The 111,315-nt window shown below is 59.3% G+C and carries 117 protein-coding genes, 4 tRNA genes and 2 pseudogenes (1 of these 123 only partly in view); 36 read left to right on the top strand and 87 right to left on the bottom strand.

Annotation, left to right across the window (positions count from 1 at the left end; all coding sequences use genetic code 11):
- On the top strand, positions 1-206 hold the final stretch of the coding sequence (locus tag ACYASU_RS09545) for a Crp/Fnr family transcriptional regulator (RefSeq protein ID WP_463582639.1). The gene continues 277 nt to the left of window position 1, outside the view; the window shows 206 of its 483 coding nt (coding positions 278-483); the start codon falls outside the window, past its left edge; the stop codon is at positions 204-206.
- A gap of 12 nt (positions 207-218) precedes the next feature.
- Here the strand turns inward: ACYASU_RS09545 and ACYASU_RS09540 are convergent, their stop codons facing one another.
- Complete coding sequence (locus ACYASU_RS09540) at positions 219-506, bottom strand: hypothetical protein (RefSeq protein ID WP_463582638.1); 288 nt, start codon at positions 504-506, stop codon at positions 219-221.
- A 111-nt stretch (positions 507-617) separates the two neighbouring features.
- Between ACYASU_RS09540 and ACYASU_RS09535 the strand changes: the two genes are divergently transcribed.
- The 4 genes from ACYASU_RS09535 to ACYASU_RS09520 all read left to right on the top strand — a co-directional run bounded on the left by ACYASU_RS09535 (position 618) and on the right by ACYASU_RS09520 (position 2,856).
- Complete coding sequence (locus ACYASU_RS09535; protein WP_463582637.1) at positions 618-1,304, top strand: spermidine synthase; 687 nt, start codon at positions 618-620, stop codon at positions 1,302-1,304.
- A gap of 70 nt (positions 1,305-1,374) precedes the next feature.
- Complete coding sequence (locus ACYASU_RS09530) at positions 1,375-1,746, top strand: YajD family HNH nuclease (protein ID WP_074890657.1); 372 nt, start codon at positions 1,375-1,377, stop codon at positions 1,744-1,746.
- 164 nt (positions 1,747-1,910) lie between these two features.
- Positions 1,911-2,399 (top strand): RNA methyltransferase, encoded by a 489-nt coding sequence (locus tag ACYASU_RS09525; protein ID WP_065986778.1) that lies wholly within the window; start codon positions 1,911-1,913, stop codon positions 2,397-2,399.
- 85 nt (positions 2,400-2,484) lie between these two features.
- Positions 2,485-2,856 (top strand): YgaP family membrane protein, encoded by a 372-nt coding sequence (locus ACYASU_RS09520; protein ID WP_108122086.1) that lies wholly within the window; start codon positions 2,485-2,487, stop codon positions 2,854-2,856.
- 62 nt (positions 2,857-2,918) lie between these two features.
- Here the strand turns inward: ACYASU_RS09520 and ACYASU_RS09515 are convergent, their stop codons facing one another.
- Positions 2,919-3,368, bottom strand: coding sequence for a YcgN family cysteine cluster protein (locus tag ACYASU_RS09515; protein WP_192170907.1), 450 nt, complete (start codon positions 3,366-3,368; stop codon positions 2,919-2,921).
- Between the two features lie 306 nt (positions 3,369-3,674).
- Between ACYASU_RS09515 and ACYASU_RS09510 the strand changes: the two genes are divergently transcribed.
- Positions 3,675-4,268, top strand: a complete 594-nt coding sequence (locus ACYASU_RS09510) for a nitroreductase family protein (protein ID WP_463582636.1) — start codon at positions 3,675-3,677, stop codon at positions 4,266-4,268.
- Positions 4,269-4,392: 124 nt separating this feature from the next.
- On the opposite strand, the gene ACYASU_RS09505 is transcribed toward ACYASU_RS09510, so the two are convergent.
- The 7 genes from ACYASU_RS09505 to ACYASU_RS09475 form a co-directional block, all read right to left on the bottom strand.
- The gene (locus ACYASU_RS09505; RefSeq protein ID WP_463582635.1) at positions 4,393-5,325 is read right to left on the bottom strand and encodes a D-2-hydroxyacid dehydrogenase; all 933 of its coding nucleotides are present in this window, start codon (positions 5,323-5,325) and stop codon (positions 4,393-4,395) included.
- Between the two features lie 131 nt (positions 5,326-5,456).
- Positions 5,457-5,750, bottom strand: coding sequence for a YcgL domain-containing protein (locus ACYASU_RS09500; protein ID WP_122537448.1), 294 nt, complete (start codon positions 5,748-5,750; stop codon positions 5,457-5,459).
- Positions 5,747-6,880 carry a ribonuclease D gene (rnd, locus tag ACYASU_RS09495; RefSeq protein WP_192170904.1) on the bottom strand — a complete coding sequence of 378 codons (1,134 nt, stop codon included), beginning with the start codon at positions 6,878-6,880 and terminating at the stop codon, positions 5,747-5,749. Before rnd ends, ACYASU_RS09500 begins: the two co-directional genes overlap by 4 nt.
- 140 nt (positions 6,881-7,020) lie before the next feature.
- On the bottom strand, positions 7,021-7,677 hold the full coding sequence (locus ACYASU_RS09490; RefSeq protein ID WP_192170903.1) for a class I SAM-dependent methyltransferase: 657 nt from the start codon (positions 7,675-7,677) through the stop codon (positions 7,021-7,023).
- Entirely contained in the window at positions 7,670-9,319 is a 1,650-nt protein-coding gene (locus ACYASU_RS09485; RefSeq protein WP_463582658.1) for a phosphoethanolamine transferase, read from the bottom strand. Before ACYASU_RS09485 ends, ACYASU_RS09490 begins: the two co-directional genes overlap by 8 nt.
- 197 nt (positions 9,320-9,516) lie before the next feature.
- Positions 9,517-11,142, bottom strand: coding sequence for a GMC family oxidoreductase (locus ACYASU_RS09480; RefSeq protein ID WP_463582634.1), 1,626 nt, complete (start codon positions 11,140-11,142; stop codon positions 9,517-9,519).
- 131 nt (positions 11,143-11,273) lie between these two features.
- Positions 11,274-12,962, bottom strand: coding sequence for an NAD-dependent malic enzyme (locus ACYASU_RS09475; protein ID WP_463582633.1), 1,689 nt, complete (start codon positions 12,960-12,962; stop codon positions 11,274-11,276).
- Positions 12,963-13,359: 397 nt separating this feature from the next.
- On the opposite strand from ACYASU_RS09475, the gene ACYASU_RS09470 reads away from it, so the two are divergent.
- The gene (locus tag ACYASU_RS09470) at positions 13,360-13,590 is read left to right on the top strand and encodes a DUF6555 family protein (RefSeq protein ID WP_463582632.1); all 231 of its coding nucleotides are present in this window, start codon (positions 13,360-13,362) and stop codon (positions 13,588-13,590) included.
- 48 nt (positions 13,591-13,638) lie between these two features.
- On the opposite strand, the gene ACYASU_RS09465 is transcribed toward ACYASU_RS09470, so the two are convergent.
- From ACYASU_RS09465 to dapA, 9 genes and pseudogenes are all read right to left on the bottom strand, one after another.
- Positions 13,639-14,310: a class I SAM-dependent methyltransferase gene (locus ACYASU_RS09465; RefSeq protein WP_463582631.1), complete on the bottom strand. Its 672-nt coding sequence runs from the start codon at positions 14,308-14,310 to the stop codon at positions 13,639-13,641.
- Between the two features lie 227 nt (positions 14,311-14,537).
- Complete coding sequence (locus tag ACYASU_RS09460; protein ID WP_463582630.1) at positions 14,538-14,897, bottom strand: hypothetical protein; 360 nt, start codon at positions 14,895-14,897, stop codon at positions 14,538-14,540.
- Positions 14,898-14,916: 19 nt separating this feature from the next.
- A complete protein-coding gene (locus tag ACYASU_RS09455) occupies positions 14,917-15,762 on the bottom strand; it encodes an RNase A-like domain-containing protein (RefSeq protein ID WP_463582629.1) in 846 nt (281 codons plus the stop codon).
- 10 nt (positions 15,763-15,772) lie between these two features.
- Positions 15,773-16,243: pseudogene (locus tag ACYASU_RS09450) on the bottom strand (Hcp family type VI secretion system effector).
- A 357-nt stretch (positions 16,244-16,600) separates the two neighbouring features.
- A tRNA-Ser gene (locus ACYASU_RS09445) sits at positions 16,601-16,690 on the bottom strand.
- A gap of 104 nt (positions 16,691-16,794) precedes the next feature.
- The gene (gene purC, locus ACYASU_RS09440; RefSeq protein ID WP_192170882.1) at positions 16,795-17,508 is read right to left on the bottom strand and encodes a phosphoribosylaminoimidazolesuccinocarboxamide synthase; all 714 of its coding nucleotides are present in this window, start codon (positions 17,506-17,508) and stop codon (positions 16,795-16,797) included.
- Positions 17,509-17,568: 60 nt separating this feature from the next.
- The gene (locus ACYASU_RS09435) at positions 17,569-18,327 is read right to left on the bottom strand and encodes an MBL fold metallo-hydrolase (RefSeq protein ID WP_205484543.1); all 759 of its coding nucleotides are present in this window, start codon (positions 18,325-18,327) and stop codon (positions 17,569-17,571) included.
- Positions 18,328-19,443 carry an outer membrane protein assembly factor BamC gene (gene bamC, locus ACYASU_RS09430; protein ID WP_463582628.1) on the bottom strand — a complete coding sequence of 372 codons (1,116 nt, stop codon included), beginning with the start codon at positions 19,441-19,443 and terminating at the stop codon, positions 18,328-18,330.
- Between the two features lie 17 nt (positions 19,444-19,460).
- The gene (gene dapA, locus ACYASU_RS09425) at positions 19,461-20,339 is read right to left on the bottom strand and encodes a 4-hydroxy-tetrahydrodipicolinate synthase (RefSeq protein WP_282370503.1); all 879 of its coding nucleotides are present in this window, start codon (positions 20,337-20,339) and stop codon (positions 19,461-19,463) included.
- Positions 20,340-20,652: 313 nt separating this feature from the next.
- Here dapA and ACYASU_RS09420 point away from each other — a divergent pair, with 313 nt between their 5' ends.
- Positions 20,653-21,216: a glycine cleavage system transcriptional repressor gene (locus ACYASU_RS09420; RefSeq protein ID WP_037014004.1), complete on the top strand. Its 564-nt coding sequence runs from the start codon at positions 20,653-20,655 to the stop codon at positions 21,214-21,216.
- A 10-nt stretch (positions 21,217-21,226) separates the two neighbouring features.
- On the top strand, positions 21,227-21,700 hold the full coding sequence (locus ACYASU_RS09415; protein ID WP_192132097.1) for a peroxiredoxin: 474 nt from the start codon (positions 21,227-21,229) through the stop codon (positions 21,698-21,700).
- Positions 21,701-21,815: 115 nt separating this feature from the next.
- On the opposite strand, the gene ACYASU_RS09410 is transcribed toward ACYASU_RS09415, so the two are convergent.
- Together ACYASU_RS09410 and ACYASU_RS09405 are read right to left on the bottom strand one after the other, a co-directional pair.
- Complete coding sequence (locus tag ACYASU_RS09410; RefSeq protein ID WP_463582627.1) at positions 21,816-22,886, bottom strand: AI-2E family transporter; 1,071 nt, start codon at positions 22,884-22,886, stop codon at positions 21,816-21,818.
- Positions 22,887-22,923: 37 nt separating this feature from the next.
- Complete coding sequence (locus ACYASU_RS09405) at positions 22,924-23,175, bottom strand: sulfurtransferase TusA family protein (RefSeq protein ID WP_463582626.1); 252 nt, start codon at positions 23,173-23,175, stop codon at positions 22,924-22,926.
- 146 nt (positions 23,176-23,321) lie between these two features.
- On the opposite strand from ACYASU_RS09405, the gene ACYASU_RS09400 reads away from it, so the two are divergent.
- Positions 23,322-24,758, top strand: a complete 1,437-nt coding sequence (locus ACYASU_RS09400) for a M48 family metalloprotease (RefSeq protein WP_065986750.1) — start codon at positions 23,322-23,324, stop codon at positions 24,756-24,758.
- Positions 24,759-24,860: 102 nt separating this feature from the next.
- On the opposite strand, the gene nadA is transcribed toward ACYASU_RS09400, so the two are convergent.
- Positions 24,861-25,919, bottom strand: a complete 1,059-nt coding sequence (nadA, locus tag ACYASU_RS09395; RefSeq protein ID WP_463582625.1) for a quinolinate synthase NadA — start codon at positions 25,917-25,919, stop codon at positions 24,861-24,863.
- Between the two features lie 254 nt (positions 25,920-26,173).
- On the opposite strand from nadA, the gene ACYASU_RS09390 reads away from it, so the two are divergent.
- The 5 genes from ACYASU_RS09390 (at position 26,174) to ACYASU_RS09370 (ending at position 32,352) form a co-directional block, all read left to right on the top strand.
- A complete protein-coding gene (locus ACYASU_RS09390) occupies positions 26,174-28,033 on the top strand; it encodes an ABC transporter ATP-binding protein (RefSeq protein WP_463582624.1) in 1,860 nt (619 codons plus the stop codon).
- Between the two features lie 145 nt (positions 28,034-28,178).
- Positions 28,179-28,781 (top strand): TetR/AcrR family transcriptional regulator, encoded by a 603-nt coding sequence (locus ACYASU_RS09385; RefSeq protein ID WP_463582623.1) that lies wholly within the window; start codon positions 28,179-28,181, stop codon positions 28,779-28,781.
- A 215-nt stretch (positions 28,782-28,996) separates the two neighbouring features.
- Positions 28,997-29,770 carry an alpha/beta fold hydrolase gene (locus tag ACYASU_RS09380; RefSeq protein WP_463582622.1) on the top strand — a complete coding sequence of 258 codons (774 nt, stop codon included), beginning with the start codon at positions 28,997-28,999 and terminating at the stop codon, positions 29,768-29,770.
- A gap of 108 nt (positions 29,771-29,878) precedes the next feature.
- Positions 29,879-30,568 carry a type 1 glutamine amidotransferase domain-containing protein gene (locus ACYASU_RS09375; protein WP_346625507.1) on the top strand — a complete coding sequence of 230 codons (690 nt, stop codon included), beginning with the start codon at positions 29,879-29,881 and terminating at the stop codon, positions 30,566-30,568.
- A gap of 281 nt (positions 30,569-30,849) precedes the next feature.
- Positions 30,850-32,352: a M10 family metallopeptidase C-terminal domain-containing protein gene (locus ACYASU_RS09370; protein WP_463582621.1), complete on the top strand. Its 1,503-nt coding sequence runs from the start codon at positions 30,850-30,852 to the stop codon at positions 32,350-32,352.
- Positions 32,353-32,469: 117 nt separating this feature from the next.
- Here ACYASU_RS09370 and ACYASU_RS09365 read toward each other — a convergent pair whose 3' ends face one another.
- From ACYASU_RS09365 to ACYASU_RS09350, 4 genes are all read right to left on the bottom strand, one after another.
- Positions 32,470-33,867: an NAD-dependent succinate-semialdehyde dehydrogenase gene (locus tag ACYASU_RS09365; RefSeq protein ID WP_463582657.1), complete on the bottom strand. Its 1,398-nt coding sequence runs from the start codon at positions 33,865-33,867 to the stop codon at positions 32,470-32,472.
- 105 nt (positions 33,868-33,972) lie between these two features.
- The gene (locus tag ACYASU_RS09360; RefSeq protein ID WP_192170869.1) at positions 33,973-34,782 is read right to left on the bottom strand and encodes a helix-turn-helix transcriptional regulator; all 810 of its coding nucleotides are present in this window, start codon (positions 34,780-34,782) and stop codon (positions 33,973-33,975) included.
- Between the two features lie 52 nt (positions 34,783-34,834).
- Positions 34,835-36,862, bottom strand: coding sequence for a methyl-accepting chemotaxis protein (locus ACYASU_RS09355; protein ID WP_463582620.1), 2,028 nt, complete (start codon positions 36,860-36,862; stop codon positions 34,835-34,837).
- Positions 36,863-37,325: 463 nt separating this feature from the next.
- Complete coding sequence (locus ACYASU_RS09350) at positions 37,326-38,147, bottom strand: NADPH-dependent oxidoreductase (protein ID WP_463582619.1); 822 nt, start codon at positions 38,145-38,147, stop codon at positions 37,326-37,328.
- A 113-nt stretch (positions 38,148-38,260) separates the two neighbouring features.
- Between ACYASU_RS09350 and ACYASU_RS09345 the strand changes: the two genes are divergently transcribed.
- Together ACYASU_RS09345 and ACYASU_RS09340 are read left to right on the top strand one after the other, a co-directional pair.
- Positions 38,261-38,575 (top strand): DUF7693 family protein, encoded by a 315-nt coding sequence (locus ACYASU_RS09345; protein ID WP_463582618.1) that lies wholly within the window; start codon positions 38,261-38,263, stop codon positions 38,573-38,575.
- 118 nt (positions 38,576-38,693) lie between these two features.
- The gene (locus ACYASU_RS09340; RefSeq protein ID WP_463582617.1) at positions 38,694-39,794 is read left to right on the top strand and encodes a hypothetical protein; all 1,101 of its coding nucleotides are present in this window, start codon (positions 38,694-38,696) and stop codon (positions 39,792-39,794) included.
- A gap of 110 nt (positions 39,795-39,904) precedes the next feature.
- Here the strand turns inward: ACYASU_RS09340 and ACYASU_RS09335 are convergent.
- The 17 genes from ACYASU_RS09335 to ACYASU_RS09255 form a co-directional block, all read right to left on the bottom strand.
- Positions 39,905-39,980: transfer RNA gene (locus tag ACYASU_RS09335), tRNA-Lys, on the bottom strand.
- Positions 39,981-40,043: 63 nt separating this feature from the next.
- Entirely contained in the window at positions 40,044-40,718 is a 675-nt protein-coding gene (gene queC / locus ACYASU_RS09330; protein WP_282373423.1) for a 7-cyano-7-deazaguanine synthase QueC, read from the bottom strand.
- Between the two features lie 15 nt (positions 40,719-40,733).
- Positions 40,734-41,381 carry a 7-carboxy-7-deazaguanine synthase QueE gene (gene queE / locus ACYASU_RS09325; protein ID WP_463582656.1) on the bottom strand — a complete coding sequence of 216 codons (648 nt, stop codon included), beginning with the start codon at positions 41,379-41,381 and terminating at the stop codon, positions 40,734-40,736.
- 179 nt (positions 41,382-41,560) lie between these two features.
- Positions 41,561-42,379, bottom strand: a complete 819-nt coding sequence (ybgF, locus tag ACYASU_RS09320) for a tol-pal system protein YbgF (RefSeq protein ID WP_282373422.1) — start codon at positions 42,377-42,379, stop codon at positions 41,561-41,563.
- 6 nt (positions 42,380-42,385) lie between these two features.
- On the bottom strand, positions 42,386-42,889 hold the full coding sequence (pal, locus tag ACYASU_RS09315; protein ID WP_037014065.1) for a peptidoglycan-associated lipoprotein Pal: 504 nt from the start codon (positions 42,887-42,889) through the stop codon (positions 42,386-42,388).
- 53 nt (positions 42,890-42,942) lie between these two features.
- Positions 42,943-44,223, bottom strand: a complete 1,281-nt coding sequence (tolB, locus tag ACYASU_RS09310) for a Tol-Pal system beta propeller repeat protein TolB (protein WP_192171054.1) — start codon at positions 44,221-44,223, stop codon at positions 42,943-42,945.
- Between the two features lie 17 nt (positions 44,224-44,240).
- Positions 44,241-45,332: a cell envelope integrity protein TolA gene (gene tolA, locus ACYASU_RS09305; protein ID WP_463582616.1), complete on the bottom strand. Its 1,092-nt coding sequence runs from the start codon at positions 45,330-45,332 to the stop codon at positions 44,241-44,243.
- Positions 45,332-45,796, bottom strand: coding sequence for a protein TolR (gene tolR, locus ACYASU_RS09300; protein ID WP_037014073.1), 465 nt, complete (start codon positions 45,794-45,796; stop codon positions 45,332-45,334). The genes tolA and tolR overlap by 1 nt, the downstream gene beginning before the upstream one ends.
- A gap of 14 nt (positions 45,797-45,810) precedes the next feature.
- A complete protein-coding gene (gene tolQ, locus ACYASU_RS09295; RefSeq protein ID WP_122537415.1) occupies positions 45,811-46,506 on the bottom strand; it encodes a protein TolQ in 696 nt (231 codons plus the stop codon).
- Complete coding sequence (ybgC, locus tag ACYASU_RS09290; RefSeq protein ID WP_205484563.1) at positions 46,496-46,966, bottom strand: tol-pal system-associated acyl-CoA thioesterase; 471 nt, start codon at positions 46,964-46,966, stop codon at positions 46,496-46,498. The genes tolQ and ybgC overlap by 11 nt, the downstream gene beginning before the upstream one ends.
- A gap of 137 nt (positions 46,967-47,103) precedes the next feature.
- Complete coding sequence (gene ruvB, locus ACYASU_RS09285) at positions 47,104-48,159, bottom strand: Holliday junction branch migration DNA helicase RuvB (protein WP_065989736.1); 1,056 nt, start codon at positions 48,157-48,159, stop codon at positions 47,104-47,106.
- Complete coding sequence (gene ruvA, locus ACYASU_RS09280) at positions 48,160-48,768, bottom strand: Holliday junction branch migration protein RuvA (RefSeq protein ID WP_065989737.1); 609 nt, start codon at positions 48,766-48,768, stop codon at positions 48,160-48,162. It lies immediately after the preceding gene.
- 61 nt (positions 48,769-48,829) lie between these two features.
- Positions 48,830-49,354, bottom strand: a complete 525-nt coding sequence (gene ruvC, locus ACYASU_RS09275; RefSeq protein WP_065989739.1) for a crossover junction endodeoxyribonuclease RuvC — start codon at positions 49,352-49,354, stop codon at positions 48,830-48,832.
- A gap of 125 nt (positions 49,355-49,479) precedes the next feature.
- Complete coding sequence (locus tag ACYASU_RS09270; RefSeq protein WP_282369205.1) at positions 49,480-50,226, bottom strand: YebC/PmpR family DNA-binding transcriptional regulator; 747 nt, start codon at positions 50,224-50,226, stop codon at positions 49,480-49,482.
- A gap of 149 nt (positions 50,227-50,375) precedes the next feature.
- Positions 50,376-52,151: an aspartate--tRNA ligase gene (gene aspS / locus ACYASU_RS09265; RefSeq protein WP_282369203.1), complete on the bottom strand. Its 1,776-nt coding sequence runs from the start codon at positions 52,149-52,151 to the stop codon at positions 50,376-50,378.
- A gap of 261 nt (positions 52,152-52,412) precedes the next feature.
- A complete protein-coding gene (locus tag ACYASU_RS09260) occupies positions 52,413-52,760 on the bottom strand; it encodes a ribbon-helix-helix domain-containing protein (RefSeq protein ID WP_192170857.1) in 348 nt (115 codons plus the stop codon).
- Positions 52,761-53,197: 437 nt separating this feature from the next.
- Positions 53,198-53,671: a Dps family protein gene (locus ACYASU_RS09255; protein ID WP_037014103.1), complete on the bottom strand. Its 474-nt coding sequence runs from the start codon at positions 53,669-53,671 to the stop codon at positions 53,198-53,200.
- Positions 53,672-54,095: 424 nt separating this feature from the next.
- Between ACYASU_RS09255 and ACYASU_RS09250 the strand changes: the two are divergent.
- Positions 54,096-54,371: pseudogene (locus tag ACYASU_RS09250) on the top strand (cold shock domain-containing protein membrane protein); the annotation flags it as partial.
- 108 nt (positions 54,372-54,479) lie between these two features.
- On the top strand, positions 54,480-54,701 hold the full coding sequence (locus ACYASU_RS09245) for a cold shock domain-containing protein (protein WP_004667445.1): 222 nt from the start codon (positions 54,480-54,482) through the stop codon (positions 54,699-54,701).
- A gap of 76 nt (positions 54,702-54,777) precedes the next feature.
- Here the strand turns inward: ACYASU_RS09245 and ACYASU_RS09240 are convergent, their stop codons facing one another.
- Both ACYASU_RS09240 and ACYASU_RS09235 read right to left on the bottom strand, forming a co-directional pair.
- Positions 54,778-54,984 carry a SlyX family protein gene (locus ACYASU_RS09240; RefSeq protein ID WP_133772807.1) on the bottom strand — a complete coding sequence of 69 codons (207 nt, stop codon included), beginning with the start codon at positions 54,982-54,984 and terminating at the stop codon, positions 54,778-54,780.
- Positions 54,985-54,986: 2 nt separating this feature from the next.
- The gene (locus ACYASU_RS09235) at positions 54,987-55,412 is read right to left on the bottom strand and encodes an HIT domain-containing protein (RefSeq protein ID WP_463582615.1); all 426 of its coding nucleotides are present in this window, start codon (positions 55,410-55,412) and stop codon (positions 54,987-54,989) included.
- 987 nt (positions 55,413-56,399) lie between these two features.
- On the opposite strand from ACYASU_RS09235, the gene ACYASU_RS09230 reads away from it, so the two are divergent.
- The 3 genes from ACYASU_RS09230 to ACYASU_RS09220 all read left to right on the top strand — a co-directional run bounded on the left by ACYASU_RS09230 (position 56,400) and on the right by ACYASU_RS09220 (position 60,651).
- The gene (locus tag ACYASU_RS09230) at positions 56,400-57,722 is read left to right on the top strand and encodes an OprD family porin (protein ID WP_122623039.1); all 1,323 of its coding nucleotides are present in this window, start codon (positions 56,400-56,402) and stop codon (positions 57,720-57,722) included.
- 173 nt (positions 57,723-57,895) lie between these two features.
- The gene (locus tag ACYASU_RS09225; protein ID WP_463582614.1) at positions 57,896-59,611 is read left to right on the top strand and encodes a proline--tRNA ligase; all 1,716 of its coding nucleotides are present in this window, start codon (positions 57,896-57,898) and stop codon (positions 59,609-59,611) included.
- Between the two features lie 83 nt (positions 59,612-59,694).
- Positions 59,695-60,651 (top strand): hypothetical protein, encoded by a 957-nt coding sequence (locus ACYASU_RS09220; RefSeq protein WP_346625517.1) that lies wholly within the window; start codon positions 59,695-59,697, stop codon positions 60,649-60,651.
- A gap of 17 nt (positions 60,652-60,668) precedes the next feature.
- Here ACYASU_RS09220 and dinB read toward each other — a convergent pair whose 3' ends face one another.
- Positions 60,669-61,727 (bottom strand): DNA polymerase IV, encoded by a 1,059-nt coding sequence (dinB, locus tag ACYASU_RS09215; RefSeq protein WP_192170852.1) that lies wholly within the window; start codon positions 61,725-61,727, stop codon positions 60,669-60,671.
- Positions 61,728-61,964: 237 nt separating this feature from the next.
- Here dinB and ACYASU_RS09210 point away from each other — a divergent pair.
- From ACYASU_RS09210 to ACYASU_RS09195, 4 genes are all read left to right on the top strand, one after another.
- A tRNA-Met gene (locus tag ACYASU_RS09210) sits at positions 61,965-62,041 on the top strand.
- Between the two features lie 268 nt (positions 62,042-62,309).
- Positions 62,310-62,386 (top strand) — tRNA-Met (locus ACYASU_RS09205).
- A 330-nt stretch (positions 62,387-62,716) separates the two neighbouring features.
- Positions 62,717-65,359, top strand: coding sequence for a bifunctional lysylphosphatidylglycerol flippase/synthetase MprF (mprF, locus tag ACYASU_RS09200; protein ID WP_463582613.1), 2,643 nt, complete (start codon positions 62,717-62,719; stop codon positions 65,357-65,359).
- Positions 65,359-66,648, top strand: coding sequence for a virulence factor family protein (locus tag ACYASU_RS09195; RefSeq protein WP_463582612.1), 1,290 nt, complete (start codon positions 65,359-65,361; stop codon positions 66,646-66,648). Before mprF ends, ACYASU_RS09195 begins: the two co-directional genes overlap by 1 nt.
- A gap of 187 nt (positions 66,649-66,835) precedes the next feature.
- Here ACYASU_RS09195 and ACYASU_RS09190 read toward each other — a convergent pair whose 3' ends face one another.
- The gene (locus ACYASU_RS09190) at positions 66,836-68,734 is read right to left on the bottom strand and encodes a potassium transporter Kup (RefSeq protein ID WP_463582611.1); all 1,899 of its coding nucleotides are present in this window, start codon (positions 68,732-68,734) and stop codon (positions 66,836-66,838) included.
- A 270-nt stretch (positions 68,735-69,004) separates the two neighbouring features.
- Between ACYASU_RS09190 and rimO the strand changes: the two genes are divergently transcribed.
- Both rimO and ACYASU_RS09180 read left to right on the top strand, forming a co-directional pair.
- Positions 69,005-70,342 carry a 30S ribosomal protein S12 methylthiotransferase RimO gene (gene rimO, locus ACYASU_RS09185; RefSeq protein ID WP_122537399.1) on the top strand — a complete coding sequence of 446 codons (1,338 nt, stop codon included), beginning with the start codon at positions 69,005-69,007 and terminating at the stop codon, positions 70,340-70,342.
- Positions 70,343-70,463: 121 nt separating this feature from the next.
- Positions 70,464-70,916, top strand: coding sequence for a GNAT family N-acetyltransferase (locus ACYASU_RS09180; RefSeq protein WP_463582610.1), 453 nt, complete (start codon positions 70,464-70,466; stop codon positions 70,914-70,916).
- 12 nt (positions 70,917-70,928) lie between these two features.
- On the opposite strand, the gene ACYASU_RS09175 is transcribed toward ACYASU_RS09180, so the two are convergent.
- The gene (locus ACYASU_RS09175) at positions 70,929-71,924 is read right to left on the bottom strand and encodes an alpha/beta fold hydrolase (protein WP_463582609.1); all 996 of its coding nucleotides are present in this window, start codon (positions 71,922-71,924) and stop codon (positions 70,929-70,931) included.
- A 162-nt stretch (positions 71,925-72,086) separates the two neighbouring features.
- On the opposite strand from ACYASU_RS09175, the gene ACYASU_RS09170 reads away from it, so the two are divergent.
- From ACYASU_RS09170 to tsaA, 3 genes are all read left to right on the top strand, one after another.
- Positions 72,087-72,797 carry an rRNA pseudouridine synthase gene (locus ACYASU_RS09170; protein WP_463582608.1) on the top strand — a complete coding sequence of 237 codons (711 nt, stop codon included), beginning with the start codon at positions 72,087-72,089 and terminating at the stop codon, positions 72,795-72,797.
- 70 nt (positions 72,798-72,867) lie between these two features.
- Complete coding sequence (locus ACYASU_RS09165; protein WP_074891250.1) at positions 72,868-73,329, top strand: YehS family protein; 462 nt, start codon at positions 72,868-72,870, stop codon at positions 73,327-73,329.
- Positions 73,330-73,346: 17 nt separating this feature from the next.
- A complete protein-coding gene (gene tsaA, locus ACYASU_RS09160; RefSeq protein ID WP_463582607.1) occupies positions 73,347-74,051 on the top strand; it encodes a tRNA (N6-threonylcarbamoyladenosine(37)-N6)-methyltransferase TrmO in 705 nt (234 codons plus the stop codon).
- A gap of 168 nt (positions 74,052-74,219) precedes the next feature.
- Here the strand turns inward: tsaA and ACYASU_RS09155 are convergent, their stop codons facing one another.
- Positions 74,220-74,999: a ferredoxin--NADP reductase gene (locus ACYASU_RS09155; protein ID WP_463582606.1), complete on the bottom strand. Its 780-nt coding sequence runs from the start codon at positions 74,997-74,999 to the stop codon at positions 74,220-74,222.
- A 121-nt stretch (positions 75,000-75,120) separates the two neighbouring features.
- Between ACYASU_RS09155 and ACYASU_RS09150 the strand changes: the two genes are divergently transcribed.
- Positions 75,121-76,047 carry a LysR family transcriptional regulator gene (locus ACYASU_RS09150; RefSeq protein WP_192170845.1) on the top strand — a complete coding sequence of 309 codons (927 nt, stop codon included), beginning with the start codon at positions 75,121-75,123 and terminating at the stop codon, positions 76,045-76,047.
- 27 nt (positions 76,048-76,074) lie between these two features.
- Here the strand turns inward: ACYASU_RS09150 and ACYASU_RS09145 are convergent, their stop codons facing one another.
- Positions 76,075-76,443: a diacylglycerol kinase gene (locus tag ACYASU_RS09145; RefSeq protein WP_192170844.1), complete on the bottom strand. Its 369-nt coding sequence runs from the start codon at positions 76,441-76,443 to the stop codon at positions 76,075-76,077.
- 106 nt (positions 76,444-76,549) lie between these two features.
- On the bottom strand, positions 76,550-77,197 hold the full coding sequence (gene erdR / locus ACYASU_RS09140; protein WP_065989781.1) for a response regulator transcription factor ErdR: 648 nt from the start codon (positions 77,195-77,197) through the stop codon (positions 76,550-76,552).
- Positions 77,198-77,372: 175 nt separating this feature from the next.
- On the opposite strand from erdR, the gene ACYASU_RS09135 reads away from it, so the two are divergent.
- Positions 77,373-78,257: a DMT family transporter gene (locus ACYASU_RS09135; RefSeq protein ID WP_463582605.1), complete on the top strand. Its 885-nt coding sequence runs from the start codon at positions 77,373-77,375 to the stop codon at positions 78,255-78,257.
- 58 nt (positions 78,258-78,315) lie between these two features.
- Here ACYASU_RS09135 and ACYASU_RS09130 read toward each other — a convergent pair whose 3' ends face one another.
- A complete protein-coding gene (locus ACYASU_RS09130) occupies positions 78,316-79,047 on the bottom strand; it encodes a tRNA-uridine aminocarboxypropyltransferase (RefSeq protein ID WP_463582655.1) in 732 nt (243 codons plus the stop codon).
- A 218-nt stretch (positions 79,048-79,265) separates the two neighbouring features.
- On the opposite strand from ACYASU_RS09130, the gene ACYASU_RS09125 reads away from it, so the two are divergent.
- Together ACYASU_RS09125 and ACYASU_RS09120 are read left to right on the top strand one after the other, a co-directional pair.
- Entirely contained in the window at positions 79,266-79,691 is a 426-nt protein-coding gene (locus ACYASU_RS09125; protein ID WP_463582604.1) for a quorum-sensing-regulated virulence factor family protein, read from the top strand.
- 378 nt (positions 79,692-80,069) lie between these two features.
- A complete protein-coding gene (locus ACYASU_RS09120; RefSeq protein ID WP_463582603.1) occupies positions 80,070-81,176 on the top strand; it encodes an LOG family protein in 1,107 nt (368 codons plus the stop codon).
- A gap of 48 nt (positions 81,177-81,224) precedes the next feature.
- Here ACYASU_RS09120 and recX read toward each other — a convergent pair whose 3' ends face one another.
- From recX to ACYASU_RS09095, 5 genes are all read right to left on the bottom strand, one after another.
- Positions 81,225-81,692, bottom strand: coding sequence for a recombination regulator RecX (gene recX / locus ACYASU_RS09115; RefSeq protein WP_463582602.1), 468 nt, complete (start codon positions 81,690-81,692; stop codon positions 81,225-81,227).
- Positions 81,693-81,700: 8 nt separating this feature from the next.
- Complete coding sequence (gene recA / locus ACYASU_RS09110; protein ID WP_065989790.1) at positions 81,701-82,765, bottom strand: recombinase RecA; 1,065 nt, start codon at positions 82,763-82,765, stop codon at positions 81,701-81,703.
- Between the two features lie 85 nt (positions 82,766-82,850).
- A complete protein-coding gene (locus ACYASU_RS09105; RefSeq protein ID WP_423571820.1) occupies positions 82,851-83,351 on the bottom strand; it encodes a CinA family protein in 501 nt (166 codons plus the stop codon).
- 693 nt (positions 83,352-84,044) lie between these two features.
- Complete coding sequence (locus ACYASU_RS09100) at positions 84,045-84,359, bottom strand: hypothetical protein (protein ID WP_463582601.1); 315 nt, start codon at positions 84,357-84,359, stop codon at positions 84,045-84,047.
- A 91-nt stretch (positions 84,360-84,450) separates the two neighbouring features.
- Positions 84,451-84,876 (bottom strand): cell wall hydrolase, encoded by a 426-nt coding sequence (locus ACYASU_RS09095; protein WP_463582600.1) that lies wholly within the window; start codon positions 84,874-84,876, stop codon positions 84,451-84,453.
- 179 nt (positions 84,877-85,055) lie between these two features.
- On the opposite strand from ACYASU_RS09095, the gene ACYASU_RS09090 reads away from it, so the two are divergent.
- Complete coding sequence (locus tag ACYASU_RS09090; RefSeq protein ID WP_463582599.1) at positions 85,056-85,322, top strand: hypothetical protein; 267 nt, start codon at positions 85,056-85,058, stop codon at positions 85,320-85,322.
- A gap of 53 nt (positions 85,323-85,375) precedes the next feature.
- Here the strand turns inward: ACYASU_RS09090 and ACYASU_RS09085 are convergent, their stop codons facing one another.
- The 31 genes from ACYASU_RS09085 to ACYASU_RS08935 all read right to left on the bottom strand — a co-directional run bounded on the left by ACYASU_RS09085 (position 85,376) and on the right by ACYASU_RS08935 (position 111,067).
- Positions 85,376-88,546: a tail fiber domain-containing protein gene (locus tag ACYASU_RS09085; protein ID WP_463582598.1), complete on the bottom strand. Its 3,171-nt coding sequence runs from the start codon at positions 88,544-88,546 to the stop codon at positions 85,376-85,378.
- A gap of 40 nt (positions 88,547-88,586) precedes the next feature.
- Complete coding sequence (locus ACYASU_RS09080; protein WP_463582597.1) at positions 88,587-89,258, bottom strand: hypothetical protein; 672 nt, start codon at positions 89,256-89,258, stop codon at positions 88,587-88,589.
- On the bottom strand, positions 89,258-89,674 hold the full coding sequence (locus ACYASU_RS09075) for a hypothetical protein (RefSeq protein ID WP_463582596.1): 417 nt from the start codon (positions 89,672-89,674) through the stop codon (positions 89,258-89,260). The genes ACYASU_RS09080 and ACYASU_RS09075 overlap by 1 nt, the downstream gene beginning before the upstream one ends.
- 9 nt (positions 89,675-89,683) lie before the next feature.
- Positions 89,684-90,034, bottom strand: a complete 351-nt coding sequence (locus ACYASU_RS09070; RefSeq protein ID WP_463582595.1) for a hypothetical protein — start codon at positions 90,032-90,034, stop codon at positions 89,684-89,686.
- The gene (locus ACYASU_RS09065; protein ID WP_463582594.1) at positions 90,034-91,005 is read right to left on the bottom strand and encodes a hypothetical protein; all 972 of its coding nucleotides are present in this window, start codon (positions 91,003-91,005) and stop codon (positions 90,034-90,036) included. Before ACYASU_RS09065 ends, ACYASU_RS09070 begins: the two co-directional genes overlap by 1 nt.
- A complete protein-coding gene (locus ACYASU_RS09060; RefSeq protein WP_463582593.1) occupies positions 91,002-96,818 on the bottom strand; it encodes a hypothetical protein in 5,817 nt (1,938 codons plus the stop codon). Before ACYASU_RS09060 ends, ACYASU_RS09065 begins: the two co-directional genes overlap by 4 nt.
- Positions 96,819-96,869: 51 nt before the next feature.
- The gene (locus ACYASU_RS09055) at positions 96,870-97,016 is read right to left on the bottom strand and encodes a hypothetical protein (protein ID WP_463582592.1); all 147 of its coding nucleotides are present in this window, start codon (positions 97,014-97,016) and stop codon (positions 96,870-96,872) included.
- Positions 97,017-97,123: 107 nt separating this feature from the next.
- Positions 97,124-97,480 carry a hypothetical protein gene (locus tag ACYASU_RS09050; protein WP_463582591.1) on the bottom strand — a complete coding sequence of 119 codons (357 nt, stop codon included), beginning with the start codon at positions 97,478-97,480 and terminating at the stop codon, positions 97,124-97,126.
- 69 nt (positions 97,481-97,549) lie between these two features.
- The gene (locus ACYASU_RS09045) at positions 97,550-98,020 is read right to left on the bottom strand and encodes a phage tail tube protein (protein ID WP_463582590.1); all 471 of its coding nucleotides are present in this window, start codon (positions 98,018-98,020) and stop codon (positions 97,550-97,552) included.
- Between the two features lie 55 nt (positions 98,021-98,075).
- A complete protein-coding gene (locus ACYASU_RS09040) occupies positions 98,076-98,459 on the bottom strand; it encodes a DUF3168 domain-containing protein (protein WP_463582589.1) in 384 nt (127 codons plus the stop codon).
- Positions 98,452-98,955: an HK97-gp10 family putative phage morphogenesis protein gene (locus ACYASU_RS09035; protein ID WP_463582588.1), complete on the bottom strand. Its 504-nt coding sequence runs from the start codon at positions 98,953-98,955 to the stop codon at positions 98,452-98,454. Before ACYASU_RS09035 ends, ACYASU_RS09040 begins: the two co-directional genes overlap by 8 nt.
- A gap of 2 nt (positions 98,956-98,957) precedes the next feature.
- The gene (locus ACYASU_RS09030; protein WP_463582587.1) at positions 98,958-99,164 is read right to left on the bottom strand and encodes a hypothetical protein; all 207 of its coding nucleotides are present in this window, start codon (positions 99,162-99,164) and stop codon (positions 98,958-98,960) included.
- 11 nt (positions 99,165-99,175) lie between these two features.
- Positions 99,176-99,496: a phage head closure protein gene (locus ACYASU_RS09025; protein WP_463582586.1), complete on the bottom strand. Its 321-nt coding sequence runs from the start codon at positions 99,494-99,496 to the stop codon at positions 99,176-99,178.
- Positions 99,496-99,837, bottom strand: coding sequence for a head-tail connector protein (locus tag ACYASU_RS09020; protein WP_463582585.1), 342 nt, complete (start codon positions 99,835-99,837; stop codon positions 99,496-99,498). Before ACYASU_RS09020 ends, ACYASU_RS09025 begins: the two co-directional genes overlap by 1 nt.
- A 2-nt stretch (positions 99,838-99,839) precedes the next feature.
- Positions 99,840-100,088: a hypothetical protein gene (locus ACYASU_RS09015; RefSeq protein WP_463582584.1), complete on the bottom strand. Its 249-nt coding sequence runs from the start codon at positions 100,086-100,088 to the stop codon at positions 99,840-99,842.
- 49 nt (positions 100,089-100,137) lie between these two features.
- Positions 100,138-101,391 carry a phage major capsid protein gene (locus tag ACYASU_RS09010; RefSeq protein ID WP_463582583.1) on the bottom strand — a complete coding sequence of 418 codons (1,254 nt, stop codon included), beginning with the start codon at positions 101,389-101,391 and terminating at the stop codon, positions 100,138-100,140.
- Positions 101,392-101,400: 9 nt separating this feature from the next.
- Positions 101,401-102,102, bottom strand: a complete 702-nt coding sequence (locus ACYASU_RS09005; protein WP_463582582.1) for an HK97 family phage prohead protease — start codon at positions 102,100-102,102, stop codon at positions 101,401-101,403.
- Positions 102,099-103,436, bottom strand: coding sequence for a phage portal protein (locus tag ACYASU_RS09000; protein ID WP_463582581.1), 1,338 nt, complete (start codon positions 103,434-103,436; stop codon positions 102,099-102,101). Before ACYASU_RS09000 ends, ACYASU_RS09005 begins: the two co-directional genes overlap by 4 nt.
- On the bottom strand, positions 103,429-103,593 hold the full coding sequence (locus tag ACYASU_RS08995) for a hypothetical protein (protein WP_463582580.1): 165 nt from the start codon (positions 103,591-103,593) through the stop codon (positions 103,429-103,431). The genes ACYASU_RS09000 and ACYASU_RS08995 overlap by 8 nt, the downstream gene beginning before the upstream one ends.
- A 7-nt stretch (positions 103,594-103,600) precedes the next feature.
- Positions 103,601-105,328, bottom strand: a complete 1,728-nt coding sequence (locus tag ACYASU_RS08990; RefSeq protein ID WP_463582579.1) for a terminase large subunit — start codon at positions 105,326-105,328, stop codon at positions 103,601-103,603.
- Entirely contained in the window at positions 105,329-105,817 is a 489-nt protein-coding gene (locus ACYASU_RS08985) for a phage terminase small subunit P27 family (RefSeq protein WP_463582578.1), read from the bottom strand.
- Positions 105,818-105,942: 125 nt separating this feature from the next.
- Positions 105,943-106,323 carry an HNH endonuclease gene (locus ACYASU_RS08980; RefSeq protein WP_463582577.1) on the bottom strand — a complete coding sequence of 127 codons (381 nt, stop codon included), beginning with the start codon at positions 106,321-106,323 and terminating at the stop codon, positions 105,943-105,945.
- A 132-nt stretch (positions 106,324-106,455) separates the two neighbouring features.
- Positions 106,456-106,644, bottom strand: coding sequence for a hypothetical protein (locus tag ACYASU_RS08975; RefSeq protein ID WP_074891356.1), 189 nt, complete (start codon positions 106,642-106,644; stop codon positions 106,456-106,458).
- Entirely contained in the window at positions 106,604-106,990 is a 387-nt protein-coding gene (locus tag ACYASU_RS08970) for a hypothetical protein (protein WP_463582654.1), read from the bottom strand. The genes ACYASU_RS08975 and ACYASU_RS08970 overlap by 41 nt, the downstream gene beginning before the upstream one ends.
- Positions 106,991-107,031: 41 nt before the next feature.
- Positions 107,032-107,349 carry a phage holin, lambda family gene (locus ACYASU_RS08965; protein ID WP_463582576.1) on the bottom strand — a complete coding sequence of 106 codons (318 nt, stop codon included), beginning with the start codon at positions 107,347-107,349 and terminating at the stop codon, positions 107,032-107,034.
- A gap of 210 nt (positions 107,350-107,559) precedes the next feature.
- On the bottom strand, positions 107,560-107,847 hold the full coding sequence (locus ACYASU_RS08960; RefSeq protein WP_463582575.1) for a hypothetical protein: 288 nt from the start codon (positions 107,845-107,847) through the stop codon (positions 107,560-107,562).
- A gap of 128 nt (positions 107,848-107,975) precedes the next feature.
- Entirely contained in the window at positions 107,976-108,539 is a 564-nt protein-coding gene (locus ACYASU_RS08955) for a hypothetical protein (protein ID WP_463582574.1), read from the bottom strand.
- A 3-nt stretch (positions 108,540-108,542) separates the two neighbouring features.
- The gene (locus ACYASU_RS08950; protein ID WP_463582573.1) at positions 108,543-108,857 is read right to left on the bottom strand and encodes a hypothetical protein; all 315 of its coding nucleotides are present in this window, start codon (positions 108,855-108,857) and stop codon (positions 108,543-108,545) included.
- A 205-nt stretch (positions 108,858-109,062) separates the two neighbouring features.
- The gene (locus ACYASU_RS08945) at positions 109,063-110,349 is read right to left on the bottom strand and encodes a tyrosine-type recombinase/integrase (RefSeq protein ID WP_463582572.1); all 1,287 of its coding nucleotides are present in this window, start codon (positions 110,347-110,349) and stop codon (positions 109,063-109,065) included.
- Positions 110,346-110,654: a hypothetical protein gene (locus ACYASU_RS08940; protein WP_463582571.1), complete on the bottom strand. Its 309-nt coding sequence runs from the start codon at positions 110,652-110,654 to the stop codon at positions 110,346-110,348. Before ACYASU_RS08940 ends, ACYASU_RS08945 begins: the two co-directional genes overlap by 4 nt.
- A complete protein-coding gene (locus ACYASU_RS08935) occupies positions 110,651-111,067 on the bottom strand; it encodes a VRR-NUC domain-containing protein (RefSeq protein ID WP_463582570.1) in 417 nt (138 codons plus the stop codon). The genes ACYASU_RS08940 and ACYASU_RS08935 overlap by 4 nt, the downstream gene beginning before the upstream one ends.
- Positions 111,068-111,315: the final 248 nt, after the last annotated feature.

Here is a 111,315-nt window from a genome sequence, read left to right as displayed (position 1 = left end):
AAATGGCGGTGCTGGACGGCGAACGCCGCTCGGCCACGTGCGTTGCCGCGTCTTCGTGCGATCTGTTGAACCTGGGCAAGGACTCGCTGGACAAGATGCTCAACGAAGCGCCGAAAGTGGCGGCGAAGATCATCCGCGCGATCGCGGTGGCGATGTCGAAACGGCTGCGCATGATGGACGGTCAAGTGGTGGCGCAGCAGGATTAAGCAGAACGGCGCTCAGGGATTGGGCTTGACCGACGGCTGCAAGCCCGGCAATGGCTCATCGTCCTTTGGCGGACCTGGCTGGGGAATCTTCGGCAGCAGTGGCGGGTTGCCCTGTCCACCTGCGTGGGGAATGCCCGGCGGCGCCACTTGTGGGTACGGCGTTGGCGTTGCGGTACCGGGCGAACCGGCGGACGCCGCAATGGGCTCGGGCGTATTCAGAACAGGTTGCAGGTTCTCGGCGGACGCTTGCGACACGCCGAGCACAGTGATGACAATCGTCAGTAGAATGGAGCACTTCATCGTTGGCCTCCCCTGCCAATCTTTCGCTTATCGCTCAGGCTACTCCTGCGCAACCCATCGCGCTCTGACAAATTGCGCTGTATGCGGCCCGACCCTTTTGACGAGTTATCCATGAAACGTTTTGTTCTGCTCGACACCACTCCGATCCCCGATAACGGCGGCGCCTTGTGCCTGTTCGAGTACGGCGAGGATTTTGTCATCAAGATCCAGGGTGGCGACGGCGGTCAGTTGATGAACACGCGCATGCACGGTTCCGAAGACGCTCTGGCTGAAATCCCCTGCAAGAAGGTCGCGTCCCGCCCCAACCCGCGGGTACTCATCGGCGGACTGGGCATGGGCTTTACCCTGGCGTCGGCACTCAAGCACCTGGGCAAGAACGGCGAAGTGGTTGTCGCTGAGCTGGTGCCCGGCGTCGTCGACTGGAACCGTGGTGCGCTGGGTGAGAAGTCGGGCAATCCGTTGCAGGACCCACGCGCCAAGGTGGTGGTGCAGGACGTCGCCCAAGTGCTGAAAGCCGAACCCCAAGGCTTTGACGCGATCATGCTCGACGTCGACAACGGCCCTGAAGGCCTGACGCAAAAATCCAACAGCTGGCTGTATTCGGCCGGCGGTCTTGCGGCATGCGCCAGCGCATTGCGGCCCAAAGGCGTATTGGCCGTGTGGTCCGCCAGCGCAGATGCGGCCTTCAGCGACAAACTGCGCAAGGCCGGTTTCAAGGCCGAAGAGATCAAGGTCTACGCCCACGGCAACAAGGGCACGCGTCATACCATCTGGATCGCTGAAAAACTCAAGGGCTGATCGACGGGCAAAGCGCTAGACTTGCCTGCATTGCTCTCCATCGCCAACAGAACACGAAACAGGTGACGCCATGAGTTCGGCCAACACGCCAACCAATACTTCCAAACTGGACCGCATCCTCGCCGACAACCAGCGTGACCGCGAAATGGGTTACCGCGACAAAGCCCTGCGCATGTACCCCCACGTCTGCGGCCGCTGCGCCCGGGAATTTGCCGGTAAACGCCTCAGCGAGTTGACCGTTCACCACCGCGACCACAACCATGACAACAATCCCCAGGACGGCTCCAATTGGGAGCTGCTGTGCCTGTACTGCCACGACAACGAACACTCGCGCTACACCGACCAGCAATACTTCTCGGAAAGCTCGACCAGCAGCCCGAAAACCGCCAAGGCGACGCACAACCCGTTCGCCGCGCTGGCCGGGTTGATGAAGAAGGATTGAGGCGTTGAGCTGCAAGTTTTAAGCGGCAAACTGCAAGTAAAAGCACAGCGGCGTTTGTCGGGCCACCGTTCACCGCCTCTTGCAGCTTAAAGCTTTAGGCTTGCAGCTTCCTGCTGCCTCTTTCCCCTATAATCCCGCGCTTTCTCTGATGAGCACCCTCCCCCGTGGCCAACAAACGCTATGCCTGCATCGGCTTGTTCAATCCCAAATCCCCGGAAAACGTCGGTTCGGTGATGCGCGCAGCAGGCTGCTATGGCGTGGCGTCGGTGTTCTACACCGGCAAGCGCTACGAGCGTGCCCGTGATTTCGTTACCGACACCAAGAAGATCCACCAGGACATCCCGCTGATCGGTATTGATGATCTGCGAAAGATCATCCCGCTGGGCTGCGTGCCGGTGGCCGTGGAATTGGTCGAGGGCGCACGTGCGTTGCCGGAGTACACCCACCCTGATCGGGCGATCTATATCTTCGGGCCGGAAGACGGTTCGCTGGATAAAGAGATCCGCGATTGGTGCGAAGACGTGGTGTACATCCCCACGACGGGCTGCATGAACCTCGCCGCGACCGTCAACGTCGTGCTTTACGACCGCATGGCCAAAGGCATCAACACCCGCTCTGGCCCGCAGTTCGGACGGGAAACCGATCGCACCTGACGTTCGAGCGCTGATAAAACGCATTGAACAGTTTGCGCTGGTGACAGTCAGCTTTAAGGACCCTACCCTTCACGGAGAACGCATCATGAGTGACACCCCGATCATTGAACGCATCGAACGACCTTTGCACGATTACCCGGAGCAGAACGTACAGGGCTGGGAGCGCATCGGCTCGCTGGCAGGTGGTGTCCTGATGATGGGCAAAGGCCTGCGCCGCGGCGGGATCTTTGGTCTGGTGCAACTGGCAATCGGCGGCGCCGTTCTGGCCCGTGGCATCACCGGCCACTGCTCGGCCAAAGCGCTGATCGACAAAAGTCGCAGCGAGATGGACGTGGCCCGTTCGCGCATCGAAGAAGCCGGCGCAGAACTGAGCAAGCTGAAAACCAAGGCTGAAGTGGCTGTAGAAGATGCTGTCGACACCGGCGTCGACGCGTTGAAAGGTCCGAAAGGCGTCTGATCGACGCTGCATCGCAAGCAAGCTCGTGACGGCTGAACCGACAGCCTCACGAGCTTTTTGCGTTAGCCCGCACGAAAAATCAGGTAATCCTCCCAGTCGTCCTCGGGCACGCTGCCTTCGCTGAGCATGCGCCCGGACTGAGAAATACGCTGCTTGTGCACCTGTTCCCGGTCCCCGCACACCAGATGGTGCCAGAGCGGCAGGTCCTTGCCCTCGCTGACCAGCCTATAGCCGCAGGTGGGCGGCAGCCATTTGAATTCGTCGGCTTTTCCGGGCGTCAGCTGAATGCAGTCCGGGACCTGGGCCCGGCGATTCGGGTAGTCAGTGCAGGCGCAGGTCTTCAGGTCCAGCAGCTTGCAGGCGATGCGCGTGTAATAAACGCTACCGTCGTCCTCGTCCTCGAGCTTTTGCAGGCAGCACAAACCGCAGCCGTCACACAGCGATTCCCATTCGACGGCATCGAGTTGATCGAGGGTTTTGCGTATCCAGAAGGGTTCAACGATGGCGGCCATGGTTCTCGCGCAAACAGCTGTGGGGCAATGAAAGGCCGCCAGTCTAGAGGTACACGGCAGTTGGGCCAAGCATTGGCGACTGTCGGTAAGACGCGCGCGCCTGATAGATCCGGTTTGAGCGGGAAATACGGCAGGCTTGTCAGCAGCGAGGCGGCGCAGTAGCGTTAGGCCCTCGCAGGCAGCACCACCAATGCCCGCGCCTCACCCAAGTCTTTTTCGACGATGCCTGCCGTCCACGGCCCATCTGAATGATCACGTCGCCTGGCCCCAGGCGGATGGTTTTATCTCTCTTTCAGGATCGCATCCATGAGCGCCAATCCCCGTGTTGCCGAGTACGCCATCGACCCTCAATTCATCGAGCGCTGGTCGCCGCGCGCGTTCAGCGGCGAGAGCATTCCCGAGGAAACCCTGCTGAGTTTTTTTGAAGCCGCGCGCTGGGCGCCTTCTGCGTACAACTCACAGCCATGGCGTTTTCTCTACGCTCGCCGAGACACGCCGAACTGGGAGCGTTTCCTCGGCCTGCTGAATGAATTCAATCGCGGCTGGGCACAGCATGCCTCGGCGCTGGTGATCATTATTTCCAAAACCACCTTCACCGCTCCCGGCGCGACTGAAGAAACACCGGCGCTGTGGCACACCTTCGACACGGGTTCGGCATGGGGATACCTGGCGCTGCAAGCAAGTCTCAGCGGTTGGCACACCCATGGCATGGCCGGTTTTGATCAGGAGCTGACTCGCCAGGCGCTGAAGATTCCGGAGGAATACGCAGTGCATGCGGCGGTGGCGGTCGGCAAGCTGGGGGATAAATCGACGCTGGCTGAATACCTTCAGGCCCGCGAGACGCCGAGCCCGCGTCGGCCGCTGACTGAACTGGCGGCAGAGGGGGATTTCAGTTTGTAAGAGCTGGACGCTCGGTTTTAATGGGACCGGCTTTAGCCGGGAAGGCGTCGGGGGCCACTCCACAAAATGGATGGCGTACACACTGGCCTCTTCCCGGCTGAAGCCGGTCCCACAAGGACAGGCTTCAATACCCCTTCGCGAAATCCACTTCTCCGCGCAACGCCTCGCCGGCCGCATAGGCCTTGAGGTTGTCCACGAACAGCTGGGTCATCGCCGGCGGCGACGTCGGTGCCGAGCTGTGACCGGTGAGCAACAGGCCCCACGCCGTCCAGAACGGGTGACGCTGGGGCAGCGGCTCTTGCCGGCAGACATCAATGACCGCCCCCGCCAGATGTCCTTCCTTCAGCGCTTCGACCAGATCCGCATCCACCACCGCCGTGCCCCGACCGACGTTGATGAATAACGCCGAAGGCTTGAAGCGGGCAAACAGTTTGGCGTTGTAAATATCTTGGGTCTGCGGCGTGTTGGGCAGCAGATTGATGACGAAATCAACCTCGGCCACCAGACGCGGCAGGTCCTCCAGCGCAGCCACCTCAACAAACGGCGCTTCGGTCCGCGCACTCGACGCAATGCCATACAGCTCGACGCCGAACGGCACGAGGAACTGCGCCACGCACCGGCCAATGTCGCCCGTCCCGACGATCAACGCCTTGCGCCCGGACAGGCTGCGGCCCATGCGGTTGTCCCACTTGCGCTCGACCTGACTGACCAACCGCGCCAGCACTTCACGTTCGTGGACCAGCATGTAGGTCAGCACGAACTCGGCCATCACCTGACCGAAGATGCCAACCGCGCGGGTGAGTTGATAGTCGCGGTACAGGCCGTCAGCCAGCAGCGGCGTGATGCCAGCCCAGGTCGATTGCAGCCATTTCGGTTTGTGGCCCTGGCGCAGCAGATTCGCCAGCAGGTCAGGCTGGCCAAGCCAGATCGGCGCCTCGGCGGCCATTTTCGACAGTTCGGCGGAGTTACCGCTGCTCAGCACTTCGATCTCGGGGGCTGTCTGGCGGAGCAGTTCGGTGTAAATGGGGTAATCGTGTTCGGCGATCAGAACGCGCATGGCTTCAAAACTCGAATAAACGGGGCATGCGACCGCGCAGCGTTCCGGACCGCGCTCGGTTGAGCCGGTCAGGTCTGACGCATGCGACGGTCCGGTGTACCCCTGCGGTGGGTTGCAGGGTCAGAAATCGATCACATCGGATCGTTGCGGCGCAGCAGCTCTTCGGGCAGGTGCTCGATGTAATCGTCTTCGGCCGGTGGCATCTGCAGGTGGTAACCCTGCTTGTCCAAATTGGCGAGCACCGCGTGAATGTCTTCGCGGGCCAGGGCGCGCTCCGGCGACAGGACCAGATTGAAGGCGTGCTGCGGCTTGCCGAACGCGGTCAGCAATTCCTCGGGCACACGCTCCAGGGCGTCGCTCTTGAGGACATACAGGTACATTTCATTCCTGCGCGGGCTACGGTAGATGGAGCAAATACGTTTCAAGGCTGTTCTCCGACGTTGGCCAGGCTGTCGAGCAGCATCTGGCCCATCAATTCGCGGCGCCAGCCACGCAGCGAATCGGGCAGTTTATAGGGACCGTCTGGGTAACCGGTCTTGAGCAGGGCTTCGAGGGTCTTCTTGCGCAGCATCAATTCCGGCGCCATGTCGAGACGCTCGGCTTGCTGCTGGCCAATGACGCGCAGGCTCTTGAGCACATTGGAGGCCTCGATCGGCAGCGGCTCCGGCAACGCGGGCGGCCAAAGATCCGGCGACACGCTGCCGGCTTTCTTGATCAGGTCGAGCAGAAACTCGCCGTCCTGACGCACGGTCTTGGGGTGCATGTCGTCGATCTTCGCCAGCGCGGCGAGGTTGTCGGGCTGGGATTTGGCCAGCGGCCAGAGCGAATGTTCGCGGAGGATGCGATTGCGTGGCTGATTACGCAGGCGCGCCTGTTGCTCGCGCCAGGCGCAGAGCTCGCGCAGCACGGCGAGCTGCGCACGGGACAGCTTCCACGCCAGCTTGGCGTCGCGGTAAGCGTCATAAGGATCGGTTTCGCGGCGCAGATTGGCGACCAGTTCAGCACCGTCCTCCAGCACCCACGCATACTTTTCATCGGAAAGACGCGGACGCAGCAGGTTGTACACCTCGGCCAAGTGGACGGCGTCTTCGGCGGCGTAGCTGATCTGGGTTTCCGAGAGGGGGCGTTGCAGCCAGTCCGATCGCGTCTCGCCTTTCGGCAGGTCGATGTTCAGCACTTCCTGGACCAGACGCGAATAACCCATCGAGAACCCGAGGTTCAGGTAGGCCGCAGCCAGTTGCGTGTCGAACAGCGGGGCCGGGAGGCTGCCGGTCAGGCGCAACAGCACCTCGAGGTCCTCGCTGCAGGCGTGAACGACTTTGATGACGTCAGGGTTTTCCAGCAGCGCGGCCAGAGGTTTCCAGTCGCTGATCAGCAACGGGTCGATCAGATAGGCGCTTGAACCATCGCCGATCTGCAACAGCGCGGCGATGGGATAGAAGGTGTCGACCCGCATGAATTCGGTGTCGAGCGCGACGTAGGGCAGGGTCTGCCACTGTGCGCAATGTTCGGCGAGGCTATGGTCGTCGCGAATCCAGTGAATATCGATGGCCACACGGCTCTCCCTCGAAGAATGGCGCGCAGTATATATCGCTACAAGCAGTTACCGGGCATCCGTCCTGCAAGTCTCGAACAACTTCATCTTTGAAGCGCGCAAATAGCCGCCGTGGCGACGACCGTCCATCCGATCACTGATCACTGGCCCGCCTTGCGCAGCACGTACACGCGCCACATGGCGTAGCCGGGGAGAAAGTCGTGATGATCGACGATCCTGAAACCCGCCCGCGCGAACTCGGATTCGATGTCGCTGCGGCACACCACAAATCGATTACGGGGGGCGGACATACCGACCTCCAGTCGACCTTGCTGACGTTTGCGACGCCACGATTTCACGTTGCCGTCGACCCACAGCGCGACGATGGCCGTGTCGCGGGTCACCCGGTGAAACTCGTCGAGAATCGCACCGCGTTTTTCGCTGTCGCCTAGGTGATGGAACAAACGCATGCAGAATATGCAGTCCACCGCGTTGGCGGACAGGCCGATGGAAAACGCCGAACTCTGGAACGTGCGGATGCGCTTGCGCACCTCGCTGGATGACTGTGCCTCGGCGAACGCCAGCCTGTCGGTCGAAGGATCGGCCGCGAGGATCACCCGATTGGCGTGTTCAGCCAGCACCGGCCAGAAACGCCCGGAGCCCGACGGCAAGTCCAGCACCAGCCCGGGCTCGCCCGCATCCCGCAACGCTTTGCGCGCCAGCTGCGCATCGCGCCACAGACTCAGGCGTCGGCTGAGAGTGTGCTCATGCTGGCGCACGTCTTCTACGTGAACCTGCTTGCTGAGGGGCTCACTCATTGGCCAGTACCCCGTCCGTATAAATCCCCCGACAGCCCGCGAACATGTCCAGCGCCGGGTTATAGACGCTTGTGCGCACTTGCAACAGGCCCAGCATTGAATGAAACAAGTTGTCCTGACTGAGCGGCGCGTTTCGCTCTTTTTGCAGACAGTGGGTATCCACAGCGAACGACTGCTGATAGCTCTCGGAAAACCAGGCAATCATCGGGACATGTTTCTGTTGATCGGGCGCCAGCATATAAGGCGTGCCGTGCAGGAACAGGTTGTATTCACCCAACGACTCGCCGTGGTCGGAAAGATAAACCATGGCCGTGTCTACTTTGCCCTGATTGTTGCGCAGGATGTCGATCAACATCGCGAGTACATGGTCGGTGTACAGCAATGTGTTGTCGTAACCGTTAACGATACTTTCCCGCGAGCAATTATTCAGCGCATTGCTTTCACACACCGGGGTGAACTTCTCGAACTCTTTCGGATAACGCTTGAAGTACTCAGGCCCATGACTGCCCATCTGGTGCAGTACCAACACGGTGTCTTTGTCCAGTGTGTCGATGAAGTGCTGCAGCCCCTGTAGCAGGATTTCATCGCGGCACTCGTTGTTGGCACACAACGCCGGATCCTTGAAGTTGCTGACATCCTGCATCGTCACCCGGTCGCAGGTGCCCTTGCAGCCCGATTGGTTGTCGCGCCAGATGACATCGAGCCCGGCGCGCTTCAGCACATCGAGCACGCCTTCTTCATTGCGCGCGGTCGTAGCGTTGTAATCCTTGCGGCCCATGTTGGAAAACATGCAGGGCACCGACACCGCCGTCTCCGTGCCGCAGGAATGCACGTCAGTAAACGTGAGCAGGCCACGCTCCTTGCTCAGCTGTGGCGTGGTGTCGCGGTTATAGCCCAGGATGCCGAAGTTCTCGGCCCGCGCACTTTCGCCCACGACCAGCACGGTCAGTGACTTGCGCTTATGCTGCTGCCAGTCGCTGGCAAGTTTGGCGTCTTGACCAATACTCACGAACGGCCGCTGCGCAGACTTGACCTGCTCGCTCAAGTAACCCACGGACGCCGCCAGGTAATTGCTCGGCACCACCATCAGGCGCAACTCGTGATGATTGCGAAACAGCGAGGACAGCCCCTGGTAATTCATCAACGCAACACCACCGATAGCGACCGCGCACACGACGGACACCAGCGCCTTGCTGAGCAACTCGCGAGGCCAGCGCCGATAGGCAATCGGTGTTTTGAAAAGAATAAACGAAGGCACGACACCCAGAAAGAACAAGTAGCCGAGTAACTTCAAAGAAAGCAGATCACGTACTTCGGTGACATTGGTTTCAGCGAAGTTTCGGAACATGCCCGAATCAATCATCACGCCATATTGGCTCATGAAATAAGCCACACCGGCGCTGATAAAAAAGAGACAGATCAGTACGGGTTTCAATACACGCTTGATCGCTAACAGCGTGAAGAAGATATTAAACGCGCAGAACACCATCAGCGCAAAAGCACAACGCAGCAACAGGCCCTTACCGTCCGAGTCGGTAATTGCAAATAGATGCTGCCAGAGGGTCAGGTTAAACCCGATCAACAAAAAGGCACTGGCAAGCACTGTCACAAGCTCGGGACGAACTGCTTTTACGTTGAGCATAAAAGTCTGCTTGGCTGGAAATGAGAATATAAACGCGGGAGGAACCCCGCCGATGCTGCGAACTTTAGGCATCGGGCCATCAATTTTTTGTGAAAAGGATGAGAACGATTGGTGGGGTGGGATTGCTGCTTGTTGAATAGGGATCCTGCGGGGCAAGCCGCAGGAAATCAGTCAGGTCTTGAGTAGTTGATCAAGCTTTATGCCGGAATGCTCTGCGCCACTGCATCCTCAATAATCATCTGCGCCGCCTTCTCGGCGATCATCACGGTCGGCGAGCAGGTGTTGCCGGAGGTGATGTTCGGCATGATCGACGCGTCCACCACGCGCAGGCCGGTGATGCCGTGCACGCGCAGGCGTTCGTCGACTACGGCATCACGGCCCTGCCCCATCCTGCAGGTGCCTACCGGGTGAAAGATCGTCGTGCCAACAACGCTGGCCGCCTCGCGCAGTTCTTCCTCGGTTTGCAGGCTCGCGCCGGGCAGGTACTCAACCGGCTCGAAGCGAGCGAGCGCAGGCGCGGCGGCGATGCGACGGGTCAGGCGAATGGCGTCGGCGGCCACTTTGAGGTCGGTCTCGTGACTCAGGTAGTTCGGGCGAATGATCGGCGCGGCATCGGCCAGCGCCGAACGGATCTCCACCGTGCCACGGCTCTGCGGGCGCAAATCACACACGGACGCAGTGAATGCGGGAAATCCGTGCAGCGGCTCGCCGAAGCGCTCAAGGGACAAGGGCTGCACGTGGTATTCAAGATTAGCGCTTGTCTGCTCCGGCCCCGAGCGTGCAAAAGCACCCAACTGACTCGGCGCCATCGCCAACGGACCGCTGCGATTGAGGGCGTAGCGCAGGCCCATGTTCATCTTGCCCCACAGACTGCCCGCCATCTGGTTCAGCGTCTGCCCGTTGCTTACCTTGTAGATCAGGCGCAACTGCAGGTGATCCTGCAAATTCGCGCCGACGCCGGGCAGCTCATGCCGTACGCCAATGCCGAGCTTTTCCAGCAGCGGACGCGGCCCGATGCCTGAGCGTTGCAGGACCATCGGCGATCCGATGGCGCCGCAGCAGAGGATGATTTCCCGCCGGGCGCGAAGCGTCTGTTCCTGTCCGTTGACGCGTGCAATCACCCCGCTAGCGCGGCTGTTCTCAAACTCCACGCGCGACACTTCCGCACCGGTGATCACCTTCAGGTTCGGGCGTTTCAACGCAGGCCGAAGAAATGCCTTGGACGCATTCCAGCGCACCCCGCGCCGCTGATTGACCTGAAAGTAGCTGCACCCTTCGTTGTCGCCGCCGTTGAAGTCGGGGATCGACGGGATGCCTGTTTGCGCCGCCGCTTCACGGAACGCGTCCAGCAACGTCCATGAAAGACGCTGCTGCTCGACGCGCCATTCACCTTTCGCACTGTGAAGTTCCGAGTCGCCGGCGTAGTGGTTTTCCGAGCGCTTGAAGATCGGCAAGACGTCTTCCCAGCCCCAGCCCGAGTTGCCCTGCTCCGCCCAGCCGTCGTAGTCCCGGGCCTGGCCACGCATGTAGATCATGCCGTTGATGGAGGAGCATCCGCCCAGTACTTTGCCGCGAGGATAGTTGAGCGCGCGCCCACCGAGGCCGGGCTCCGCTTCGGTTTTGAAGCACCAATCGGTGCGCGGATTGCCGATGCAGTAGAGGTAGCCCACCGGCACATGAATCCAGGCGTAATTGTCTTGGCCGCCGGCTTCGAGCAACAGGACCCGGTGGGCAGGATTCTGCGACAGCCGATTGGCCAGCAGGCAGCCCGCCGGGCCTGCGCCGACGATGATGTAGTCATGGAGACCGACGTCCGTTTGCATGCGTCCCTCGCTGATATTTTTTGTTTTTATGCAGGGCCCATCCTGAAGTTTTTCGCCACAAAACAAAAGACCGCCGCATGTTTCCATGGGGCGGTCCGGGTTGAAGCGTTTGCTGTCAGTAACGGATGCGATTACACCGCGCTGCGACGGTAACTGCGGTAGTTCGGCATCCAGAAGTTACGCTCGATGGCTTCGACGAGCATTTCTTCGGTGGTCTCAAGCGCCATGCCTTCAGCCTGAGCCTGCTTGGCCACGGCCAGGGCAATCTTCTTGCTCACCTGTTGGATCTCTTTCAGCGGCGGCAGGACGGCATCACCTTTGCCCGTCACCATCGGCGAGCATTCCGCCAGCGCGTTGGAAGCGGCCATCAGCATTTTGTCGGTGATGCGCGTGGCTTTCGACGCCACAACACCCAGGCCGATGCCCGGGAAGATGTAGGAGTTGTTGCACTGTGCGATGTGGAAGGTGCGATCGCCTACAGTGACCGGGGCAAACGGACTGCCGGTCGCCACCAGCGCGTCGCCATTGGTCCAGGTCAGGACTTCCTGCGGCGTGACTTCGACCTTAGAGGTCGGGTTGGACAGCGGCATGACCAAGGGCTTGGCGCAGTGCTTGTGCATCTCGCGGATGACCTGCTCGGTGAACAGACCGCGCTGGCCGGACACGCCGATCAGCACAGTCGGCTTGCCGTTGGCGACCACGTCCAGCAACTCGGGCGACCCCTCGCCGCTCGACCAGCCCGCCACATCGGCAGACGTCTGCGCGAGGTTCTTCTGGAAGTCCAGCAGGTTGTCCATGCTGTCAGTCAGCAGCCCGAAGCGGTCGACCATCATCACGCGCTTGCGCGCTTCGGCTTCGCTCAGGCCTTCGATGACCATGGCCGCAATGATGTGCTCGGCGATCCCGCAACCGGCCGAACCCGCGCCCAGGAACACCACCCGCTGCTGGCCCAGGGTTTCGTGCTTGGCTTTGCACGCCGCCAGCAAGGTGCCCACAGCAACCGACGCGGTGCCCTGAATGTCATCGTTGAAGCAGCACAACTCATCGCGGTACTTCTCCAGCAACGGCATGGCGTTGGTCTGCGCGAAGTCTTCGAACTGCAACAGCACGTCCGGCCAGCGGCTCTGCACTGCCTCGATGAACAAAGCAATAAAGTCGTCGTACTCCTTGCCGGTGACGCGCTCATGGCGCCAGCCCATGTACATCGGGTCGTCCAGCAGCTCTTTGTTGTTGGTGCCCACATCGAGCACGATCGGCAAGGTGTACGCCGGGCTGATGCCGCCACATGCGGTGTAGAGCGACAGCTTGCCGATCGGAATGCCCATGCCGCCAATGCCTTGGTCGCCCAGGCCGAGGATTCGCTCGCTGTCCGTCACCACGATGATTTTGATGCGATCTTTCGTCGCGCTGCGCAGGATATCGTCGATGCGATCGCGCTCGGGGTAGGAGATGAACAGCCCGCGGTGGGTGCGGTAGATTTTCGAAAATTCCTGACACGCCTGACCCACGGTCGGGGTATAGATGATCGGCAGCATCTCGTCGAGGTGCGAATCCAGCAGGCGGAAGAACAGGGTTTCGTTGTTGTCCTGAATCGAGCGCAGATAAATGTGTTTATCAAGATCGCTCGCGCATTGCCGGTACTGGTTGTAAACGCGGGTGACCTGCTCTTCGATGGTTTCGACGTTCTGGGGCAGCAGGCCGACCAGGTTGAAATCGATGCGCTCTTGTGGCGTGAAGGCACTGCCCTTGTTGAGCAGCGGCATCTCCAGCAGCGAAGGGCCGGCATAGGAAATATATAAAGGTCGCGAGGTCTTGGTCATTTGCAGTGATCGCCTTTTCTCTGTTTGCTCTATCAATACGACGTCGAAACGATGCCCCGGAGGTCGATGTACACGACGCTCAACGCAGGATCCGTCCGAAAAAATAGGGGGGTAAAAACAGGGTGCCTATCTTACTCGCCTGAAAACGATTGCGACATTTTGTCGCTCACCGATTGCGAAATGATGGCCGGAAGTCGTCGGAGCGGTCAGGAAATAGCCCCGTATCAGGAACAAAAAGGGCGCGGCGGGTCACAGCGGAAACGACGTGCTGGCGGACTGACTGTTTTGAGAAACGGAGTTTTGGCCGTAGTCACCTGAGGTCTAGGTACTAAACGCCTGACATATTGAACTGGCGATGAGCCATTGCAGTCACATTGATATCAAATCGGAGATATTAATGTCAGGCGAGCGCATCTTTCGTATCCACTACCGCTTTCTGGACGAGCAGCGAGTATTCCTCCAACCCGATTCAGCGCTGAACGAAGCCGATGCCTGGTACTACGCCTGCCTGCACGCGGGCATCGGCGTACTGCACAATTTGTCCAAGACCCGGGAAGAGCTAACGGCACTGATCGCCCATGCCCGGCGGTATGGATTGACGGCGGTGCGTTGGGCGGAATGGGTCTGATTGTGTGCCCTCTCAACCGGTGCACCGGCCTTTGGTGCTGCGGGAGCCCTATCCAGCGCGCTGGATCACATAGCTCGCCTCAAAGCCATGCACACACCCGATGACGTTGAATCCTTTGAAATAGCCCGTGGCGCGAAGCAAATCGACCGCCGGGCCTACCTCCGGTGAGTGTTGAAAGTCCCCGTAGTCGTCGAAGACGATAAACCCGCCTGGTACGACGCTTGGCGAATACAGCAGGAAATCCAGCAGTACATTGCGCCCGGCGTGACCGCCATCAATGTGCAACAGCGCCACCTTCGGTGAGAGGTTATAGAAACGCTCGGCACACAACTCCGAATAGCCCCTCAGCACCAGGGCGTTGGAGAACAGGTTCTCCTGGTAATAGCTGAACTCTTCAAACTGATTGGGCAGCTCAAACGGATCAATCCCGATGATGCGGCGCTCGCGGTTGCAGACTTCATTCATCAGCACCAGCGACTTGCCCTTCCAGACACCAATCTCGACCACATCCCCGGGGATGCCTTCGACCAGAAGCGCCAGGTAACCCAATAGCCGCACATGATCATGAAACGACAACTCCTTGCGCGGCATCGCCCGCTCAGCGGGCAACGTACTTTGCGCCTGCTCTAAATGCTTGCCGATCAACGCCCAGATCTGGGCGATCGAGTCATTGAGTTCCGGGTTGCTGATGAAGTCGTTGAGCTCTTGGATGGTGATCATGGCTTCTCTGACTGGCTGGAAGGATTGGGGTGGGGCGTGGAGCGATCTTGTACCGCTAGTGGGCGTGAGATCGATAGTAGGCGGGGGTTGGGAAAAGTAAAGTGCCAGATACCCAATCGCTAACGCTCCATGACCGATGTCGTAGGAGTCCATCAATTACTGAATAATCTCAGGTCGGCACGACTGCCGGGTTTATCCTTGGGAAGAAAATCCGGGATGGGAGTGCATCACCTGTAACCCATCCACCCAAAATATTTAAGAAGAAGGCCCCTCCTTTTTTTTTCAATATGAAAATCTATCAATCCAAGAAGCCCCATGAGAAAAACATGCTCTTCACAACCAAACCTCTCCGGGATAAAGCACAGATCAAAATCATCAAAAACCTCATCAACAGAATAGTCCCCCGCCTCATAAAGTTTTGCGTAGGAAATTATGTCCCGCCTTAAAGAAAGAGCTTGAAAATATGATTTCCGCTGCATCCAGAGATTAACTATCTCTTCGACACTCAGCACTCCCACCCTTAGTTCCTCCGGCAGGTGATCGAGGATCCCATCTCCCAGGTCTTGCATAAAGTCTATTAACTGCATATATCCGCGCATTATCACCTCAGGGTATAGGGAACGCTGTGACAATGTAAGCTGGCATGTGGTTAAACTCAGCGAACTCGATGACAACTCTAACCTTAGTCATCTTCACAGGTACCGTTTGGGCCGTTCTCAGAACCCCCCATCCGATCTCAGTATTCAATTCGCTTACCAAGATCAATCTGTTTCGTGTGCGCAAAAATTTTAGCTTAGAGTACATTGTTATTTTTAATTTGTTAGCTTTCAGTGCTTGACTAACCGCCCACTCAGCCATTTCTATGCTATCAAATGTCGTCATCGCCTTGGCATTTCTGACCTTCCGCAAACGCTTTTGTAATCCAAAAATATCTTTTTGATAGTGATCACGGAGAGTGTGGCCGCCAACGCTATTCCTGGCTCCATGAAGGGGCTGCTCGCTTACGGACACCGCCACCCTTCCAGCTCGTACCGAGGACACGCGAAATGCGTTGTACATTGATGCCGTGGTAATAGGCACCACGAACTCAGTAGCCAAACCAATGACTTGACCAGTGCTGCGAGATACACCCAACGCCTCGGCAGCGGTAGCGCCGGCTTTGAATACGTAGGAGTTGGTTTCCTGACCCATGACGATTTGGTTCGAAGCGGCAGCTAACTGGTCAGAAGCGTGAACTCCCATCGCCACGCATCCGACCTTGGATATCATCGTAGGCTCCGGCAAGGCGCACAACACGCCCGATCCTGCCAATTCGATAATGCCGCCGACTAGCCTGAGACTACCGAATATGCGGTTAGACATGATCTCGGCAGGCGTAAGGGATTCATGCGTAAGCACTGCAGCCATCTGGGCGAAATTAAGTACAACGCGAAACGATCCCTCATCCGACATAGCGCGCTCCTTACGCAAATGGCTTATTAGCGGTCCTGTCCCAACCACCAGAAATGATCCCCGCACTGCCACCGTCTGCACGCCGCTGTTGTGAGTACTCGAACTTTATACGACCGTAATTCAGGGTAACGACTTCAACAGGGAAGCCAGACTGTTCCGCCCCCTGACCACTCACCAATGCAATCAGCACTTCTTCGAGCACGATGTCCAAATATTTAAACTTCTCAGTTCCTGCAGGATGAACCCGGATGGTCACTGTTTTTATGTGCGAACCCCTACAGCAAAGCTCAAAAAGCTTTGGAGTAGCTCGATCAATTTATTTGCTGATCTGGAAATCACCAAGCGACACGCCCCCAGCAGATGCACCACCGCTGGAACTGGCAGACTGACTGATGGACTGCATGGCATCGTAATGATAGGAAAGCAACTCGATCCAGCCTTTGTGCCCATCGTCCAGCGACTCACCCTCAACCCCATCCACTTACATAAATGCATCAAATGACATAAAAGCTCCCTGCTTTTCAAAACGTCAGAAATGAAACCTTACCTTCGTTATTACTCGTATGCCAGCCTTCAAACTGACTCCAGCGTACGAATCAGAAGGTGCCCACAGACTTGCCTCAAGCATAAACATCTCTAAACGCCGGCGCCGGCGTGCAAAATCATTCGCTACCAAGCAATGGCTGAGGTTTTATCGAGGGCGAGAGCAATGCAAACCGCTTACATATCAGCAGTGACGCAAAGCCCGAGGCGGTATGAGCGTCACCATCCATATCTCTCTCCAAACGCCAGAAACGAAAAAGCCCCAGAAGCATAACTTCTGGGGCTTTTCAAATAATGGCGGAGAGATAGGGATTTGAACCCTAGGTACTGTCGCCAGTACAACGGATTTCGAATCCGTCCCGTTCGGCCACTCCGGCATCTCTCCAACGGCGCGCATCATAACAGTTCGTTCGAGGAACGCGAACCCTTTTTAAGGATTTTTTCGCGTTCTTTCAGATGCTTGCAGCATTTTGCGCTTGAAGCATTGGATCAGAGCGGTACGCCGAGACGCTGGGCGACTTCTTCGTAGGCTTCGATGACATCGCCGAGGCCCTGACGGAAGCGGTCCTTGTCCATTTTCTTGCGGGTTTCTTTGTCCCACAGGCGGCAGCCGTCCGGGCTGAACTCGTCGCCCAGGACGATCGAGCCGTCGCTGAAGACGCCGAATTCAAGCTTGAAGTCGACCAGCAGCAGGCCGGCGTCGTCGAACAGTTTGCTCAGGACTTCATTGACCTTCAGCGACAGTTCTTTCATGCGAACCAGTTGCTCGGCGGTGCCCCAACCGAACGCGACGACGTGGGAGTCGTTGATAAACGGGTCGCCTTTGGCGTCGTCCTTCAGGAACAGCTCGAACGTGTAAGGGTTGAGCTTCATGCCCTCTTCCACGCCCAGGCGCTTGACCAGGCTGCCGGCGGCGTAGTTACGCACGACGCATTCGACCGGGATCATGTCGAGCTTCTTGACCAGCACTTCGTTGTCGCCCAGCAGTTTGTCGAACTGGGTCGGAATGCCGGCGGCTTCGAGCTTCTGCATGATGAAGGCGTTGAACTTGTTGTTCACCATGCCTTTGCGGTCAAGCTGCTCGATGCGCTTGCCATCGAACGCCGAGGTGTCGTTGCGGAACACCAGGATCAAGCGGTCAGCGTCATCGGTCTTGTAAACCGACTTGGCTTTGCCGCGGTAGAGTTCTTCACGTTTTTCCATGATGGGCTCCGCTTGCTGAATCTTGCTGAATAGTGGGGGGCGAGTCGCCCGTTTGGGACGCTAGGCGATTTCGCGCCAGTCGAGCCCTGAATCCTGATCGGCCAATTGTAGCCAGTCCTCGTCGCACCCAAGGGTGTCGACGAAACATTGCCGGGCCAGATGCGGCAGGTTGTTCTTGCTGCTCAGATGGGCCAGCACCAAGTGCTGCAGATCCTGCCATCCCAACTCGTTCACCAGACTGGCGGCCTGATGATTGTTCAAGTGACCGTGATCTCCGCCCACCCGCTGCTTGAGAAAGTACGGGTACTGACCCCGGGCGAGCAGATCGCGACAGTGATTGGACTCGACCATGAGCGCGTCAAGCCCGCGGTAGCTGTCGAGCACCATCGGGCAATAAGAGCCAAGGTCGGTCAACAGGCCGAAGCGTCGTCGCCCGTCGTTAAACACGAACTGCGTGGGCTCCAGCGCATCGTGGGCCACCGACACCACGTCGATGCCCAGACCGCCAATGCGCAGACCCTGCCCGCCCACCAGCCGAAGCCCTGCTTCGACCGGCTTGCGCATGCCGCGCAGCGTGCCGTCACTGAGGTACACCGGCACATCGTAGCGCCGAGACAGCAAACCCACGCCATGCACATGATCGGCATGTTCGTGGGTCACTAGAATGGCGCTCAGCTGCTTGCCGCTGACGCCCAGCCTGTCGAGCCGTCGTTCGGTTTCTCGCAGAGAGAAACCGCAATCGACCAGCACGTACGTGTCGTTGCTCGCGACCAGCGTGGCATTGCCGCGACTGCCGCTGCCCAGAACCGCGAAGCGCACTTAACCCAGGTTGTCCTGAATGACGCTCAACACACGACGAGCGACTTCAGTCGGCGCAACGGTGTTGATGTTCTTCTCGACCGTGACCTGAACGTTTTCACCGACCTTGCTCAGGCGAACCTGATAACGCTCCGCGCGGGCTTCTTTCTCTTCCTTGGACTCTTCACTGCCGAACACGCGGCTGAGGAAGCCAGGCTTGTTTTCAGGCTTGTCGGCTTTTTCCGCCAGGTTGATGTAGTAAAGACCCAAGCTGCGGTTGATGTCCTCAACGCGCCAGTCGCCCTGGTTAAGCGCACGACCGACGCTCGACCACGCCCGATCCAGGTCCGCGCCCAGGTTCAGCACCGGGTTGCCGCTGCCGTCTTCGCTGAGGGAAACGCGGCTTGGGGTGTCGAAATCACGCGCCGCCAGCAGGGACACCGAACCGCCCTTCTCGGAAGTGCGGGTCAGGCTCGCCAGCATGTCATCGGTCAGCACGGAGTCGAGGCCAACGTTGGTGCTGCGCGACGGGAAGGCAGGGTCATCGCGGCTGCCGGCCGGACGTTGCACGCTGACCACATAGATTTCACTGGTGTTGCGCTGCACGCCCGGCTCGATACGAACGCGGACGCGGGTTTCGGTGTTGGCGGCATCGCCACTCGAACCCATGCGCTTGGCAACCGATGCGGACAGTTCGTCCATGCGCTGCCAGGTGGTGTTGAATTCACCGGTCTGCGGACGATCTTCGGCAATACGGAAGCCGTTGTCTTCAAAGTACTGATGCGCCACAGGCCAGACTTCGGCCGGTGCGCGCTGGGCAAGAATCCAGCGGTTGTCGCCGCTCTTCTGCAGCGTGTAATCGCCGGAGTCCTGAGCAGTAGTCAGAGGTTGCGGACGCGGCACGGTGAATTCACCCTTCTGGGTGTCATCGGCGACGTTGCGCGGAATCGGCAGCAACGGGTCCAGGCGTTTGACTTCCTGAACGCCTTCGGGCAATTGCATCGGCGGCTTCTGGGTCGCTTCCAGGTAATCGCTGCTGCGATCGCGGAAGTAACCGTCCTGGCCAAAAAGCCAGCTGCAACCGCTGGTGCTGGAGATAATCAAGGCTAGTGCGGAAAGTCCGGCCAGTCGCTTCATTGCGTAATGCTTCCTCATTAGACCAATACACCGGACTGGCGCAGGGCCTGACGCAGCGGCTCGCGGCAGGACTCGCTGAGCCAGGTGAGCGGCAGACGAATACCGTCTGGCATCAAACCCATCTCATGCAGGGCCCATTTCACGGGAATAGGGTTCGATTCGATGAACAGGGTCTTGTTCAGCGGCATCAGTTTTTCATGGATTTTGCGGGCGGTGTCCGCGTCACCGGCCATCGCGGCCTTGCACAGATCGGCCATGGCGCGCGGCGCAACGTTGGCGGTGACCGAGATATTGCCTTTGCCACCCAGCAGCATCAGCTCGACGGCGGTTGCGTCGTCGCCGGAATAGACCAGGAAGTCGCTGCTCACGCCGGCAAGAATATCCTTGGCGCGCTGCAGGTCTCCGGTGGCTTCCTTGATGGCGATGATGTTTTTGACAGTCGACAGGCGGATAACGGTTTCGGCTGACATGTCGCAGGCGGTACGGCCCGGCACGTTATACAGAATCTGCGGGATGTCGACGGCTTCGGCGATGTGCTTGAAGTGCTGGTACAAGCCTTCTTGGGTCGGCTTGTTGTAGTACGGGGTGACCAGCAGGCAGGCATCGGCACCGGCGTTCTTGGCGTTGGTGGTCAGTTCGACCGCCTCGCGGGTGGAGTTGGCGCCCGTGCCGGCGATGACCGGAATGCGGCCAGCGACCTGCTGAACCACGCGGCGGATGACTTCGATGTGCTCGTTGACGTCGAGCGTCGCGGATTCACCGGTGGTGCCGACGGCAACAATGGCGTTGGTGCCCTCTTGCAGGTGAAAGTCCACCAGTTTGCTCAGGCTGTCCCAATCGAGACGACCCTGTGCATCCATGGGTGTGACCAGTGCCACCATACTGCCCGCAATCATGCAAACCGCTCCTGCCGGAAAAAGAGAGCGGTAATGGTACTGGCGCCATGATCCTTGCACAAGGCGAGCATTCCCCTCGGCGCCGGTTTTCGCTACCCTTCGGTCTTTGATCGGTACGGGTCATCTGCCCGGCTCGTTCGACTGCTCGATTTTGTCGTCACTTACCCCGCCCTGCGTCGTTATCGCGCGCCATGACAGGCTCATGGCCGCGATTGGCGGCTGCGGGTCGGGGCGACGTCACGATGCCTTCGTCCGTCGAGCCCGCCGGCACAGGCCTGCTGCGTACCGACCGCTCATCGTTTAGGAATGCTGCATGTCATCCATCCCCACAGTTCGCGAACAATTCCTTGTCATCAGTGCCCTTGGCGCCAACCCAATGGAGCTGACCAACGTCCTGTGCCGCGCCAGTAACGAAAGCCGTTGCTCGGTCGTCAGCTCTCGCCTCACTCGCCACGGTGAGTGCAGCGCGCTGATCCTGCAGATCTCCGGCAGCTGGGACGCCCTGGCGCGTCTGGAAACCGGCCTGCCCAACCTGGCGAAGAAACACGCCTTCACCGTCAATGTTGTGCGCAGTGCTTCCCTGGAAAACCGTCCGGAAGCCCTGCCTTACGTGGCGTACGTCAGTTCGGCGTATCGCCCGGACATCATCAACGAGCTGTGCCAGTTCTTCATCGACCACAACGTCGAGCTGGAAAACCTGATCTGCGACACCTATCAGGCCCCGCAGACCGGCGGCACCATGCTCAACGCGACGTTCACCGTGACATTGCCGGCCGGTACCCAGATCAGCTGGCTGCGTGACCAGTTCCTGGACTTCGCCGACGCACTCAACCTCGATGCGCTGATCGAACCATGGCGCCCTCAAGCACCGATGTAAGGAGTCTCGAATGGCTGTAGAACTCGACCAACCGGTTGCCGACTTTCAGGTGCAGGCCACGAGCGAACAGGCGGTCAGCCTGTCGGCGCTCAAAGGTCAGCAAGTCGTCCTTTATTTCTACCCGAAGGACAGCACCCCTGGCTGCACCACCCAGGGCCAGGGCTTTCGCGATCATCATGCCGACTTCAAGGCCGCCAACACGGTGGTGTTCGGTGTGTCGCGGGACAGCCTGAAATCCCACGAGAACTTCAAGGCCAAGCAGGAATTCCCGTTCGAGCTGATTTCGGACAAGGACGAATCGCTGTGCCAGCTGTTCGATGTCATCAAGCTGAAAAAGCTGTATGGCAAGGAATACCTGGGCGTCGACCGCAGCACTTTCCTGATCGACAAGGACGGTGTGCTACGCAAGGAATGGCGCGGCGTGAAGGTGCCGGGGCATGTGGCGGCGGTGCTTGAAGCGGCCCAGGCGCTCAACCAGGCTTGATCGCCATCATGCAGGCCTGAGCTTGCCCGCGATCGGGGGCCGTTTAGTCATCGTAGGTTGACCATGACGACGCCGATCGCGAGCAAGCTCACTCCTACAAAAAGCGAGGCAAAGCCTATAACAACGGCGCCACCGGCGGTTCGTTCCGTGGCCACGCATCCAGCACGGCCTTGAACAGGGTCGCCAGCGGGATCGCAAAGAAAATCCCCCAGAACCCCCACAGCCCGCCGAACAACAGCACGGCGCAGATGATCGCCACCGGGTGCAGACTCACGGTCTGAGAGAACAGCAGCGGCACGAGCACGTTGCCGTCCAGGGTCTGGATGATCCCGTAGACCGCCATCAAATAGATGAACTGATCGCTCCAGCCCCACTGGAACAGCGCGATGAACGCCACCGGCACCGTCACCACGACTGCGCCCACGTACGGCACGACCACCGAAATCCCCACCAGCATCGCCAGCAACGCCGAGTAATTCAGCCCCATGGTCACGAAGGCGATGTACGTCACCCCGCCACAGATGAAGATCTCAATGACCTTGCCGCGAATGTAGTTGGCGATCTGCCGATTCATTTCCTCGGCCACATGGGTAATCAGCGTACGTTCCCGGGGCAGATAGCCCCTCGCCCAACGGCTGATCATCCGACGATCCTTGAGGAAGAAGAACACCAGGATCGGCACCAGAACCAGGTAGATCATCATGTTGACCAACAGCGGCAAGCTGGACAGGGAAAACGTCAGCGCCCATTGCCCGAACTTTCCGACCTCGCCGCGCGCCACTTCGATGGCCTGCAGGACCTGTTCGTCCGACACCAGATGCGGATAACGCTCCGGCAGCAGCAACAGCAACGACTGCCACTTGGCGAGCATGCCGGGCAATTCGTTGAACAAGGTAATGAGTTGTCGCCACAGCAGAGGCACCAGAACCAGTAAAAACAGCGCCAGCGCCCCCATGAATAACGCGAAGACCAGTCCGACTGCGCCACCTTCCGGGACCCGCAGGCGTTCAAGCAGGTTGACCAACCCCTGCATCAGAAAGGCGAGCACCAGTCCGGCCAGCACCGGGGCAAGCATGCCGCCGAGGGTGAGAACAACGGTAAATCCGAGAACCAACAGCACTGCCAGCACTACCGCTTCCTCGTCGGAAAAGTAGCGCTGTATCCAGTCGCGAAGCACTTTGAACATCAAGAATCCTAGGAGGGTTGCGAGGGGTCAGAAACGCTCAGGCCTTGCGTAGCCAATACCGATAAATGCCGTCAGCGTGTTCTTCGTGCAGCAGAGCGTGCCCGGCCAGTTTTGCGAAGGTACGGAAGTCGCGCTGCGAGCCTGCATCGGTGGCCGTCACTTTGAGGACCGCGCCGCTGGCCAGACGGTTGAGTTCCATCTTGGCCTTGAGCAAGGGAAGCGGGCAGTTGAGGCCGCTGGCGTCGAGCTCTGCATCGCAGGGTGCGGGGTGTCCTACAGCGTCAGACATCGTTTCTCTCCGGATAGACACATCCGCCCTCGCATAAAAGCAGTCAGGCGGAAGAACATTCTTACAAGTTTTCCAGAATACCCCACTCTGGTCAGCAAGCCATCGAGCCAGCTACAGTGGCGCCTTTCTGCCCCAGAGTTTCGTGCATGAACTTTTTGCGCCCCACGCTGCTGACCCTCGCATGCCTGCTGGCAGCGCCGAGCTTCGCAGAAGATGACCTGCCCTCCCTCGGCGACGCGAGTTCATCCATCGTTTCTCCCCAGCAAGAACATGACCTGGGGCGTGCCTGGCTCGGGCTGCTGCGCTCTGAAGTGGCGCAGCTGTCCGACCCGCTGCTCAAGGACTTCGTCGAGTCCTCGGTCTATCGGCTGGCCGAAACCAGCCAGGTGCAGGACCGCCGGCTCGAATTCATCCTGATCAACACGCCGGAGATCAACGCCTTCGCAGCGCCCGGCGGGATCATCGGAGTCAACGGCGGGTTGTTCCTCCATGCCGAGACCGAAGGCGAATACGCCGCGGTCCTCGCCCACGAACTGGCTCACTTGTCGCAACGGCACTTCGCCAGGGGCGTGCAGGCGCAGCAGCGCATGCAAGTGCCGGTGATGGCGGCGATGCTCGCCGGTATTGTCATGGCCGCAGCGGGCGCGGGGGATGCGGGGATTGCCGCAATTGCCGGCACCCAGGCCGCCGCGATTCAGGAGCAGGCGCGGTTCTCCCGGCAAAACGAAGCAGAAGCCGACCGCATCGGCATTCTCAATCTGGAAAAGGCCGGCTACGACCCGCGCAACATGCCCACCATGTTCGAGCGGTTGGCGCGCCAGTATCGCTATGACGCCAAGCCACCGGAATTCCTGATGAGCCACCCGGTGACCGAATCCCGTATTGCCGACACGCGCAACCGCGCCGAGCAAGCCAAGCCCGGCGGCAAGGAAGACAGCCCTGCGTATCAACTGATGCGCGCACGCACCGTGCTGATATACGAAGAAACCCCCGGCATGGCGGCGAAGCGTTTCCGTGCGCAACTGGCCGAGAACCCAAAAAACGATGCGGCTCGCTACGGCTTGGCACTGGCCCAGACCAAAGCGGGTCAGCTGAATGAGGGCCGCGAGACGCTGAAACCCCTGCTCGACAAGGCGCCGGACAACATTCCCTACAACCTCGCCGCCGTGAACCTGGACATCTCCAATAATCGCCTGCCCGACGCTCAACAGCGGGTGGACCGGATGTTGAACCTGTACCCGGACAACTACCCGCTGAATCAGGCGAAAGTCGACGTCCTGCTCAAGCAGTCCAAGGCGCCGGAAGCGCTGAAGTCTCTGGAGATTCTGTTGAAGAGCCGCCCGGACGATCCGGACATCTGGAATCAGGTGGCGGACACCCGTGGTCTGTCGGGCAACACCATCGGCCTGCACCAGGCCCGTGCCGAATACTTCGCGCTGATGGGCGATTTCAAGCAAGCGATTCAGCAGCTCGAATTCGCCAAGCGACGGGCGAACAACAACTTCCAGCTGGCCTCACGCATCGACGCGCGGCAGCAGGAAATCATTGCTCAGGAACGGGCGGTGAAGGACATGATGAACTGAAGTCAGCTACAAGCGGCAAGCCATAAGCTGCAAGGTGGAACGCAGCAAATCGCCTTTTCGCTTCGAGCTTGAAGCTTGAAGCTTGAAGCTTGCCGCTACAGATCATGCATTACCCGAAGCTTTCATCCGCGCCGCCTGAGTAAAGTCGAGCATGCGCTGCAACGGCCGAACGGCGTGGGGGATAACCGCCGGGTCGACGAAGATTTCGTTGGTACCTTCGCGCAAACACTGAAGCGTGCGCGCCAGCGTGTTCATTGCCATCCACGGGCAATGGGCGCAACTGCGGCATGCGGCGCCATTACCTGCGGTCGGTGCCTCAATGAAGACCTTGTCCGGGCACAGCTGCTGCATCTTGTAGAAGATGCCGCGATCGGTGGCGACGATGAAGGTGGTGTTCGGCAGCGTTTGCGCCGCCTTGATCAACTGGCTGGTAGAGCCCACGGCGTCAGCCAGATCGATGACCGACTCGGGGGACTCCGGGTGCACCAGAATCGCCGCGTCCGGGTACAACGCTTTCATGTCCTCAAGCTGCCGGGACTTGAATTCCTCGTGCACGATGCAGGCGCCGTCCCACAACAGCATGTCGGCCCCGGTCTCGCGCTGGATGTAAAGGCCCAGATGCTTGTCGGGCGCCCAGATGATTTTCTCGCCGTTGTCCATCAGGCTTTCGACGATCTCCAACGCACAGCTGGACGTCACCACCCAATCAGCACGGGCTTTTACAGCGGCTGAGGTATTGGCGTAAACCACCACGGTACGCTCAGGATGCTGATCGCAGAACGCAGCGAACTCGTCGACCGGGCAACCAAGGTCCAGCGAGCAGGTCGCTTCAAGGGTTGGCATCAGGATGCGTTTTTCGGGAGTGAGGATTTTTGCGGTTTCACCCATGAAACGCACCCCGGCCACCAAAACAGTTTTCGCCGGATGGTTTCTGCCGAATCGCGCCATCTCCAGAGAATCCGAAACGCAACCGCCGGTTTCTTCCGCCAGCGCCTGAATCACCGGATCGCAGTAGTAGTGAGCGACCAGCACAGCGTCCTGAGCCTTGAGCTCGGCGGCGATCAAACGGCGGTACTCAGCCTCCTCTTCCGGGCTCAGGGTTTTGGGCTGTTTGGCGTCCAGGTGCGCTTGGACCAGAAGGCGTTCGGAGATGTGTGTCATGTCGGTGGACCTGAATGCGCGTACGGACGGAAGGTCCGCATGATAGAAAACGGCCGGGAAGTTAGCACGGGATCTGTTGAGCGATCACTTACCGGCAGTCACCGACTGCTGATCTTCAACCATCATGTTGGCGTCCCGGACGCCGCGAGACCGTCTCGCAATCGGGCGGAACGACCCACCCGCGAAAGCCTCGAACCCTCAAGTTAGCCATTCAATGGCAGAATCTGCGCCACTGGACAGTTTTGGAGACCCTCATGCTGCGCGTATTTGAACGACGGCTCGACCCCTTTCCACCCGACGAAGCACCGCCGCCACCCGTAGGTCTGGCGCGTTTTCTGTGGGCCTGCACCCGTGGAGCGCGTGGCTATATCCTCGCACTTGCGGTGCTCAGCGCCTGTGTATCGCTTTACGAAGCCTGGCTCTTCTCGTTCCTCGGGCAAGTGGTCGATCTGCTCTCGACCTGGAAGGACGGCGGCGCCACCGCGGGCGAGGAAAGTCGAGCGCTGTGGGGCATCGGCATCGTGCTGGTGATCAGCATCGGGCTGGTGGCCATGCGCACTATGGTTCAGCACCAGGTGCTGGCGATCAACCTGCCGCTGCGGCTGCGCTGGGATTTTCACCGACTGATGCTGCGGCAAAGCCTGTCGTTCTTCTCCGACGAGTTCTCCGGTCGGGTCACCACCAAGGTGATGCAGACCGCGCTGGCGGTGCGGGACGTGCTGTTCACCCTGATCGAAATCGCGCCCGGCATCGGCGTTTATTTCATCGCGATCATCGCGCTGGCCGGCGGCTTCGCCTTGAAGCTGATGCTGCCGTTCATGGCCTGGATCGTATTGTTCGGCCTGGCCATGCTGTACTTCGTGCCGCGCCTGGGCAAGGTCGGTCAGGAGCAGGCCAACGCGCGGTCGTCGATGACCGGGCGGATCTCCGATGCCTACACCAACATCACCACGGTGAAGCTGTTCTCCCACTCCAAACGCGAAGCGCAGTTTGCGCGTGCGGCGATGGAGGACTTCAAGCAGACCGGCTTTCGCCAGATGCGTCTGGTTAGCCAGTTCGAGATCGTCAATCAGGCACTGGTCGTCGCGTTGATTCTGGGCGCGGGCGGTTATGCCCTGTGGCTGTGGCATCAGGGTGACGTCGGCACCGGCGCGGTGGCCGCGATTGCCGCCATGGCGCTGCGCATCAACGGGATGTCCCACTGGATCATGTGGCAGATGACCTCGCTGTTCGAGAACATCGGCACGGTGCAGGACGGCATGGCGACCCTGACTCAGGGCCCTAAAGTGCAGGACGCGCCGGATGCAGCCGTGTTGAAGACCACCGGCGGCGCCGTGACCTTTGACAACGTCAGCTTCAACTACAACGGCGAGCGTCAGGTGCTGGAGGGTTTGAATCTCGCCATCCGCCCCGGCGAGAAGATCGGGCTGGTCGGCCGTTCAGGCGCCGGCAAATCCACGCTGATCAATCTGCTGCTGCGCTTCTATGACGTGGACAGCGGCGAAATTCGCATTGATGGGCAGAACATCAGGCAGGTCACGCAAGACAGCCTGCGCAGCGCCATCGGCATGGTCACGCAAGATACGTCGCTGCTGCACCGGTCCATTCGCGACAACATCGCGTATGGCCGACCTGATGCCACCGATGAGGAAATCCACACCGCTGCGGCCAACGCTCAGGCCGACGGCTTCATCAGCCAGCTCAGCGACAAGCATGGTCACAGCGGCTACGACACGCTGGTGGGTGAGCGCGGGATCAAGCTGTCGGGCGGCCAGCGCCAACGGGTCGCCATTGCTCGCGTGATGCTGAAGAACGCGCCGATCCTGCTGCTGGACGAAGCCACCAGCGCACTGGATTCGGAAGTCGAAGTGGCGATTCAAGAAAGCCTCGACGAAATGATGAAAGGCAAAACCGTCATTGCCATCGCCCACCGGCTGTCGACCATTGCGGCCATGGACCGGCTCATCGTGATGGACGACGGTCGCATCATCGAACAAGGCACCCATGCCGAACTGCTCAACAAGAACGGCACGTACGCGCGGCTGTGGCATCACCAGAGCGGCGGGTTTCTAGGCGAGGACCAGGGCGTGCCTGAAGCGGTGGATCAGGTTTAGCGGGCAGGCGCGCTTTATAACCGCAGCGACACGACGGCGATGGGGCTTAAAGCTGTCGTGTCGAGGCGGGCCCCGCCGACACACGACAACATCGTCCATCAGAATCCGCTAGTAGACCGACTTACTAGGATGTATTCTCCGAGCCATGAATACTTCCCAAACACGTGGTTCATCTGATGTCCGTCAAGGAATCCTCGACGTCGGCCAACGCATCATGGCCGCCAAGGGGTATTCCGGCGTAGGCCTGAACGAAATTCTGGCCGCTGCGGGCGTGCCGAAAGGCTCCTTCTATCATTACTTCGGTTCCAAGGATGCCTTCGGCGAGGCGTTGCTTGAGCACTACTTCGACGACTACCTCGCGGATATCGATCGCATCCTCGGCGAGCCCGGCCTGCCCATGGGCGAGCGCCTGATGAGTTACTGGCGGGTCTGGCAAGATACCCAGTCGTTCCGGGAATGCCAGGGCAAGTGCCTCGCCGTGAAGCTTGGCGTTGAAGTGGCCGATCTGTCGGAAACCATGCGCGCGGTGCTCAAGCGCGGCACGGCCGGGATTACCGACCGGCTCGGCAGCGCGATTGAGGCTGGCATTGCCGACGGCTCGCTGCCCGCCTGCGAGAACCCCTATGCCGTTGCGCAAAGCCTGTACCAGCTGTGGGTCGGCGCCAGCGTGATGGTCAAGATCGAAAGAAGCCTCGCGCCCTTCGAAACGGCCATGGCAACAACGCGCGTGATCTTGCGCCTTGCCTGATCGGCGGACCGCAATGTCGCGCCGCTCTCTTTGCCCTCGTTCCTCCTCTGCATAGCGCCTGCCGGTCTCTCCTGACCGGCTTTATACCTTCGCCGCCTCCATTGCCAAGCACGTCAAAAAAGCCTCGTGAAATAATTTGAAAAAAACTCTAGACGACTGGTCTACTCAGAGTTAAGGTGTACCCACATTAACCCGCCGCCACAAGGACTGACGTGATGAAAACCAGAACAACGATCACCGCTCTCGCCACTGCCGTGACATTGCTCGCCGCCGCTGGATTCGCGTCAGCCCAAGACCGCCCTGCCGCTCCCCTGACCGCCAAGACTGTAGTGCTGGTCCACGGCGCTTTCGCCGACGGCTCCTCCTGGAACAAAGTGATTCCGCTGCTGGAAAAAGCCGGCCTGAATGTGGTGGCAGTGCAGAACCCGCTGGATTCCCTGGAAGGCGATGTCGCTGTCACCAAACGCGCCATTGCCGCTGCTCCAGGCCCTGTGGTTCTGGTGGGTCACTCCTGGGCTGGCGCGGTCATCACCGACGCTGGCGTCAACGACAAAGTCCGCTCGCTGGTCTACGTCGCCGCTTACGCCCCGGATGATGGCCAGTCAGTGTTCGATGCCGTTAAAGGCTATCCCGACATGCCCGGCCAGGCCTCCTTCGTCAAAGATGCAGACGGCTACGTGAAAGTCAGCGACGAAGGCGTCGCCAAATTCTTCGCCCCTGATCTGCCCCGCGCCGAACAGAAACTCGTCGCCGCGACCCAAGGCGCGCTGAACATCAAAGCGCTGAGCCAGCCAATTCCCCACGCTGCCTGGCACAAGGTGCCCTCCTTTGCGGTGGTGGCCACAAACGACCAGATCATCTCGCCACAACTGCAGCGCGATCAGGTGCAGCGCCTGCACGCCGATTCCATCGAAGTCCCTTCCAGCCATGTTGCGATGCTGGCCTATCCCAAGGCCGTGGCTGACCTGATCATAAAAGCCGCCAAGTGAATTTCGTTTTGCCGCTGAACTAGACGACTAGTCTATTAATCCAAGTGAATGACGCTTTACCTTTTGGCTGCTCGGCAGTCTCAAACCTAATCGAAAAGGAAATACCCGATGAAAGTTCTAATGGTTCTGACTTCCCACGACACCCTCGGCAACACCGGCCGTCCTACCGGCTTCTGGCTGGAAGAACTGGCCGCGCCCTACTACGCGTTCAGCGACATCAACGCCGAAATCGTCCTGGCTTCGCCACAAGGCGGTCAGCCTCCGCTGGACCCGAAGAGCAACGAGCCCGACTTCCAGACCGACCTGACCCGTCGCTTCGAGAAAGACGAAACCGCCAAAGCCCTGCTCGCCAACACCGTCCGCCTGGACAGCGTCTCCCAGGCAGATTTCGACGCCGTGTTCTACCCAGGCGGCCATGGTCCTCTGTGGGATCTGGCTGAAGACAAACACTCCGTCCAACTCATCGAATCGTTCATCGCCGCCAACAAGCCCGTCGCTGTCGTATGTCACGCCCCTGGCGTGCTGCGCCACGTGAAGAACGCCGACGGCACGCCGCTGGTTAAAGGCAAGACGGTCACCGGCTTTGCCAACAGCGAGGAAGAAGCCGTCGGCCTGACCAACGTGGTGCCTTTCCTGGTGGAAGACGAGCTGAAATCACTGGGCGGCGTCTACTCCAAAGGTCCGGACTGGGGCTCGTACGTCCTCACCGATGGTCTGCTGATCACCGGCCAGAACCCTGCTTCGTCCGGTCCTGCGGCAGACGTGTTGATCAAGGCACTGCAGAACAAATCGGCCTGATCACCGCCCGGCGCGAGGGGTGTTCGCACCCCTCGCCGCTTCTCACCTTCGCACCGAGATAACCGCCATGAACTGGTAATGAACGGATTCAACCCGACCCCAGGCCCGACTTTATGTCGGGCTTTGTCGTTTCTGGACCGAGACGAGTAATCAAACAAACGCGGCGTTGACGGGTCTACCACGCCAATGGCCGGCATTGATGAACGCTCACGATGCCTGTTGTAACTGGATCTGCCGTCCACGGCGGCCGCAGTGCCAAACCTTTTATAGCGAGAAAAAAAATGGCTCAGGCAACGAAAACAGCACTGCAGAGTGAAGCGGATGAGGCGGTCGTCGTGACTGCTCATGGCACGTATGACAGCTACGTGGGCACGGCGGATGACGACACCCTCACGGGCACCACAAAGCGGGATTTCATCTTTGGAGGCGATGGCGACGACATCCTCACCGGTCAGGGAGGGGATCCCAATCCGTTCAGCAACGCACAGGATCGCTATAACGGCGGTGCCGGCGTCGACACCCTGATCAGCCATCCTGCCTATTACTACGGCAACACCTTCGTCTACACATCAGTGACGGACAGTTACTTCGACAAACAGGGCTCGCACTCGGATCTGATCAAAAATTTCCAGTCCAATGACGTACTTGACCTGACAGCCCTCAGCCTGGAGCGGGTCGGCAATGGCCACAACGGCGATCTGGCGGTCACTTACAACGCTGACGAGAACGTCACCTATGTTCGCTCGCTGGACAAAAACGCCGAGGGGCAGGCATTCGAAGTCCGGCTGGAAGGCGACCACGCCGCTCAGCTCGGCACGCAGAATTTCGCCCTGCGTTACGACCTGACGGCAGAAAGCAATGGCCGCGAACATCAGGAGAGCGAAAAGCAATACGTCGTCAGCGGGACCGATGGCGATGACTTTTTGATCATTCCCAAAAGCGGCAACATCGTCACAGGTGGCGGTGGCGCTGATGAGATGTACAGCGGCAATGCACGTAACACCTTCGCCTTCGAACACCTCACCGACAGCTTTGTTAACGACAGCTCGGGACACTCCAGTGTCGATTTTATCCACGACTTCCAGCTTGGCGAGGGCGACCTTCTGGACGTTTCGGCACTGGGTTTCACCGGCCTGGGCGATGGTTATAACGGCACCCTCAATTACAGCTACGACAGCGAAGCGGGTTACGCGATTGCCCAATCCTTCGAGGCCGATGAAGACGGCAACCGATTCGTGGTGCACCTGACGCAATACGAACGGTATCCGCTCACTGGCCTGCAGGACATGGACCGGTTCACCTTTGCCGGGGACTCTGCAGCAGACCGTGCCAACCAGACGCTGACCGGCGACAACTACCGTGACGAGTTCACCAACTCGACCGCAGGCGGCATCCTTGTCGGAGGCGGTGATGATGACCTGCTGGTGGGCAATACCGGCGTCGACACCTTTCGATACGTCGAGAAGAGCGATAGCTTTCGGGGCAATTCGGACTTCATCAAAAACTTCGATGCCACACAGAACCGGATTGATGTGTCAGCGCTGGGCTACACCGGCCTGGGCGACGGCACCGATGGCACGCTGAAGTTGATCTACGACGCGGCCACGCACCGTACCTATCTGAAGGATTACGAAGCGGACGCCGACGGTCACCGATTCGAGATCAGTATCGATAAGAACGTCGCCAAGACTTTCACCGCCGATAACCTGATCGTGGCTGACGCGAACACTGCACACATCGAGCTGGTGGGCCTGGCACCTGCCGACCTGCACCCGATTGGCTGAATCCAGACGCGCCATCCCAATAGGGCAGGCATGAAAAAGCCGTCGCAAATGCGACGGCTTTTTTTGCAGCATGGGCGACTACAAACGTACGCCCACGCTGATACTGCTCACTGAATCTCAGTCGACGCTTTTTGCCCACACCGCCTGGGCATTGGTGAATTCGCGCAGGCCGAAGTGGGACAGTTCGCGGCCGTAGCCACTCTTCTTGACGCCGCCCACCGGGATCCGCGCGTTGGTCGCAGGGAAACCATTGATGAACACGCCGCCGGTTTCCAGACGCCGGGCGATGCGTTGCGCGCGCGAGATGTCCTGGGTCCACAGGCTGCCGCCAAGACCGTAGTCACTGGTGTTGGCCAGCACGATGGCGTCTTCGGCGTTGGCGGCGACGGTGATCGCTGCCACCGGGCCGAAGGTTTCTTCGTCGAAGGCGGCCATGCCTGGCGTCACATCGGCCAGCACGGTGGGCGCGTAGAAGTTGCCGGGGCCTTCGATCTTCTTCCCGCCCAGCAGCAACGTCGCGCCGGCGGCAATAGTGCGTTGAACCTGGCCATCCAGCTCATCGCGCAAATCAGCGCGGGCCATCGGACCGACGTTGATCGCGCTGTCCATCGGGTCGCCGACTTTCAGTTGCTCGACCGCTGCAACGAATTGACGCGTGAATTGCTCGGCGATCGGTGCCTCCAGAATGAAGCGCTTGGCCGCCAGACAGACCTGACCGGCGTTCTGAAAACGCGCCTCGACGGCGGCTTTCACCGCAAGGTCGATATTGGCGTCGGCCAACACAATGAAAGCGTCCGAGCCGCCCAGCTCCAGCAGGCTCTTCTTGAGCGCCTTGCCCGCCGTGGCTGCCACGGCAGAACCGGCGCGCATGCTGCCCGTCAGGGTGACGGCGGCGATGCGCGGGTCTTCGATAGTGCGGGCAACGGTGTCGTTGTCGGCAATGAGGTTGGTGAACAGCCCTTTCGGAAAGCCCGCTGCTTCATAAGCTTCTTGCAGCGCGTAAGCCGAGCCCATGACGTTCGGCGCGTGCTTGAGCATGAAGCCATTGCCCGACAGCATGATCGGCCCGGATGCACGAATCACCTGCCACAGCGGGAAGTTCCAGGGCATCACCGCCAGCACAGTGCCAATCGGCAGGAAGGACACGTGTACTTCGTCGTCGCTGCCTACATTGACGGGCTCATCGGCAAGAATCGCCGGGCCATTGTCAGCAATCCACTCGATCGTGGCCGCGCACTTCTCCACTTCTCCACGGGCCGCCGCCAGGGTCTTGCCCATTTCAGCGGTGATCAGCGCAGCGAAGGACTCCGAGCGCCCACGCAGGGTGTCTGCCAGACGGCGATAGGCCGCTACGCGCTCGCGCATCGGCGTGGCGCGCCACAGACGAAAAGCAGCAGCATTCACGTCCAGCAACTGCTCGACGTCGGTCTGGGTCTGGAAGGGGTAAGTGGCGATCAGCTCACCGGTGGCCGGGTTGCGTGACGTAGCGACGTTTGCGGCGGAGATCGGGCTCAAGTCAGACATCGTGATTACCTCGTTGACGGTCGGTGCAGCGCATGTGCGCTGCGATGACCGCCACTCTAGGCAAGCCCGAATAAGCCAGGAAGGCGTGTTGTTATCCTATGACCGTGAGTCATAGGCAGTGTGGCGGGGAATGTAGGTCACCAGCGACAGGTCCGGCCGCCCTTCAGGCGTCAGCGCGACGTAGGTGAAATCGATATGGCCGCTGATGGGGTGCAGCAGACGCTTGCGGCCCTCCTCGAAACCTTTGACCTCGGTGTCCTGCCACCACTCTTTGAATTCAGGGCTCAGGGACGAGAGTTCTTCGATCAGGCTGTCGAACGGTGCCTTGTCCTGGGCCAGCGCGCGCGATGCCCGAAACGCACTGATCATGCCACGTGCCATCTGCTCCCAATCCAGAATGATGGTTCGGTAAGGGATGTACAGAAACAACAGACGCAGCGTGTTGCGCTCATGGGGCTGCAACGAACCGTAGTCGACGAACAGCTCGGCGATGGCGTCGTTCCACGCCAGGATGTCGAGCCGAGCGTTGCGCACATACGCCGGAATGGGGTTGATTGCGCGCACCAGCATTTCCAGGCCGGCGGTCACCCCGCCGCCGGTCGCAGCAACCGGCACCTCCAGTGCGGAAAGCGCATACAGGTGCGCGGACTCCACACGATCGAGCTTGAGGACTTTGGATATCCGTTGCAGCGCGTCCGGCGAGGGCTGAATGTCGCGGCCCTGTTCAAGCCAGGTGTACCAGCTGACGCTGACCCCGGCAAGCGCCGCCACTTCCTCACGGCGCAGTCCCGGGGTGCGGCGCGGCCCTTCTGGCAGGCCGAAATCGTTCGGGTCGAGGCGCGCCCGTCGGCTGGACAGAAAATTGCCGAATTCGCGCCGCTGCTCTATCGAAGGTCTTTTTGCCATAACTCGCTCGTGGTCCACGTTTTGGTTGATCGCGGAAAACGGGCATCGTGGGTCAAGCTCTGGCGTGGGTCAAGCCGGTCAAGGTATCGGCGATGGCCTTGGTGCGCCGCGCCGTGCCTTCGGTGGCCTGGTTCGAGTTTTCCAGTGAGTCGAGCATTTCGCGTAGCGCGCCGACGCCGGTGGACTGGTCCTCGATCTGCTGCGCCACGCGCTGGATCTCGCTGGAGAGCAAGTCAATGTCGACGCCGATCTCGGCCGCGTTCTTGCGGGTGATTTCCGCCAGCTTGCGCACTTCGTCGGCGACCACGGCAAAGCCTCGGCCCAGATCCCCTGCCCGCGCCGCTTCGATCGCAGCGTTGAGCGCCAGCAGATTGGTCTGGCCGGCGATCTGTTGAATGACCTGCACGATGGACTGGATGCGCAGGCTCGATTCCGCGAGGGCTCGTGCGCCGACCACCGCTTCGTCCGCCTGGCTGACCAGCGCTACAACGGTATTGCCGGCGTTTGTCGAGACCGTGTTCTGCTGGTCAATCGTGCCGGCCAGATCGTCCATCGACAGGTGCAGCTCGCCGGAGTAGTGCTTGATCTGCGTGGACATCTCTTCCTGCTGCTGACCGGCCTGGGCAAGGACTCGACCCAGTGCGGCGAGGCCTTCGAAGACCGGAAGGACTTTGGTATCCAGCCCGCGGGTGTCCAGCGCGGTGTTGAAGTCGTTGAGCTTGAACGCCTCGATCTGCTTCACGATGACGTGATTCAAACCCACCATCTTCTTAAGCTGGCGGCGCAGGAAAAACGCCTTGAATTCGCCATAGCGCGCGATGAAATTGTCCACATACTCATCCGTGAATGACGCGCCTCTTGCCACCCGAAAGAAGAAGATCGCCGTGAGCGTCTGGTTCAGGTTCAGGCCGAGAATTTCACCAAAGGTCGAGAACCCCACCAGCGGTACGTCACCGAACAATCCGGTCATGCTGCCCAGATCCTTGCCGTTGTTGGCCCGACGCAAGATGCAGTCGTTGAGAATCGCCGCGACGGGCTGCCCGCCCTTGCCGCGCAGGAATTGTTCGTAATCCACGCGGGTGGCTTCGCGCAACGGCGTACGCTTGACCATCACCAGTTCCTCGCCGGGGGCCACGTCGCAGAACAGCTGAATGATTTGCTGTGCATGGTCGATGCGCGCGATTGATCGCACGAACAACTCGCTGCCCACCCGAATGGCGAAGGAGTAATCAGCCAGATTCTTCTCAAGGGCGCGAGCGTCACAATCGAAGGCGTTACACAGCGCCTGGACCATGCTCATGATGTTGCCCTTGCTGTCGATCACCTGGTCGATGGTGCGGTCTTCGACGGAAGCGGTCAGGACACTGAAGGTCAGCCCGGCGGGCTGGAAATTCTGACTTTTGAACACGCCGAAACGGATGTCGGCGGCGGTCTTGATGAAAACAATTTGCGCATGATTCTGATAGCTGCGCTTGCCGTCGTGGATCAGCGTCTTCTTGAAATCCGACTTGCCACCGGCCGAGCCGCCGACAAACAGGCAGGGAAAACGCCCGGACTCGTAGAGCGCTTCCATGAAGAACGATTCGGACGCCGACAAGCCGTCGAACACCACATAGGCCAGCGTGTCGCGATGGTCGATGGCCGTGCTGACCTGCGCACGCTTGATGTTGCTGACCAGTTTTTCGATGCGCTCACGCATCTCCATGCGCTTGCCACCGCTGCGGATATCTTCACACTCCAGTGGCACCATCACCACTTCGGCCGATGCAATCACGCTGCGCTCGAAGAGCTGCAAGACGATGCGGTCCCAACGATCGCCGGTTGCACAGTACAAACCGGTCGCACTGTTGCACAGCTCGCCTGACGTGGTGCACAGGCTCAGCGCGCTATCGGGAAACCGCTGCTTTATGCGGGCGGCAATGTGGTCGATGTCCAGATGCGGAGAGACGAAGCCTGTCACCAGAACGGGAACTGAACGCACGCCCGCCAGGGCACGGTCCAGCTCGCCAGCGGTGCAGTTGATGCTGATCGCTTCCTGGCGGTTGGCACGGGATCGATTGAAGAGTTTGAGTGGGTTCATCGTTGGCTCACAGGAAAGGATCGCAGGGCGCATGCGTTACATACGCCGAGCTTTTTTCTGTATCGGCCGCGGAAAATCTGACTTGAAGGACAGGACGTGGCGTTGGTCGGGGGGCCAACCGAAGTCGGCACAATTGCGTCAGTTTTAATCGACGTTGGTGTAATGGATGCCAAAGTCGTGGCGCCCCGGCGCGAGGTGCGGCTTGAGCGTGAATGCCGGGATCTCATAATCGCTGGCATTCTGTCAACGAAACGGCAGTGGCGGATCGGTGAAGAGGTTACCCAGCCGCGTCGCATTATGGCCGGAACGCCTGCACCGCGATCCCGCCCACAGGTGGCTGGGCGACCTCATCGCTTCGAAGGTCGAAACGACTTCCTGCCCGCCGCACTGACGCTGAACGCTGCATCAGTCATGCACAATCAAGGCGCGCTGACCGCATGACTGAATCCCTGGAGCCACGTCATCAACGAAGGCCAAAACCCATCCGGATCAACTGCTCAACCAAATGTTCACGGCCATGGAGGTTTGAGGTGTCACGAAGTCGGTTGACGACCTGTTCCGACCAACCGTTTGCCCTCATTCCCTCGCGTTGGTAGAAAGCCCCCAACCGCTGATCATAAGTGGCAACTGCGTCCGGCTCTGGCCCCGCTGCGTAGGTTTCGTGGTGAAGCACCGCAGCCTGTGGAAGCCTCGGTTTGACCTTCGCTGGCATTTCACTGGAGGGGTACCCGACGCAGAGGCCAAATACGGGATAAACATGTGCAGGCAGTACAAGTTCCTTGGCCACCCCCTCGATGTCATTGCGAATGGCCCCGATGTAAACGCTTCCAAGCCCCAACGATTCGAGTGCCACTACTGCATTTTGAGCCGCCAGTGAGGCATCTATCGTTCCGAGCAACAGGCTTTCGAGGTAGGGCAGTGCATGCAGTTCGGCGTGCTGCTGCTCGGCTACACGGGAAACGCGAGAGAGGTCGGCAAGCCATACCAGGAACAGCGGCGCTTGTCGGATGTATTCCTGGTTACCGGCAAGTGCCGAGAGACGCGCTTTGCGATCGGTGTCCCGCACAGCGACCACACTCCAGACCTGCAGGTTTGAAGAGCTGGCTGCAGACTGCGCAGCAGCAACCAGTGTTTCCATCAGCCCATCCGGCAGAGGCTCGGCGCTGAAGGCGCGAACGCTGCGATGGTCGAGCAACTGATCGATGGTATCGTTCCCGGTGGCGAGCGCAGATGCCTCGGGGTCCCCGTAGCGCGCTGCCATTCTGGATTGGTTGGTTGTGGTCATGGGTCTCTCCAAAAAAGTGACGCGAGGCTATCAAATCGATGCCACAGGCGCATGCCTTGCGCAGACGTTTTCACCCGGCCGCCCTGCTAGCCGAGCCATCAAGGGACATCCATTTGTCAGCAAAGCCTCTCAGTGCGCGTGACACCTGTCAGGTCCTGCGTGACATCGCCCTCGGCATTCGGGTGATGCGTCGGGTGGGCGGCGACGCTCAAGTCGACATCGACAGTGGCCTGATGACCGTAGAGGCTGATGGCTGGCTGATCACCTTTTACAAAGAGCACAATGCCCTGGATCACTGCGACCGCTGCCTCAGCCCCGAAGGCCGGGTCTACCTGTTTGACGCCCGCCAACGCTACGGCACTGATCCTCTTGAGCTGCTGAGCACCTGGGAACGCGGTCAGCTGGAAACCCTGCTCTCCCTCATCTAAGCGAACGCTCATACACCCCGCGTCAAAAAAAACGGGCTGGGCCCCAATAGCGTGGGATGACGGAACCAAAGCGGTTCAGTTGCCACTCAAGCGGTATAAAGTCCAGAGCGGGTGGCGTATGTCGACGAAAGTGAGTGGGCCTGTAGATCAGCTCTTCGGCTTGCATAACAGCGATTTTGGCTCGCCCCAAGGGCGTCTGACTGACCAGCGCCAAGCGGGCGGAGGCATCGATTTTGGTACGTCGCCCGGTGCCGGTGCGCAGTCGGTGAACTTCGGGGGACCATCGCCCCACAACAGTGACAGCCGAGTGAATGCCAGCGCGCAGGCGGCCAATCCCACCGATCAGGACCTGGCTGCATCGGTACGTAATCTGGTCGAGCAGATCATGCAGGCGCTCGCCCAATTCATGCAGCAAAACCGGAGCGACACGGGCGCGTCTTCTCAAAGCAGTGGCAGTCCGCAAGGCAAGTCGGCGGCAGTCTCCGCGCCCGCTCAGCCGGCGGCTGCTAACGCTGGGTTCCAGCAAGCAGCCGCGACGACAAGTGCGGCCCAGCCATCATCAGCCGGGCCTCAAGTGGCATCCACACCTGCGGCAAATGCACAGGCTGCGCCGGAGGCGACAGCTGCGCTTGCACACGCAGACAAGAGTACCGCCGTAGGTGACGCCGCCACCGCTGGCAGCGGGCCTTACTCGCTCAATATCACCAATACTCAAGACCATGCGATAAAGATTGGCCAGTTCGACAAAAATGAAAAGCTGGTAGGTGAACTGTCATTGGAACCTGGGCAAAAAGGAACCATGAAGTACGAGGCAGACACGACGGGCCTGCTCAAACAGGCCGACGCGGACGGCAACTACAAGTCTGATGCGAGCCGCCTGGAGTTCTACAACGGCTTCATCAATACCAGCGACATTGATGGCCGCAACGCTGCAATTTATGCGAGCGACGGCAAAGGATTTGAAGTCGGAGACAAGCAAAGTATCGCTGACAAGGCACCTGACAGCATTACTTCCCTTGATTCTGCGGGGAACAAGACCATCGCCGGATGGTACGACGGGTCTACGGAGAAGATGAAACAGGGAGGCGATTTCCTGACCAAAGAGCTGGGCACTGGGATGACGTATCAGCATCCCAATGACGACACCCTGGGCCAAGGCAGTAACCCTATGCGGCACACTGACTCGATGTCCCTGGACGTGGTTTTCGGCAAGGCTTGAGATGGACGCGAGGGGCGTTGAGTTATTGAGTCAGCGCCGGCAGCTACTTTTTCACAGGCAAAAAAAAATCTGGAAATCCGCATTTTCATGGGCCTTCCAGATTTTCGAAATGGTGGGTCGTGTGGGATTCGAACCTACGACCAATTGGTTAAAAGCCAACTGCTCTACCAACTGAGCTAACGACCCGCTTCGTTGTGGCGCGTATATTACTGATATTTCACAGTAATTCAACACCCAAGCGAAAATAATTTAAAAATAACGCGTCGGGTCCGTCACGCCAGCCGCGGCGAAGCCCTCAGCACGCAAGCGGCAGCTGTCGCATTTTCCGCACGCACGTCCCTGCTCGTCGGCCTGATAGCAGGAAACCGTCAACCCGTAATCCACACCCAGACGCGTACCGGTTTTAACGATATCGGCCTTGCTCAGCATCTGCAGCGGCGCCTGTATCGTGAAGCCCTGGCCTTCAACGCCAGCCTTGGTGGCGAGATTGGCCATGCGCTCGAACGACTCGACAAATTCCGGACGGCAGTCCGGGTAGCCGGAGTAATCCACGGCGTTGACACCGATGAAGATGTCCCGGGCACCGAGCACTTCGGCCCAGCCCAAAGCGAGAGAAAGAAAAACAGTATTGCGCGCCGGTACGTACGTCACCGGTATGCCTTCGCCCGGCGTCTCAGGCACCGCGATGCTGCTGTCAGTCAGCGCGGACCCGCCGATGCCGTTGAGATTGAGGCCGATAACCTTGTGCTCGACCACGCCCATATCGGCCGCTACACGCTCCGCCGCCTGTAACTCGGCGCGATGCCGTTGGCCGTAGTCGAAGCTCATGGTGTAGCAGCTGAAGCCATCGGCCTTGGCCATCGCCACCACAGTGGCCGAATCCAGCCCGCCGGACAGCAGGATTACCGCTCTTTTCTCAGTCATCGATTGCTCACTCATTCAACGCCCCGGCTCGTCATTCCAGAGGATTTTATGCAACTGCAATTGCAGCCGCACCGGGAGGTTGTCGGCCACGATCCAGTCGGCCAGGTCTCTGACGTTCAGATCACGGTGGACAGGGGAAAACAGCACTTCGCCGGCGCGACGGTCCAGACCGTACTGAATGATCTTTGAAACGGCCCAGTCGTAATCTTCGCGCGAACAAATAACGAATTTGATCTGGTCGTTGCGCGTGAGCAGTTCGATATTTTCGTATCGGTTGCGCGCCACTTCTTTTGAACCAGGGGTTTTCAGATCGACGACACGGCTTACGCGGGGATCGACTTTCGAGATGTCCAGCGCGCCGCTGGTTTCCAGAGAAACCTCGTAGCCCGCATCACACAGCCGTTCAAGCAAAGGAATGGCATTCGGCTGAGCCAGGGGCTCGCCGCCTGTGACGCAGACATAGCGCGGGCGATAGCTGGCAACCTGCTCCATCAACGAGTCGAGGGTCTGGATGGTTCCGCCAGTGAAGGCATATTCGCTGTCGCAATAACCGCAACGCAATGGGCAGCCGGTGAGGCGCACAAAAACGGTAGGCAAGCCTGCCGTGCGCGTTTCACCCTGCAACGAGTAGAAAACTTCGGTGATACGTAGTGTGTCTTGCATAGGGGCCACGGGCGTAACGGCTAAACAGGCCATCCGCCTCCGTCAGGCACTTCTGTACACCCTGCACACGCAGAATCCACAGAAGCGTAATCAATACCGGAATTTCGGGGGCGGAATTCTAACGAAGAAAGCCGCGCAATGCGCGGCTTTCTTGAATCAGCGGTCAGATTGACTGGCAATCAGAGACGCTGGAGGTCCCGCTGAGCCAACTGAGCGGCTGAAGTGCCTGGATACTGAGCAACGACTTGCTGAAGGATGCCCTTCACCTTATCGGTGTGACCCAGGCGACGTTCGACGTCCGCCAGTTTGTACAGGGAATCAGGCACCTTGGCGTGCTTTGGGTAAAGCTGACTGACCTTTGCAAAGGCCTGACCGGCACCTTGCAGATCGCCCTTGGCCAGATTCACTTCGCCCAACCAGTACTGAGCATTGCCCGCGTACTGGCTGTTAGGGTATTTGCGCAAGAACGCCGCAAACGCCTGACTGGCCTTGTCGAAATCCTTCGCTTTGATCAAGTCGAAAGCAGCGTCGTAATAGAGCTTTTCTTTCGCTGGGTCGCCGGGCTCGCTGCTGGCCTGTGGCGCTTGAGCGGCGGGTGACACGGGAGCTCCGCCGGCATTGGTGCCGCCGTCGGAAGCAGAATTGTTGGCAGCTGATGGGGCCGATGCGCCGCCAGCTCCGATACGGGAGTCGAGATCTTTGTAGCGATCCAGCGCTTCCTGCTTCATCTGCTGGATATCGTTTTGCTGAACTTCCACGATTCCGCGCAAGCGCGAAATTTCGTCCTGCATTTGCTGCAACTGCATGAACAGCTGACCTTGCGCCGAAGGTGCGGTCGTAGCCGCACCTCCGGCGTAGGCGCCAGACGTACCATAACCCGATGGCGGATAACTGCTACCAGCAGAGCCAGAGTTGTCATCGACCACAGGAACCGCACCCATCGCTGCAAGAGGAAGGGTGAGAGCCAAAACGGTTAAAGCACGTCGGCACGTTCGCATGTCAAATTACTTACGCAGTTCGACGCGACGGTTTTGAGCCCACGATTGCTCGTCGTTACCGGTAGCAACTGGACGCTCTTCACCGTAGGAAACGATTTCCAGCTGAGCTGGCGAAACGCCCTGCAGAACCAGGTAACGTTGAACGGCTTTCGCACGACGCTCGCCCAGTGCCAGGTTGTATTCGCGAGTACCGCGTTCGTCAGTGTTACCTTCCAGAACTACGCGAGCGCCGTTGGCTTTCAGGTCTTTGGCGTGAACGTCCAGAGCGCGCATGGCCTCTGGTTTCAGGTCAGAGCTGTCGTATTCGAAGTAGAAAGTGGTGATAGCGCGCAGAGCAGCTTCTTCGCTCAGGCTGCCGTCAACAGCGCCAGAGTTAGCGCCGTAACCAGCGTTAGGATCTACAGCAGCGCCGCCAGCACCGGCATTGTCGCCGCCTTTGGACGAGCAACCTACAGCTACAGCCATGGCCAGAGCCAGCGCAGCAAATTTACCAAACTTCAGCATTTCCATCGTAAAACTCCTAATGAACCCCAAGTGTGTTAAGTACAACGTAAAGCGCCGCGTCAGTTCAGGTAAGGGGACCAGGAAGGTTCTCTGACTTCGCCTTGAGCGGTAGGAAGCGGGAGCCTTACGCGTCCATTAATGGACACGAGCATCAAGACTCCCCGGCCCTGCTGGCGGGTGGCGTAGATTACCATGGTGCCGTTAGGCGCAACAGTAGGCGACTCATCAAGGTTGCTGTCTGTGAGGATTTTTACGCTACCGCGCTGCAAATCCTGAGCTGCAACCTTGAAGTTGGTGAAGCCATCTTGACGATGGATCATCACAAGAGTCTTTTCATCCGCCGATAACTTAGGGTTGGCATTGTAGTTACCGATGAAAGTAACGCGCTCTGCCCCTCCGCCATTAATATTGGTTTTATAGATTTGTGGCTTGCCGCCGCGGTCAGACGTGAAGTAAATCGTGGAGCCGTCTTTACCGAAGAACGGTTCTGTATCAATGGAGGAATCGTTGGTCACTCGCGACAATTGACGCGAGGCCAGATTCATCACATAGATTTCCGGGTTGCCATCTTTCGACAACACCATCGCCAGCTTGCTGCCGTCCGGGGACCACGCAGGCGCGCCGTTCAGGCCTTCGAAGTTGGTGATCTGCTCGCGACGACCGGTGTCGATGTGCTGAACGAAGATGCGCGGGCGCTTCTGTTCAAACGACACATAGGCAATACGCTTGCCGTCCGGCGCAAAGCGTGGCGACAGGATCGGCTCACGGGATTGCAGCAGCGTCACCGCACGGGCGCCATCGTAGTCCGAACGCTGCAGCGTGTAACGCGTGTTGTCAGTGGAGAAACGCTCAGCCGTCACGTACAGCATGCGGGTCGAAAACGCACCCTTGATGCCGGTCAGTTTCTCGAATGACTGGTCAGCGATGTAGTGCGACATGTCGCGCAGCTGGTCAGCGGTGCCCGATACGTTACCGGTGAGAACCTGTTGCTCGGTGGCCACGTTGAACAGCGCGTACTGGACCTGAAGGCGACCGCCCGAAGGAACGATGCTGCCGACCATGACGTACTGCGCACCCAGCGCTTTCCAGTCACGGAAGATGACTTCGCTGGCCTGGCTCGGCTGGCTGATCATGTTTTCCTTTGGAATCGGCGAGTAATAGCCCGAATTCTGCAGGTCGTTGCCAATGATCTTGGCCATGTCTTCCGGCAGCACGCTGCCGCCCTGCAAACCAAACGGCACGACTGCGATAGGCGTGGCGCGGTCACTGCCGCTTGTTACCAGAATGTTCTTTTCGTCGGCAGCGGCGAAACCCGCTGCACAACACAGAACGACAAGCATTCCTCGAAGAAGGTTAATCACAAGGCTAGGTCCTCAGGTGTGAATGTCATCTTGAATGAACGGTAAGGTGCGAAGTCCGAAGGCTTCATCCCCTGCATCTCTGTCAAACGACCAATATTCTTGACCGCCGCTACTGCTGAACTGTCGAAAGGACCATCGCCGCTGGACTTGCTCACGCTGACCGAAGTCACGGTGCCGTCCGGCAACATGTTGATCTGCAAGACGACTGTCATGCCCTTGCGCGCAGAAGGTGGACGTGCCCAGCCTTCAGCCGCCCGAGAGCGAATCAAATCATCAAAGCTGCCGGCCACTTCGTCGCCACGTTCATCGGCCAGCGCCTGTTGGCGTTCCGGCTTGTCGGAAAGCAGGTCGGCCAGTGCTTGCGCCTTCTTGTCTTCCGCTGATTTACGCGCAGCGTCCTGGGCTTTCTTCTTCGCGTCCTCAGTCGCCTTCTTCTTGGCGTCCTCGGCCGCTTTCTTCTTCGCGTCTTCAGCAGCCTTTTTCTTGGCGTCGTCCGCAGCCTGCTTCTTCGCGTCCTCGGCAGCCTGTTTCTTGGCTTCCTCGGCGGCCGCACGCTTGGCGTCTTCCTCGGCTTTCTTCTTCGCGTCGTCTTCGGCTTTCTTCTTGGCTATATCAGCCAATTGTTTCTCTTCGGCGGTTTTCTTCGCGTCATCCGCTTTTTTGGCTTCGGCTTTCTTGGCGTCGTCCGCAGCTCTTTTAGCGTCGTGGGCTTTTTTGGCGTCGTCAGCTTTCTTCGCTTCCTCGGCCTTTTGTTCTTCGGCTTTTTGAGCGGCATCGGCTTTCTTTTGTTCCGCCGCCTTCACTGCCTCTTGCTCAACTTTTTTCTGCTCCATCTGCTCGACTTCGGTTTGTCGCGCAGCGGATTTCTTCGCCTCACCGGCAAGCTTCTGGTTGGTCTGGGTGGTTGCCTGACTTTTTGATTTCAACTGATAGAGCGTGGCCTGAACGATGGGCCTGGCTTCAGGAAGCTCAGGCGTCATTGCGAAGCTGACGAACAACAAACCAAAAATCAGGACGTGCAGTCCCACCGCCCAGACGGACGGCCAGAAGTAGCTTTCCGAGGCGGACGGCTCTCGAATCGGCTGCATCAGGGGGCCTCGGTAATCAAACCAACGTTCCCGACCCCGGCCTTCTGCAACCCGCCCATCGTGCCCATGACGGCGCCGTAGTCGACCGTCTTGTCGCCACGGATGAACACTTGAGTCTGCTTGCCGGCGTCACGACCGGCGGCAATGATTTTGGTCACCGCGCTGGTCAGTTGCGGCAAGGTCATCGCCTTGTCCATTTGCTTGTCGGTGTCGACTTCGCTGCCAAGGTTCCAGTAGTAGGTCTTGTCAGCCTTGATCGAGATCGTCAGGACCTGATTGTTGTTGTCCTGCGGCAAAGCCTCGCTGGAGACCTTGGGCAGATCAACTTTCACGCCCTGGTTGATCATCGGAGCCGTCACCATGAAGATGACCAGCAGCACCAGCATCACGTCGATGTACGGCACCACGTTCATTTCGGCGACCGGCTTGCGCTTGTTGCGTCGGCCGCGAGCGATTAAAGCCATTGGGAAATACCTGCTTATTCTTCGCTGGTGTGCACTTTACGGTGCAGGATCGCCTGGAACTCGTCGGCGAATGTGTAGTAGCGACCGATCAGGTTCTCGCCACGAGCGGCGAAACGGTTGTAAGCGATGACCGCAGGGATCGCTGCGAACAGGCCGATGGCGGTGGCGATCAGTGCTTCGGCGATACCCGGTGCAACGGTGGCCAGAGTGGCTTGCTGCGCAGTGGCCAGGCCGCGGAAGGAGTTCATGATCCCCCAGACGGTACCGAACAGACCGATGTACGGACTGGTCGAACCCACGGTTGCCAGGAATGGCAGGCTCTGCTCGAGTTTTTCTTCTTCACGGGAGATCGCCACGCGCATGGCACGTGCAACACCTTCCATGACCGCGTCCGGATCAACGCCTGCCTGCTGACGCAGACGGGAGAATTCCTTGAAGCCCGCGCGGAAGATCTGCTCTACGCCGGAATCCGGGTCCGGGTTGCTGCCGGCCTGACGGTAGAGCTTGGACAGATCGATGCCTGACCAGAAGCGCTCCTCGAAGCTATCCAGAGCCTTGCGCCCAGCGCGCAGCATGGCGCTGCGCTGAAAAATCATGATCCACGAGGTGACCGAGGCGGCCACCAGGATCAGCATCACCAACTGCACAACCACGCTGGCATTGCTGACCAAACTCCACATGGAGGAATGGTCGACGACGTTAGCTTCCACGCTGTATCTCCTGCTCTGAATGTGTACCCGCGCCGCCCTGCCCGGCAAAGGCCGTGCGCAGAGCTTCGGGAATGGCCCGGGGTTTCAAACTGTCGGCGCGCACACACGCCACCAAAAACTGCCCTTCGCAGAGCAGCACATCATCCGCAGCCCGCCTGACCTGTTGCTGAAAACGCAGGCTGACGCGGTTCAATTCGATTACTTCGGCGCTGATCAGCAGCTCGTCGTCCAGCCGCGCGGGCTTGTGGTACCGAGCCTCGCTTGAATGCACGACGAACAACAGGTTCTCGATACCCGCCATTGCGGATTGGGCAAAGCCCAGTTCCCGCAGTCGCTCGGTTCGAGCCCGCTCCATGAATTTCAGGTAATTGACGTAGTAAACGATGCCGCCGGCATCGGTGTCCTCGTAATAAACGCGACAACGATGTGCGAACGACTGAGCCCCGTTTTGCGCGCGCATACTCTAGTGCTTACTCCTCAGGTTGCCAATCCGGCCAGGCAACTGTTTTTCATCGTTTTTACTGCCCGCAACGCGTCACTTTGCGGTGACTGCCCGTCAGACCATCAAACACCCGAATAAATCGGTTGATCGTGCATTTATTCGTCAGGGTCTTCGACCGGTTCATCCATCACCGCCCGGTCGCCCATCCGCGAGGGGATGTTCAGACCGAAGTGCAGATACGCATGCCGCGTGACCATGCGGCCGCGAGGTGTGCGCATCATATAGCCTTGCTGAATCAAATAGGGCTCCAGCACGTCCTCAATTGTGTGTCGCTCTTCGCTGATGGCCGCCGCGAGGTTATCCACCCCGACCGGCCCGCCATCGAACTTCTCGATCATCGTCAGCAGCAAGCGTCGATCCTGATGATCGAAACCGCGTTCGTCGACGTCCAGCAGGTTAAGCGCAAGATCCGCAATCGCCTTGGTGATCTCGCCCTTGGCGCGCACCTCGGCGAAATCCCGCACCCGACGCAGCAGCCGGTTGGCGATCCGTGGCGTTCCCCGGGCCCGACGGGCAATCTCGAACGCGCCTTCGTCCTCGATGTACAACCCGAGAATTTTCGCCGAGCGCGACACGATCGTGGCCAGATCCGCAGTGCTGTAGAACTCAAGACGCTGCACGATACCGAATCGGTCACGCAGCGGATTGGTCAGCATGCCCGCGCGGGTTGTCGCACCCACCAGCGTGAACGGCGGCAGATCGAGCTTGATGGAGCGCGCCGCAGGGCCTTCACCGATCATGATGTCCAGCTGGAAATCTTCCATCGCCGGGTACAGCACCTCCTCAACGATGGGAGACAAACGGTGGATTTCGTCGATGAACAGCACGTCGTGGGGCTCAAGATTGGTGAGAATCGCTGCAAGATCCCCCGGCCGTTCGAGCACAGGGCCCGAGGTGCTCTTGATCGAAACGCCCATTTCCTGCGCGATGATATGCGCCAGTGTGGTTTTACCCAGTCCCGGCGGACCGAAGATCAGCGTGTGGTCCAGCGCTTCACTGCGGCCGCGCGCCGCCTGAATGAACAGCTCCATCTGCTCACGCACGGTGGGCTGACCAATGTAGTCGGCCAGGCTCAGCGGCCGGATCGCACGGTCCAGTTGCTCGTCACGGTCACGCCCGGTGGCGGCGATCAGACGGTCGGCATCTATCACTTACAGCATCCCCTTCAGTGCGCGGCGAATGAGGTCTTCGCTGCTGAGATTCTTGTCCTTGATCGCGGTCACTGCCTTGCTCGCTTCCTGGGGCTTGTAGCCCAGGGAAATCAACGCGCTGACAGCATCCGACTCCGCCGTCGCCACGGCCATCGGCGCGCCCGGCCCGTCCGATACCAGTGCGAAGGTGCCCGGCAACGAATCCCACGCCTTGAAGCGATCCTTCAGCTCGACCAGCAAACGCTCGGCGGTCTTCTTGCCAACGCCCGGGACTCGGGTCAGCGCGGAGGTATCCTGCGCCTGTACACAGCGCACCAACTCGTCCACTTCCAGCGTCGACATCAGGGCCAGGGCCAGTTTCGGCCCGACCCCGTTCAGACGAATCAGCTCGCGGAACATCTCGCGATCACGCTTCTCGTAGAACCCGAACAGCAGATGCGCGTCCTCACGAACCACCAGATGAATATGCAGTGTCACGGTTTCGCCCAGATGAGGCAGGCGATACAGCGTGGTCATGGGCACTTCGACTTCGTAACCCACGCCGTTGACATCCAGTACCAGATGCGGCGGCTGCTTCTCGACCAACGTACCGCGTAGACGTCCAATCACGAATCAAATCCTTTCCAGAGGCCCGTTGCTGCGACGGGCCGTGCTAACGCAAATAATGCCATCAGAGCCGCAGACGACCGCCACGACTGCGCGCGGTATTGAGGCCGTGAGGGATGAGGCTGGATCGGGTATGCGCGTGACACATGGCAATTGCCAGTGCATCCGACGCATCCACCTGGGGTTTGGTGGTCAGCTTGAGCAGATGCATGACCATCATCATCACCTGATCCTTGTTGGCGCCTCCCGTCCCTGCGACGGCCTGCTTGACCTGGGTCGCGGTGTACTCGGCGATCTCCAGGCCTTCTTCGGCGCCTGCAACGATCGCGGCACCCCGGGCCTGGCCCAGCTTCAAGGCCGAGTCCGGGTTGCGCGCCATAAACACCTTTTCGATGCCCATGGTCACGGGACCGTACGTCTGAATGACCTCGCGTACGCCGCGGTACACAATCTGCAGCCGCTCATGGAGCAAGCCTGTGCCCGTGCGAATGCAGCCCGAGGCCACGTACTCGCAGCCGCGCCCGGTATCACGCACCACGCCAAACCCGGTAATTCGTGAACCGGGGTCGATACCTAAAATAAGAGTCATAACGCCTGCAGCTTGAGAGGTAACGCGAACAATTGGACGCAGCATAAAGGCAGAAGCCGGAGGCCGATAGCGTTGATCATCAACGCTTCGTGCGCTCCGGCCTCAAGTTCCGAACGGGCAAACGATCAGCCGAGCTGCTCCAGCACCTCGTCCGGGATTTCGGCGTTGGAATAGACGTTCTGCACGTCATCCAGGTCTTCCAGCATATCGATCAGCTTGAGGACCTTTTCCGCCATGTCCAGATCGAGCACCGCACTGGTGGTCGGCTGCATCACAATCTCCGCATCGGCGGGCGTGAAACCAGCGGCTTCCAGGGCGTTGCGCACGGCATAGAAACTGGAAAACGACGTGAATACGTCAATGGAGCCGTCTTCGTGGGTGACCACGTCGTCAGCGTCCGCTTCCATCGCAGCTTCCATCAGCGCGTCTTCGTCAACGCCCGGTGCAAAGGAGATCTGCCCCTTGCGTTCGAACAGATAAGACACCGAACCGTCAGTCCCCAGGTTTCCACCGCATTTACTGAACGCATGGCGCACTGCCGCAGCGGTCCGGTTGCGGTTGTCGGTCATGGTTTCGACCATCACCGCAACGCCACCCGGGCCGTAGCCTTCATAACCCAGTTCAACCATGTCATCGGCATCGGCAGCGCCGGCACCGCGAGCGATGGCGCGGTCGATGATGTCGCGACTCATGTTCGCGCCAAGGGCCTTGTCCTGAGCCAGACGCAGACGCGGGTTCGACGCCGGATCACCTCCGCCCTGACGGGCAGCGACGGTCAGTTCGCGGATCCACTTGGTGAAGATCTTGCCTTTCTTGGCATCCTGACGCTCTTTGCGGTGCTTGATGTTCGCCCACTTGGAATGACCAGCCATAACACGCTCCAAACCTTGAAACACGCACGCCCGCGCTTGATCGCTCAAACGCAGACGCTTCACTCGAATCTGTGCCCGGTATGGGCGGGGATCAGGGCGGACCGAATCGTCAGTCCGCCGAGCCCCATGTTCTACAAGGCCTACACGGCTTACTCAGCCTTCGGCGTCTCGCGCAGGCGGATGTGCAGCTCGCGCAGTGCCTTGGCATCAACCACGCCCGGTGCCTGGGTCATCACGTCCGCAGCGCTCTGGGTTTTCGGGAAGGCAATGACTTCACGAATGGACTGAGCACCGGTCATCAGCATGACCAGACGATCCAGACCGAACGCCAGGCCACCGTGGGGCGGCGCGCCGTACTTCAGTGCATCGAGCAGGAAGCCGAACTTCTCTTGCTGTTCGTCTTCGGAAATACCCAGCAGACGGAACACGGCCTGCTGCATTTCCTTGCGGTGGATACGGATCGAACCGCCGCCCAGCTCAGTGCCGTTCAGCACCATGTCGTACGCGCGGGACAGCGCGGTCGCAGGGTTGGCCTCAAGCTCTTCGGGCGAGCATTTCGGCGCGGTGAACGGGTGGTGCAGCGCAGAGAAGCTGCCGTCGTCGTTTTCTTCGAACATCGGGAAGTCGACGACCCACATCGGCGCCCACTCGCAGGTGAGCAGGTTCAAGTCGTGGCCCAGCTTGATGCGCAGGGCGCCCAATGCTTCGCTGACAATTTTGAATTTGTCGGCGCCGAAGAACACGATGTCGCCGTCCACTGCACCCACGCGATCAAGGATCACGTTGAGGTTGGCTTCAGGGATGTTCTTGACGATCGGCGACTGCAGGCCTTCGACGCCCTTGGCGCGCTCGTTGACCTTGATGTAGGCCAGACCTTTGGCGCCGTAGATACCGACGAACTTGGTGTAGTCGTCGATCTTGCTGCGCGGCATGCTTGCGCCGCCGGGAACGCGCAGCGCCGTGACACGGCACTTCGGATCGTTGGCCGGACCGCTGAACACTTTGAAATCCACGGCCTGAAGCTGATCGGCAACGTCAACCAGTTCAAGCGGGTTACGCAGGTCTGGCTTGTCAGAACCGTAGCGACGCATGGCTTCTTCGAAGGTCATGTGCGGGAAGTCAGCGAACTCCACATCCAGCACTTCCTTGAAGAGCTTGCGGACCATGGTCTCGGTGATGCCCATGATGTCGGCTTCGTTGAGGAAGCTGGTCTCGATGTCGATCTGAGTGAATTCAGGCTGACGATCGGCACGCAGGTCTTCGTCGCGGAAGCACTTGGCGATTTGGTAGTAACGGTCGAAACCGGCAACCATCAGCAGCTGTTTGAACAGCTGAGGCGATTGCGGCAGGGCAAAAAAGCTGCCTGGGTGGGTACGGCTTGGTACCAGGTAATCACGGGCGCCTTCCGGCGTGGCGCGGGTGAGGATCGGCGTCTCGACATCAAGGAAGCCGTTGCCGTCCAGGAAGCCACGGATGCTGGAAGTGATGCGCGAGCGAAGGCGCAGCTTTTCAGCCATCTCCGGACGACGCAGGTCGATGAAGCGATAACGCAGGCGGGTTTCTTCACCGACGTCGGAGTATTCGTTGAGCGGGAACGGCGGGGTTTCCGACTCGTTCAGCACTTCCAGCTCATAGCCCAGCACTTCGATCGCGCCCGACGCCATGTTCGGGTTGACGGCGCCGGCAGGACGCGCACGCACTTTACCGGTCAGTTTGACCACGTATTCGCTGCGAACGCGGTCGGCGATGGCGAAGGTGTCAGCACGATCCGGATCGAAAACCACCTGGGCCAGACCTTCACGATCGCGAATATCGAGGAAAATCACCCCCCCGTGGTCGCGACGGCGATGGACCCATCCGCAAAGGGTAATTTCCTGACCTTCCAGGCTCTCGTTCAGTTGGCCGCAATAATGGCTGCGCATCATGATCGTGTGTTCACTTCTCGTAATTCGGAATTCGATGGAGCTTTCGCCCGTCGCCGGTGCAAGGGTGCGCAAGCTTTGGCATGCAGTCCAACCTGACGGTCAATCCTGCCTCCCACAGTAAGGCGGGGGATTATATAGGGATAATCATCACTGTGCAGCCGCCCAGCCCGATACCGGGCAAGAAGATGTCGGCACACGGCGTGGATGCCGCAGTGCCGCCAGGGAATGCAAGCCCGCCGCAACGGGCCCGCTGAAATCAGGTCAGGTCGGGGACGGCGTCAGCCGCAGGCCCTCGGCACTCAAGACGTGCGCCACGCACACGACGCGGATCAGCCCGCTGAAATTCTTGACGCCGCCGTAACGCAGGTGAACCTCGCGATCGACGTAGGACAGCACGGCGTTGATGGAGCAATCGTTGAATCGTGCCATTTCGGACAGAATATTCCAGTACACCTCCTCAAGTCGCAGGCATGTGGCCAGCCCATTGAGCCTCACCGACCTGGAGTGCGGCTGGGCCAGGCTCATGTTGAAATTTTCGATAAACGGGTCGCCCCGGGCGTTCAGACACTGGGTCGGCTCCCATCCCTCTCGGGCAATATTCAGGTTCATGCAGGTCCCCCTCGTTGCGATTACGGATATGGCATCGGCACCTTCGCAATCAGTTGAAAAGAGGTGTCTATCAAGCCGTATTCCAAAGGGCGCAACCAGCAGAAGGAGCACTCTGAACCTGTAGGAGATCACCACGCTGCAGGGGTGATTTTCGAGAGTGAGCAAACGACTCAGACCCGATCCTAATCGGGGTGTTAAATATGTATTTTTCGCTGGTTTATTTCTTCCCGCTCACCCGATTGCGGACGTCAGCGTGACTCGGAAAAAGAGGGCGAGCGCGTTTCACAGGTGAGCGTTGTGAGCCAAAGGATTTCACACAGAGGGTGGATCAGGAGGGAATTGTTGCGCGCGGCGGGTGAAAGCAGTGGGGAGCGGGCACTCGTTACGTTGCCCGCACCTGTATTGCGTTGATCAGCTGTGGATGACTGAGCTTCTGATTATTGGGTTTCCAGCATCGAGCGCAGCATCCAGGCCGTTTTCTCATGCACTTGCATGCGCTGGGTCAGCAAGTCCGCCGTTGGCTCGTCGCTTACTTTGTCCAGCAACGGGAAAATGCCACGGGCCGTACGGGTGACTGCTTCCTGCCCCTGAACCAGCGAACGAATCATGTCCTCGGCAGCGGGTACGCCCTCTTCTTCCTTGATCGACGACAAGCGTGCATAGGTCGAATAGGTGCCCGGCGCCGGGAAGCCCAGTGCGCGGATACGTTCGGCGATTTGATCCACCGCCAGCGCCAGTTCGTTGTATTGCTCTTCAAACATCAGGTGCAGGGTACGAAAAGCCGGGCCAGTCACGTTCCAGTGAAAGTTATGGGTTTTCAGATACAACACGTAGGTGTCTGCCAGCAGGCGGGAAAGACCGTCCACGATGGACTTGCGATCTTCTTCGCTGATGCCGATATCGATTGCCATGTTCAGCCCTCTTCAATGATGGTTTTTTTCAAACGACTGCCGACCACTCTACCAAGACCATGGACCCTGCGCAGCCATCTGTCGGGATTAGTTCAGTCACGGGGCCGCAGTCAGGCCCGCTTCCTTTAATAGCAACGATCAGCGTAACGGTTTGTTTATCCCGGCCGCTCTGGAACGAGCCTCTTACCAGAATCGAAAAAAACCGACATACCGCCACTATCACCCGCGAACACATGCGCTAAGCACTTGATTTGAGTAGCTCTCGGCTTTGCTGTTAAATACAGACGCGCTGCCGCCAAAGTGCCGTCCGGCGGCAGTGCGTAGGCGGGACCGACACTCGTGCATCACGCCTCCCTTTTCTCCCGAAGCGTACCGAAGGTCACCCGCTATTTCCTTGTGATCCATCTTAATGTGAGTCATCAAAATGTTGAAAATAGTCCACCTGCTAACGGGCGCAGCTGCCCTGCTGCTGTCTTTCATCCCTAGCCTGCGTAGTGAAGCGCTGTCTTCTTACCTGTCCCAACCGGATGCGCTGTACCTGGCGCTCTTCGGCCTCATCAACCTGGTGCTTGCGCCAGTGATTCCTTACTGGAACAAAGGTCCACGTCATCAACTGCAAAACCTGGTCAGCGGCTTGCTCGTGCTGGCCGTCGTGCTTCAAATCCTCACGCTGGTCGTTCCACTGGAAACCATTGCCGGCCAGCCAGCCGTCCTGGTCAGCCTGCTCGCCGTCGTTATTGCCGTGGCGTTGCACCTGGCGGTCAGCTTCTACCGCTCCTCTCCTGCGCCTGCCGCACAGTCCCAGGATCTGGGCAACCGCGATACAGGCACGGTGAAGTGGTTCAACACCTCCAAAGGCTTCGGATTCATTTCCCGTGATTCGGGCGACGATATCTTCGTGCACTTTCGCGCCATTCGCGGAGAAGGCCACCGCGTTCTGGTCGAAGGCCAGCGCGTCGAGTTTTCGGTGATGAACCGCGACAAAGGCCTGCAGGCGGAAGACGTCATCGCTGCGCTCCCGCGCCGTTAACGTTGCCGCATAAAAAAACCGCGCTCACAGGCGCGGTTTTTTTTGGCTGAAATTCCTGCCCTCAGCTCTCTTTCCCTTAATAGTGAGGGGGACGCGAGTCTTCAGCGAAGCCGTCGCCCTGCCCGCCCATTTCCTCCTGACGCTTGATCAGGGCAGCGATCTGTAATTCCAGACGATCAAGGCTGCGCTGCTGGGCGACCAATACGTCGTTGAGGGCCTGAATCGTATCGTCCTGAAAGGCCAGTCGACTTTCCAGCTCCATGACACGGGATTCGAGATCCATGGTCAGTCCTCCTTAAAGGTGAATGCTTCGGTCAATCCGGACTTCAGCTGCGAGGTGATCCGGGCAACCTCATCCGGCGAATAAGGCTTGGCGGGATGCTTTCCCCACACCGGCGCAGGCCAGGCCGCGTCGCCGACCCGGCGAACAATGACATGCATATGCAGCTGACTGACCACATTACCCAGCGCAGCGACGTTCATCTTGTCGGCGTGAAACGTACGATCAAGTACGGCCGAGATGTAGGTGGTTTCTTTCCACAACTGCGCCTGCTCCGCTTCGGACAGTTGGAACACTTCACTGATGTCCGGACGCTTCGGCACCAGAATGAACCATGGGTAATTGGAATCATTGGACAGCAGCAGCGTGCACAGCGGGAAGTCGCCGATCGGTAGTGTGTCTTGCAGCAAGCGCGGATCTAGAACAAACACGTAAATACTCCTGATCGCGGATTAGATAGGCTGAGCCGATTGACTGGCCCGATAAAGAAGTCGTGGGTAGCGGGAAGGATACTCGCGAATTCCGGACGATTCATCCGGCACTGTGATTCTGGGCATTTTGCGGATCTGGTGTTGATCGGTAGGCACTACACGTCCGCCTCGCACCAGAAACGCGCGAAAAATACCGCCACGCACTTTCATGAAGCGGGCAGCCGCCGCCCCAGGCCTGGCAGAACCAGGCAACGGACTTCGGGTGCACCCAGTTAATCCGGGCCTCACGGACGATATTCCTGGGTGCCGCTGCAGTCATGATTCCTAGGATGGCAGCGAAACCGAATCGGAAGAACCAAACGCAGGCAATTTTGCGGCGTGACGCACCAAAACGACTCAGATGATGCCCGAATATGTGACAGCTATCCGCGATTTACCCACTGCCAAGGGGTAACAGGTAACGTTAGTGACATTTCATCGCGCTAGTCTCAAGAAAATTCGGGTTGCAAAGCAGGCTATCAAAAATATTTTTATCGTTTTGATTCAGTAGCTTGGAGTCGACATCGAATGTTTTTACAACGCTTCCGACATTTTTTTCATATTCGTCGAAATTTTGTGCACGGTTGTTGCTTTGTCACACACAGGCTTGAAGACGAGCGTGTCGAGATACAGGCCGGGACCGAAGGGATGCAACGGCGTTTGACAAGGTAGCTGGAGCGTCTGGATTCAATGAAGGTGTGAATGAATCCAGCGTTCAAAGTAACCCGGTAGTTGCACGGTTTAACGAATCAGGAGCTGTTCAGTAGCGACATGGACAGAGCTGGCGGCGACAAGGCCGTAAAGAAATTGAAAGGATAGGTTCGTAACTATCGCCATTAATGTCAGCGTGCTATAAATTTCGCCGACACCAAAAAGAAAGAAGCCGGCCAGATAAAAAAACAGGTGGACGGCAGTACTCTTCTTAAAAACCAAAGGAGCAAAGTCACGATGAGAGTGATGAAGTGGAGCGCAATCGCACTGGCAGTTACTGCAGCCAGCACCCAATTGGCATCGGCTGCGGCATTCGTAAGCGATCAGTCCGAAGCAACTGGTTTTGTAGAGGGGAGCAAGCTCGACGTCAAGGCTCGTAACTACTACTACAATCGCGACAAAAAGAATGGCGCGGTGGACGACAAAGACTGGACTCAAGGTTTCTGGGCTAACTACAGCTCCGGTTACACCCAAGGCCTGATTGGTGTCGGTGTTGACGCGTTTGGCTATGCCGGCTTCAAGCTTGATGGTTCGGACAAGTATTCGGGTTCGGGCAACCTGGTGACCGATAGCCAGGGTAAAAACGAAGACAGCTTCGGCAAGGCCGGTGGCGCTGTTAAATTCCGTGTTTCCAAGACTGAACTGAAAATCGGTGACATGCAGCCGCAGAACCCGGTTTTCGCAGTCGGCGGTTCCCGCCTGCTGCCACAAACAGCAACTGGCGTGACTTTGCAGAGCAGCGAGATCAAAGGTCTCGACGTAGAAGCAGGTCGCTTCACTTCGGGCACCAGCCAGGATGAGACCAATCGCAACGGCGATATCTGGGCTACCTACGCTGGCGTGACTTCCAAGTCCGCTACCTACGGCGGCGGCAAGTACTCGATCACCGACAACCTGGGTGTTGGTTTCTACTACAACAAACTGGAAGACGTGTGGAACCAGTACTACGGCAACGTGAACTACGCACTGCCGTTGACTGACGACCAGGCGCTGGCGTTTGACTTCAACTATTACAACACCCAGGACACCGGCAGCAAGAAAGCAGGCGACATCAACAACAACGCTTTCTCCCTGTCTGCAGCCTACTCGTTCCTGGCCGCTCATACCCTGACCCTGGCATTCCAGAAAGTTAACGGTGATACACCGTTCGACTACATCGGTATCGGCGACAACAACCGCGGTGGCGACTCGATCTTCCTGGCGAACTCGATTCAATACTCCGACTTCAACGCCCCGGGTGAGAAGTCCTGGCAAGCCCGCTACGACCTGAACATGGCCACCTACGGTGTTCCAGGCCTGAGCTTCATGGCTCGCTACGTGACCGGTACTGACATCGACGGGACGCACACTCCATCGAACAGCACCTACACCGGCCTGTACGGTTCTGATGGCAGCCACCACGAGACCAACGTCGAGGCCAAGTACGTTGTTCAAACTGGCCCAGCCAAAGACCTGTCGTTCCGCATCCGTCAAGCATTCCACCGTGCCAACACGGACGAGGGCGAAGGCGATGTCAACGAGTTCCGTCTGATCGTCGACTACCCGATTTCGGTCTTGTAATCGCACTGTCTGACACTCGCTGTAGAAAAGCCCGGCCCTCGCGCCGGGCTTTTTCATGGGCGCGCGGTTGACAATCCCTCCTCCTGCGGCGCCCGCCCGGCCTGTACTCAGCGATACCACCACCGTACAATGCCGGGTCATTTCCCAGTCACCGCAACCGACAACGGCCGACCATGCGTACCAGTCAATATTTGCTCGCCACACAGAAAGAAACGCCATCCGATGCGGTCGTGATCAGCCATCAGCTGATGCTTCGTGCCGGCATGATCCGCAAACTTGCCTCCGGTCTCTATACCTGGCTCCCCATGGGCCTGCGGGTACTGCGCAAGGTCGAAGCGGTGGTTCGCGAAGAGATGAACGCAGCGGGCGCGCTGGAAGTGTTGATGCCGGGTATTCAGCCGGCAGAGCTCTGGCAGGAGTCGGGCCGCTGGGAACAGTACGGCCCTGAGCTGTTGCGCTTGAAAGACCGTCACGATCGTGATTTCTGCGCGGGCCCGACCCACGAAGAGGTCATCACCGATCTGGCCCGCAACGAACTCAACAGCTATAAACAGCTGCCCATCAACATGTATCAGATCCAGACCAAATTCCGTGACGAAATCCGCCCGCGCTTCGGTTTGATGCGCGGCCGCGAGTTCATCATGAAGGACGCCTATTCCTTCCATGCGACCCAGGATTCCCTTCAGGAAACCTACGACCGCATGCATCAGGCGTACTGCAACGTGTTCACTCGTCTGGGCCTGAACTTCCGCCCGGTCGTGGCCGACAACGGCTCTATTGGCGGCGCGGGCTCCCATGAGTTCCACGTGCTGGCCGAGTCCGGCGAAGACGACATCGTGTTCAGCGACACCTCCGATTACGCCACGAACATCGAAAAGGCTGAAGCCATTCCGCGCGAGACCAGCCGCCCTGCGCCGACTGAAGAGCTGCGCCTTGTCGACACCCCTGACGCCAAGACCATCGCGGCCCTGGTCGAGCAGTTCAATCTGCCGATCGAGAAGACCGTCAAGACGCTGGTTGTGCATGCCGCTGAAGAAGGCAAGCTGATTGCGCTGATTATCCGTGGCGATCACGAGCTCAACGAAATCAAGGCGTCGAATCTGGAGCAAGTCGCCAGCCCGCTGGTCATGGCTTCCGAAGCCGAACTGCGCGATGCCATTGGCGCCGGCGCGGGTTCCCTCGGCCCGCTGAATCTGCCGCTGCCGTGCATCATCGACCGCTCGGTTGAGCTGATGAGCGACTTCGGGATTGGCGCGAACATCGACGACAAGCACTACTTCGGCGTCAACTGGGAGCGGGACCTGCCGGTTCCCACCGTCGCTGACCTGCGTAACGTCGTCGCCGGCGACCCGAGCCCGGATGGTCAGGGCAACGTGATCATCAAGCGCGGCATCGAAGTCGGGCACATCTTCCAGCTGGGCACCAAGTACAGCGACGCGATGAAGTGCCAGGTGCTGGGCGAGAACGGCAAGCCGGTCACACTGACCATGGGCTGCTACGGGATTGGTGTGTCGCGCGTTGTGGCTGCCGCGATCGAGCAGAACAACGACGCAAACGGCATCATCTGGAGCGACGCGCTCGCGCCTTTCCAGATCGCCCTCGTGCCGCTGCGCTACGAAACCGATGCGGTCAAAGAGGCAACCGACAAGCTGTACGCCGAACTGACGGCTGCCGGCTTCGAAGTGTTGCTGGATGACCGCGACAAGAAGACCAGCCCGGGGATCAAGTTCGCTGACATGGAACTGATCGGCATTCCGCATCGCATCGTGGTCAGTGACCGTGGTCTTGCCGAGGGTAACCTCGAATACAAGAGCCGCACCGAAGCCGAAGCGCAGGCCCTGCCTGTCGCCGATGTGTTGTCTTTCATCAAGGACCGGATCAAGCGCTGACCGGATTGCGCGCCTGCGATTGTGCAGACGCGCTTTCATCCGCCACGCCTCTGCTATGCGCCTTACCTGCACCTAGAGATCTCATGTTCAAGCGAAATCCCTCACGTCTCGCAGGCGCTGTGTTGTGCACCAGCCTGTTTCTCGGCGGCTGTGCCAATCATCTGTCTCAACGCAGCGAGCATGAAGAACGTGTCGAGCGCAAATTGCTCGACCACAGTTTTCAGGTCGACCTTGGCGAACCCAAGACGCTGGAATTGCCCCAGCGCCGGATACGCATCCACGAGCTGAAAACCTTCGACATCACCGAATTCGAAGTCACCCGGCACTACGACCGGTACACGCCATATCAGCCGTGGCGGGAAGTCTATGAAATCCCGCTGGGCGCGGTGGCCATCGTCGCGGGCATCGGCGCCAATGTGGTCAACGTACTGACGTTTGGCAGTCTGCCCGACAGCGTCACCAAGGACTGGCTCACTTACGGCGTCGCGGGGGTCAACCCGTTCATGAACGCACCCTCCCATGGTCGCGCTCAACAGAACCTGGCCGGTATCGACGAAGTACAGCGCGATCACCGCGTCGAGCATTCGAGTCTGCCGTGGAGTGAAGCGCCGGTTGAAGTCACCGCGGGCAAAGAGACCCACGAGTTGAATACGGACCGTAACGGCGTGCTGCGCGTGAATCTGCTGGACAGCCCGTTCGCCGAGCAGAACCTCAGCTATGTCACGCAACTGAACATCAAAGTGCAGGATGAGCAAAGCAACGTTCAGGCAACTGCCACGTTGCCACTAAGCAAATCACTGCGCGGCAAGCTGATTGAAGCCCACGACCTGATCTACGACGATCTGGAAGATGACGAAGTCAGCCAGTGGGTGCATCGCGTCAAGCGCCTGTCCGAGCTGGGACTGGAAGAGGAAGCCAGTGAGCTGGAACAGTCATTGATCGAGCTGACCCGCAACGATCCGCAGTTGCAGCACGAATTCCTTAGATCACTGGCGAAAGACGCCGGTCGACTGGTCGCGGTGCCGCCGGGCAGTGAATAGCCTGGCCTGAACCAGCCTCAGCTGAACAACTCGAGCTGCTCATGGGCAGCCCGAAGGTCATGCAGGCGCACGCCGATTCCCAGCAATCGCACCGGCTTGCCGCCCCGTGCGAACGCCTGGGTCAGCAGTTGCTCATAACTGCTCAAGTCCCGCCCTGCCCCCGCCTGTTCCAGCGTTGTCTGGGTGAAGTCATGAAACTTGACCTTTACGAACGGTTTGCCAGGGCGGTAAAGGGTGTCGATCCGCGCGATGCGGTCGTTCAACGTTTCCAGCAATGCTGGCAGCATCAGCAGGCAACTGGCGAGGTCCGGCAGATCAGTGTCATAGGTATTTTCGACACTGACCGACTGGCGGCGATTGTCGTTCTGCACGGGCCGTTCATCCACACCATGGGCCAGATTCCACAGCCGCTCGCCGAATGAGCCGAATTCCCGCACCAGCGAAAGCTTGCTCCAGCCGCGCAAATCGGCGCAGGTGATGATGCCGAGGCGGCCCAGCTTGTCGGCCGTTACTTTGCCAACGCCGTGTAATTTGGACACCGGCAGTTCGGAGACAAAGTCTTCCACCTGATCCGGGGTAATGACAAACAACCCGTTGGGCTTTTTCCAGTCGCTGGCGATCTTGGCCAGAAACTTGTTCGGAGCGACGCCGGCGGAAACGGTGATGTGCAACTGATTGGAAACCCGCCGCCGAATGTCTTGGGCGATTCGCGTCGCGCTGCCGGAAAAGTGCTCGCATTCCGTGACATCCAGATAAGCCTCATCCAGCGACAGCGGCTCGATCAGATCGGTGTAGTCACGGAAGATGGTCTGGATCTCTTTCGATGCTTCTTTATAGGCATCCATTCTCGGTTTGACGATGGTGAGATCCGGGCACAGCGTCAGCGCATGCCGGGATGACATCGCGGAGCGGATGCCGTAGGCCCGAGCTTCGTAGTTGCAGGTCGCAATGACACCCCGCCGTTCAGCCGACCCGCCGACTGCCAACGGCTTGCCGGCCAGACGCGGGTCGTCGCGCATCTCAATAGCGGCGTAGAAGCAATCACAGTCGATATGGATGATTTTGCGCTGCGGCATCACATAGGGTCGTAGGAAAACGGTCGTGCAGTATCTCATTCAAGCGACTTTCTGACACTGAATAAGCCTGGTCCCCTACGGCAATGCCACTCCACGAAACCGCCCCTGAAAGTCCCGAAAGCGAGACGCGCCATGGCTCTCCGCGACACGTTCACGCTAACCGATTGAAGAAAAAGCCTTTTTTTCTGCCGATTGCTTGACAGCCCGGCGATCCTCTGTAGAATGCCGCCACACAGACGCGGGATGGAGCAGTCTGGTAGCTCGTCGGGCTCATAACCCGAAGGTCGTCGGTTCAAATCCGGCTCCCGCAACCAAACATCAAAAAAGGCTACTCGAAAGAGTGGCCTTTTTTGTGGCTGTCATTTGGGGACGCGCGATCCCGCCACCCTCTCCTCCCAGCGCTTCATATAAACGAAACAAGGCCTGTGGATGATGGCGACCTGCTGTCAGGCGCGGATTGCGATAAAAGCCTTGTCCAACCGCCACTTAGGCGCCCCAACGCTCCCGATGCGGTTATTTTGTCGATCCCTGGCATTAAAGGTTGACACTTCGTCGTTCGACTGTAGAATGCCGCCACACAGACGCGGGATGGAGCAGTCTGGTAGCTCGTCGGGCTCATAACCCGAAGGTCGTCGGTTCAAATCCGGCTCCCGCAACCAACATCTAAAAAGGCTACTCGAAAGAGTGGCCTTTTTTTTGCCTCGCTGAAAGCGCTCGAACAGCGGGCCGGAATCCTTGTCACATCCCATTACCGGGGTGCGTTCATCCGAGAGGTCTTGTTACTGTATGTTGCCGGGAGCGATAGTTTTGATCTCCCCTGCCGATACGCTGGCCAGCGACTGAACCTAGACTGAACGGTCACCGATACGTATCCGTGGTATTCGCCCGTTAGACGTTCAAGCGCTAACATCCTGAATTATTTTTTGCGTAGGGATTGGTAACTTGGCTGTATACCTCCATCCTGTCGCGCACGATCCAAGGAGTGATTGATGCGCGCCAACCCGTCCGACACAAACGAAGCAGTGACGGAGCATCCTCCGGCTCCCCCGAAACGACTGCGTCTACGCGAACTTGTGAGCAAGTACCGTCAACCCATTGGGTTAGGCGTCACCATCCTGCTGTTCGCCATCGCCCTGATCGCCTGTCGGCACATGCTGACCGAGCTGGACATCTACGCTCTGCAGGATTCGCTGCTCAGTGTGCCGCTGCCTTCTCTGGCCGGCGCAGTGCTGGCGACTGCCATCGGGTTCGTGATTCTGCTGGGCTACGAATGGTCCGCCAGCCGCTACGCCAATGTCGATCTGCCGCCGAAGTCGCTGATCATGGGCGGGTTTTGCGCGTTCGCCATTGGCAACGCCGTAGGCCTGTCGATGTTGTCCGGCGGCTCGGTTCGTTACCGCCTTTACTCGCGCTTGGGACTGGGTGCGGGCGAAGTTGCCCACATGACCCTGTTTGCCAGCCTGTCCTTGGGTTGCGCACTTCCCCCGCTGGCTGCCCTCGCGACCTTGAGCGACCTGCCCGCCGCTTCGCTGGCGCTGCATGTATCAGTGCCGGTACTGGCAACCGTTGCAGTCTCCGTGCTCGCGTTCAGTCTGATTCTGGGTTATGCCATCTATCGCCGACGCCTGCCGGAACAGACGATCCCGCATAACCTGCTGGTCCGCGCCGGACGCCGCACCCTGCGTCTGCCTGGCGTACGCCTGACCCTGATGCAGTTGGTGATCACTGCGCTGGACGTCGCCGCCGCTGCTGCCGTCCTCTATCTGTTGCTGCCCTCCGCCCCGCCCTTCGGCGCATTTCTGCTGGTTTACCTGCTGGCCCTGGCCGCAGGTGTCCTCAGCCACGTGCCCGGTGGCGTCGGCGTCTTTGAAGCCATTCTGCTCGCCGCCTTTGCCGACGAGCTGGGCGCCGCACCGCTGGCCGCCGCGCTGCTGCTGTACCGCCTGATCTACGTGGTGATGCCGCTGCTGATCGCTTGTCTGGTACTGCTTTACAGCGAGGCCAAGCGACTGTTGTTTGCGCAACAAGCCATGCGCGTTGCGTCCGGCCTTGGCGCTCCGATTCTGGCGTTGCTGGTATTTCTCTCCGGCGTGGTGCTGCTGTTTTCCGGCTCGACGCCCGAGATCGACACCCGCCTGGAGAGCCTCGGCTTCCTCATTCCCCATCGACTGATCGACGCCTCTCACTTCGGCGCCAGCCTGATCGGCGTGCTCTGCCTGTTGCTCGCGCAGGGCCTGCGTCGTCGCCTGTCGGCGGCGTGGATGCTGACCACGATTCTGCTGTTTGTGGGCTCCATTCTGTCGATCCTCAAGGGTTTCGACTGGGAAGAAGCGAGTCTGCTGCTGCTTACCGCGTGCCTGCTGACCATCTTCCGGCGCTCGTTCTACCGTCCGAGTCGCTTGCTGGAGCTGCCGTTTTCACCGCTGTATCTGGTCGCCAGTGTCTGCGTGCTGGGTGCTTCGGTCTGGCTGCTGCTGTTCGCCTACCAAGACGTGCCCTACAGCCACCAGCTGTGGTGGCAGTTCACACTGGACGCCGATGCCCCGCGCGGTTTGCGCTCGGCGCTGGGCAGCGCGGTGCTGCTGCTGATCGTCTCGCTGACCTGGCTGCTGCGTACCGCGCGGCCTGTGATCAACCTGCCCGACGAGGCACAGCTGGCCAAAGCCGCGGAGATCATCAAAGCATCCAGCCAGCCCGATGGCGGTTTGGTGCTGACCGGCGACAAGGCCGTGCTGATGCACCCTGACGGCAATGCGTTCCTGATGTACGCCCATCGCGGCCGCAGCCTGGTTGCGCTGTACGATCCGATCGGCCCGACCCAGCAGCGGGCCGAGCTGATCTGGCAGTTCCGCGATCTGTGTGACGTTCACCATGCCCGCCCGGTGTTCTATCAGGTGCGTGCGGAGAACCTGCCGTTCTACATGGACATCGGCCTGACTGCGATCAAGCTGGGCGAAGAGGCCCGAGTCGATCTGCACAAGTTCGACATCGAAGCCAAGGGCAAGGAAATGAAGGACCTGCGCTACACCTGGAATCGGGGTGGGCGCGACGGTCTGTCGCTGGAAATCTACGAAGTGGGTCAAGCGCCCATGGACGAGCTCAAAGTGATTTCCGATGCGTGGCTGATGGGCAAGAACGTGCGCGAGAAAGGCTTCTCCCTCGGGCGCTTCAGCCTGGATTACCTCAAGCATTTCCGCATCGCCATCGTGCACTTCCAGGGCAAGCCGGTCGCGTTCTCCAATTTGCTGGAGACCTCGCGCAATGATCTGGCGAGCCTGGACCTCATGCGCTCGCACCCGGAAGCGCCGAAGCTGACCATGGAATTCATGATGGTCGGGCTGATCCTGCATTACAAAAAAGAAGGTTACGCCCGCTTCAGCCTCGGCATGGTCCCGTTGTCCGGGCTGCAACCGCGACGTGGCGCGCCCTTGACCCAACGTCTGGGCTCGATGGTGTTCAGCCGTGGCGAGCAGCTCTACAACTTCCAGGGGCTGCGCCGTTTCAAAGACAAATTCCAGCCTGACTGGGAACCTCGTTACATGGCCGTGCCCGCAGGACTTGATCCGCTCGTGGCACTGGCAGATACCGCCGCCCTGATTGCGGGCGGCCTGACTGGATTGGTGAAACGCTGATGATTCAACGCTACTGGCGCTTTTTGCTCGCAGCCCTGGTAATTCTGGTGGTGGCATTGGGTTTCTGGCTGTGGAACCGCCCCGCCGCGCAACCGACGCTTGAACACATCACCCTGGATGACGGCTCTGCGCTGATCCGTGTGGTGCCTTCGACCAAGGTGAAAACCCAAGTCGCGCTCGCCGTTACCACTGAAGAATCATTGACCGAGAAACAACTGCTCGCCCTGAGCTACGACGCTTCGGCCCGGGTCGTACAAGTGTCGCTGCCGAAGGACGATTGTCAGCTTCAGGCGAAGACCTTCAATGCCGCGCTGCAGAAGCTCGACGGCGCGCCTGATCTGGTTGCCGGTGTCGGTGCGGGTGCATCCCTGGCGTGGCGCTGGCTGGCCGGTCAGGACAACGACAATGCCCGGGCCATCTCGGTTGGCTTCGTCCGCGATCAGCCGGGTTGCACTGACCCTGTGCCGAAGGCCGCCGCCCACGGCAAGTGGACGGTCGCCTGGAACGACGGCCCCGACGACGAAAGCGCCACTCTGGTCCGTGACGCACCCAATACCGAAACCAGCATCAGCGACTACGACATCAAGTACCCGCAGGTGCTGAACAACGAAGTGCGCCGTCGCCTGATTGGGGGTGACGACAACGGTGGCCTGAACATTCCGGTGGTCGAGGTGCCGTCTTCCCAGACCTCTGACACGGTGACGCTGTTTCTGTCCGGCGACGGTGGCTGGCGCGACCTGGACAAGGACGTGGCGGGCGACATGGCGAAAATGGGTGGCTACCCGGTCGTCGGCATCGACACCCTTCGTTACTACTGGGAGCACAAATCGCCAGAGCAGACCGCCGCTGATCTGAGCGAGCTGATGGCCCATTACCGGCAGAAATGGGGCGCCAAGCATTTCGTGCTGGCGGGCTATTCCTTCGGCGCCGACGTGTTGCCAGCGATATACAACCGCTTGCCGGAAGAAGACAAGGCGCGGGTCGACGGCATCATCCTGCTGGCCTTCGCCCGCACCGGCAGCTTCGAGATTGCAGTCGAAGGCTGGTTGGGCGCAGCCGGTAAGGAAGCGGCGACAGGCCCTGAAATGGCCAAGCTGCCCGGCGACAAGGTGTTGTGCGTCTACGGCATCGAAGAGAAGGATGAAAGCGGCTGTACGGAAACCACAGCACCTGGCGAGAAGATGCAACTGCCAGGGGGCCATCACTTCGACGAAGACTACCCGGCCCTGGCCAAGCGCCTGAGTGCGGTGATCGACAAGTGGAAGGGCAAAGAACCCGCCGCGGAGTAATCGCCCGCCCATAAAAAATCCCCGCTCTCTTGCGATTGCGGGGATTTTTTTGTTTCAGCTACTTGTTGACGTGAGGCCGACCTCTTTAGGACCGGCTTCAGCCGGGAAGAGGCCAGTGCATACGCCATCAATCTCACGGCGTGACACCCGGCACACTCCCGGTTAAACCCCGCCGAAGCGGAGCTGCTTACATCTCCACCTGCGTGCCCAACTCGATCACTCGGTTGAACGGCAGTTTGAAGAAACGCAAATTGCCGTTGGCGTTTTTCAACATGAACGAGAACAAACCTTCGCGCCAGCGGGCCATGCCCACCAGTTTCGACGAGACCACGGTTTCGCGGCTGAGGAAGTAGGTCGTGCGCATCGGGCTGAAGTCCAGCTCCTTCAGGTGACACAGGCTTAGCGCTGCCGGCACGTCCGGCTCGTCAATGAAGCCAAAATGCAGAATCACGCGATAGAAGCCCTCGCCAAACGCCTCGACCTCGAAGCGCTGGGCCGTCGGCACGCGCGGGGTGTCTTCGTACACGACGGTCAGCAGCACCACTTGCTCATGGAGCACCTGGTTGTGCAGCAGGTTATGCAACAGCGCATGGGGAACGGCGTCCGCACGGGCCGTGAGAAACACGGCCGTGCCCTGAACGCGATGGGGCGGCTGCACGCGAATACTGCTGATGAAGATCGGCAGCGGCAGACCGCCCTCGTCGATGCGATCTACCAACAGCTGCTTGCCGCGCTTCCAGGTGGTCATCAGGATAAACAGCGCGATACCCGCCAGGAACGGGAACGCCCCGCCCTGAATGACTTTTGGCACGTTGGCCGCGAAGAACATACCGTCCACGAACAGGCATCCGACCAAAATCGGCACCGCGATCAGCGGCGGCCATTTCCAGGCCAGCAGCATGACCGACGCCACCAGAATCGTTGTGCAGAGCATCGTGCCGGTCACCGCCACGCCGTAGGCCGAGGCCAGCGCGCCGGAGGATTCGAATCCCAGCACCAGCAGGATGACCCCGACCATCAGCGCCCAGTTCACCGCACCGATGTAGATCTGCCCCTGGGCGTCGCTCGAGGTGTGCTGGATGTACATGCGAGGGATGTAGCCGAGCTGAATCGCCTGCAGCGTCATTGAGAACGCCCCGGAAATCACCGCCTGCGAAGCAATAATGGTCGCCAGTGTCGACAGGGCAATCAAAGGCAACAGGGCCCAACTCGGCGCCAGCAGGTAGAACGGGTTGCGTACCGCTTCAGGGTCTTGAATCACCAGGGCCCCCTGACCGAAGTAGTTCAGCACCAGTGCCGGCAGGACCAGCGCGAACCACGCACGGGAGATCGGCTTGCGACCGAAGTGACCCATGTCCGCATACAGCGCCTCGGCACCGGTCAGTGCGAGCACCACAGCGCCCAACACCGAAACGCCAATGCCGGGATGGTCAATAAAGAAGCGAACCGCCCACACCGGGTTGACGGCATGCAGCACTTCCGGCTGTTGCAGGATGCCGTGAACGCCAAGCACGCCGAGCGTCACGAACCACAGCACCATGATCGGGCCGAACATCACGCCGATGCGCGCAGTGCCGTGACGCTGAATCAGAAACAGCGCCACCAGCACGACCAGCGCGATCGGCACCACCCAGCGCTCAAGTCCGTCAAAAGCCAGCTCCATGCCCTCAACGGCCGACAGCACCGAGATCGCCGGGGTGATCATGCTATCGCCGTAAAACAGCGCCGCGCCGAACAGCCCGCAGACGATCATGCTCGCCTGCAGCTTCGGGTACTTGGCCGACGCCCTGCGCGCCAACGCCATCAGCGCCATGATGCCGCCCTCGCCGTCGTTATCGGCGCGCAGTACCAAGGCCATGTACTTGAAGGAGACCACCCAGATCAGTGACCAGAAGATCAGCGACAGAATGCCCAGCACGGCATCGTGGCCGGCCTGCACGCCATAGCCGCCGACGAAGACCTCTTTAATGGTGTAAAGCGGGCTGGTACCGATGTCGCCGTAGGCTACACCCACCGCGCCCACCAGCAGACTCAACGGTTTCGCCGAAGAATGCCCGACCTCTGCCTGACTCGTTGCGTGACCCATTTACCACTCCTGAAACCATGACTCGAGCACCGCGATCCGGCGTTGTCGGATTGACCCACGCCGCACCGGTAAATTCCGATGCGCCCGGCCCACTTGGGGTGCCGGGCGTAACGCCGCGAAGCATAGCGCAGCACTCGTCGTAATTCTCTGTATAACACTGGTCAATCGTTCGATGCGCCGCTAGAATTGCGCACTTTTTGATCAGAGGCGCCCCAAGCGCCCAGTCAATGCTTCGGCCAAACGCCGGGCATCCTACGCCGAGGTTAGTCAATGTCCACCGTCACCACGTCTGCCGCCCCCAAGGTCGGCTTTGTCAGCCTCGGTTGCCCGAAGGCTCTGGTCGATTCCGAGCGCATCCTGACCCAGCTGCGCATGGAAGGCTATCAGGTCGTGCCGACCTACCAAGACGCTGACGTGGTCGTGGTCAACACCTGCGGTTTCATCGACAGCGCCAAGGCCGAGTCCCTCGAGACCATTGGCGAGGCGCTGGCCGAGAACGGCAAAGTGATCGTCACCGGTTGCATGGGCGTGGATGAAAGCGTGATTCGCAGCGTGCACCCGAGCGTGCTGGCCGTCACCGGTCCGCAGCAGTACGAGCAAGTGGTCAATGCCGTCCACGACGCCGCCCCGCCGAAGCTCGATCACAACCCGCTGATCGATCTGGTGCCGCCGCAAGGTGTCAAGCTGACCCCACGCCATTACGCGTACCTGAAGATTTCCGAAGGCTGCAATCACAGCTGCAGCTTCTGCATCATCCCGTCCATGCGCGGCAAGCTGGTCAGCCGCCCGATTGGCGATGTGCTCGACGAAGCCCAGCGTCTGGTCAAAGCCGGTGTGAAAGAGCTGCTGGTGATCTCCCAGGACACCAGCGCCTACGGCGTCGACATCAAGTACCGCACCGGTTTCTGGAACGGCCAGCCGGTCCGCACGCGCATGACCGAGCTGTGCCAGGCCCTGAGCTCGTTGGGTGTATGGGTACGCCTGCACTACGTTTACCCGTACCCGCACGTCGACGAGATCATTCCGTTGATGGCGGCGGGCAAGATCCTGCCGTACCTGGACATCCCGTTCCAGCACGCCAGCCCGAAGATTCTCAAGCTGATGAAACGCCCGGCCTTCGAAGACAAGACCCTGGCGCGCATCAAGAACTGGCGCGAACAGTGCCCGGACCTGATCATCCGTTCGACCTTCATCGTCGGCTTCCCGGGTGAGACCGAAGAAGACTTCCAGTACCTGCTGGACTGGCTGACTGAAGCACAGCTCGATCGCGTCGGCTGCTTCCAGTACTCCCCTGTCGAGGGCGCGCCGGCGAACCTGCTGGATGCACCGATTGTTCCGGACGACATCAAGCAGGATCGCTGGGATCGCTTCATGGCGCACCAGCAAGCCATCAGCGCCGCACGCCTGCAGATGAAAATCGGCAAGGAAATCGAAGTGCTGATCGACGAAGTGGACGAGCAGGGTTTCGTCGGTCGTTCCTTCTTCGACGCGCCGGAAATCGACGGTAACGTCTTCGTGGAAAGCGACCGTGACTTCAAGCCAGGCGACAAGGTCATGTGCCGCGTAGTGGATGCCGATGAGTACGACCTGTGGGCTGAGCCAATCTAACGCTCAATCCTTGGCTCGCACGCCGCTTCACCTCCAATAACCCTGCCCGTAAAACGGCGGGGTTTGTTTTTTCTGGCTATCGTCCCCACATCAGGATCACCACCCAGGGAGCAGCGGCCACATGACCCGGCACTCGGTCATTTATCTGCCCAGGCAGCACGATTTCGCCGAACTCACCCGGGTCTGGGAAGCCTCCGTGCGCGCGACCCATGACTTTCTCTCCGAGAACTACATCACGCTGCTCCGGCATCTGCTGGAAAGCCAGTACCTGGGTGCCGTAAACCTATTCTGCACCCGCGACTCGCACCTGCGCATCACCGGTTTCGCCGGCACCACCCCGGGCAAACTCGAAATGCTGTTCATTGCCCCCGACCACCGTGGCACGGGCCTGGGCAAGCAACTGCTGGACTACGCGATGGAGCACTTCCACATCACCGAGCTGGACGTGAACGAACAAAATGCTCAGGCGCGGGGGTTTTACGAACGGCAGGGGTTTGAAGTGGTGGGCCGGACCGAGCTGGACGGGCTCGGCCGACCGCATCCGATATTGCGGATGCGGCTCAAGGTCATCTGAAGCAACCCTGCATCAGCGCTTCAGACTTTCCAGCAGCACCTTGTTGAACTGCTGAGGGTCCTGAATCTGCGGCGCATGGCCCAACCCAGCGAACTCCACCAGTGTCGCCTGGGGAATGCGCTTGGCCGCGGCCTTGCCCAGCTCCGGGTAATCGCCCAGCGTCTTGCGCAACTCCTCGGGCGCCGCGTCCTTGGCGATGGCAGTGTTGTCCTTCTGCCCGATCAACAACACCGTCGGCATTTTCAATTTCTCGAAGTCGTAGAACACCGGCTGATTGAAGATCATCCCGTAGGTCTGCGCTGACGCCCGCGCCACCTCCTCCTTGCCTTTGCCGTTGAACATCCCGGCCTGCATGTCGACCCAATGGTCGAACTCGGGCCGCCATTCATTGGCGTAATAGGTCGACTGCTGATACTTGCGAATGCTCTCGGCGCTGGTCTTCAGCTCACGGGCGTACCAGTCATCAAAGCTGCGATCCGGGACACCTTTGGCTTTCCAGTCCTCCAGACCGATAGGGTTGACCAGCAGCAGCTGATCCACCTGCTCGGGGTACATCAGCGCAAAGCGGGTCGCCAGCATGCCGCCCATTGAATGCCCGACCACGGTGACGTGATCGATGCCCAGTTGGGTCAGCAGCGCTTTGGTGTTCTGCGCCAGCTGCTCAAACGAGTACTTATAATCCGCCGGCTTGCTGGAGCGGCAGAAACCGATCTGATCCGGCGCGACCACACGATAGCCCGCGCCCGTCAGCGCCTTGATGGTCCCTTCCCACGTGGCGCCGCAAAAATTCTTGCCGTGCAGCAGCACCACGCTGCGACCATTGGCAGTGCCGGTTGGCTTGATGTCCATGTAACCCATCTGCACGGGCGCACCCTGGGATTCAAAGCTGAAGTTCTGCGCCGGAAACGGATACTGAAATCCTTCCAGCTGTGGGCCGTAAGACGGTGGTTGCGCAGCGAGCAGCGGCAGGCTGACAGTCATCAGCAGTGCGGGTAGCCATTTGGTCATGAATTCGCTCCAGACGATGTAGGAATAGAGAGCAGACCTGCATCGCTCCCGGAAAAATCCATCGAGTGGAGGCTTATTCGCCAGGCAATTTCAATGTGGCCGCGATTAACGGTGCCTGCGCGGGTACAATAGGCGCCTTTCCATTTTGTTACGGCTTTTCTCATGACTGACCCCATTCGCCTCTCCAAACGCCTTATCGAGCTGGTCGGCTGCTCCCGCCGCGAAGCCGAGTTGTTCATCGAAGGTGGCTGGGTCACGGTGGACGGCGTTGTCGTCGACGAGCCGCAGTTCAAGGTCGAAAACCAGACCGTGGTGCTGAACGCGGAAGCAAAAGCCGACACGCCTGAATCCGTTACCCTTTTGTTTAACGCCCCTGCAGGCATGGCCCCTGAAAGTGCCTTGGCGTTGATCACACCCGCTACGTTGTCCGCCGACCACAGCATCGGTCGACGTCCCCTCAAGGGCCACTTTCTGCGCCTGGAAGCGATTTCCACGCTGCAAGCCAACGCCAGCGGCCTGATGGTGTTCAGCCAGGACTGGAAAATCCTGCGCAAACTCACCGACGACCGCAGCAAGATCGAGCAGGAATACGTCGCCGAAATCTCGGGCGACATGGTTGCCCACGGCCTCAACCGCCTGAACCATGGCATGACCTACAAGGGCAAGGAACTGCCGAAGGTCAAAGCCAGCTGGCAGAACGAAAACCGCCTGCGCTTCGCCATGAAAAACCCGCAGCCCGGCGTCATTGCCCAACTGTGCGAGGCAGTAGGCCTGAAGGTTGTTTCGGTGCGGCGCATCCGTATCGGCGGCGTGTCCATCGGCAAGGTGCCTGAAGGCCAGTGGCGCTACATGACCGACAAAGAAAAATTCTGAATCCCCTTTGTGAGCGCCGCATCCCATTTCGCGCGCGCTCATCTGTGAATCTCCAGGAAATACACGCACCATGATGAACAACGATGTATTGCGCAGCATCCGTTACATGCTTGATATCAACGACGCCAAAGTGGTCGATATCATCAAGCTCGGCGGGTTCGACGCGACCAAAGCCGATGTCGCGGCCTACATGAAGAAAGACGAAGAAGAAGGCTTCGTGCCGTGCAGTGACGAGGTCATGGCGCACTTCCTCGACGGCCTGGTGTTCTTCAAGCGTGGCAAAGACGAGAGCCGCCCGCCGCTGCCTGTCGAGCTGCCGATCACCAACAACATCGTCCTGAAAAAGCTACGTGTGGCCTTCGAGCTGAAAGAAGACGACATGCACGCTATCCTCAAGGCGTCCGAGTTCCCGGTGTCCAAGCCTGAACTCAGCGCCCTGTTCCGCAAGGCCGGTCACACCAACTACCGCGTCTGCGGCGACCAGCTGCTGCGCAATTTCCTGCGCGGCCTGACCCTGCGCGTACGCGGCTAAGTGCTGCAGATCCGTCGATGACCCAGGCCTACAGCGTCTCGCCGATCGGCTTTATGCGCTCGTGCTTCAAAGAGAAGTTCGCCATTCCCCGGCAGCCGCAACTGGCGCCTGCCGCGCGGGGCGTGCTGGAGCTGGTCGCGCCTTTTGATCAGGGTGACGCCGTGCAGGGCCTCGAACAGGTCAGCCATGTCTGGCTGCTGTTTCTGTTTCATCAGGCCCTGGAGGATAAGCCGCGACTCAAGGTGCGCCCTCCTCGTCTGGGCGGCAATCAGTCGATGGGCGTGTTCGCCACGCGCGCGACCCATCGGCCGAACGGGATCGGTCAGTCGGTGGTCAAGCTGGACAAGGTCGAAGCCGGGCGCCTGTGGCTGTCAGGCATCGACCTGCTGGACGGCACGCCGGTGCTGGACGTCAAACCCTACGTGCCTTATGCGGACGTGATCGTTGATGCACGTAACAGCATGGCCGCCGCCGCGCCGGAGATGATTCCGGTGCAATGGGCAGACGCGGCGCTGGCCCAGGCTCGCGAACAGGGGCTGCGCCTCGAAGAACCGCTGATCGAGCTGATCGAGCAGTGCCTGGCTCAAGACCCGCGACCGGCCTACCAGAAACCCACGCCAGAGCGACGCTACGGCGCGCAGTTCTGGGATCTGGACGTGCGCTGGCATTACCCGCAAGCAGGCGTCATCTGCGTGCTGGAAGTCGTCCCCGCCGCCGGTTGATAAACCGCTTACACCCGCCCACAAAAAAACCGCCTGGTCCGTGACCTCCAGGCGGTTTTTTTCAGACCCCAAAAACGCGGGTGCCTGTACTGACCTATTCGCCGATGACGTCGCCCTCGCGGTACTGCGAGGATGATTCATCGGCGATTGGGTCGTATCTGTACGCGGTTACTTCTCGACGAATGCACGCTCAATCAGGTAATCCCCCGGGTCGCGCATGCGTGGCGAAACGGTCAGGCCGAAGCTGTTCAACACTTCGCTGGTTTCGTCGAGCATGCTCGGGCTGCCGCACAGCATGGCGCGGTCGTCTTGCGGATTGATCGGCGGCAGGCCGATGTCGCTGAACAGCTTGCCGCTGCGCATCAGGTCGGTCAGGCGGCCCTCGTTCTCGAATGGCTCGCGGGTCACGGTCGGGTAGTAGATCAGCTTGTCGCGCAGCATCTCGCCGAAGAATTCGTTCTGCGGCAGGTGCTCGGTGATGAACTCGCGGTAAGCGACTTCGTTCACGTAACGCACGCCGTGGCAGAGAATGACCTTCTCGAAACGCTCGTAAGTTTCAGGGTCCTGAATGACGCTCATGAACGGCGCCAGACCGGTACCGGTGCTGAGCAGATAAAGGTGTTTGCCCGGCTTGAGGTCGTCCAGCACCAGCGTGCCCGTAGGCTTTTTGCTGATGATGATCTCGTCGCCTTCCTTCAGATGCTGCAGCTGCGAGGTCAGCGGGCCGTCCGGCACCTTGATGCTGAAGAACTCCAGATGCTCTTCCCAGTTCGGGCTGGCAATGGAGTAGGCACGCATGAGCGGGCGCCCGTTTGGCTGCTGCAGACCGATCATGACGAACTGACCGTTCTCGAAGCGCAGGCCAGGATCACGGGTGCACTTGAAACTGAAGAGGGTGTCGTTCCAGTGATGAACGCTGAGGACACGCTCGTGATTCATGTTGCTCATGGTACGTGGGAGCTCCTGATAAATTCTTGCGCGGGTCAGTGCGCCATTGCGCGACATTCTAGTGGCAGACACAATATCTGTTAACTGAATTATCAAGATATAGGTTATCGGTTATATAGATATGCGATTTACTCTCCGTCAGCTCCAGGTTTTCGTCGCGGTCGCCCAGCAGGAAAGCGTTTCCCGCGCGGCGGTCCTGTTGTCCTTGTCGCAATCTGCGGCGAGTACGTCCATCACCGAACTGGAACGCCAGTCCAGCTGCCAGCTGTTCGACCGCGCCGGTAAACGGCTGAGCCTCAACGCGACCGGCCGGCAGCTGTTGCCACAGGCCGTCGCGCTGCTGGATCAGGCCAAGGAGATCGAAGACCTGCTCAACGGCAAGTCCGGCTTCGGCTCGCTGGCAGTCGGCGCGACCCTCACCATTGGCAACTACCTCGCTACGCTGCTGATCGGCAGCTTCATGCAGCGCCACCCCGAGAGCCAGGTGAAGCTGCACGTGCAAAACACGGCGAACATCGTTCAGCAGGTCGCCCACTACGAGATCGATTTGGGCTTGATCGAAGGCGACTGCAGCCACCCCGACATCGAAGTGCAGACCTGGGTCGAAGATGAGCTGGTGGTGTTTTGCGCCCCTCAGCATCCCCTGGCCAAAAAGGGCCGGGCGTCCCTCGAGGAACTGACGCACGAGGCGTGGATTTTGCGGGAGCAGGGTTCGGGGACGCGCCTGACCTTCGATCAGGCGATGCGTCATCACTTGAACAGCCTGAACGTGAGACTGGAGTTGGAACACACCGAAGCGATCAAACGCGCTGTGGAGTCAGGGCTGGGTATCGGCTGCATTTCGCGTCTGGCCCTGCGTGACGCCTTTCGTCGGGGCAGCCTCGTTGCGGTTGAAACGCCGGAGCTGGATCTGGTGCGGCAGTTCTACTTCATCTGGCACAAGCAAAAATACCAGACATCGGCTATTCGCGAATTCCTCGACCTCTGCCGCTCATTCACCGCCGGCGTGAATCGCAGCGACGAGATCGTCCTGCCGAGCATTGCCTGACGCGGAGCCCGACTGTAAAAGCGATTGTCAGCCCAGCAGAATCAGGCCCCAGACCACGGCAATCATGCTCAGCGCCACGAACTGTGCGGCGCTGCCCATGTCTTTGGCGTTTTTGGACAAGGGGTGACGGTCCAGAGAGATCCGGTCAATCGCGGCTTCGATCGCCGAGTTCAGCAGCTCAACGATCAGCGCCAACAGGCACACCGCGATCAGGATCGCGCGCTCGCCGCGGCTGACGTGAAACATGAACGACAGCGGGATCAACACGACGTTGAGCAGCACCAGTTGACGGAACGCCGCTTCGCCTTTGAATGCAGCGGTCAGGCCGTCGAAGGAGTAGCCAGATGCGTTGAGAATACGTTTCAGGCCGGTCTGGCCTTTGAATGGGGACGTCATAGGGAAACTACTGATGAATGAAAGCGGTGGAGGCTAGTGCGGCGACGGTCAAAAAAGTGTGAAGGTCGACCGCGTACAGCCCTGGGTTCAGCCTGATTCAGGGGAATCAGCTCTGCGGAATGGATTCCAATTGTTGCAGCAGCAAGGCCGCCTGAGTTCGCGTGCGCACATTGAGCTTGCGAAAGATCGCCGTGACGTGGGCCTTGATCGTTGCTTCCGACACACTCAGCTCGTAGGCGATCTGCTTGTTCAGCAGCCCCTCACAGACCATCGTCAGCACGCGAAACTGCTGGGGCGTCAGGCTGGCAAGGCCTTCGCTGGCGGCCTTGGCCTCAGGTGACACGCTGATGCTTTCGTTGACCTGCGGGGGCCACCAGACATCGCCATCCAGCACCGTTCGCACAGCCTTCTGAATGGTTTCGAGGGAACTGGATTTCGGGATGAAACCGCTGGCGCCGAATTCCCGGGACTTGACCACCACCGCAGCCTCTTCCTGAGCAGAGACCATCACCACCGGCACCTGCGGGTACTGACCGCGCAACAGCACCAGGCCCGAAAAGCCATAGGCGCCGGGCATGTTCAGGTCCAGCAGGACCAGATCCCAATCGGACTTTTCGGTCAGTCGCGCTTCGAGATCGGCGATGCTCTCGGCCTCGACCAGCCTTGCATCCGGCCCGAGCCCCAGGCTTAGCGCCTGATGCAATGCGCTGCGAAACAGGGGATGGTCGTCGGCAATCAGGATTTCGTATGGCATTTCATGATCCTTTAAGTGACTCAGCGCCGACGAATTCAACACCTAATGAGGCAGCCCGCGACATCTTGACACAGGGACCGTGCGTGAGCGGCGCCAAGGATGCCCAGCGAAGTCGGGGTGGTCAAGCCTGACGCTTTACGGCAAAGTCTGCGCCCCCGACCTGACGAGTGCCATCATGCCAAACCATGCCCTGCGAGCGGACTTGCTCATGCTCCTGACCGCATTGATCTGGGGCACCGGCTTTGTTGCTCAGACCGCCGGGATGGATCATATCGGTCCGTACCTGTTCTCGGGGCTGCGTTTTGCGCTGGGCTCCCTCTGCCTGATCCCGCTGATTCTGCGCAACGCCAAGACGGTCCGAGTGCCGGAACCTCTGCTCAATCGTGGCATGTTACGCGCCGGCATCATCATGGGCCTGGCGCTGGCACTGGGCATCAACCTGCAACAGGTTGGCCTGCTGTTTACCAGCGTGACCAACTCCGGCTTCATCACCGGTCTGTACGTGATTGTCGTTCCGCTGCTGGGCTTGCTGCTCGGCCATAAAACCGGGCTGGGCACCTGGCTGGGCTGCCTGTTGGCCGTGGTCGGCATGTGCCTGCTCAGTATTGGGGATAACTTTCACGTCGCCTCAGGTGATTGGCTGCAGTTGATCGGCGCGTTCGTGTGGGGCGGGCATGTGGTGTTGGTCAGCTTGTTTGCCAGTCGCCACGACCCGATCCGTCTGGCCTTCTTACAGTTCGCCACGTGTTCGGTGGTGAGCCTGTTGCTGGCAGTCCTCTTCGAACCGATCGCCCTCAGCGCGATCATCGACGCGGCCCCTGCCCTGCTCTACGGCGGCATCGTCGCGGTCGGCGTCGGCTACACGCTGCAAGTGGTCGCGCAGAAACACGCCATTGCTTCCCACGCGGCCATCATACTTTCGCTGGAGGCCGTGTTCGCCGCCATCGCCGGCGCCTGGATTCTCGGCGAGGCGTTGCAACTGCGCGGCTATATCGGCTGCGGATTGATGCTGGCCGGGATGCTGCTGGCGCAGTTGTGGCCGAAGAAAACCCTGGTCTGAGATCTGCTTCTATGCGAGCCGTCTTGATACGGCTCGCTGGCGCCAGCCTTACTGATGACTACTCAAGATAGCCCTTGAGCTCTTGATGAGCATCGCTCAGCAAGTTGAGGGGCAACTGATTTTTGGCACCTAGATAGTGCTGACTGAACACATCGAAGTAGCAGCTTAGAGCCGAAGCTGCTTCAGTGTCGCCGGCCAGATCGAAACACAGTGCGGCCACTTCAGCGGTACAGAGATGTTCGCTGCGCGTGGAACGTCTGAGCTTGTACCGTGAAAGCTTTTCGGGGATCAGGCTCAAAATGGGGATGGAGTCAAAATAAGCGCTTTTACGGAAGATTTTCCTCGCTTCAGTCCATGTAGCGTCAAGCAGCACGAACAGCGGTCTCTTATTCGGATTAATCGTCACGGTATTGGTGACGCGCTCGGCCGCTACATATTCCCCCGGAAACACCAGATACGGTTGCCACTGCGGATCGTTGAGCAATGCAATCAGCTTCTCATCGACTTCGGTGCGTGACCACACAAACGCATGGTTATCCTTGATCACGTCTGCGATCAGCCAACCCGTATTGCTGGGTTTGAAGACCTCTTTTGTCGTCATGATCAGGCACACCCCTGATTTTGCCTCGACCTTGGGACGCCACCTGCACAGGCAGTGACTTTCGATCACTCGACAGTACTGGCACCTGGGCGCACGTGATCCGCGAGCAAGGTAAGGCTTGGTACTCTCCTCCTCCCGCTCATCTCTCAGACAGGCGACAGAGTTTCTGTGAAAAAGAGTCGGGGTCATTGAAGGGTAAGAAGGCAGTGACACGAGAGTATCCGGCAGGTCGAAAAGTCGCAGCATTCTATCAGACCCGCCCGACGCGCCGTGTTCTCTGGTGTCCGCCAAGGCTCCTCCCCTATACTGCCCGGCCCTGAGAGCTCACTCCCCCAGTGAACGCCTCGGGATGTCGCCGGTCCAACGGCCAGCCTCTGCATCACCCGTCCACGCACCAGGAGAATTCAATGCTGCGCCTCATCGCCCCCACTCTCACGCTTTTGCTCGTCGCTCCACTGTGCGCCAACGCGGCGTCCAAACAGGATTACGAACTGAGCCAGATGCTTGATAAAGTCGCGAAGGAAAGCAGTGTCGGTACGCCACGCGCCATCAACGAAGACATCCTCGACGAAGGCTACACCGTTGAAGGCAAGATGCTGATCAACCACCTGAGCGTGCAGTCTGGCCAGGCGGTTCAGATGCGCGAAAACCCGGACGACGTCCGCGGTCAGCTGGGCGGTAGCGTGTGCCGCAATGCCGGTTATCGTCAGCTGATGGCCAAGGGCGCGATCCTGCGTTACCAGTTCACCGAATACAAAACCAACAAGCTCATCACGACGCAGGAAATCAAAGCGGCGGATTGCGCTGCCAAGCCCCCTGCCCACAAGAAGTGATGTAACGCGCTTTATGGGCTGCGCGTTTCGAAATCCTTTCAACGCGCAGTCTTGCTCTACCCTCCCCGGTACTTCCACTATTCAAATCCCCGCCACTCAGCACTTTTCGCGCGCTGCCTGATCGCTGATCCTGGTGCCTGCTTTTCATTTCGCCGTGCCCCTGATGCCTCATCACATTTTGCATGCAAGAAAGGGTTGCCTGCGGCGCCGGTTGCCATCAATGTTTTCTCTTTTCAACCACGGATTAGCCCAGAATCGGGCGCCGCGCAGGTCTGATGCCTCCCTTTCCTTCGGATGCGCTGCGCACGCCGACGCATGACGCGTCGCGATCCCGCCACTTGGCGGCGGTCAATGATTCTGCAGAAGGAGAAAGCGTGAATGCCGTACGTACCCAGTGACGCGTTGTCTCAGCACTTTCAGAGCAACGGAATCGACCTCACCCCCAAAGTCGAAGAACTCCTCGGTTCGGTCGCCCCGGACAGCCCCAACCTTCCGCTCTACCGCGACATGATTCTGACCGTCCTGCGCATGGCTCAGGACGACCTGAATCGCTGGAATGCCAAAATCACCCTGCAAGCGTTGCGCGAGCTGGAGAATGCCTTCCGGGTGCTCGAACGATTCAAAGGCCGGCGCAAGGTCACCGTGTTCGGTTCCGCCCGTACCCCTTTGGAACATCCTGTTTATGCGCTGGCCCGTGAACTGGGCAAGCAACTGGCAGCCTCCGACCTGATGGTCATCACCGGCGCCGGTGGCGGGATCATGGCCGCGGCCCACGAAGGCGCCGGCCTGGATCATAGCCTGGGCTTCAACATCACCCTGCCGTTCGAGCAACACGCCAATGCGACCGTGGATGGCACCGGGAATCTGCTGCCGTTCCACTTCTTCTTCACACGTAAGCTGTTTTTCGTCAAAGAGGCCGATGCGCTGGTGCTCTGCCCGGGCGGGTTTGGCACCCTTGATGAAGCACTGGAAGTGCTGACGCTGATCCAGACCGGCAAAAGCCCGCTGGTTCCCATCGTGCTGCTGGATGCTCCGGGCGGCACGTTCTGGGAAGGCGCTCTCGGTTTCATCAAAAGTGAGCTGGAGGCGAACAAATACATTCTGCCCACGGACATGAACCTGATGAAGCTGGTGTACAGCGCCGATGAGGCTGTCGCCGAGATCAACCGCTTCTACAGCAACTTCCACTCCAGCCGCTGGCTGAAGAATACCTTCGTCATCCGCATGCATCACGCCTTGAGCGAACAGGCGCTGAACGCCCTGCAGGACAGGTTCGTCGATCTGCGGTTAAGTGGGGACTTCCAGCAATACAGCCATCAGGACGAATATGACGAAGTGCAGTTCAGCCATCTCACGCGCCTGGCGTTCGCGTTCAACGGCCGCAACCATGGCCGCTTGCGCGAACTGGTGGACTGCATAAATCTGGAGGAGAACTGGGCGACACCTGCACCTTCTCAGCAGACCCAGCCTGTGAAATCGATGTGAGGGTGAATGCTTGAGGGCGCGTCTGCGCGCCTTCAGGCAGATCAAGCGTCAGTCGTCGTAGCCCTTGCCACTCAGCAAACGACCAATCAGCTCGGGCGGGTATCCGCGATAACTCAGAAAACGCATCTGCTGCCCACGTTCGCGGGCATCTATGGGCAACTGGCCGCTGAACTTGCGCTGCCACAGCGCTTCCAGCTTCTCCCACCAGTCGACGCCGCACTCGCGCAGCGCCTGCTCAATGTCCGGACGCGGCAAACCGCGCTGCCCCAGCTCTTCGCGAATGCGCAAAGGGCCGTGGCCAGAACGGGCACGGTAGGAAACGAAGCTTTCGAGGTATCGGGATTCGGACAGCAGCCCCTCTTCCGTCAAACGGTCGAGCGCTGCGTCAATCAATTCAGGGGGAGCGCCGCGCTGACGCAGTTTGCGCGTCAGCTCGACACGACCATGCTCGCGTCGTGCGAGCAGGTCCATTGCAGTACGCCTTACAGCGACGGGAGTATCAAGCACAGCCGGCATGGCGGGGATCAGATGTCCGCGTCAGCTTCGACTTCAGCCACATCGTCTGCCGCTACGCGGGACGATTGAGCCTTCACATCAGGCGCTGCGGTCAGCAGTTTCTCGCGAATCTGCCTTTCGAGGGTGGTGCCGATTTCCGGGTTGTCCGCCAGGAACTTCGCGGAGTTAGCTTTACCCTGACCGATCTTGCTGCCCTGGTAGCTGTACCAGGCGCCGGATTTCTCCAGCAGACCGTGCAGCACGCCGAGGTCGATGATCTCGCCGTTACGGTAGATGCCCTTGCCGTAGAGAATCTGGAACTCAGCCTGACGGAAAGGTGGGGCCACCTTGTTCTTGACGACCTTGACGCGGGTTTCGCTACCGACGACTTCGTCGCCTTCCTTGACCGCGCCTGTACGGCGGATGTCCAGACGAACCGACGCGTAGAACTTCAATGCGTTACCGCCGGTAGTGGTTTCCGGACTGCCGAACATCACGCCGATCTTCATACGGATCTGGTTGATGAAGATAACGAGGCAGTTGGCTGTCTTGATGTTACCGGTGATCTTGCGCAGCGCCTGGGACATCAGTCGGGCTTGCAGGCCGACGTGCATGTCGCCCATTTCGCCTTCGATTTCAGCTTTTGGTACCAGAGCGGCCACGGAGTCGACGACGATGACGTCGATCGCGTTCGAGCGCACCAGCATGTCGGTGATTTCGAGGGCTTGTTCGCCGGTATCTGGCTGGGAAACCAGCAGGTCATCGACGTTGACGCCCAGCTTGCCGGCGTACTCTGGATCGAGCGCGTGCTCGGCGTCGACGAATGCGCAGGTGGCGCCCATTTTCTGGGCTTCTGCGATGACGGACAGAGTGAGGGTGGTTTTACCCGAAGATTCCGGGCCGTAGATTTCAACGATCCGGCCTTTTGGCAGGCCACCGATACCGAGTGCGATATCGAGACCCAGCGAGCCGGTGGAGATAGCAGGAATAGCCTGGCGGTCATGGTCACCCATGCGCATTACGGCACCTTTGCCGAACTGACGCTCGATCTGACCCAAGGCCGCAGCCAAGGCTTTCTTCTTGTTGTCGTCCATTGAATCCTCTCGTAATAGGTTAGGCCTTGACGGCCGATATAACTGTATAAGTAGCCAGTATTATTCCACAGGGTCTGACGCGCGCCTACCCCTGATTTGGTATTTCTCCGCGAGAGAGGCGTACAAGCCCCTCTAGCGCGGCGCTCACCGTTTGTCGGCGGACCGCATCACGGTCACCTGCAAATAGAAAGCGCTCGGCGATCAATCGTTCCGCCACGCCCCAGCAGACCCACACCGTACCGACGGGTTTCTCCGCGGAGCCCCCGTCCGGCCCGGCCACCCCGCTGACCGCGACCGAAAACTGCGCACCGCTGTTGGCCTGCGCGCCCCTGGCCATGGCTTCGACCACTTCGCGGCTGACGGCGCCGACCTGGGCGAACAACGCTTCCGGCACCGCCAGTTGTCGGGTCTTCTGCCGGTTGGAGTAGGTGACATACCCGGCCTCGAACCAGGCCGAACTTCCGGGGATACGGGTGATGGCTTCAGCGATGCCGCCTCCGGTGCAGGATTCGGCCGTGCTGACCTGCGCGCCCGCTGCCAACAGTTGCTGACCCAGGGTTGCTGCCAGGTGGGTGATATCGTCCAAAGGGGTTCTCCGTATCGGTCGAGGCAAAGCAGACACGCTACACCAGCAGGATGGATGTGCAACACAGACGCGACCTGAATCCGGATCACGCCTGCAAGACACTTATTTGCGCTCCGGTTTTTCGGGGCAGGGTTTCTTGACGGTTTCCACGATGGTCTCCCGTGGACGTCGTTTGGCCTCCTCCAGAGGGATGAAACGGCCGTTGGTTGAATCTCGTCCTCGCTTGCGTTGCATAGGGCAATCCTTGTCGATGATGCCGCCTCCAGTCGGGCGGTGCTCGACATCCTAGCCAGCTCGAAGCGCTTCGTGTCGGTTCGGAAACGCGCCGTGACGAATCAGCCGGACCTGCGGCCCGAGAGCGTGCGTGGTAACCTTGCCGCCATCGCAAAAGCAATCGGATATGACGTCGGGCCACGTAGGTGGAATCCCTTTCGTCGCCCGAAACTTGCCTCAACCTCCTACAGAATTTGCCTAAATAACTGATGAATAAAGCAATTTCCGACCTGTCCTCGCACACCCCGATGATGCAGCAGTAGGGTGAAAAACGAAGCGCGCGCCATGTAAGATAGGGCGCGCGCTTTTTTTCAGTCTAAAAAGAAACCCCAAGTTAGACGGGCTTAGGGCCAATAGATTCGATGTAGCCAGAGGTAGTATTAGACAATTCAGCAACCCTCCCCGGCGTCCTGCCGACGTTCACAAAACCCGAACCAGCTTCCCTTTATAGAAACACTGAGTCCCTGCTTCAAGCTCATGCTCCGGGCGTTGGAAGATGCCCAGGTGGTAGCCCTCTTCCAGCTCAAGCAATCCCCACTCGCGTGCAGCGTCAGTTACTTCCAGCATGTCCGACAGCTCGTCGGCGTCAACCTGATACCGCTGATACGCAAGTATTGCCAATTCCCGCAACTTCGCCCGCTGGCCGTCAGGGTCCGTCACGAGGTCGAAACGGTTCTCGACCATGAGCTTCCATGCGGCCAAAGGGTCGGCGGTGTGTTTGATGAGTGGGATCATGGTCGGTCTGATAGCTGTATATGCGTACAGTTAACCGAAGCCTCGCCGTCAGCGTCAATCGCGGCCGACCAGAGGAGCGAAGACCTGGATGTCAGGGCACATCTTTGAAGAACACGTGATTGCCCACCTTCAACGTTCGCCTCGCCTTGGCTGCCCAGTCCGGCGCCCTCGGCATGGTGGTCGCGTAATAGTGCGTCGCTCCACCGGTAGGGTCCGGCACCTTGCCGTCGATCACCTGGTCAGCAGCAATGCGGCACTGGGCCAGCTCGCGGAACGGAATCGCGCGCGCGCCGCTCAGGAACTGATAGTTAGGGTCGCTCCGGTTCCAGCAGCTGAACTGGTACGGCTTCTGGCAGACGCCGGCGTAACCCTCGCCCCACCATGATTTATCCTTGCCATCGTCAACACGGTTGCGGATGGTCCAGGCCACAGCCACCATACCGGCCAGTCCCTCGCCGCGCGCTTCGCCCCACAGCGTGCGAGCGAGCACATCTCGATCTTTATCAGTCACGGTCATTACCTTTCTCCTGGCAAAAAAAAGCCCAGCGGTTAGGCCGGGCGAGGTTCTAGTTCAGTGCTACTTGTAGGGGGTCGATATCAAAGACAAAGCGCGCGAGAAGTTGCGCCAAGTGGAAAAATGAGGATTGGTAGGTTATATAGGAAGGCTGGCATGTTGCCGGGTAAAAGGAGTAGTAGATGTCGAACAGCATTTGGCAGTCGGATATCTGGGGAGAGGATAAGTCCGACTTTTACGGAATAGACGAGGAAAGCGGCTTCTTAAAGACGGTCCGCATACGCACGCATGAGTCTGGCAGCCGCGCAATGCTGACCCAGCTGTTCTACCCGAGCGGCGCAAAGCACTCAGAACACGTTTTCCAATTGCGGGACGAGACTCAGGACGAAGCCGTCGATAACGGCATCGCGCATTTGAAGTGGCTGACGAAGCACGCTAAGCGCCTCTGACCCTGCTACAGCCCGGGCGCACACCATCGTCGCCCGGGTGCTTCAGGTCCTCTTCAGAGCGTGGCCAGCTTTTCCTCAATAGCTGCCAGCCGCGCTTCCAAAGCCTCGTTTTTCGCTGCAAGTTCTTGCGCGGCCTTGATCAGCGGCGATATGAACTGGTCGTAGCGCAACGCCTGCTGACTGTCCTCGTCATTCGGGTCAGAGCGCACCCATCCGGCGAAGTCAACGCCAGCATCCGAGACAACCTTTTGCACTTCCTGCGCGATCAGGCCCCAGTGCGTCCTGGTGCCAGGTACAGACTCGGTGATGATGCGGCCCGGCATGTCAGTTTCTTTGACCTCCTCGCCTTCCGCTCGCTCACGGCCGTGCTCATCAACCATGACCTGGCGTATAACGCGGACACTGCCCTCTTTCCAGCGGTAGGATACGGGGCGCAGTGCGGCGATGAAGTTGAGACCAAGTTCCGCGTCCTTGATGTCCGTTTTGGTCCGCTCATCAGAGGTTTGAATTGTGCCTGTAGCACTCCACACGGCAGAGAAACGCTGAGTTGCCGAACCTAGAGTTGGACCGTTATCTGTGACAGGCTTCAACCCGGTTGTTTCAACGGTCACGACATCTACAGGCCCGCCAGCACCAGCAGCGCGAGCTGACATAATCCACTTCGTCGAGACGTTTCCTACCCCGGCGATTGCCCCGACGGCCTGCCGAATGCCACCGCCTGAGATGAAGCTGCTTCCGTCGTAACCGAATGGGTCTACCTGATAAAGCAGGTCATTTGCTACGACGGCGGTTTTAGCCGCAGTAGTGCCACGAGAGCGCAAAGGCTGGACCGCGACCCCCCCAACGGTGTTACCTGAATACTGCTGGCGAGCCGTAGGGTTTGCGTCAATAACGTAGCGCTGACCGAAGCTGTTGACGCAGTTTTTGAACCGGTTGGATGGTCCGATATTCAGGTTGTCGAACGAACCCGAGGAAATCGCTCCACCGGTAATGTCTTCAAAATAATTGAGGTCGATGTTTGCACTCGCGTAAGCGGACCCGACGTCAATGCCTACTGGACCCTTCCATAATGTGGTGAGCCCGATGTTCGCTGCACCGCTAATCAAGTCGATGTGCTTGATGTCGCAATCCCACAGCAGGCAGCTGGTGATGTTGACTGCCGCAGCCGTGCTGTTCAATCCGCCGGCGTTGATGTCGATGACGATCGAACGGCCCTGGGCAGCCAGGCGGCAACCCAGTAGGTTGATCTCTTTGCAGATGCCCTTGAGTTCGATACCTACAGCAGTAGAGGCACCTGCGCCGTAACCGTCCGCAACGAAGCCGAGAAGGTTGACCATGTTGCAGCCATCAACAATAACTCCACGATCGTAGCCGTAGGCGAAGCAGTTGGTGAAGTTCGACATGTCGGCGACGTTGGCAAACTTGAAGCCGAAGCCTGGACGCAGGTTGAGCGGCCCGGTAGTCCACGACTGATGCGTTGTCGTGAACGGCCAGCAGTGAATATTCGCTACTGTGCCGATGTCGTATACGGCTGCCAGGTCAATACCGTTCTTGTTATCGCCCTTCAGGTTTTCAAAGCGGGGCCGCTCGAAGTTGTTCAACTCGACCATCTTGTTGAAGCCCAGAATGATCATGTCGTGAAGGTACGGGTCTGAGCCACCAACGGTGAACGCAGTGCCCGCGAACGCAGCTACCCCAGCTGCAGCAGCAGTAGCATCAGCAAACGGAAGATTCAGGCCCTTCGGCATAACCAGACCGCCGCCGAAGCCCGAACCGTTGCGGGTGGTGATGGTGGTAGCTGGGTTGATCACGATGCGCGATTTCTTGGAATCGTAGTCAAACGCAGTGCCGTACCGAAGTTCACCCGCAGAAAGCAGGTCGCCCTCGAAACTGACGTAATCGGAGATGCTCAGCGCTGTGTCTATCAGGTGAGCCTGGTGGAAGAACGCTTTCCCGCCACCGATCGCGCCAAGATAGTTTGAGGCTCGTTGAAAGGCTGGGGCATCGTCGGTTACTCCATCGCCGAACGCTCCGAACCAGCCAGCCGAAACCCTTTCTGCGTTTACTCGTTTCCACAGATCGCCGTTGTTTGCGCGGAAGCTGATGCCGTAGTAATCAGGGACGCCTGGAGCTGCGCCAAGGTTTCTAAACCGGCCTGAAATACCGTCATTTGTTATCCGAACCGTCTTCGCGCGACCGTTGTACGCGATCAGTGCGTTGTAATCGGTCAGCGGGCGATTATCATCGAGGACGGCCTGCACGGTGGTTTTGTCGTAGCCGACGAGTGCCGCCCCCTTCGCTGAGTCGTCAGCAGCCGACAACTCTTCCGTTCTGAGGATTGACGTAGGCAGCCATTCTTCGGCGATCAGGCCATCTGGATCGGCGAGCGGGATGCCGCTGGGTTTTGCAACGGACGAAATCTTGTCCGAGATTTGATCTACTGCGGCGGCGGCATCGTTAAGCACCCAGCCCGCGCTTGTGAAAAGGTACTCACCCTGGGCTGTTGTGTTGAAATAACGGTCGCCGATTTCCAGCGCGGAGCCGTCAAACCGAGTTGACGGATTAGAGTCTGCGGGATCAAGGAAGGGCGAAGTCCGTTCAGTGGCCAGGGCGGCCGCTTGGGTAGCGGCTGTAACTGCGTCGGTGCGAGCGATAGTGGAAGGCATCCATGCCTCGGCGATCTTTCCGCTACCGTCTGCCAGAGGAATCTTGCCTGGCGCCGGGGTCAGTGTTGCGGTTCCACCGGTAACCACTGCTGCGGCACTGGCGGCGCTGGCAGCGGCAGATGCAGCGCTGCTTGCCGCACTCTCTGCATCCTCGTGCACTTGGGGTGCCAGCGCACTCACGATGTCAGCAGCATCGGTCGCCTGCGCTACTGCCGTCGCCGTCGCTTGCTCACTCGCCAAAGCAGACGCTTGAGCAGCTTGCGCTTCCGAAGCGGAGGTAACTGCGATATCCCGCGCCTGCAGAGCTGCCTCAGAGGCGTTTACAGTGTCGAAGTGCGCCTGCTCTACCTCTGTGGCCAGCGTTTGGACGGTGCCCGCTTGATTTGAAACTGTGGAGGCAAGGCCTGCTACTTGGACAGCGTTTGCATGAACCTCTTGCGTATCAACTTGAACTTCCGCGCGATCCTGGGCAGTCGCGTCACGCGCTTCTTGGATCTGCGAAAGCATCTGCACTGCGGCATCGACTTCCGGGCCCGTGTGCGAACTTTGATAAGCCATGCTTTGAAGCTCCTTTGTTTCAGCCAATGGCCGTCTGAATTTATCGGGCGACTCTGATCATGCGAATAGCACGTACAGGTCTGAGCGCAGCAAGGGCGCCTTGAGTAGTTTGACTGCCGTTCGAAAAGCTGATGATGGTGTTGCCGCCGGCGGATAGTGTTGAGCTGTGATACTGCGAAGTTGAAAACGACTGACTGGAGGACTGGAATTCCGGCACCAGCGTCTGGGATGGGTCGGTTTGGGTATAAGGCCCTGGATTTGGAACAGGGTAAGGAATGTCCCCAACCCCAGGACTGTTCAAAGTAGCATTCGGCTTGAAAGCCCTGTACAGCATCACTAGCTGAGCGTAGGCAGGCAGAACCCAATCATCAAAACCACCACCTCGATAGTCGGCACAAGCTTGCGCAGCGGCGTAGGGAGTGGCCGAGGCTATCATCGAAGCCTGATTGCTGTTCGCATCCCAATCGCTACGAGAGATGTCTTCATTAATGTTGTCCGCTTGAATGCTGTGGATCACATCGAAAGGCGATTCCAGGCGACAACAAATAATCGCGTAAAGCTTTCCATCACCACCGCGCATGCGCCCCGCGTAGTAACCGCCCCCATAGGGCGCACCGATGCGGTTAGGTACCCGATTATCCGGGCCTTTCCTTGCTCGCAAGGCAAGAGGGTTGCCTGAGGGCTTTCCAAGAGGACGGCCGAGCGCAAGCATTAGAAATCAGCCCATTCGCAGAAGAAGGAAACGCCGGCGGGCAAGGCGACTTCAATACCGGCGTAAAGCTTGTCGCCGGCTTCCAGGCGCAAAGGGGACTCCAGCGCGATGTTGCTGAAGTTGGTCTCGGGCGTGGCGGTGGTGGCTGCATTGGTGTAGGCGGCCATCAATTCCGAATCCACCGGTCGATAGATTGTCGGTGCCGATGCTTTGACCACAAACAGACGAAGGGAAGTTGGGGTGACCGTACCGCGCGGCATTGCTGTCACGCGGGTGACCAGAGCGCCGTCTGCACCAGCAGTGGCGAGCAAGGCAGAACCTGTTACCGCGTCGGTAGCCAAGCCTCCGAGTGCAGCAGTGGCCACGGCAGTGCCGGTGCGGGATGTCTGTACAAATGGCGCTGTGAATGTGTTCATCGGATATTCCTAAAAGAGTAGAACCATGGCCTGGATAAGTGCCAAATTGCCGATCGAGCCCGGCGCGCTTTCTGCCGCCTTCGCGGACGCTGCCGCGTTCGCCGCGAATGCCCTCGCCCGCATCACTTCTGCCGTTGCCGATGTCTTTGCTGCCTCGGCTAAGGAAGCATCTTCAGAGGCGGATTCCGCGCTGGCAGCGGCTATCTCCGTGCGCCCATCGATGTAGTCAACAACCTGGTTCATCTGGTCGGCAAACCCGGGGAGTGAACTCATAAAGCTGTCGGCCTGAGCAGCAAACGTCCCTGCAGAGTTCTGCCGACTCGGCGCCGTCGGCAACGGAGTGATAGTTGGTGTAGCCATTAAACGAGCCCCTCAACAGAGATGGAACAATCTGAAACCGTAGGGCCGCTTATAACCAGGTTAAAATCCCGGTAGTACCCGTAGAGGATTGTTGATTGATACGTCGCTTCGCCGATCCATACCAAAGGCTTAGCGCGATATTTGGTGAGCGTTCGCTGAACAGCCCCAAGTCGCCCCGTCTCGACCATGACGTCAAATTCGGCACGCTTCGAGTAACCTCGCTCAACGACCTGGAAGTTGCCGAACTCGTCGCGCTCCTTTCGGCTGTAATCAGTAATACCAACCGACGAGCCGTAGAGTGCTTCGCCAATGAGGGCGGTCTTTCCTAGAATTAGCGCACCAATACTGGCAATACCCCCCGGCTTGGATATGACGATCTCGATAGAACCGTAACTCCCAGCCGGCACATCCAATACGACGAAGTCTTCATTCAACTCAACGGGGCTGAAAAAGTAGTCATACCAATCATTAATGCCATCCGCAGAAACCGGAGATACCCGCGACTCGAAGACAATTCCTTGATAAGGGTCTGTCACCCGGACGAGGATCGCTCCCGCATCTACGCCAAAAAAAGCCAGCGCATCAACGGCTCTTCCAGGAGCTACAGTGACCGAAATGCTTTCGGGGTTCGTGGTCGAGGTTCCGATCTTGTCATCAAACATTCTCCAGCGGTTTGTAGCTCCCAAATCAAGCCATGTCGCCGGATCGGTCGGGGTGCCGTCCGGCGGGACGTTCTTATTAGCGACAAACGCTTCAAAGTTTCTATGGCCGCGCATTACCCGGTCACCTACCAGGTATGACTGAGAGGCGTTCCAAACCGGATAGTCCTCTTCCGGAACATTGGTTACCAAGGCTGCGACTTGAAATGACTGCCCCACCTGCACCACCAAAGGCTGCGAGTCAGGAGTCAAAAGGAAGTCGCCCATGGACATCAAGCTCGGGGTGATATCCACCGGTTCAATAATCCTCACGCGAACAGCTCCTGTTCTAGTTTTTGCGGCAGTAAATCGGTGTTTTTTGCGGCCTTCATGGTGTTTTTCGCAATTGCGAAGAGAGCCGTTTTGAGCTCTGCCCGTAGCTGCCTAACCTCACTGGCCATCTCTTCCCCGCTGTTACCGGTAAGCATCGCGTTCGTCTGCTGTGAGTTGTAAATCCGGCTTGGGCCGGTGACCTCTAGTTCGGGACCGTTCTCGCCAACCAGCCTCAGCCCCCCGCCGAAGTTGCCGCCCGCGGCATAGCCCGGGATTTTCACGGTTTCGCCGTTCGCTTTTCCGCCCTTGGCGATCATGTCTGCCAGGGTGGCGTAAGTGACCGTTCCGTTGGCCAGGCCCGTCGTCCAGGTTGCCAGGCCGTTCCCGTCCAGATCCCGACCGAGAACCTGCTGGTAAACCGACCTGACCAGCGCGACGTTGTTGTCGTACGTGTTGCCGGCAGCCGCCCCCGTTTCCTGCGCCTGGAGCGCAGCCACAACGGCGGCGTTCATTTGCTGGATAGCAACTGCCACTGACTGAACAGATGTGTCCACGCCGTTGAGCGCATCCAATTGCGACTGAGCAAATGCCAGTTGCGAATCGAACTGCGCCACCTGTGCGTCATACGCCTTCTTCGCCTGATCGAGCTGGTCTTGCAGCGCCTTCGCCGATTTCTCGGCGCTGGTCAGCTGTTTCCCGTTTAGCAGGTTGAGTTCCGCCACCACGTTGGCCGTGCGGCCTTGATCGCGGTTGAAGTCCTCAAGCGATGAATACAGGTCGGTGGTGTTGCTGCTCACGGTGGTCAGAGCGTCGTCCAAACCACTGAAGTTCGCCAAGGACCCGCCAGCTCGCGCCGTGGCAAGTGCGCTTTGCAAAGTCGCCTGCGCCTGCCGACGGAGCATCTGCACTGCCGCATCGGAATCACCGCGCAGAGACTTCAGAGCAGCACTGAGGCTATTGCTGACGACAGTGAGGTCGCTTACACGCGCATTGGCCGTGTCGAGCATGTCGGTAATCGACGCGCTCGTTGCGTTGTAAGCATCCTCGGCCGCTTTCTGTTGGGCACTGATGGCCCGTTGTACGGCGGCCAGACTGCTGCTTACAGCAGTTGTGAGCGCGTCCTTAACAGCCTGAGCGGCAGACGCAGCCGCTTCGTTTGCGGCTGCGGTTTGCGCCTCGATGATGTCGAAAGCGGCATCAGCATTTGTGGCAAGCCCGAGAAGCGAGGCAAACAGCGCTTTACCCTTCTCGGTTGTCTGGTCAATGGACCCCACCATTGCGGTGAAGCCATCCCGCGTTGCAGGCATCGCCAAGCCCAGCGCGGCGAATTGCTGGCCCACTACCGACAAGGTGTCGGCGGCTTTCTGGGCGTCAGAAGTAAACAGACCGTAATAGTTCGACCATGCGTCCGCGGCGGCCTGAGCCGCTTCGTTGGCCGCATCCACTGCTGCCTGCGCCTGTTTGTCGATCTGCGTGTAGTAGGTGTCCGCATTGGTAGCCAGGCCCATCATCGTCGCGAACATCGCCTGGCCCGCTGTGGTCGTGACGTCAATGTCTTCAACCATCTTGCGATAGGAGGAACGCGTGTCCGGCAGCTTCAGGCCGAAGCCAGCGAATGCACCCTGCAGGCTTTTGGTCAGGTCGGCGAATTGCTCGTCTGCGCTGAAAAATGCCTGGTAGTAGGTGCCGACGCTTTTGTTAAGCGCATCGACCTTTTCCTTCGCCGTTGCCGTTGTCGTGTCCAGGTCGGAGATCGCGCCGATCATGTTCAGAATCGAGTCGGACGCAATCAGACCGGTGTTATCCAGCTTCAAGTTCGCGACGTTGATCAAGGACAGCGCGTCGTTCACCCCGTTGAAGCGAGTGAAAACGCCCTCGATCGCCTTGATGACTTGGTCAGCGGTTGTGTTCCAGTCGTTGGCAAATGCCGTGAACTGGGATTTGAAGTACTCCGGCAGCGACTTCGAACTCACGATCGCCTTCGCGAGGAAGGTGCCCATGATGTCGTCATAATCAGCGGTCAATGCAGACGCAATGTCATTCGCCTTGAACTGCTGCTTCGCGCTGATGACCAAACCATCGTCCAACTGAACGCCAAACGTGCTCGAATATTTCCCAGAGGTCTTGCGCTGCTGCAGAGTGCTGTAAGCCGATACCTCCGCTCCATTCCCGAGCGCCTCATAGAGGTTGCCCAGCGTCGAAGCGAATTTGTTTAGCGTCGAAGACATGGCGTTATCTGCGGCAGCACCATACTTCGGTGCTTTACGTTGCCAAGTGGTCGCTATGCCCTGATCTGTATACACACCGTTATCGAAGTGACCCGTCGCCGACGTGCTCAGATCTGGGTACTTTTCGCCCGAGCCGAAGAGCTTGCTCGAGGCGAAAGAGCCGACCACGGCACCAATTGCAGCGCCTAGAGCAGTGCCAATGACAGGAACAACCGACCCGATCGCGGCTCCCGCTGCAGCGAAGCCTGCCGTAGTAGCTGCGCCCTTCGCCCCATAGGCCTGATACGACTGGATGACTGAATACACAGCGCCGACGTAGCTCAGCGCTGTGGTGAGGCTTGAGAGGCTGGCCGCCGCGTTGGCAGAGGTTACGTAGCCCTGATAGGCAGCGCCGGTATAACCCGCTTGTGATGCACCTGCCGCGAGGCTGGCCGCAGCATTACTTGCCGTGGCAGATCCTGTGGCAAACGCACTTGTGATCGCGCTACCGATGTAGTCAGCACCACTGCTGAACGCGCCTTGGATTCCGCCCAGCACCCCGTTGCCGCTGGCCCAACCAGACATGACTGACTGGCCGAAACTGCTACCAGCCGCAGACATGACGTTCTTGGCTGTGTTCAGGTACGACATGATGCCGCCACCGCCACCGCCCCCGGTCAAGCCCGACAGTAATCCGCCACCCTGCTGGCTGCCTTCGAGACCGCCCACACCAAGCGCACTGGCGAATTGCACAATGATCGGCTTGGTGATCGCCATATGCAGAAGCTCCGCCAGAAACTGCCGGAAGCTGTCTTTGAGCGTGTCCATAAAATTGCCGGACTTGCTCAGTACGGACTTCCACATATCCGCGAAGGCGTCGTCGATGCGGTCAATCGCCCCCTCAGTGAACTGGCCCCAGAGCGTGGCTTTGTTCCTGTTGATCTCATATTCCTGGCCCAGCTTCGCCAGCGCAGCCTGATAGGAGGATGCGTTATCAGGGTAGAGCGACATGGCGGCGTTGAGCGCTTTCTGATCTTCGGTGTACTCCTTGAGCAGCTTGGCCTCGGGATATAGACGGTCCATGATGCCGCCCGCGCTGGTTGCTTGCTGCGCAATCCTGACGGCATCCTGCTGGGCCTTGTTCGCCGCCAGCAGCTGCTCGTATTCCTTGCTTCCGACCTCGATGTTCTTCCCGGCCAGGGCAACAGTCATCGCCTTTTGGACGTTGTACGCCGCTAAGGCGTCGGCACCCTGAAGCGTGGCTTTCGCCTGAGCGATGGCATCAGCCGTTTCTTTCCCGATGTCATAGGCGGCTTTACTGATGGCAAGCTTGTCTTGTGCGTCACGCTCCGCGTTCAGTTTGGCGATCACTTCGGCGCGCGCGGCCGATCCTGTCTTTAGCAGTGCCTCCTCAACCTTCTGCTGCAAACTGAATTGGCGCGATTTATCCGTGCCGGCGAGATAGGCGTCAGCCAGGCCTATTGCCGAAGAAATGGCAATATCAGCCTGAAGCTTAAGGTCCTTGAGCGCCTTTTCCTGATTTTCGATCTCTTTGGCCGCGTCCTTCGCAGCCGAGTTTCCGTCCTTGGTGGCCTGGGTCGCGGCGTCATCCGCAGCCTTTTGCGAATCCCTGGCCGCTGCCAGCGATTTGATCGCGACGATCTGCCCTTCGGTGAGGTCCTTGTTCTCCGAAATGAAGCGGTTTGCCTGCTCAACAAAGGTTTTGTCTTGCGCGGTCTGCAGTTGCTTTGTCAGTTCGCCGATATACTTCTCACCGGCGGCGGAGGCTATGCCTTTGGCGGCACTGTTCTGGTTTTGCGAAGCAGTGTTTTTATCGGTTTCAGCAGTCAGTGCTGCCAGGGTTTGCTGCTGTTTCACCAGCACCGCGTTCAAATCGGCGACAGGGGACTGGCTGGATTCAAGCGACTGAGCCATCTGCTCGGTGACGCCTGGCACTTTGCGCAGCTCATCGGCTACCGCCTTCCAGTCCACCGCTACGCCGGCCGCTTGGTCCTTCGACGCCTGCCGAACCTTGTCCAGAGCGGCCTGAGTATCAGCCGGCAGGGCAACAAGCCCAGCCATGAGCCCATCGGCGCCGGCAGCGCCCATGTTGCGCAAGTCATTCTCGAACTTATCAGCCATCGCCCCAGACATCTGGCTGATCTTGCTCTGGGTATCGGCAATGCTCGATTGCAATTCGCGGAGCGTCACCGCCTGAGTGGCCCGGTTCAGCTTTTCGAATCGCTCGGTCAGCGTTTTCAGCGGATCTGCGAGGTCGCCAAGCTTCTTCTCCAGCGTGTTCGTGTTGTCGCGAAGGGTCAGAAACGCGATGCCCGCACCAACGGCTAGAGCGGCAAGGCCCGCTGGCCCACCGAAAAGCCCAAGGATGCTCCCGGACGCAGCCTTCAGGCCGGTTTGAGCAACGGCGAGCTGAGAGGTGGCTGCACGCTCAGCCAAGCGAGCTTCGGCCAGCTGAATGGACATTTGCGTCTGCACACCGGTGCCGCGCGCCAATAGGGCTTCTTTCTCAGCCCGGATCACTGCCGACTGGGCAGCGATCTGATTGGCTGTGGACGCCTGAACTGCGCTTTCAGCCTGGGCAATGTTGGCTGCCCGTGCTTGGGTAGACGCCAGCGCGGATGCGCCGAGGGTTTGAATATACCCAAGGAAAGAAGCCGCCACCTTCGTGCCCATGACGGCCGCAAGGACGTTGAGGTGCTCGGCCAGAAATCCGACAGCACTCCCAAGCATCTCCATCGCGCCGTTGTTCGACATGCTCGTGAGCCGGTCGGTAACACTCTGAATACCAGGCAGCATGCCAAGCACCAGTTGGCGCGAGGCTCCCTCGAAGGACCCTTCCAGGGCTTTTACCGACTGATTCACCGAGACCAGTTGGTCAATCTCGAAAGACTTTAAGATCTGCCCTGCTTTCTCTGCGCGATCCCCTACCTCTTTGAAGCCGGCGCCATTATTTTTCAGCAACGGGATCAGCGCAGTTGCCTCGTCGGCCATAGACTCCATGTAGGTCGTCATCTGGGCTTGATTAAGCCCGGCCTTTTCCAGCGAGTTGTAATACAGCTGCAGTGCTTCCGGCCCTGAGAGCTTGGCAAACATCTGCGCGGTAACGCCCACTTTGGGTGCGATTTCTTTGAAGAAATCGGCCATCTCACCGCCACCACGCTGCAGAAACTCGCCTACGCGGTCTGTGGTGTCCTTGAAGATATCGCCCAGCTTGTCCTGCTCAACGCCTACAGTCTTTGCGCCAGCTGCAAAACGCTGGAAGTCTGTTACCGAGGAGTTCGCAAGCGACGATAGATTCTTTACCTCTTGGGCATAATTGGCCGTCTTCACAGTGATGGCGACCAACCCAGCTACAGCACCCGCCGATGCCAGGCCTATACCGGTGAATGCTGAACTCACCGCTCGCTGCAGGGCGCTTGCATTGGAGGCAGTGCGATCAAAGCCGCTGTCGATCCTACCCAGGCTCGTGTCGATTTTGCCGGCAGACTGCGCTACGGCCGCATCGCCCCGGGCGATCTCCTGTCGAAGCTGGGCCGTCGTCGCCTCAATGCGAATCAACATGCCCTGTACGTCGGCATCAGCCATTGCTTTTCTCCAGGCGAAAAAAAACCGCACAAAGCGGTCGGTCGAATATTTTCAGTCTTTCTTGCGGCTCATCGCCGCGACCCTGAAGCCCATGCGGACTTCCTTGGCCACTACCTTTTTCGACGGCTTGTCCTTGTCGCCGCCACCGCCGAAGGGATTGGTGTCGATCAGGAACTGGCGCTTGGCATCCCATGCCATGAGGATCTCCACCATCGGAGTATTCCAGGCCTCGCTGGGCGACAGCCCGAGCCAGCCAGTGGCGATATTGAAAATCAGGTCGACCGGATCGACCCCGCCTCCCGCCTTTACTCGTTTCCCGACGCGTCTTCTTTCTCCTTGGCGATTTCCTCGTCGCTCTTGCCGCCCGGGTTCAGCAGCGCCTGCAGAAATGGCAGCACCTGAGAGGAGACGGTGCTGAAGCCTGCCTCGAAGATCTGCTCTTCTACCGCTTCCACGTCTTTGCGCTTGCCTGTATCTACGCCGGTGCCTGCTGCGACGATCAGTGCGATCGTGCTGATGTTCGCGTGGCCCAGCGCCTGCATAGCGTCAATCACACCACCAAAGAGGCGGGTGATGTCGCGGAACGCGCGCAATGTCGGTTTAAGGGTGAAGGTGATGTCACTCGCGGTGATAACGACGGTGCCGTGGTTGGTCTTGGACATGATGGTCTCTTATCTGAAATTGGAGAGGAGCGGCGCCGCGCAAGTGCGGCGCCAGGTGAAGTCGCGGGATTAAGGCGTGACGACTTCGTACACTTCCGAGTTGATACCCAGGGTCACGGTGCGCTTGAGCACGCCCTCGACGCTGATGCCGGTCTTCTTGTTGCTCATCACCTTGGCAGCGAAGTAGTCGGTCTCTCCGTCGACGTAAACGACCTTGATCGGATAGTCAAAGCGAGAACGATCCTGGAAGGCTGCGACCAATGCGAGCTGGCCTTCGTCACCAGCGTCGAAGCCGATCGACAGTTCGGACGAACCAGCATCCGCCAAGCCCTTGAGGTGCTGCGCTCGTCCAGCGGCTAGGCCAGCGAAGGTGACATCGTTGATCGTGTCGCCGTAGTCGCCGATGCTTTCAACTTCGCCGACCTCGACGTAAGTGATTGCCTTCAACAGCGTGATGGCCGCCGCATGATCGGCAGGAAGGTTGGCAGTGAGACGCGGACCAATGTAGATCCGCGTGCCGGCGCCGGTGTTAATAGCCATGAGTAGTCCTCCTGAGGACAGGTGAAAGGCCGCAGCGCGGCAGAGAAAAACGGGATTAGTGTTCGGTGAGGATGCGCAGCGTGACGCTGCCTTGATACGTTTCGCCGTCCGCGTCGCGGTTGGCCTGCTTGCGATCGACCAGGACTGAGATGACCCGCCCGATCTCAACGGGTAAAGGCCGACGGTGCAGCGCGCTGTCCACCTCGCCCATCAGCCTTTTCACCTCTTCCTGCCCCTTGAAATTGCTCCACACCGAGAGATAGAACAGGCGGGTGTCCCGCCGCCCGTTCAAGATGTCGCTGTTGGAGCTGATTTCAGAATCGATGGTGATGTAGGGCATGGCAGCGTTCATCGGCACGCTGTCATAGATCGGGCATGAAACTTCCGCCTCAAGCCGGTCGAATACAGCGACCTGCACCGCAAATGATGGATCAGCCATTGCCCACACCTTCGCTGGCCTTCTTCAAGGTTCGGTTCACCGCCGCCCGAAGACTTGCCTGGATAAACTCACGATTGACGTCGTAGGCAGGACGCAGCCAAGGGTGAGCAGGCCGAGCTGGAATGTCCGGATGCTTGCCAAAGAAGTGGGCGCCGTCGGACTTGTTAGATACCCGCTTGTTGCGGCCACCCGAACGCTTACCTTCCGTGTAGCCCTTGGTTCCGTACTCGAGGAAGCGCAGGTAATAGAAGCGCTTGTTGGCCTTCTTGCCGCGCAAGCCGACTTGAGCATCCAACCCGCTCTTTGACACAAACGCAGTGAGGGCTGCGGCGCCAGCGCCCGTATCCTTCGGCACCAGCTCCTGCATTGTTGCCAGCAGCTTCTGGGACACCTCCTGCATCGCCACCTTCACCTCGTTGTCAGCGGTCTGGTGGATCGTGCGCAGCAGCTTGCGAAGTTTGAAGTCACCGTCTAGACGGGAGCGGCGGACACCCATGGTCAGGCCTTCGCTTTGGCCGGCTTCTCAGCTTTCGCAGTAGCCGGGACTTCGCCCTTTACATCGGGAACCGGCCCGCTGTCATCCACCATTGCGACCAGCTTGCGGTCGATCAGGTCTTTCCCTTCCGCCGCGTTCACCACGAACTCATCGCCCGCGACTTTGCGACCCATGGGACCAGAGATACTGGCCAAGGCACGTACTTTCATGTGGGTAACCTCTAAGGGTTGGTGACGCTCGAGCAAAGCAGCCGGAGCATCGTTTGATCATTGTCAGGAAGGACCGCTTCGACCTTGAAAGTCTTGCCGCTATGGACAAGCCGCATACCGGCCACTACGTCTGCCCGGTACCGCACGCGGATCTCAGCCGTGACCACAGCCTCGAGCTGGTCCGCAACGGACTCAATACGGCCAGTAGGCACGGTGATTTCGGCCCACAGCTTGCCAAGCTCCACCCAGGACTCTGTGAACCCACCGCCTGGCCGCTTAACTTCCTGAGCCTGGAGCAGCGTGCAGAGATTACGCAATCTGCCGGCGCGCATTACACGCCCAGCCCTATGCGATGAGGATGCAGCAAAGAGCGAGATCCGTTGGGAAGCTGGACTGCGCTGACCCCAACGACAGTGTCTTCGCGGTTGGCATACAGGTTGCCCAGGATGAGCAAGCATGCCGCCTTGATTGCGTCGTTTATGACTATCGGATCGTCCCCGGCGTCGCCCGCCAGCACTGCGGCAGCCAGATCATCAGCAGTGGCGTAAAATTTCCGGTTTAGATAGTCGCGTGCCGCCTGCTCAGCAGCACCCAGCAGCAGTTCTACCAATGTCAGATCAGCATCGTCCGCCCGCAGATGCTGCATCGCGATTTCGATTGCGATCACCCCCATGATCAGGATTCCTTGGGCTTAGCGTCCGGTTTCGGCTTGTTGCCCGACTTGTTTTCGGGCTTTGGAGCCTGCTTGTTTTCCGGGTCGGCGGCACTCTTCATGTCGTAATCCTCGATCAGGCCCTTGCGATGGAGGTCGCGGGCGATGGATTCGTCAACGATGAGCTCAGCTCCGCGCTTTACGTACTTCTCGGCGCTGCCCAGACCGTCGGTGTTGAAACTCTTGGTTGTGGTTACAGTGATGTCTGGCATGGTCGTCGCGCCCAGTCACCCAGGCGCGCTCCTGTGAGGTGTAGAAGCCTTAGGCGGCGTCAAATTCACCGTGGACGAAGGATTCTTCGCGGTAAACCGCAAGCGCCAGGCGCTCTTCCGCTCGGATGGTCACCATGTTGGTGCGGAAGTTGTCGCCGTCTTCGGTGGAAACTTCCACTGCTGCTTCTTCGCGATCGAAGACCTGAGCCGCGATGTTCATCGCGCCGACCAGGAACTCGCCTTCTGGAACCGCGTTGCTGTCGACAACCGGCAGCTTCCACAGACGTTGCGCACCGCCTTCCTGGACGTTGACCCAGATGTAGGAGCCGTTCGCATCCTTGGTCAGCTCGATATCGGCCCAGTCGACCGGGTTCAGCGCGATCGCCGAGGCGCGGTATTCAGCAATGCGAACCTGCAGGATCGCGCGGCGCAGGGTGTCGATCTTGGTGTCGCCAGTTTTGCGCAGGGCGTTGTTGAACGCGGCCGCCTGCGGGATCAGGCCCAGCAAATTTCCGGCAACACCATTACCGGCGATGATCTGCTCTTCTTCCTTGTACTTCAGGCCGTAAATCGCGCGGCCGTTGATGTAGCTCTGAAGCAGCGGGATATCCGAAAGCACCTGCTTGGAAGCTCGGAACCAGTGCGCGATGGTGACGACGTTGGTCGTTTTCAGCGCGAAGGAGATATCGGACTGAGCTTTCGTAGCACCTTCGGTCGCCTGCACCGCCGCCATGTTCTGGAAGCCGCTTTCCTGCACAAACTCGACCGCGTTGGAGCTGGTGCGACCAGGCATGATCAGGTCGCGAATGACGAACTGACGTTCCGGCTCTGCCACCACACCAGGCACACGGGTCGGCTGGATGCCCACGCCCACACCGCCAGTGCCGGTCGCCAGGCTGGTGATGTTGGTCACCGCCTTGCGGCCGACACGCGCGATACCGCGACCACGGGTTTGCAGCGCCTTGAAGTCTTCCGAGTCCGACAGTTCCTCGCCGGCGGATTTCAGCTCGACGGGGTCATTGGCGGAGAAGCGGCGGGCCAGCTTCTGCTCGACTTCCTGAAGTCGGTCCTGCAGGCCCAGGCCGTCCTTGACCAAACCGTCCAGAACAGTCTTGGTGTCGGTCAGGATGGTGCCGTGTTCTTTGATTTCTTGGGTGGCCTTCTCGGCGAAAGCCTTAATTTCCTTGTCACGCTGATCCAGCAGGTCGCTGACTGCTTTCAGCTGGACTTTGTCGTCGGCGTGTTCTTTACGCTCCATATGACGACTTTCGGCGCGAGCCAGGTTGCTCATGGCGTTATGCATGGTGAATCCTCAAAACGATGGGAGAGACAGTGCCGGGCGCGATTTCAGCGCTTCGACGAGTTCAACTTCAGCCAGATCGCCCGCGGACTCGCTCCGGAGCAGGTGCTGCAATCCACGGTTGGCAATCACCGCAGATTGAGTCTTCGAGAAGCCTGCCTCACGCAGGAGCAGCTCAAATTCGGGGAGTGAAGGCAGGCCGCCGTGGGCCAGCTTCGACTTGATGGTGTCGGTGCGCGCCTCGTCGTTGGCGGGCACCGTCACAATGGAAATCTCGACCAAATCCAGTTTGGTCAGTGTTCGGATGCCGGTTTTATCGTCACGGCTTGATTCGCGCACGTAGTAGCCGATGGATAGGCCAGTGATTGAGCGGGTTTTCATTCCTCGCTGCGCGATGCGCGCGTACGGCGCGTCGCCAAGCCAGAGTTCACCAGACCCAAATAAGCCGCGGTCGTCTTCTTTCAGGCTTTCGATATCCCAGCTGCCAATGGGCTCGCCCGTCCGGTGCTGCCAAAGCACCGGGAACGTCCGGCCTTTGGACTTTGCATCGGCAATCGATTCGAGGAAGGCGCCCGGGGCGACCACCTCGTTGTAACTGTCCACGACGCCAAACACGGATCCGTAGCCAGAAAAAAGGCCGTCGTCGCCGACAGCCTTTACGTCATAGTCGAATGAGCGGTACTTCACCGCCACCGATTGGTCTTTGCGCTTCATTCTGAATTACCTTTCGGCTTGTCGTTGAGCCAGTCCAGCAGGGCCGAACGCGCTTGCTGGGCGTCTCCGGCGTCACCGCCAAGTTGATCGATCGGGAGCATGTTGGATTGCACGGTGAGAACCGCAGCGTTTCCGCCCATCGGCGGCAGATTCTCTTTGAGCCGGCAGTCGTCACGGGTGTAGATCCCGTTCTGCGTCATGGAGCTGTAGAACTGGGCCCGCGCGGCGCTATCGGCGCGCAGCAGCCCTTCTGGGTTGAATTTGGCGTAGAAGGTACGGCGCTCATCGGGACGCAGCAGCCTCCGGTTGATGCTTTGCTCGATTCGCTTCATCCACGGCAGCAAACTGAACGTCAGAAACCCGATCATCTGCTGCTCCATACCAGTCCCCCAACTGGTGCTGTTGGAGGTGTGCCCGACCATCCAAGGCGGGACGCGAAACCACCGGCAGATTTCTTCTACGTTGAATGCCCGGGTCTGCAGCATCTGCGCATCCTCAGGCGTCATAGCGATCTGCTGATACTTCATCCCGGCTTCAAGAACCATGGTCTTACCCGTATTCGCAGCTCCGGCGAACTGGTTAGCCATATCATCGCGAATATCGGCCCGCTGTTCCTTTTTCAAAATCTGGTCAGTGGAAAGCACGCCTCCGAGCTTCATGCCGTTCGCGAACATCTTGCTGGCCGATTCATCCGCCGCCATAGCCGCCCCGAAGACATTGCGACCCATGGCAAGCGGACTCAGTCCACACATGGGGTCGGTACCGAAGCCTCGGATGTGCATCATTTCGTCGTCAGTCAGGACGAGAATTTTCCCGTTATGGTCGGTGTAGCGATATTCGACCGAACCGTCATTAAGGCGGCGCGGCGCCGACATATTTTGCGGAAGCAAAAAGTCCAGACTCACAACCTGCCGGCCACTCAAATGGGGCTGATTGAACCCGTTCCCGTGCAAGAGAAGGCTCGCCACAACGCATTCCCAAAACTCTACCGGCGTCTGATCGGCGTTGGGCTGGATGCTGATAAGCCGATGTACTGGGTGCGATGTGGCGATAACAGGCGCGCCGTTTCGCGTTTCGTACAGAGCGATTGGAAGCGTCGCCAAAGTCTCCGCGATAAGACGAACACATGCCCACACAGTGGATAACTGTAGCGCCGTCTGTTGGCTGACCGTTTTGCCAGACGCAGAGTCCGTTCCGTAGAAGCTATTCCAGAATGTGGAGTCGCCAAGTCCAATTCGCCGGCCGACCCAACTAGCAAGGGATGATTTGATCGGGCTCGGCTCCGCAGACTTTATGAGCGCCTGGCGAAATACCGATTTGAGAGGTTTACTCACTGATCAGCCCCTTACGGATGAATCCTGCCGCCGCCAAGCAAGCTGCGCCGCCAGCAATGAGCGACCAGCCAAGGCCTGCCAGCAAGTAAACGCCCGCCACCAGCAGGCAGAGCGCGGCCAGGGCCACCACGATGAAGAGGGTCAGGCCGTTATCCATGGGTTTGTTATCCAACGATGATCGGGTTTGAGAAAAAGTCGCTGATATCGCCGTTGCTATCGCTCGCCAGGATCAGGACGCGGCCGATGGCCATGATCAGCGCGACAGCGCCGTCAATCTTGTTGTCTTCGCCCTGTTTTATTGGCCTGACGATGTCGTTGTTACCAGGCATGTTCTTGCCGATAACGTTGGCAATGCACCACGTCATAATTGGGTTGCCGTCGTGATGAAAGCGCCCTGACTCGATAGCGGCCTCGAGCTCTTTCATTGGATCGGACATGTTCGTGTAGTTCTGGGTGATGGTGACCGGGTTGTAGCCTTCGTCATCCATCTCGTGGCTGAGGCCCGTTGCACCAAAAGGGTCAATCGCACACTGACGCAGAGGAGCTATATGGTTCGCATCCTTCGTATCTTCCAATATTTCGCGGTAATCAACCTCGGCGCCTTCAGTAACGTCCAAATGCTTAGAGTTAATCCACGCCTGGAAACGCTCTGACATGCGCTTATTGTCACTGTTGAAAGCAGTGTCCTCAGGAACCCAGAATTTCGGGGCTATGCAGTAGTAGTGGGTCTTTCCGTCTAGAACACGCCAAAAAACCCGGGCCCTGGAGTTCATGTCCAACTTTCTGGCGAGGTCGAATCCGCCGATCCACTCCTGCCCCTCAAATTGGTCCAGGGTAAGGGTCGAATCCTCGCAAGCGCGCCAGCTTTCCATGTTGAAAAAGCCAGACTTTGCGCTCACCCAAAGATTCAGGTGTTTGGTTTTGAAGGTGTTGGTAAACCTGGCCGAGCGGATCGCCCGTGCCTGCTGGCTTTCCAAGTACTCCTGGAACACCGAAACCCCGTGGTTTGGGTTCGCCTTGGCCAGCATCTTCGGATCGGTCCAGTCATCCCCTTCGTCGAGGGTCCAGATGTAGCCAAACAGCTCCTCATCCGGAACCGTACCCTCAAGCATCTCGATAACCTGGCGGCGCTTGTCGTAGCAAGGACCCTCGATATCGGCGCCGGCCGTGGTGATGATGAACATCAGTGGCTGTCGGCGAGCACCCATACCGGTCAGCATCGTGTCGTACTGAGCCGACGTGCGATGCTCGTGATATTCGTCCACGATCGCGCAGCTGGGCGAGGCGCCGTCGCCCGGGTCACCAATCAACGGTTCGAAGCGGCTGAAGTCCGACGAGATGTTCATGTTCGAGGCGTTGACCTCGATTCCCGCTGCCTGAATGAGCATTGGCGACTTGCCGACCATCAGCTTCGCAGGGCGGAACACCTCCCACGCCTGCTTCTCTGTCGTGGCACCGGCATAAACCTCGGCGCCGAACTCGCCGTCAGCGACGAACATGCTGATGCCCACGCCGGCCGCGATGACCGACTTGCCATTTTTGCGCGGGACCTCCCAGTAGCTTTCGCGAAACCGGCGATGGCCGCCCTTCTTCTTGACCCATCCGAAGGTGGCGGCCATGCCGAACAACTGCCACGGCTCAAGGGTGATCAACTGCCGCTTGAACGCCCACTCGCCCTTGGTGTGGGGCAGCAGCTGGATTAGCTTCAGCTTTTTCTCGGCCTTCGCTGCATCAAACTTGAATTTGAAGGCGCGTTTGCGGCTGGCGGCCAGGTCATCGAAGTGACGCTGCAGCGCCTGGTGGATGTAGCGGCACGCCGGCACCTTCCCGCGCAAGACAGACCGAGCCCACACCATCGCGCGATCGACATTGGGGTGCGCGGACTTGGTCATTTATGAGCTCAGTAGTTGGGCGAATTCGTTGTTGGATTTGTCCTTGTTGCCGCCGATCAGTCGTGACCGGCTGGAGGGGTCAAGCCCGAGCATCGAACCGAAGGTCACCATCTGACGCATCGCTTCGTTCGCAGCGGTCAATGCCGGGTTCTTGATCGGGCTGCCCATTGCCGAGGTAACGACAATGCCGAACTCCTGAACGGAGGCTTCTGCCATGCGCCACTTGCTGTAGGCGGTGCAGAACGCTTCGACGTTATGCAGATCGGTAAGCGCGATGACGTGCTCGCGCAGCAGCTCGGGAACGACCATCTTCCACATCGTGCGAGCGACTTCGCTCATCCACTCAGGCGGATCAATGTCCCTGGTGACTTCGGAAAACTTGGGCTCGGCGGTGTTTAAGGCCCGCTTTCCCGGGTTCCCGGCCAGTGCTTTTTTGGCCGTCGGCTTGGGTTTGCGACCACGGCCGGCGACCGTGGCGGTGCCCCCCATCGCGCAACTCCTGAACTTTTAATTTCGCGGGTGTGAAAATCCAGTTCGGGGGACGGTGTCCTCTGCGAAAGGCCCAGACTTTTACCCCTCCCCCTGCACCACGACGGTGCATGGCCGAAAACGCCTCAAAATCGTGCAATTTGCCCTGTTTTCGCCAGAATCCCGGCGCGCGACTCGCGTTTCGTCTTCAATTCGTGGCAGTCGTGGTTAATCGCGCGCAGGTTTGACGGTTGATCGCCACCTCCTTGGGCCACCGGGACGATGTGGTCAACCTCATGAGCCGGCCTGATGCGCTCCTGCGTTCGGCAGTCATCGCATTGGCAGATGTAGTGGTCACGCTTCAGCACCTGATCCCTGAGCCGGCGCCAAGGTCGACCACCACGGCCCGATCCCTTGCGCGTAGCCCAAGGCTTATCCAGATCCGCGTGCTCATCGCAGTAACGAGAGTTGCGAGTCAAGGCGTTGCAACCAAGCGCGTTGCACGGCTTCTGGGGACGCAGGGGCATCGACGGTTTACTCAACAGAGCAAGTCGGCCACTTGCAGCGCGCGAATGCCAAGGCACCAGCGTGGTCGTGGTCTTCCGGCATGATCATGGGGAATGGTGGGTAGCCCGGCACTGTGACGTACCAGGACTTCTTCACTTGCTTTGGCTGCGCACGATCTGCGCATCGACCTGGTCAGCGCACGTGTCGAGAAGCTTGATGGCCTGATCCTTCAGCTCCCACACGTCGCCGTTGTCACGCAGATCGGTATCGTCTGCGTTGACTCGCTCGCATGGGATCAGCTCAGGGGCTTCCAACCTTATGGCTGTTGTCTTTGTTACCACTTGCGGCTTTGCCGCGCAGGCCGTCAGGCAAAGGCTGAGCAGCCCAGTCACGAACAGGTTTGCTGTTGCGCTTGAGATCATCGAAATCCTTCCTAGCCTTCTTGGCTTTTTCCTCGCTGGCCTTGATGCGTTTGTTCAAGTCGGCGGTGTAGTCGGCGTTGCGCTGCGCTTCGGCGCGCAGCGTGGTGATCGTCGCCTGGCTGGCGTTGTTCGCATCCACCGCTTCCTGCTTGGCCTTAGCCTCGACGGTCACAGCGCCCTGGAGCGTGACGACGTGGATCTGCTGGATAGCGATAAGCAGGCTCATCACAATGACAATGACAATGGCGACTGCAGCGGTTCGCAATGTAGAGCCAACCTTGGCAACTGCGACAACGGGTTCGAGGCTCATAGTGAATCCGCCTTGCGGCCGAGGAATCGGATGATTAGTTCGCGGATCGCGGTAACACCGATGAACCCGATAGTGCCGCCGGCGGCGACAGACAGGCTCGACGGCCACGCCATCCATTCGATGACGCTGCTGGCGGATAGACTAAGCGCACCGCAGATCATCGCCTCAAGCACGACCCGCCACTTGTTGGCCTCTTTTCCTTCGTACAGCACGCGCAGTAGTGAAATGGTTGCGGCCATGATCGCTCCTTGCCAGAGCGGATTCGACAGGACGAGCCAGACCTGCGCCCAGAAGTCAGGTGATTTTTCAGGCATGTTCGTCGTAGTCCGACATCCACCCTTTCGGGATCGGAAAATGAATCGACCCCACAGCACTCCCAGCTCGGAGCGATGGGTGTGGCAGGGCCGAATTTAGTGAACGTCTTCAGTACGTCCGGGGAAGCATCCGTGTGACCAGGTGCTTTCCTCGGAAGTACAAAAAAGCCCGCAGCATGTACGGGCTTTTTCAGGCGCTAGCAGGAAGATTTAGCAGGGCGCAGGGCTGGCGCCGCTGGGCAACGGCTTGGCCGAGGCCATCACGAAGTGGTTGCTGGATGCGCGAAGGTTGGATGCCAAGCTTTCGTCAGCCGTCTGGCTTCCCGTTCGCCACATAGCGAGGGTCAGCTCCAAGCGTTTCATGCCGACGCTTGGCAGTTCGGCCAGCATCACGGCAGACCGGAATGCATAACCCACCGGCTGAGCGATTGCCGACAGGGAGAAGCAGGTCAGGCATGCGGCAAGCGCAAAGCCCAGGTACATGATGAGTTTCCGCATACGGCATTCCTCTTAGGTTTTCTTCGGGCATAAAAAAACCCCGCTCGGTGGCGGGGCTTCTGGTGTCTCTCTCATAACGCGCAAGATCGACATGATGGGGTTAATTTACGGCCAAACGGCCATCATGGTCAAGCGGCATCGATGAAGATTTGTTCGGCGTCAAAGATGTGCGTCGCGTGAATGACGGCTGCTTCTTCCAGTTGCTCAAGACGCTTATGAATACCTGCTCTCCAGTTGCGGCGGGTGCGCTCAGGGGAGGCATCCACGTCCCATGTGTTCATGTCGTAGAACTCAGCGGGCAGCACGATCATGTCGGTGGAACGCTTGCCGCTCTGTATCCCCTTGAGTTTAGGAATCGCCCAGGCCGTGAGCGCCTTATAGATGAACAACTGCGGCGCCGGTGAAGCGGTGCGGCTGACCAGCCGGCCGATGGCTGCCACCTTGTTCGCCTTGTGTGTGGAGTACTTGGCAACCAGCACGTCCCAGTGTGCAGGCTCTAACTGGCGGTGCAGCAGCGCGTATAAGCAGCAGTCGTAATCGAACTTGTCGCGCACAGAGAGCGTGCTGCCGGTGCCGCCCTGCCGCAGATCGGCGTCGATCAGCTTCTGCCACGACTGCTTGGTGCTGTTGTCGATGTTGTCGGCGGCCAGCACACGCACCAGGGTACTCATCACATCTTTGTACATCGCCATCGATCAATCCCCTGTGTAGTTCGAGCCGCCTGCACCGCGGCGGTTGTTCTGTTCGTATTGTTCATGCGCGCCGCCCTGGCTGTGCCTTGCCCGGTTCAGTTCGGCGGCCATGTGACGCAGCTTCATGTTCAGTTGGGGCACCAGGTCTTCCAGTGGCAGAGCTTCGCCGGTCAACTGGCAAACCCACCCCGATCCGCGGCAGGCGGTGCAGTCAAGCTGATGGAAAACCCCGTTGACGACGCCGGCGCCGCGACAGGTTGCGCACTCCATCAGCGGCTTCAATTCCTTCCGAAAGGCAGGGCCATGGCTCTTTTTCATTCGGCGGCTACCTGATCGAGGAAAACCGTATGCCGGGCAGGACGTGCGATTTCGGGATGCCTAGGGTCCTGCGTCCAGGTGAAAACCTGACGCACTGAATACCGCACATCATCAATCGCGACCTCGTCACCCACGGCTGGGACTGGAACGGCTTGAGCTTCTGCCAGGTCGAGGCCGCGGCCGACGTAATAAACAGTCGCTTTCGTCATTTTGAAACCTCGCCTATGGTTGATTCTTGAATAGGGTTGCAGGCCATATGGGCCGTGGCCTGTAGCGATTTGTCGGAGTCCTCAAATCTAAAGCCGGTCAATCCGAGAATGATGTTCAGCCCCTTGCCGTCTAGATGGCGGTGCCACTTCTCCAGCGCGTCACGCTTGCGAGCCATCACGTCGGACTGGATGTAAACCTTCACGTTGTGGCCCATGGCGTGGTTGATCAGCAGCTCGCCTATCAGGTGGTCGATCCCGATATCTGCCCAGCCTGTGCGGGCCAGCTTGCGGAGGTCGTGACTCGTCCACTCGCCCTTCCCCAGGCGCGTGAACACCGCACTGGCCTGGCTCTCGCTCAGCGGCTTGCCTCGGCGTCCAGGGAAAAGAAACGGGCCGGTGTAGCCTCGGTTCTGCTGCACTTCGCGATACAGGATCAGCAGGTGCCGGACAGCCTCGGTCAGCGGCAGGTAATGCTCCACCCGGGTCTTCGTGTCAGCAGCGGGGATAAACCAGACGTTTTCGGCAAGGCTTATGTGGTCCCAACGAGCCTGACGGGTTTCACCAATGCGCGTGCCATGGCAAAGCATCATCAGCGCCAGGATCGCGTCATTCGGGATCGGGAACAGCTCGCGCAGCAGCAGCTGCAGAAGCTCCTCGATGTGGACACCCCTGAGCCGTGACGGCTTGACGGTGACCTTCGCCTTCGAGAAGTCGCTGAACTTGATCCCGGTCAGAGGATTACTCGCGATCAGCCCCAGCTTGTGGGCTTGACGGAATGCCAGCGCCAGCAGCTGAAAGACCAGCCGCACGTAATCGATGGACAGCGTCTCCTGCATGGGCCACATCAACTCACGGTCTAGGAATGCCTTGTCGATATCGGTCAGTGCTGCAGAGCCGAGGCGCGGCAAGAGGTGACACTTGATCGCGGAGGCGGCCGTGTCTTTGCGCTTGTCGGAGAGGCTGCGGTCGCGAGACATGCGTTCGGCGTACCACTCCAGCAGCTCGCCCACGGTCAGCCACTTTGAAAGGTTCGTGCTCGCGCCGGCGTCCAGGCGCAGACGTATGTCAGGCAGCGCCGCGATGACCTGCTTGACGGACAGGTCGGGGTAGCTGCCGATCCGATTCCACTTGCCACGCACCACCAGGAACCACGACGCCCGGGCGCGGGTTTTGGCGAAGCGCAGGTACAGGCCTCGATGCTCGTAATCCCGAAGGTCACGGACCGAGCCGGCCGCCTGCCGTTTGATTTCGGCGTCAGTGATCTTCACGGCGGCGGTCGTCATGCCGATTCCGCCTTGGCCTTCTGGCCTGTGGGAGTGAAGTCATCGATCAGAGGCATCAGGTGTCGCGGCTCATGGATGCCAAAGCCCAGGTCTACAACCTCGTCCTCGACGACCGCGACCAACCCGTCACCGATAAGCGTCCAACACGGAACGTCATCATGGCGATAAACCTCGCCATTCGGGGCAACGTACCAGTCACCGCGGCTCACAAACTCGCGCAGCTCGCACTGCTTGCCGATGTTTTGGGTCAGCGAGTTGGCACCGACGATAATTGCCAGATCGCCTGGCTTGAATTGGTGATTCATGCGGCCACCACTGTGGGAGCGAGTCGAAGGTAAGCGCGGATCTGCTCCATCGCATCGAAGTGGCCCCGGCACACGATCGCCAGATAGCCCTGATCATTCAGCCGGCGGATCCACGCATGCTGGCTGGCCGATACCGCCGCATCGTTCGGCGCCGTCGCCTTGAACTCGAGGTAAAGGCCGAAGTAGCCGCCGCGCGCCATCGGCAGCACCAAATCGGGCACACCCGCTTTGACGCCCTGCCCTTTCAGCTTGATGGCGACCAGCTTGTGACGGTGCCCGCCGTTGGGAACGTGGAAGATCAACGCGGCCACGGCCGGCAGGCAAAGTTCGAGTTCTTTGATCAGCGCAGCCTGCTCCAGGCCTTCGCGGTCGACCGGCTTAGCGCGGGTGACCCGCGGCTTGAACAGCCTCACTTGGATGCGCCATTCGAGACGCGAGACGAGGAAAACGCGAAGCCGCCGCGACCGTCGTGCAGCACAGTCGCAGTGTTCAGCAATGCTTTGAGCTGGGACCAAGTCATCACATCCACCCTCCGAACTGTGATTCAACCGGAGGCACAGACCCGTCGTAGCCGGCCACCATGAAAGCGATGAAGCACCTGGCGACATTGGCGAGCGCCTTGATCGTTCTCATTGTGAGATCTCCATCAGGTCGACGACTT

The organism is Pseudomonas sp. HP_12 (assembly GCF_055283955.1).
Note: the sequence above shows the minus strand (reverse complement) of the source record. Positions and strands in the feature narration are given on the sequence as shown.

Coding starts and splice junctions, on each gene's coding strand:
- ACYASU_RS09170 (WP_463582608.1), top strand. CDS start 72,087: ATGACTGACCCCATTCGCCTCTCCAAACGCCTTATCGAGCTGGTCGGC.
- ybgF (WP_282373422.1), bottom strand. CDS start 42,379: ATGCGAACGTGCCGACGTGCTTTAACCGTTTTGGCTCTCACCCTTCCT.
- ACYASU_RS09460 (WP_463582630.1), bottom strand. CDS start 14,897: ATGCAGTTAATAGACTTTATGCAAGACCTGGGAGATGGGATCCTCGAT.
- ACYASU_RS09070 (WP_463582595.1), bottom strand. CDS start 90,034: ATGGCTACACCAACTATCACTCCGTTGCCGACGGCGCCGAGTCGGCAG.
- ACYASU_RS09470 (WP_463582632.1), top strand. CDS start 13,360: ATGTCAGGCGAGCGCATCTTTCGTATCCACTACCGCTTTCTGGACGAG.
- ACYASU_RS08965 (WP_463582576.1), bottom strand. CDS start 107,349: ATGCCTGAAAAATCACCTGACTTCTGGGCGCAGGTCTGGCTCGTCCTG.
- ACYASU_RS09150 (WP_192170845.1), top strand. CDS start 75,121: ATGCGATTTACTCTCCGTCAGCTCCAGGTTTTCGTCGCGGTCGCCCAG.
- ACYASU_RS09165 (WP_074891250.1), top strand. CDS start 72,868: ATGATGAACAACGATGTATTGCGCAGCATCCGTTACATGCTTGATATC.
- ACYASU_RS09075 (WP_463582596.1), bottom strand. CDS start 89,674: ATGAACACATTCACAGCGCCATTTGTACAGACATCCCGCACCGGCACT.
- ybgC (WP_205484563.1), bottom strand. CDS start 46,966: ATGCGCGCGCAAAACGGGGCTCAGTCGTTCGCACATCGTTGTCGCGTT.
- purC (WP_192170882.1), bottom strand. CDS start 17,508: ATGGAAAAACGTGAAGAACTCTACCGCGGCAAAGCCAAGTCGGTTTAC.
- ACYASU_RS09340 (WP_463582617.1), top strand. CDS start 38,694: ATGTCGACGAAAGTGAGTGGGCCTGTAGATCAGCTCTTCGGCTTGCAT.
- ACYASU_RS09385 (WP_463582623.1), top strand. CDS start 28,179: ATGAATACTTCCCAAACACGTGGTTCATCTGATGTCCGTCAAGGAATC.
- ACYASU_RS09100 (WP_463582601.1), bottom strand. CDS start 84,359: ATGATCCCACTCATCAAACACACCGCCGACCCTTTGGCCGCATGGAAG.
- ACYASU_RS09095 (WP_463582600.1), bottom strand. CDS start 84,876: ATGACCGTGACTGATAAAGATCGAGATGTGCTCGCTCGCACGCTGTGG.
- ACYASU_RS09155 (WP_463582606.1), bottom strand. CDS start 74,999: ATGAGCAACATGAATCACGAGCGTGTCCTCAGCGTTCATCACTGGAAC.
- ACYASU_RS09370 (WP_463582621.1), top strand. CDS start 30,850: ATGGCTCAGGCAACGAAAACAGCACTGCAGAGTGAAGCGGATGAGGCG.
- ACYASU_RS09390 (WP_463582624.1), top strand. CDS start 26,174: ATGCTGCGCGTATTTGAACGACGGCTCGACCCCTTTCCACCCGACGAA.
- ACYASU_RS09190 (WP_463582611.1), bottom strand. CDS start 68,734: ATGGGTCACGCAACGAGTCAGGCAGAGGTCGGGCATTCTTCGGCGAAA.
- ACYASU_RS09540 (WP_463582638.1), bottom strand. CDS start 506: ATGAAGTGCTCCATTCTACTGACGATTGTCATCACTGTGCTCGGCGTG.
- ACYASU_RS09055 (WP_463582592.1), bottom strand. CDS start 97,016: ATGGCATGGGATGCCAAGCGCCAGTTCCTGATCGACACCAATCCCTTC.
- ACYASU_RS09415 (WP_192132097.1), top strand. CDS start 21,227: ATGGCTGTAGAACTCGACCAACCGGTTGCCGACTTTCAGGTGCAGGCC.
- ACYASU_RS09510 (WP_463582636.1), top strand. CDS start 3,675: ATGAGCGCCAATCCCCGTGTTGCCGAGTACGCCATCGACCCTCAATTC.
- ACYASU_RS08940 (WP_463582571.1), bottom strand. CDS start 110,654: ATGAATCACCAATTCAAGCCAGGCGATCTGGCAATTATCGTCGGTGCC.
- ACYASU_RS09400 (WP_065986750.1), top strand. CDS start 23,322: ATGAACTTTTTGCGCCCCACGCTGCTGACCCTCGCATGCCTGCTGGCA.
- ACYASU_RS09485 (WP_463582658.1), bottom strand. CDS start 9,319: ATGCTCAACGTAAAAGCAGTTCGTCCCGAGCTTGTGACAGTGCTTGCC.
- ACYASU_RS09045 (WP_463582590.1), bottom strand. CDS start 98,020: ATGGCTATTAACACCGGCGCCGGCACGCGGATCTACATTGGTCCGCGT.
- ACYASU_RS09535 (WP_463582637.1), top strand. CDS start 618: ATGAAACGTTTTGTTCTGCTCGACACCACTCCGATCCCCGATAACGGC.
- ACYASU_RS09410 (WP_463582627.1), bottom strand. CDS start 22,886: ATGTTCAAAGTGCTTCGCGACTGGATACAGCGCTACTTTTCCGACGAG.
- ACYASU_RS09240 (WP_133772807.1), bottom strand. CDS start 54,984: ATGGATCTCGAATCCCGTGTCATGGAGCTGGAAAGTCGACTGGCCTTT.
- ACYASU_RS09025 (WP_463582586.1), bottom strand. CDS start 99,496: ATGCGCGCCGGCAGATTGCGTAATCTCTGCACGCTGCTCCAGGCTCAG.
- rimO (WP_122537399.1), top strand. CDS start 69,005: ATGTCCACCGTCACCACGTCTGCCGCCCCCAAGGTCGGCTTTGTCAGC.
- ACYASU_RS09520 (WP_108122086.1), top strand. CDS start 2,485: ATGAGTGACACCCCGATCATTGAACGCATCGAACGACCTTTGCACGAT.
- ACYASU_RS09405 (WP_463582626.1), bottom strand. CDS start 23,175: ATGTCTGACGCTGTAGGACACCCCGCACCCTGCGATGCAGAGCTCGAC.
- ACYASU_RS08955 (WP_463582574.1), bottom strand. CDS start 108,539: ATGGCGATGTACAAAGATGTGATGAGTACCCTGGTGCGTGTGCTGGCC.
- ACYASU_RS09035 (WP_463582588.1), bottom strand. CDS start 98,955: ATGGGTGTCCGCCGCTCCCGTCTAGACGGTGACTTCAAACTTCGCAAG.
- ACYASU_RS09255 (WP_037014103.1), bottom strand. CDS start 53,671: ATGGCAATCGATATCGGCATCAGCGAAGAAGATCGCAAGTCCATCGTG.
- ACYASU_RS09375 (WP_346625507.1), top strand. CDS start 29,879: ATGAAAGTTCTAATGGTTCTGACTTCCCACGACACCCTCGGCAACACC.
- ACYASU_RS09420 (WP_037014004.1), top strand. CDS start 20,653: ATGTCATCCATCCCCACAGTTCGCGAACAATTCCTTGTCATCAGTGCC.
- ACYASU_RS09005 (WP_463582582.1), bottom strand. CDS start 102,102: ATGAAGCGCAAAGACCAATCGGTGGCGGTGAAGTACCGCTCATTCGAC.
- ACYASU_RS09475 (WP_463582633.1), bottom strand. CDS start 12,962: ATGACCAAGACCTCGCGACCTTTATATATTTCCTATGCCGGCCCTTCG.
- ACYASU_RS09260 (WP_192170857.1), bottom strand. CDS start 52,760: ATGAACCTGAATATTGCCCGAGAGGGATGGGAGCCGACCCAGTGTCTG.
- bamC (WP_463582628.1), bottom strand. CDS start 19,443: ATGAAGCGACTGGCCGGACTTTCCGCACTAGCCTTGATTATCTCCAGC.
- ACYASU_RS09505 (WP_463582635.1), bottom strand. CDS start 5,325: ATGCGCGTTCTGATCGCCGAACACGATTACCCCATTTACACCGAACTG.
- ACYASU_RS09010 (WP_463582583.1), bottom strand. CDS start 101,391: ATGCATAACGCCATGAGCAACCTGGCTCGCGCCGAAAGTCGTCATATG.
- ACYASU_RS09270 (WP_282369205.1), bottom strand. CDS start 50,226: ATGGCTGGTCATTCCAAGTGGGCGAACATCAAGCACCGCAAAGAGCGT.
- ACYASU_RS08995 (WP_463582580.1), bottom strand. CDS start 103,593: ATGGATAACGGCCTGACCCTCTTCATCGTGGTGGCCCTGGCCGCGCTC.
- ACYASU_RS09020 (WP_463582585.1), bottom strand. CDS start 99,837: ATGGGGGTGATCGCAATCGAAATCGCGATGCAGCATCTGCGGGCGGAC.
- recA (WP_065989790.1), bottom strand. CDS start 82,765: ATGGACGACAACAAGAAGAAAGCCTTGGCTGCGGCCTTGGGTCAGATC.
- ACYASU_RS09085 (WP_463582598.1), bottom strand. CDS start 88,546: ATGGCTTATCAAAGTTCGCACACGGGCCCGGAAGTCGATGCCGCAGTG.
- ACYASU_RS09195 (WP_463582612.1), top strand. CDS start 65,359: ATGATTCAACGCTACTGGCGCTTTTTGCTCGCAGCCCTGGTAATTCTG.
- ACYASU_RS09380 (WP_463582622.1), top strand. CDS start 28,997: ATGAAAACCAGAACAACGATCACCGCTCTCGCCACTGCCGTGACATTG.
- aspS (WP_282369203.1), bottom strand. CDS start 52,151: ATGATGCGCAGCCATTATTGCGGCCAACTGAACGAGAGCCTGGAAGGT.
- ACYASU_RS09220 (WP_346625517.1), top strand. CDS start 59,695: ATGTTCAAGCGAAATCCCTCACGTCTCGCAGGCGCTGTGTTGTGCACC.
- ACYASU_RS09225 (WP_463582614.1), top strand. CDS start 57,896: ATGCGTACCAGTCAATATTTGCTCGCCACACAGAAAGAAACGCCATCC.
- nadA (WP_463582625.1), bottom strand. CDS start 25,919: ATGACACACATCTCCGAACGCCTTCTGGTCCAAGCGCACCTGGACGCC.
- ACYASU_RS09530 (WP_074890657.1), top strand. CDS start 1,375: ATGAGTTCGGCCAACACGCCAACCAATACTTCCAAACTGGACCGCATC.
- ACYASU_RS09180 (WP_463582610.1), top strand. CDS start 70,464: ATGACCCGGCACTCGGTCATTTATCTGCCCAGGCAGCACGATTTCGCC.
- ACYASU_RS09040 (WP_463582589.1), bottom strand. CDS start 98,459: ATGGCTGATCCATCATTTGCGGTGCAGGTCGCTGTATTCGACCGGCTT.
- dapA (WP_282370503.1), bottom strand. CDS start 20,339: ATGATTGCGGGCAGTATGGTGGCACTGGTCACACCCATGGATGCACAG.
- ACYASU_RS08985 (WP_463582578.1), bottom strand. CDS start 105,817: ATGGGGGGCACCGCCACGGTCGCCGGCCGTGGTCGCAAACCCAAGCCG.
- ruvC (WP_065989739.1), bottom strand. CDS start 49,354: ATGACTCTTATTTTAGGTATCGACCCCGGTTCACGAATTACCGGGTTT.
- ACYASU_RS09060 (WP_463582593.1), bottom strand. CDS start 96,818: ATGGCTGATGCCGACGTACAGGGCATGTTGATTCGCATTGAGGCGACG.
- ACYASU_RS09030 (WP_463582587.1), bottom strand. CDS start 99,164: ATGAAAGTACGTGCCTTGGCCAGTATCTCTGGTCCCATGGGTCGCAAA.
- ACYASU_RS08950 (WP_463582573.1), bottom strand. CDS start 108,857: ATGAAAAAGAGCCATGGCCCTGCCTTTCGGAAGGAATTGAAGCCGCTG.
- ACYASU_RS09080 (WP_463582597.1), bottom strand. CDS start 89,258: ATGCTTGCGCTCGGCCGTCCTCTTGGAAAGCCCTCAGGCAACCCTCTT.
- ACYASU_RS09455 (WP_463582629.1), bottom strand. CDS start 15,762: ATGTCGGATGAGGGATCGTTTCGCGTTGTACTTAATTTCGCCCAGATG.
- tolB (WP_192171054.1), bottom strand. CDS start 44,223: ATGCTTGTCGTTCTGTGTTGTGCAGCGGGTTTCGCCGCTGCCGACGAA.
- queE (WP_463582656.1), bottom strand. CDS start 41,381: ATGCAAGACACACTACGTATCACCGAAGTTTTCTACTCGTTGCAGGGT.
- ACYASU_RS09135 (WP_463582605.1), top strand. CDS start 77,373: ATGCCAAACCATGCCCTGCGAGCGGACTTGCTCATGCTCCTGACCGCA.
- dinB (WP_192170852.1), bottom strand. CDS start 61,727: ATGCCGCAGCGCAAAATCATCCATATCGACTGTGATTGCTTCTACGCC.
- ACYASU_RS09480 (WP_463582634.1), bottom strand. CDS start 11,142: ATGCAAACGGACGTCGGTCTCCATGACTACATCATCGTCGGCGCAGGC.
- ACYASU_RS09175 (WP_463582609.1), bottom strand. CDS start 71,924: ATGACCAAATGGCTACCCGCACTGCTGATGACTGTCAGCCTGCCGCTG.
- queC (WP_282373423.1), bottom strand. CDS start 40,718: ATGACTGAGAAAAGAGCGGTAATCCTGCTGTCCGGCGGGCTGGATTCG.
- mprF (WP_463582613.1), top strand. CDS start 62,717: ATGCGCGCCAACCCGTCCGACACAAACGAAGCAGTGACGGAGCATCCT.
- pal (WP_037014065.1), bottom strand. CDS start 42,889: ATGGAAATGCTGAAGTTTGGTAAATTTGCTGCGCTGGCTCTGGCCATG.
- tolR (WP_037014073.1), bottom strand. CDS start 45,796: ATGGCTTTAATCGCTCGCGGCCGACGCAACAAGCGCAAGCCGGTCGCC.
- tolA (WP_463582616.1), bottom strand. CDS start 45,332: ATGCAGCCGATTCGAGAGCCGTCCGCCTCGGAAAGCTACTTCTGGCCG.
- ACYASU_RS09120 (WP_463582603.1), top strand. CDS start 80,070: ATGCCGTACGTACCCAGTGACGCGTTGTCTCAGCACTTTCAGAGCAAC.
- ACYASU_RS09490 (WP_192170903.1), bottom strand. CDS start 7,677: ATGAGTGAGCCCCTCAGCAAGCAGGTTCACGTAGAAGACGTGCGCCAG.
- ACYASU_RS09355 (WP_463582620.1), bottom strand. CDS start 36,862: ATGAACCCACTCAAACTCTTCAATCGATCCCGTGCCAACCGCCAGGAA.
- ACYASU_RS08960 (WP_463582575.1), bottom strand. CDS start 107,847: ATGCGGAAACTCATCATGTACCTGGGCTTTGCGCTTGCCGCATGCCTG.
- ACYASU_RS09350 (WP_463582619.1), bottom strand. CDS start 38,147: ATGACCACAACCAACCAATCCAGAATGGCAGCGCGCTACGGGGACCCC.
- ACYASU_RS09515 (WP_192170907.1), bottom strand. CDS start 3,368: ATGGCCGCCATCGTTGAACCCTTCTGGATACGCAAAACCCTCGATCAA.
- ACYASU_RS09145 (WP_192170844.1), bottom strand. CDS start 76,443: ATGACGTCCCCATTCAAAGGCCAGACCGGCCTGAAACGTATTCTCAAC.
- recX (WP_463582602.1), bottom strand. CDS start 81,692: ATGCCGGCTGTGCTTGATACTCCCGTCGCTGTAAGGCGTACTGCAATG.
- ACYASU_RS08945 (WP_463582572.1), bottom strand. CDS start 110,349: ATGACGACCGCCGCCGTGAAGATCACTGACGCCGAAATCAAACGGCAG.
- ACYASU_RS09050 (WP_463582591.1), bottom strand. CDS start 97,480: ATGTCCAAGACCAACCACGGCACCGTCGTTATCACCGCGAGTGACATC.
- ACYASU_RS08980 (WP_463582577.1), bottom strand. CDS start 106,323: ATGCCCCTGCGTCCCCAGAAGCCGTGCAACGCGCTTGGTTGCAACGCC.
- erdR (WP_065989781.1), bottom strand. CDS start 77,197: ATGCCATACGAAATCCTGATTGCCGACGACCATCCCCTGTTTCGCAGC.
- ACYASU_RS09015 (WP_463582584.1), bottom strand. CDS start 100,088: ATGCCAGACATCACTGTAACCACAACCAAGAGTTTCAACACCGACGGT.
- ACYASU_RS09125 (WP_463582604.1), top strand. CDS start 79,266: ATGCTGCGCCTCATCGCCCCCACTCTCACGCTTTTGCTCGTCGCTCCA.
- ACYASU_RS09360 (WP_192170869.1), bottom strand. CDS start 34,782: ATGGCAAAAAGACCTTCGATAGAGCAGCGGCGCGAATTCGGCAATTTT.
- ACYASU_RS09230 (WP_122623039.1), top strand. CDS start 56,400: ATGAGAGTGATGAAGTGGAGCGCAATCGCACTGGCAGTTACTGCAGCC.
- ACYASU_RS09090 (WP_463582599.1), top strand. CDS start 85,056: ATGTCGAACAGCATTTGGCAGTCGGATATCTGGGGAGAGGATAAGTCC.
- ACYASU_RS09465 (WP_463582631.1), bottom strand. CDS start 14,310: ATGATCACCATCCAAGAGCTCAACGACTTCATCAGCAACCCGGAACTC.
- tsaA (WP_463582607.1), top strand. CDS start 73,347: ATGACCCAGGCCTACAGCGTCTCGCCGATCGGCTTTATGCGCTCGTGC.
- ACYASU_RS08990 (WP_463582579.1), bottom strand. CDS start 105,328: ATGACCAAGTCCGCGCACCCCAATGTCGATCGCGCGATGGTGTGGGCT.
- ACYASU_RS09130 (WP_463582655.1), bottom strand. CDS start 79,047: ATGACCCCGACTCTTTTTCACAGAAACTCTGTCGCCTGTCTGAGAGAT.